110 protein-coding genes and 1 pseudogene (2 of these 111 running past the window's edge) are annotated in these 111516 nt (G+C 64.7%); 51 read left to right on the top strand and 60 right to left on the bottom strand.

The genetic code is table 11. From position 1 onward, the window contains the following. Window positions 1–196 carry the end of a barstar family protein gene (locus A9J21_RS04415; protein ID WP_066732280.1) on the top strand. Its footprint begins 413 nt before the window's first position, so only the last 196 of its 609 coding nucleotides appear in the window; its start codon lies beyond the left edge, outside the window; the stop codon is at window positions 194–196. 89 nt (window positions 197–285) lie between these two features. On the opposite strand, the gene A9J21_RS04410 is transcribed toward A9J21_RS04415, so the two are convergent. From A9J21_RS04410 to A9J21_RS04395, 4 genes are all read right to left on the bottom strand, one after another. Beyond that, window positions 286–900 carry a YidB family protein gene (locus tag A9J21_RS04410; RefSeq protein ID WP_066732279.1) on the bottom strand — a complete coding sequence of 205 codons (615 nt, stop codon included), beginning with the start codon at window positions 898–900 and terminating at the stop codon, window positions 286–288. 15 nt (window positions 901–915) lie between these two features. Beyond that, window positions 916–1659: a 16S rRNA (uracil(1498)-N(3))-methyltransferase gene (locus tag A9J21_RS04405; protein ID WP_066732278.1), complete on the bottom strand. Its 744-nt coding sequence runs from the start codon at window positions 1657–1659 to the stop codon at window positions 916–918. Beyond that, window positions 1659–2093 carry a glyoxalase/bleomycin resistance/extradiol dioxygenase family protein gene (locus A9J21_RS04400; protein ID WP_066732276.1) on the bottom strand — a complete coding sequence of 145 codons (435 nt, stop codon included), beginning with the start codon at window positions 2091–2093 and terminating at the stop codon, window positions 1659–1661. Before A9J21_RS04400 ends, A9J21_RS04405 begins: the two co-directional genes overlap by 1 nt. Before the next feature lie 62 nt (window positions 2094–2155). Next, entirely contained in the window at window positions 2156–3022 is an 867-nt protein-coding gene (locus A9J21_RS04395; RefSeq protein ID WP_231906799.1) for a spermidine synthase, read from the bottom strand. Between the two features lie 106 nt (window positions 3023–3128). Here A9J21_RS04395 and tkt point away from each other — a divergent pair, with 106 nt between their 5' ends. Beyond that, a complete protein-coding gene (tkt, locus tag A9J21_RS04390; protein ID WP_066732274.1) occupies window positions 3129–5165 on the top strand; it encodes a transketolase in 2037 nt (678 codons plus the stop codon). A gap of 85 nt (window positions 5166–5250) precedes the next feature. Then, the gene (gap, locus tag A9J21_RS04385; protein ID WP_066732272.1) at window positions 5251–6249 is read left to right on the top strand and encodes a type I glyceraldehyde-3-phosphate dehydrogenase; all 999 of its coding nucleotides are present in this window, start codon (window positions 5251–5253) and stop codon (window positions 6247–6249) included. 64 nt (window positions 6250–6313) lie between these two features. Here the strand turns inward: gap and A9J21_RS04380 are convergent, their stop codons facing one another. Beyond that, window positions 6314–6910, bottom strand: a complete 597-nt coding sequence (locus A9J21_RS04380; protein ID WP_066732271.1) for a flavin reductase family protein — start codon at window positions 6908–6910, stop codon at window positions 6314–6316. A 292-nt stretch (window positions 6911–7202) separates the two neighbouring features. Here A9J21_RS04380 and A9J21_RS04375 point away from each other — a divergent pair, with 292 nt between their 5' ends. After that, entirely contained in the window at window positions 7203–8210 is a 1008-nt protein-coding gene (locus tag A9J21_RS04375; protein WP_066732270.1) for a LysR family transcriptional regulator, read from the top strand. 100 nt (window positions 8211–8310) lie between these two features. Here the strand turns inward: A9J21_RS04375 and fur are convergent, their stop codons facing one another. Further along, entirely contained in the window at window positions 8311–8742 is a 432-nt protein-coding gene (gene fur / locus A9J21_RS04370; RefSeq protein WP_066732268.1) for a ferric iron uptake transcriptional regulator, read from the bottom strand. Window positions 8743–8942: 200 nt separating this feature from the next. On the opposite strand from fur, the gene A9J21_RS04365 reads away from it, so the two are divergent. The 9 genes from A9J21_RS04365 (at window position 8943) to A9J21_RS04325 (ending at window position 18737) form a co-directional block, all read left to right on the top strand. Continuing rightward, entirely contained in the window at window positions 8943–9557 is a 615-nt protein-coding gene (locus tag A9J21_RS04365; RefSeq protein WP_066732266.1) for an outer membrane protein assembly factor BamE, read from the top strand. Between the two features lie 104 nt (window positions 9558–9661). After that, complete coding sequence (gene dapB, locus A9J21_RS04360) at window positions 9662–10459, top strand: 4-hydroxy-tetrahydrodipicolinate reductase (RefSeq protein WP_066732264.1); 798 nt, start codon at window positions 9662–9664, stop codon at window positions 10457–10459. 176 nt (window positions 10460–10635) lie between these two features. Beyond that, the gene (gene leuS, locus A9J21_RS04355; protein WP_066732502.1) at window positions 10636–13257 is read left to right on the top strand and encodes a leucine--tRNA ligase; all 2622 of its coding nucleotides are present in this window, start codon (window positions 10636–10638) and stop codon (window positions 13255–13257) included. A gap of 26 nt (window positions 13258–13283) precedes the next feature. Further along, the gene (lptE, locus tag A9J21_RS04350; RefSeq protein ID WP_066732262.1) at window positions 13284–13799 is read left to right on the top strand and encodes an LPS assembly lipoprotein LptE; all 516 of its coding nucleotides are present in this window, start codon (window positions 13284–13286) and stop codon (window positions 13797–13799) included. Window positions 13800–13842: 43 nt separating this feature from the next. Beyond that, window positions 13843–14913 carry a DNA polymerase III subunit delta gene (holA, locus tag A9J21_RS04345; protein WP_066732260.1) on the top strand — a complete coding sequence of 357 codons (1071 nt, stop codon included), beginning with the start codon at window positions 13843–13845 and terminating at the stop codon, window positions 14911–14913. Window positions 14914–15019: 106 nt separating this feature from the next. After that, window positions 15020–16300: a glutamate-5-semialdehyde dehydrogenase gene (locus tag A9J21_RS04340; RefSeq protein ID WP_066732255.1), complete on the top strand. Its 1281-nt coding sequence runs from the start codon at window positions 15020–15022 to the stop codon at window positions 16298–16300. 18 nt (window positions 16301–16318) lie between these two features. After that, complete coding sequence (locus A9J21_RS04335; RefSeq protein WP_066732253.1) at window positions 16319–16741, top strand: CopD family protein; 423 nt, start codon at window positions 16319–16321, stop codon at window positions 16739–16741. Between the two features lie 35 nt (window positions 16742–16776). Next, window positions 16777–17382: a 2-hydroxychromene-2-carboxylate isomerase gene (locus A9J21_RS04330; protein ID WP_066732251.1), complete on the top strand. Its 606-nt coding sequence runs from the start codon at window positions 16777–16779 to the stop codon at window positions 17380–17382. 68 nt (window positions 17383–17450) lie between these two features. Then, entirely contained in the window at window positions 17451–18737 is a 1287-nt protein-coding gene (locus A9J21_RS04325; RefSeq protein WP_066732249.1) for a class I SAM-dependent RNA methyltransferase, read from the top strand. 64 nt (window positions 18738–18801) lie between these two features. Here the strand turns inward: A9J21_RS04325 and A9J21_RS04320 are convergent, their stop codons facing one another. The 4 genes from A9J21_RS04320 to A9J21_RS04305 form a co-directional block, all read right to left on the bottom strand. Further along, window positions 18802–19851 (bottom strand): two-component system response regulator, encoded by a 1050-nt coding sequence (locus tag A9J21_RS04320; protein WP_066732247.1) that lies wholly within the window; start codon window positions 19849–19851, stop codon window positions 18802–18804. Between the two features lie 221 nt (window positions 19852–20072). After that, window positions 20073–21545, bottom strand: a complete 1473-nt coding sequence (locus A9J21_RS04315; RefSeq protein WP_066732245.1) for an NAD(P)(+) transhydrogenase (Re/Si-specific) subunit beta — start codon at window positions 21543–21545, stop codon at window positions 20073–20075. After that, entirely contained in the window at window positions 21545–21877 is a 333-nt protein-coding gene (locus tag A9J21_RS04310) for an NAD(P) transhydrogenase subunit alpha (protein ID WP_066732243.1), read from the bottom strand. Before A9J21_RS04310 ends, A9J21_RS04315 begins: the two co-directional genes overlap by 1 nt. Window positions 21878–22021: 144 nt before the next feature. After that, window positions 22022–23146, bottom strand: a complete 1125-nt coding sequence (locus A9J21_RS04305) for a Re/Si-specific NAD(P)(+) transhydrogenase subunit alpha (RefSeq protein ID WP_066732241.1) — start codon at window positions 23144–23146, stop codon at window positions 22022–22024. A gap of 341 nt (window positions 23147–23487) precedes the next feature. On the opposite strand from A9J21_RS04305, the gene A9J21_RS04300 reads away from it, so the two are divergent. From A9J21_RS04300 to A9J21_RS30635, 6 genes and pseudogenes are all read left to right on the top strand, one after another. Next, on the top strand, window positions 23488–24282 hold the full coding sequence (locus A9J21_RS04300) for a TorF family putative porin (protein ID WP_066732238.1): 795 nt from the start codon (window positions 23488–23490) through the stop codon (window positions 24280–24282). Between the two features lie 141 nt (window positions 24283–24423). After that, the gene (locus A9J21_RS04295) at window positions 24424–24744 is read left to right on the top strand and encodes a hypothetical protein (RefSeq protein ID WP_066732237.1); all 321 of its coding nucleotides are present in this window, start codon (window positions 24424–24426) and stop codon (window positions 24742–24744) included. After that, window positions 24731–25639, top strand: coding sequence for a 4-hydroxy-tetrahydrodipicolinate synthase (gene dapA / locus A9J21_RS04290; protein ID WP_066732236.1), 909 nt, complete (start codon window positions 24731–24733; stop codon window positions 25637–25639). The genes A9J21_RS04295 and dapA overlap by 14 nt, the downstream gene beginning before the upstream one ends. Window positions 25640–25698: 59 nt before the next feature. Next, a complete protein-coding gene (locus A9J21_RS04285; RefSeq protein WP_066732235.1) occupies window positions 25699–26241 on the top strand; it encodes an NUDIX hydrolase in 543 nt (180 codons plus the stop codon). Next, window positions 26238–27317, top strand: a complete 1080-nt coding sequence (mnmA, locus tag A9J21_RS04280; RefSeq protein ID WP_066732233.1) for a tRNA 2-thiouridine(34) synthase MnmA — start codon at window positions 26238–26240, stop codon at window positions 27315–27317. Before A9J21_RS04285 ends, mnmA begins: the two co-directional genes overlap by 4 nt. A 112-nt stretch (window positions 27318–27429) precedes the next feature. After that, window positions 27430–27741: pseudogene (locus A9J21_RS30635) on the top strand (RNA 2'-phosphotransferase); the annotation flags it as partial. Here the strand turns inward: A9J21_RS30635 and A9J21_RS04275 are convergent. The 8 genes from A9J21_RS04275 to A9J21_RS04230 form a co-directional block, all read right to left on the bottom strand. Further along, window positions 27720–28127: a hypothetical protein gene (locus A9J21_RS04275; RefSeq protein WP_066732231.1), complete on the bottom strand. Its 408-nt coding sequence runs from the start codon at window positions 28125–28127 to the stop codon at window positions 27720–27722. The pseudogene A9J21_RS30635 and the gene A9J21_RS04275 sit on opposite strands and share 22 nt — an antisense overlap. A gap of 214 nt (window positions 28128–28341) precedes the next feature. Continuing rightward, the gene (locus A9J21_RS04270) at window positions 28342–28815 is read right to left on the bottom strand and encodes a hypothetical protein (RefSeq protein WP_156545658.1); all 474 of its coding nucleotides are present in this window, start codon (window positions 28813–28815) and stop codon (window positions 28342–28344) included. A gap of 1079 nt (window positions 28816–29894) precedes the next feature. After that, window positions 29895–30278, bottom strand: coding sequence for a hypothetical protein (locus A9J21_RS04260; RefSeq protein ID WP_156545655.1), 384 nt, complete (start codon window positions 30276–30278; stop codon window positions 29895–29897). A 260-nt stretch (window positions 30279–30538) separates the two neighbouring features. Next, window positions 30539–30874 carry a DUF596 domain-containing protein gene (locus A9J21_RS04255; RefSeq protein ID WP_066732223.1) on the bottom strand — a complete coding sequence of 112 codons (336 nt, stop codon included), beginning with the start codon at window positions 30872–30874 and terminating at the stop codon, window positions 30539–30541. 4 nt (window positions 30875–30878) lie between these two features. Further along, window positions 30879–31127, bottom strand: a complete 249-nt coding sequence (locus tag A9J21_RS04250) for a hypothetical protein (protein WP_066732221.1) — start codon at window positions 31125–31127, stop codon at window positions 30879–30881. A gap of 39 nt (window positions 31128–31166) precedes the next feature. After that, complete coding sequence (locus tag A9J21_RS04245) at window positions 31167–31583, bottom strand: hypothetical protein (RefSeq protein ID WP_066732219.1); 417 nt, start codon at window positions 31581–31583, stop codon at window positions 31167–31169. 246 nt (window positions 31584–31829) lie between these two features. Next, window positions 31830–32831, bottom strand: coding sequence for a hemagglutinin repeat-containing protein (locus A9J21_RS04235; protein ID WP_231906797.1), 1002 nt, complete (start codon window positions 32829–32831; stop codon window positions 31830–31832). A 308-nt stretch (window positions 32832–33139) separates the two neighbouring features. Beyond that, window positions 33140–33754, bottom strand: a complete 615-nt coding sequence (locus A9J21_RS04230) for a glutathione S-transferase C-terminal domain-containing protein (RefSeq protein WP_066732214.1) — start codon at window positions 33752–33754, stop codon at window positions 33140–33142. 381 nt (window positions 33755–34135) lie between these two features. Here A9J21_RS04230 and purB point away from each other — a divergent pair, with 381 nt between their 5' ends. The 8 genes from purB to A9J21_RS04190 all read left to right on the top strand — a co-directional run bounded on the left by purB (window position 34136) and on the right by A9J21_RS04190 (window position 43035). Continuing rightward, window positions 34136–35512 carry an adenylosuccinate lyase gene (gene purB, locus A9J21_RS04225; RefSeq protein WP_066732212.1) on the top strand — a complete coding sequence of 459 codons (1377 nt, stop codon included), beginning with the start codon at window positions 34136–34138 and terminating at the stop codon, window positions 35510–35512. Window positions 35513–35869: 357 nt separating this feature from the next. Then, window positions 35870–36433, top strand: coding sequence for a cytochrome b (locus A9J21_RS04220; protein ID WP_066732211.1), 564 nt, complete (start codon window positions 35870–35872; stop codon window positions 36431–36433). Window positions 36434–36503: 70 nt separating this feature from the next. Beyond that, window positions 36504–37079 carry a YceI family protein gene (locus A9J21_RS04215; RefSeq protein WP_066732210.1) on the top strand — a complete coding sequence of 192 codons (576 nt, stop codon included), beginning with the start codon at window positions 36504–36506 and terminating at the stop codon, window positions 37077–37079. Window positions 37080–37159: 80 nt separating this feature from the next. After that, entirely contained in the window at window positions 37160–37750 is a 591-nt protein-coding gene (locus tag A9J21_RS04210; protein ID WP_066732208.1) for a YceI family protein, read from the top strand. 391 nt (window positions 37751–38141) lie between these two features. Beyond that, window positions 38142–39533, top strand: coding sequence for a class I SAM-dependent methyltransferase (locus A9J21_RS04205; RefSeq protein WP_066732206.1), 1392 nt, complete (start codon window positions 38142–38144; stop codon window positions 39531–39533). 40 nt (window positions 39534–39573) lie between these two features. Next, window positions 39574–40905, top strand: a complete 1332-nt coding sequence (locus A9J21_RS04200) for a sensor histidine kinase (RefSeq protein WP_066732205.1) — start codon at window positions 39574–39576, stop codon at window positions 40903–40905. Between the two features lie 7 nt (window positions 40906–40912). Further along, complete coding sequence (locus A9J21_RS04195; protein ID WP_066732203.1) at window positions 40913–42046, top strand: hybrid sensor histidine kinase/response regulator; 1134 nt, start codon at window positions 40913–40915, stop codon at window positions 42044–42046. Next, on the top strand, window positions 42043–43035 hold the full coding sequence (locus tag A9J21_RS04190; RefSeq protein ID WP_066732201.1) for a response regulator: 993 nt from the start codon (window positions 42043–42045) through the stop codon (window positions 43033–43035). Before A9J21_RS04195 ends, A9J21_RS04190 begins: the two co-directional genes overlap by 4 nt. Window positions 43036–43134: 99 nt before the next feature. Here A9J21_RS04190 and secF read toward each other — a convergent pair whose 3' ends face one another. The 5 genes from secF to queA form a co-directional block, all read right to left on the bottom strand. Next, entirely contained in the window at window positions 43135–44106 is a 972-nt protein-coding gene (secF, locus tag A9J21_RS04185) for a protein translocase subunit SecF (RefSeq protein ID WP_066732199.1), read from the bottom strand. Between the two features lie 24 nt (window positions 44107–44130). Further along, entirely contained in the window at window positions 44131–45993 is a 1863-nt protein-coding gene (secD, locus tag A9J21_RS04180; RefSeq protein ID WP_066732198.1) for a protein translocase subunit SecD, read from the bottom strand. A 213-nt stretch (window positions 45994–46206) separates the two neighbouring features. Then, window positions 46207–46533 (bottom strand): preprotein translocase subunit YajC, encoded by a 327-nt coding sequence (gene yajC / locus A9J21_RS04175; protein ID WP_061955498.1) that lies wholly within the window; start codon window positions 46531–46533, stop codon window positions 46207–46209. Between the two features lie 220 nt (window positions 46534–46753). Beyond that, on the bottom strand, window positions 46754–47884 hold the full coding sequence (tgt, locus tag A9J21_RS04170; protein ID WP_066732196.1) for a tRNA guanosine(34) transglycosylase Tgt: 1131 nt from the start codon (window positions 47882–47884) through the stop codon (window positions 46754–46756). 32 nt (window positions 47885–47916) lie between these two features. Beyond that, window positions 47917–48969, bottom strand: a complete 1053-nt coding sequence (queA, locus tag A9J21_RS04165; RefSeq protein WP_066732194.1) for a tRNA preQ1(34) S-adenosylmethionine ribosyltransferase-isomerase QueA — start codon at window positions 48967–48969, stop codon at window positions 47917–47919. Window positions 48970–49152: 183 nt separating this feature from the next. Between queA and recG the strand changes: the two genes are divergently transcribed. The 5 genes from recG (at window position 49153) to ubiA (ending at window position 54505) form a co-directional block, all read left to right on the top strand. Beyond that, window positions 49153–51414: an ATP-dependent DNA helicase RecG gene (gene recG / locus A9J21_RS04160; protein ID WP_066732188.1), complete on the top strand. Its 2262-nt coding sequence runs from the start codon at window positions 49153–49155 to the stop codon at window positions 51412–51414. A gap of 123 nt (window positions 51415–51537) precedes the next feature. Continuing rightward, window positions 51538–52494: a LysR substrate-binding domain-containing protein gene (locus tag A9J21_RS04155; RefSeq protein WP_066732186.1), complete on the top strand. Its 957-nt coding sequence runs from the start codon at window positions 51538–51540 to the stop codon at window positions 52492–52494. Window positions 52495–52760: 266 nt separating this feature from the next. After that, window positions 52761–52946 (top strand): hypothetical protein, encoded by a 186-nt coding sequence (locus A9J21_RS04150; RefSeq protein ID WP_066732184.1) that lies wholly within the window; start codon window positions 52761–52763, stop codon window positions 52944–52946. Window positions 52947–53029: 83 nt separating this feature from the next. After that, entirely contained in the window at window positions 53030–53515 is a 486-nt protein-coding gene (locus A9J21_RS04145) for a Dps family protein (protein ID WP_066732182.1), read from the top strand. A gap of 105 nt (window positions 53516–53620) precedes the next feature. Beyond that, the gene (gene ubiA / locus A9J21_RS04140; RefSeq protein WP_066732180.1) at window positions 53621–54505 is read left to right on the top strand and encodes a 4-hydroxybenzoate octaprenyltransferase; all 885 of its coding nucleotides are present in this window, start codon (window positions 53621–53623) and stop codon (window positions 54503–54505) included. Window positions 54506–54557: 52 nt separating this feature from the next. Here ubiA and proC read toward each other — a convergent pair whose 3' ends face one another. Both proC and A9J21_RS04130 read right to left on the bottom strand, forming a co-directional pair. Further along, the gene (gene proC, locus A9J21_RS04135; RefSeq protein ID WP_066732176.1) at window positions 54558–55376 is read right to left on the bottom strand and encodes a pyrroline-5-carboxylate reductase; all 819 of its coding nucleotides are present in this window, start codon (window positions 55374–55376) and stop codon (window positions 54558–54560) included. 96 nt (window positions 55377–55472) lie between these two features. Beyond that, window positions 55473–56162, bottom strand: a complete 690-nt coding sequence (locus A9J21_RS04130) for a YggS family pyridoxal phosphate-dependent enzyme (protein ID WP_066732175.1) — start codon at window positions 56160–56162, stop codon at window positions 55473–55475. Between the two features lie 110 nt (window positions 56163–56272). Between A9J21_RS04130 and A9J21_RS04125 the strand changes: the two genes are divergently transcribed. The 3 genes from A9J21_RS04125 (at window position 56273) to A9J21_RS04115 (ending at window position 59135) form a co-directional block, all read left to right on the top strand. Beyond that, complete coding sequence (locus A9J21_RS04125; protein ID WP_066732174.1) at window positions 56273–57316, top strand: type IV pilus twitching motility protein PilT; 1044 nt, start codon at window positions 56273–56275, stop codon at window positions 57314–57316. Between the two features lie 129 nt (window positions 57317–57445). Further along, the gene (locus tag A9J21_RS04120; protein ID WP_066732173.1) at window positions 57446–58585 is read left to right on the top strand and encodes a PilT/PilU family type 4a pilus ATPase; all 1140 of its coding nucleotides are present in this window, start codon (window positions 57446–57448) and stop codon (window positions 58583–58585) included. A gap of 55 nt (window positions 58586–58640) precedes the next feature. Then, window positions 58641–59135, top strand: a complete 495-nt coding sequence (locus tag A9J21_RS04115; protein WP_066732171.1) for a glutathione peroxidase — start codon at window positions 58641–58643, stop codon at window positions 59133–59135. Between the two features lie 33 nt (window positions 59136–59168). Here the strand turns inward: A9J21_RS04115 and A9J21_RS04110 are convergent, their stop codons facing one another. The 10 genes from A9J21_RS04110 to A9J21_RS04065 form a co-directional block, all read right to left on the bottom strand. Then, window positions 59169–59861 carry a YafY family protein gene (locus A9J21_RS04110; protein WP_066732501.1) on the bottom strand — a complete coding sequence of 231 codons (693 nt, stop codon included), beginning with the start codon at window positions 59859–59861 and terminating at the stop codon, window positions 59169–59171. Window positions 59862–59868: 7 nt separating this feature from the next. Then, complete coding sequence (locus A9J21_RS04105; protein WP_066732169.1) at window positions 59869–60273, bottom strand: VOC family protein; 405 nt, start codon at window positions 60271–60273, stop codon at window positions 59869–59871. An 85-nt stretch (window positions 60274–60358) separates the two neighbouring features. Continuing rightward, window positions 60359–61084, bottom strand: coding sequence for an LrgB family protein (locus A9J21_RS04100; RefSeq protein ID WP_066732167.1), 726 nt, complete (start codon window positions 61082–61084; stop codon window positions 60359–60361). Continuing rightward, a complete protein-coding gene (locus tag A9J21_RS04095; protein ID WP_066732165.1) occupies window positions 61081–61467 on the bottom strand; it encodes a CidA/LrgA family protein in 387 nt (128 codons plus the stop codon). Before A9J21_RS04095 ends, A9J21_RS04100 begins: the two co-directional genes overlap by 4 nt. A gap of 255 nt (window positions 61468–61722) precedes the next feature. Next, window positions 61723–62994, bottom strand: coding sequence for a glycolate oxidase subunit GlcF (glcF, locus tag A9J21_RS04090; RefSeq protein WP_066732163.1), 1272 nt, complete (start codon window positions 62992–62994; stop codon window positions 61723–61725). A 42-nt stretch (window positions 62995–63036) separates the two neighbouring features. Then, the gene (gene glcE, locus A9J21_RS04085) at window positions 63037–64152 is read right to left on the bottom strand and encodes a glycolate oxidase subunit GlcE (protein ID WP_066732161.1); all 1116 of its coding nucleotides are present in this window, start codon (window positions 64150–64152) and stop codon (window positions 63037–63039) included. Window positions 64153–64203: 51 nt separating this feature from the next. Beyond that, on the bottom strand, window positions 64204–65142 hold the full coding sequence (locus tag A9J21_RS04080) for an ion transporter (protein ID WP_066732159.1): 939 nt from the start codon (window positions 65140–65142) through the stop codon (window positions 64204–64206). Between the two features lie 72 nt (window positions 65143–65214). Beyond that, window positions 65215–66717 (bottom strand): FAD-linked oxidase C-terminal domain-containing protein, encoded by a 1503-nt coding sequence (locus A9J21_RS04075; protein ID WP_066732157.1) that lies wholly within the window; start codon window positions 66715–66717, stop codon window positions 65215–65217. A gap of 221 nt (window positions 66718–66938) precedes the next feature. Further along, window positions 66939–67829 carry a LysR substrate-binding domain-containing protein gene (locus tag A9J21_RS04070; RefSeq protein ID WP_066732155.1) on the bottom strand — a complete coding sequence of 297 codons (891 nt, stop codon included), beginning with the start codon at window positions 67827–67829 and terminating at the stop codon, window positions 66939–66941. 10 nt (window positions 67830–67839) lie between these two features. Then, window positions 67840–69258, bottom strand: coding sequence for an FAD-binding oxidoreductase (locus tag A9J21_RS04065; protein ID WP_066732153.1), 1419 nt, complete (start codon window positions 69256–69258; stop codon window positions 67840–67842). Between the two features lie 193 nt (window positions 69259–69451). Between A9J21_RS04065 and A9J21_RS04060 the strand changes: the two genes are divergently transcribed. The 4 genes from A9J21_RS04060 to pabB all read left to right on the top strand — a co-directional run bounded on the left by A9J21_RS04060 (window position 69452) and on the right by pabB (window position 75469). Beyond that, a complete protein-coding gene (locus tag A9J21_RS04060) occupies window positions 69452–70006 on the top strand; it encodes a cob(I)yrinic acid a,c-diamide adenosyltransferase (protein ID WP_066732499.1) in 555 nt (184 codons plus the stop codon). 170 nt (window positions 70007–70176) lie between these two features. After that, window positions 70177–72123, top strand: a complete 1947-nt coding sequence (gene dnaK / locus A9J21_RS04055) for a molecular chaperone DnaK (protein ID WP_066732151.1) — start codon at window positions 70177–70179, stop codon at window positions 72121–72123. Between the two features lie 174 nt (window positions 72124–72297). Then, the gene (gene dnaJ, locus A9J21_RS04050) at window positions 72298–73440 is read left to right on the top strand and encodes a molecular chaperone DnaJ (RefSeq protein WP_066732149.1); all 1143 of its coding nucleotides are present in this window, start codon (window positions 72298–72300) and stop codon (window positions 73438–73440) included. Between the two features lie 166 nt (window positions 73441–73606). After that, window positions 73607–75469 (top strand): aminodeoxychorismate synthase component I, encoded by a 1863-nt coding sequence (pabB, locus tag A9J21_RS04045; RefSeq protein WP_066732147.1) that lies wholly within the window; start codon window positions 73607–73609, stop codon window positions 75467–75469. A gap of 63 nt (window positions 75470–75532) precedes the next feature. Here the strand turns inward: pabB and panB are convergent, their stop codons facing one another. The 7 genes from panB to A9J21_RS04010 all read right to left on the bottom strand — a co-directional run bounded on the left by panB (window position 75533) and on the right by A9J21_RS04010 (window position 81917). Continuing rightward, window positions 75533–76354: a 3-methyl-2-oxobutanoate hydroxymethyltransferase gene (gene panB, locus A9J21_RS04040; protein ID WP_066732146.1), complete on the bottom strand. Its 822-nt coding sequence runs from the start codon at window positions 76352–76354 to the stop codon at window positions 75533–75535. Window positions 76355–76476: 122 nt separating this feature from the next. After that, a complete protein-coding gene (locus A9J21_RS04035; RefSeq protein ID WP_066732144.1) occupies window positions 76477–77118 on the bottom strand; it encodes a deoxynucleoside kinase in 642 nt (213 codons plus the stop codon). 20 nt (window positions 77119–77138) lie between these two features. Further along, entirely contained in the window at window positions 77139–77657 is a 519-nt protein-coding gene (folK, locus tag A9J21_RS04030; protein WP_066732142.1) for a 2-amino-4-hydroxy-6-hydroxymethyldihydropteridine diphosphokinase, read from the bottom strand. 1 nt (window position 77658) lies between these two features. Next, complete coding sequence (pcnB, locus tag A9J21_RS04025; protein WP_066732139.1) at window positions 77659–79302, bottom strand: polynucleotide adenylyltransferase PcnB; 1644 nt, start codon at window positions 79300–79302, stop codon at window positions 77659–77661. A 1-nt stretch (window position 79303) separates the two neighbouring features. Further along, window positions 79304–79978 carry an HAD family phosphatase gene (locus tag A9J21_RS04020; protein ID WP_066732137.1) on the bottom strand — a complete coding sequence of 225 codons (675 nt, stop codon included), beginning with the start codon at window positions 79976–79978 and terminating at the stop codon, window positions 79304–79306. Window positions 79979–80081: 103 nt separating this feature from the next. Next, window positions 80082–80795: a DnaA regulatory inactivator Hda gene (gene hda / locus A9J21_RS04015; RefSeq protein ID WP_066732135.1), complete on the bottom strand. Its 714-nt coding sequence runs from the start codon at window positions 80793–80795 to the stop codon at window positions 80082–80084. A gap of 51 nt (window positions 80796–80846) precedes the next feature. After that, entirely contained in the window at window positions 80847–81917 is a 1071-nt protein-coding gene (locus A9J21_RS04010; RefSeq protein WP_066732133.1) for an AI-2E family transporter, read from the bottom strand. A 204-nt stretch (window positions 81918–82121) separates the two neighbouring features. Here A9J21_RS04010 and purM point away from each other — a divergent pair, with 204 nt between their 5' ends. Continuing rightward, the gene (gene purM / locus A9J21_RS04005; RefSeq protein WP_066732131.1) at window positions 82122–83174 is read left to right on the top strand and encodes a phosphoribosylformylglycinamidine cyclo-ligase; all 1053 of its coding nucleotides are present in this window, start codon (window positions 82122–82124) and stop codon (window positions 83172–83174) included. 75 nt (window positions 83175–83249) lie between these two features. Here the strand turns inward: purM and A9J21_RS04000 are convergent, their stop codons facing one another. From A9J21_RS04000 to mutL, 3 genes are read right to left on the bottom strand one after another with little or no spacing between them, the layout of a single operon-like run. After that, window positions 83250–83747, bottom strand: coding sequence for a GNAT family N-acetyltransferase (locus A9J21_RS04000; RefSeq protein WP_082926225.1), 498 nt, complete (start codon window positions 83745–83747; stop codon window positions 83250–83252). Between the two features lie 52 nt (window positions 83748–83799). After that, entirely contained in the window at window positions 83800–84753 is a 954-nt protein-coding gene (gene miaA / locus A9J21_RS03995; RefSeq protein ID WP_066732127.1) for a tRNA (adenosine(37)-N6)-dimethylallyltransferase MiaA, read from the bottom strand. Window positions 84754–84774: 21 nt separating this feature from the next. Continuing rightward, a complete protein-coding gene (gene mutL, locus A9J21_RS03990; RefSeq protein ID WP_066732125.1) occupies window positions 84775–86760 on the bottom strand; it encodes a DNA mismatch repair endonuclease MutL in 1986 nt (661 codons plus the stop codon). 140 nt (window positions 86761–86900) lie between these two features. Here mutL and A9J21_RS03985 point away from each other — a divergent pair, with 140 nt between their 5' ends. Beyond that, complete coding sequence (locus A9J21_RS03985) at window positions 86901–87539, top strand: VTT domain-containing protein (RefSeq protein ID WP_197497458.1); 639 nt, start codon at window positions 86901–86903, stop codon at window positions 87537–87539. Window positions 87540–87576: 37 nt separating this feature from the next. Here A9J21_RS03985 and A9J21_RS03980 read toward each other — a convergent pair whose 3' ends face one another. Together A9J21_RS03980 and murJ are read right to left on the bottom strand one after the other, a co-directional pair. Continuing rightward, the gene (locus A9J21_RS03980) at window positions 87577–88425 is read right to left on the bottom strand and encodes a SirB1 family protein (protein ID WP_066732121.1); all 849 of its coding nucleotides are present in this window, start codon (window positions 88423–88425) and stop codon (window positions 87577–87579) included. A gap of 16 nt (window positions 88426–88441) precedes the next feature. After that, window positions 88442–89992, bottom strand: coding sequence for a murein biosynthesis integral membrane protein MurJ (gene murJ, locus A9J21_RS03975; RefSeq protein ID WP_066732119.1), 1551 nt, complete (start codon window positions 89990–89992; stop codon window positions 88442–88444). A gap of 353 nt (window positions 89993–90345) precedes the next feature. Between murJ and rpsT the strand changes: the two genes are divergently transcribed. Continuing rightward, window positions 90346–90612 (top strand): 30S ribosomal protein S20, encoded by a 267-nt coding sequence (rpsT, locus tag A9J21_RS03970; protein WP_066732116.1) that lies wholly within the window; start codon window positions 90346–90348, stop codon window positions 90610–90612. A gap of 169 nt (window positions 90613–90781) precedes the next feature. Here rpsT and A9J21_RS03965 read toward each other — a convergent pair whose 3' ends face one another. Continuing rightward, on the bottom strand, window positions 90782–91087 hold the full coding sequence (locus tag A9J21_RS03965; protein WP_066732114.1) for a DUF3579 domain-containing protein: 306 nt from the start codon (window positions 91085–91087) through the stop codon (window positions 90782–90784). Between the two features lie 438 nt (window positions 91088–91525). Between A9J21_RS03965 and argF the strand changes: the two genes are divergently transcribed. Then, window positions 91526–92449 (top strand): ornithine carbamoyltransferase, encoded by a 924-nt coding sequence (gene argF / locus A9J21_RS03960; protein ID WP_066732112.1) that lies wholly within the window; start codon window positions 91526–91528, stop codon window positions 92447–92449. A 114-nt stretch (window positions 92450–92563) separates the two neighbouring features. Continuing rightward, a complete protein-coding gene (locus tag A9J21_RS03955) occupies window positions 92564–92875 on the top strand; it encodes a pyrimidine/purine nucleoside phosphorylase (protein ID WP_066732110.1) in 312 nt (103 codons plus the stop codon). A 21-nt stretch (window positions 92876–92896) separates the two neighbouring features. Here the strand turns inward: A9J21_RS03955 and murB are convergent, their stop codons facing one another. Beyond that, entirely contained in the window at window positions 92897–93907 is a 1011-nt protein-coding gene (gene murB, locus A9J21_RS03950; protein WP_066732109.1) for a UDP-N-acetylmuramate dehydrogenase, read from the bottom strand. Window positions 93908–94014: 107 nt separating this feature from the next. Here murB and A9J21_RS03945 point away from each other — a divergent pair, with 107 nt between their 5' ends. Continuing rightward, window positions 94015–94500, top strand: coding sequence for a YajQ family cyclic di-GMP-binding protein (locus A9J21_RS03945; RefSeq protein ID WP_066732108.1), 486 nt, complete (start codon window positions 94015–94017; stop codon window positions 94498–94500). A gap of 105 nt (window positions 94501–94605) precedes the next feature. Here the strand turns inward: A9J21_RS03945 and A9J21_RS03940 are convergent, their stop codons facing one another. The 3 genes from A9J21_RS03940 to A9J21_RS03930 form a co-directional block, all read right to left on the bottom strand. Then, window positions 94606–95055, bottom strand: coding sequence for a DUF192 domain-containing protein (locus A9J21_RS03940; protein ID WP_066732107.1), 450 nt, complete (start codon window positions 95053–95055; stop codon window positions 94606–94608). Between the two features lie 148 nt (window positions 95056–95203). Beyond that, entirely contained in the window at window positions 95204–95398 is a 195-nt protein-coding gene (locus tag A9J21_RS03935; RefSeq protein WP_066732106.1) for a hypothetical protein, read from the bottom strand. 124 nt (window positions 95399–95522) lie between these two features. Continuing rightward, on the bottom strand, window positions 95523–96134 hold the full coding sequence (locus tag A9J21_RS03930; protein ID WP_066732105.1) for a pseudouridine synthase: 612 nt from the start codon (window positions 96132–96134) through the stop codon (window positions 95523–95525). A gap of 269 nt (window positions 96135–96403) precedes the next feature. Between A9J21_RS03930 and icd the strand changes: the two genes are divergently transcribed. Further along, a complete protein-coding gene (gene icd / locus A9J21_RS03925) occupies window positions 96404–97654 on the top strand; it encodes an NADP-dependent isocitrate dehydrogenase (RefSeq protein WP_066732103.1) in 1251 nt (416 codons plus the stop codon). A 94-nt stretch (window positions 97655–97748) separates the two neighbouring features. On the opposite strand, the gene A9J21_RS03920 is transcribed toward icd, so the two are convergent. Next, window positions 97749–98516 (bottom strand): carbonic anhydrase, encoded by a 768-nt coding sequence (locus A9J21_RS03920; RefSeq protein ID WP_066732101.1) that lies wholly within the window; start codon window positions 98514–98516, stop codon window positions 97749–97751. Between the two features lie 177 nt (window positions 98517–98693). Here A9J21_RS03920 and A9J21_RS03915 point away from each other — a divergent pair, with 177 nt between their 5' ends. Continuing rightward, window positions 98694–99158, top strand: coding sequence for a VOC family protein (locus A9J21_RS03915; protein WP_066732099.1), 465 nt, complete (start codon window positions 98694–98696; stop codon window positions 99156–99158). A gap of 250 nt (window positions 99159–99408) precedes the next feature. Here the strand turns inward: A9J21_RS03915 and A9J21_RS03910 are convergent, their stop codons facing one another. Then, window positions 99409–99618, bottom strand: a complete 210-nt coding sequence (locus tag A9J21_RS03910) for a cold-shock protein (protein ID WP_029051623.1) — start codon at window positions 99616–99618, stop codon at window positions 99409–99411. A 586-nt stretch (window positions 99619–100204) separates the two neighbouring features. Between A9J21_RS03910 and clpS the strand changes: the two genes are divergently transcribed. The 4 genes from clpS (at window position 100205) to A9J21_RS03890 (ending at window position 104909) form a co-directional block, all read left to right on the top strand. Further along, a complete protein-coding gene (clpS, locus tag A9J21_RS03905) occupies window positions 100205–100531 on the top strand; it encodes an ATP-dependent Clp protease adapter ClpS (RefSeq protein WP_049815983.1) in 327 nt (108 codons plus the stop codon). Then, window positions 100528–102825 carry an ATP-dependent Clp protease ATP-binding subunit ClpA gene (clpA, locus tag A9J21_RS03900; RefSeq protein WP_066732097.1) on the top strand — a complete coding sequence of 766 codons (2298 nt, stop codon included), beginning with the start codon at window positions 100528–100530 and terminating at the stop codon, window positions 102823–102825. The genes clpS and clpA overlap by 4 nt, the downstream gene beginning before the upstream one ends. 220 nt (window positions 102826–103045) lie before the next feature. Next, a complete protein-coding gene (locus A9J21_RS03895; protein WP_197497454.1) occupies window positions 103046–104059 on the top strand; it encodes a tripartite tricarboxylate transporter substrate binding protein in 1014 nt (337 codons plus the stop codon). Window positions 104060–104063: 4 nt separating this feature from the next. Then, window positions 104064–104909: a VOC family protein gene (locus A9J21_RS03890; RefSeq protein ID WP_066732091.1), complete on the top strand. Its 846-nt coding sequence runs from the start codon at window positions 104064–104066 to the stop codon at window positions 104907–104909. 64 nt (window positions 104910–104973) lie between these two features. On the opposite strand, the gene dut is transcribed toward A9J21_RS03890, so the two are convergent. The 6 genes from dut to A9J21_RS03860 form a co-directional block, all read right to left on the bottom strand. Then, on the bottom strand, window positions 104974–105468 hold the full coding sequence (gene dut / locus A9J21_RS03885; RefSeq protein WP_066732497.1) for a dUTP diphosphatase: 495 nt from the start codon (window positions 105466–105468) through the stop codon (window positions 104974–104976). Window positions 105469–105581: 113 nt separating this feature from the next. Continuing rightward, window positions 105582–106601: an LLM class flavin-dependent oxidoreductase gene (locus A9J21_RS03880; protein ID WP_066732088.1), complete on the bottom strand. Its 1020-nt coding sequence runs from the start codon at window positions 106599–106601 to the stop codon at window positions 105582–105584. An 18-nt stretch (window positions 106602–106619) separates the two neighbouring features. Then, window positions 106620–107819, bottom strand: coding sequence for a bifunctional phosphopantothenoylcysteine decarboxylase/phosphopantothenate--cysteine ligase CoaBC (gene coaBC, locus A9J21_RS03875; RefSeq protein WP_066732086.1), 1200 nt, complete (start codon window positions 107817–107819; stop codon window positions 106620–106622). Between the two features lie 133 nt (window positions 107820–107952). Next, on the bottom strand, window positions 107953–108486 hold the full coding sequence (gene lspA / locus A9J21_RS03870; protein WP_066732085.1) for a signal peptidase II: 534 nt from the start codon (window positions 108484–108486) through the stop codon (window positions 107953–107955). Continuing rightward, the gene (gene ileS / locus A9J21_RS03865; RefSeq protein WP_066732084.1) at window positions 108486–111365 is read right to left on the bottom strand and encodes an isoleucine--tRNA ligase; all 2880 of its coding nucleotides are present in this window, start codon (window positions 111363–111365) and stop codon (window positions 108486–108488) included. The genes lspA and ileS overlap by 1 nt, the downstream gene beginning before the upstream one ends. 121 nt (window positions 111366–111486) lie before the next feature. After that, window positions 111487–111516, bottom strand: the 3' end of a protein-coding gene (locus tag A9J21_RS03860; protein WP_066732082.1) for a bifunctional riboflavin kinase/FAD synthetase. 987 nt of this gene lie beyond the right edge of the window; 30 of the gene's 1017 nt are visible here — the last part of the coding sequence; its start codon lies off the right edge, out of view; the stop codon is at window positions 111487–111489.

The following is a 111516-nucleotide window of genomic DNA, read 5'->3' as shown; positions in this document are numbered from 1 at the left end:
CTTGTCCGACTGCCTGACCGACATGATCCACAAGTCGGGGCCGCAGCCCGGTTTCGTGATCGTGCTCGAAGGCTTGCCGATTGCGCAGAAGTTCGACAAGGAAGCACGCGAGGTGCTGCTGGACGTGTTCCGCGACGCCGCCGAGTTCTGGAGCGAGCGCAAGGTGCAGTTCCGGGTGTTCTACTCGTTCGCCTGATCGTCTCGAACGGACTATCCGACTAAAAAAGCCCGCTGGTGTCAGCGGGCTTTTTGTTTGTGGCCTGGTCGGCCGTACGTAGGGGGGTGTCAGGCTGCGGGCGGTACCTGGCCGTTCGGCGTCAGCCGGTCGATCAGTTCCGGCAGGCCTTCGCTGAGGCTGGCCGCCACATCGTCCGACGACATTCCGGTGGTTTCGGCCAGCGACTGCAGCGCGCCGGTGTTGCCCAGCGCGGCCGACAGGTCGTTGGCGCTGACAGCCTGGTTGGTGCCGGTGCCGATCCAGGAGTCGACCTGCTGGCCCAGACCGGCCTGGGCCAGGATATCGCGCAGCGCGCCAATGCCGCCCGAGGCCGCGCCCATGGCCTGGGCCGATGCGCCGGCTTCGCCTTGTCCGCCGAGCAGGCCGCCCAGCAGCGAACCGAGATCGAGCCCGCCCGGTGCCGGTGCACTGCCGCCGCCCAGCATGCCGCCGAGCACCCCGCCCAGGCCACCAAGCCCGCCCAGTCCGCCCAGCGGGCTGTCACCGGCGTCGGCCGGCGCCACGCTGCCGTCGGCGCCCTGGCTCTTGTGCCGCATCGCCAGCATTGCCAGCAGGCCCAGGGCCATCATCAGCTTCGGATTGATGCCGCCGGACTGGCCTTCATGCTGCTGGCCGCCAAGCTGGCCGAGCACGCCACCGAGTACGCTATCGAGTAGTCCCATCTCAGACTCCTTATCTCAAAATCCGCCAAGGATGGCGTTCAGCGTTGCCAGGCAAGCCAGCCCGGCCGTTTCCGTGCGCAGGATGCGCGGTCCCAGTGACACGCCGATAAAACCGGCCCGCCGCGCGGCGTCTTCCTCGTCAGGGGAAAGTCCCCCCTCGGGGCCGATCAGCAGTGTCACGCCTTCGGCGCGCCAGGCGTCGCGGTGGGCGTTGGCCAGATCCGGCAACGATCCCGTGGCGCGTGGCGACAGCAGCAGCCGGGCACCCGTGGCCGGCGCCGCCGCCAGCCACGCTTCAAAAGTAGCGACCGGCGCCAGCGCCGGCAAGCGATTACGGCCACATTGCTCGCACGCAGCCTGCACCAGCGCCTGCCAGTGCGCCTGCCGCTTGAGCGCCCGGTCGCCCGACAGGCGCACCACCGAGCGGCTGGCCTGCAGCGGCTGGATGGCGGCCACGCCAAGTTCCACGGCCTTTTCGATCAGCCAGTCCATCTTGTCGCCGCCGGCCAGGCCTTGCACCAGCGTGATCGCGAACGGGGTTTCGGCTTCGGCGGCCTCGTGAGCGCCGATCTGCGCCGTGGCGTGACGCTTGCCGATCTCGCCGAGCGTGGCGGAATGGCTGCCGCCCTGGCCGTTGAACAGCGTGATGGCGTCGCCGGGGGCCAGGCGCAGCACCTGCACATGGCGGACCACGGCTTCGGGCAAATCAAGTACGGCATCGGCGGCCAGCGCCGCATCGACAAAGAATCTGGGTGGCATCAGGGGGTGGGTTTGGCGTCCGGAGCCTTGGCCAGCGGCGTGGCAAAGCCCCATCGGTATCCATCGGGATCTTCGACCATGCAGTATCTGTCGCCCCAGAACTGGTCGGCGGGCGGCGTGATGCTGGTGGCACCGGCGCCGGTGGCCCGCGCGTACATGGCGTCGACATCCTCGCAATACAGGTAGAACGTCTGCGGTGCCTCCACGCCCATCGAGCGCGGCGTGCGGGCCGTGCTGCCCCATGCGCCCTCGGGCGCGAACATGATGACGATCTGGCCCTGGTAGTGCATTTCGGCGTGCGTGGGCACGCCGTTCTCATCGACGACATGCCCGGCATCGAAGCCGAATGCCCGTTGGTAGAAATCAAGGGCGGCGCGTCCGCTGGCGACCGTGAGATAGGGCGTCAGCCAGGGCGTGTTGGGCGGTCTGGACATGAGGGTCTCCCGGATGGCACGAAGGCCCCGCGCGCACGGCAGCGGCGGGGCGTTTGTGCATGTTACGCGGGACGGCCTGCGCTGTCGAAGATCGCCTGCAAATGGCGCGGATGATTGAACAGCGCCGGGTGCAGCCCGGCGTGGTACGACCGCAGCGCGCCATCGAGTTTCCACTGCTGCAGCCGCGCCGCAATGCGCTCCGGCGGATGGGCGGCAATGTCCAGCGCATCGCTGGCAAGCGCGATCCCCCACAACGCACCGTACGCCGGCACGAAGGTGGCAAGCGGCGCCACGTTGCTGAACACCTGGCGCAGGCGCGACAGCAGCAGCCGCGCCGCCTCCGGCCGGTGCCAGGGCGGGCCCAGATGCAGCGACATCGCGCCGCCGGCAGTCAGGCAGCGCCGCGCCGTCTGCAGGCCGTGCGGCGAGAAGAGGGCCGCGGCGGGGCTGCCGTCGTCGGCTTCGGTCAGGTCGTAGACGATCAGGTCGAACTGCCGCCCGGCGCGCGCAAACGCTTCCATCAGGCCCAGCCCGTCGCCAATCGCTAGATGCAGCCGCGGATCGCCCGGTTCGTCGAGGGCGCCCCGGTGAATGCCGGGCAGCCATTCGCGCGCCAGGCGCACCACTTCGGCATCGAGTTCGGCCACCACCACTTCCCGCATGGTGGGAATTCGCAGCAGTTCGAAGGCCGACCCACCGTCTCCGCCGCCCACCACCAGTGCGCTACGTGGCGAACCGTGCACTACGGCCATCGGCACGGTCATCAGTTCGTGCTGGATGAAGGCGTCGGCTTCGGTGCTCATCACGCGGCCATCCAGTCGGAAGATGCGGCCAAAGCGCGCGTTCTCGCCAATTTCCACCTGCTGGTGCGGGGTGCGCGCCGCCGCCAGTACGGCAATGTCGCCCAGCGTGGTGCCCGCGCCGGGCACCAGCCATTCGGTCCAGGTCTGAGACCCCCTTCGAGCCGCGTCTGCGCGCCCGGAAATGCCGCCTGCTTCTGCTAAAATTGCGGTTTTCCCGCCGTCAGGTTCTCGCATGTCTGCCCTCGTCCATCCCGCCACCAGTCCTTTTGCCAATCAACCCGTCAAGCTGATGGCCGATGCCATCCGCGTGCTTGCCATGGATGCCGTCCAGCAGGCCAACTCCGGTCACCCCGGCGCGCCGATGGGTATGGCGGACATCGCCGTGGCGTTGTGGGGGCGGCACCTGAAGCATAACCCGGTCAATCCGCACTGGGCCGACCGCGACCGCTTCGTGCTGTCCAACGGCCACGGATCGATGCTGATTTATGCCTTGCTGCATCTGACCGGCTACGACTTGCCGGTGGAAGAGCTGCGCAATTTCCGCCAGCTGCACAGTAAGACCGCCGGCCACCCGGAATACGGCATCACCCCGGGCGTGGAAACGACCACCGGCCCGCTGGGCCAGGGCATCACCAACGCGGTGGGCATGGCACTGGCCGAGCGCCTGCTGGCCGAGGAATTCAACCGCCCGGGCTTCGACATCGTCAACCATCACACCTACGTGTTCATGGGCGACGGCTGCCTGATGGAAGGTATCAGCCACGAGGCCTGCTCGCTGGCCGGCACGCTGAAGCTGAACAAGCTGATCGCACTGTGGGATGACAACGGCATCTCGATCGACGGCGACGTGGTGCACTGGTTTGCCGACGACACGCCGAAGCGCTTCGAAGCGTACGGCTGGAACGTGATCCGCGGCGTGGACGGCCACGATGTGGTGGCGGTGGACAATGCCATCGCCCAGGCCAAGGCCAGCGACAAGCCGACGCTGATCTGCTGCCGCACGATCATCGGCAAGGGCGCCCCGAACAAGGAAGGCGGCCATGACGTGCACGGCGCCCCGCTGGGCGGTGCCGAAGTGCTGGCCACGCGCGAGGCGCTGGGCTGGGCCCACGCCCCGTTCGAGCTGCCGGAAGACGTCTACACGGCCTGGAACGCCAAGGCCACCGGCGGCGCGCTGGAAAAGGCCTGGGACGCGCTGTTCGACGCCTACACCGAAGTGCACCCGTACGAAGCCGGTGAATACAAGCGCCGCATGCGCGGCGAGCTGCCCGGTTCGTTCGATGCCGCCGTCGATGCCTTTATCGCCAAGTGCGAGGAAAAGGCCGAGACCATCGCCACGCGCAAGGCCAGCCAGAACACCATCGAGGCCTTCGCGCCCGTGCTGCCGGAGTTCCTGGGCGGCTCGGCCGACCTGACCGGCTCGAACCTGACCAACTGGTCGGGCACCAAGGCCGTGCGCTTCGATGCCTGGGGCAACCACATCAACTACGGTGTGCGCGAGTTCGGCATGAGCGCCATCATGAACGGCATCACGCTGCATGGCGGCTACGTGCCCTACGGCGCCACGTTCCTGACGTTCTCGGACTACAGCCGCAATGCGCTGCGCATGGCCGCGCTGATGAAGATCCGCACGCTGTTTGTGTTCACGCACGATTCGATTGGCCTGGGCGAAGACGGCCCGACGCACCAGTCGATCGAGCACGTGGCCAGCCTGCGCCTGATTCCGAACATGGACGTATGGCGTACCGCCGACACGACCGAAACGGCCGTGGCCTGGGCAGAGTCGATCCGCCGCACGGACGGCCCGAGCTGCCTGATCTTCAGCCGCCAGAACCTGCCGTTCCAGAAGCGTGACGACGTTACGCGTGCCAACATCGCCCGCGGCGGCTACGTGCTGCGCGATGCGAAGAACCCGCGCACCAAGCGTCCGGACGCCGTGATCCTGGCGACGGGCTCGGAAGTGGGCCTGGCCGTGGGCGCCGCCGATGCGCTGGCCGCCGAAGGCGTGCATGTGCGCGTGGTATCGGTGCCGGCCACGACGGTGTTCGACAAGCAGGACGCCGCCTACAAGGCCAGCGTGCTGCCGGCAGGCGTGCCGCGTATCGCCGTGGAAGCCGGCGTGACCGATTTCTGGTGGAAGTACCAGGTCCAGGCGGTTGTCGGCATCGACACGTTCGGTGAATCGGCCCCGGCCGGCGTGCTGTTCAAGCACTTCGGCTTCACGGTAGACAACGTGGCGGACACGGTTCGCGCCACGCTCGCCCAGTAATTTCCGCCCGCGCGGTCAGCCGGTGCGATGCGCCGGCGACCGGCGCCGGCCACCGGCTTTATCGATTGCACTCTAGGAGATAGACATGACCATCAAGATCGGCATCAACGGCTTTGGCCGTATCGGACGCATGGTGTTCCGCGCCGCCGCCGCGAACTTCAAGGACATTGAAGTCGTTGCCATCAACGACCTGCTGGAGCCGGACTACCTGGCCTACATGCTGAAGTACGACTCGGTCCATGGCCGCTTCGACGGCGAAGTGTCGGTGGAAGGCAACACGCTGGTCGTGAACGGCAAGAAGATCCGCCTGACCGCCGTGAAGGATCCGTCGGAACTGAAGTGGGGCGAAGTCGGTGCGGACGTGGTCATCGAATCGACCGGCATCTTCCTGACCAAGGAAGGCGCGCAGAAGCACATCGACGCCGGCGCCAAGAAGGTGATCATGTCGGCCCCGTCGAAGGACGACACCCCGATGTTCGTGTACGGCGTGAACCACGAGTCGTACAAGGGCGAAGCGATCATCTCGAACGCCAGCTGCACCACGAACTGCCTGGCCCCGGTGGCCAAGGTGCTGAACGACAAGTGGGGCATCAAGCGCGGCCTGATGACGACCGTGCACGCCGCCACGGCCACGCAGAAGACCGTTGACGGCCCGTCGAACAAGGACTGGCGCGGTGGCCGCGGCATCCTGGAAAACATCATCCCGTCGTCGACCGGCGCCGCCAAGGCCGTGGGCGTGGTGATTCCGCAGCTGAACAAGAAGCTGACGGGTATGTCGTTCCGCGTGCCGACGTCGGACGTTTCGGTGGTCGACCTGACCGTCGAACTGGAAAACCCGGCAAAGTACGAGGAAATCTGCGCCGAGATGAAGGCCCAGAGCCAGGGCGCGCTGAAGGGCGTGCTGGGCTACACCGAAGACAAGGTTGTTGCCACGGACTTCCGCGGCGATGCCCGCACCTCGATTTTCGACGCCGAAGCCGGTATCGCGCTGGACGGCACGTTCATCAAGGTCGTGAGCTGGTACGACAACGAATGGGGTTATTCGAACAAGTGCCTGGAAATGGCACGTGTCGTTGCCAAGTAATTGGCAATCGCCTCATGAAAAACGCGCCTTCGGGCGCGTTTTTTATTTCTGGCCGGTGCCGGGTTCAGGGCGTCAGCGGTTTCGCATCGACGGCATCGCCATCCACCAGAAAATGTCCGCCCGCCACATGGTGGATGGTGCGAAGGCTGTCATGGCCGGTAAAGTGCCAGCGGCCTTCGCTGAACACGCGGCTGTCGGCATGGGCCGCAACCACTTCGCCCAGGAACAGGTCGTAGCCGGCCTGGATGGCGGGCTCGGGCAGCAGCCGGCATTCGAGCCAGGCGGCGCAGCCTTCCAGCAACGGCGCGCCGACCAGGCTGCCGGCAAAGGTCTGCAGTCCGTAGGCGGCAAACTTGTCGATGCCTTGCTGTTCGAGCATCGTCAGGCCGGAGCTGGAACCGAGTGCCTGGGTGATATCGACCTGGCTGACCGTGGGTACCTGCAACGCGAACTCGCCGCTGGCTTCCAGCAGCTGGCGCGTCCAGGTGGCCTTGTCCAGCACCACCGCCACCTTGGGCGGCGCGAAATCGAGCGGCATGGCCCAGGCGGCCGCCATGATATTGCGCTGGCCGTCGTGGGCTGCGCTGACCAGTACCGTGGGGCCGTGATTGAGCAGCCGATAGGCTTTGGCGAGATCAACGCCGAGACGAGGGGAGGTCATGATGCGAATCCGAAAATTCCGAGATGATGTGCGTGGGCGCAAGGCAGGATCGGGCCCCTTCAGGTGAATATAGCGGGGTTCGTACGCGTCAGGGTCGGGGTTTTTGACATTATCTGTCTCGAAGTTGTCAAAAATCCGCGGATTACCAATCGGCGTAGTGCAAGAAATGCTGAATTTGCTTTTCCCTGCCGTTTTTTTCTCTTACACTCGGAAGAATCTGTTGATATCTGATGTGCAGCCAGTGAAAGTGGTGGGGCCATCGAAGCGCGAGACATTACAACCGGGCCTGATCATGGTGAACGTGGATACCAAGCTGCTGGTGATTTTTACCGAGCTGCTGAGCAAGCGGAACGCCACTTATGTGGCGGAGAAGATGCATATGACGGCGCCCGCCGTGTCGCATTCGCTGGGCCGCCTGCGCGAAATCTTCGACGATCCCCTCTTTATCCGTGTGCCCCACGGCCTCACGCCGACGCCTCGTGCGCTGGAGCTGGGTCCGAAGATTCGGGACATGCTCGATCTGTGGTCGTCCATCAACGAGGGCGATGCGGACAATTTCGACCCGGCAGTTGCCACCGGCACGCTGAGCATCGGCTTTGCGGCCGAACTGGGCGATACGGTGTTCAACCGTTACGTGCTGCGCATCAAGCAACTCGCGCCGGACCTGCATATCCGGCTGGTGGAATCGCATTCGTGGGAAAGTGACGTGGCGTCCATGCGCGCCAACGAACTGGACCTGGCATTTTCTCCATTCCCGACGCGCCACCCGGAAATCGTCGAGGAAATGGTGACGTCGCTGAACCTGTGGGTCTGCGCCCGCAAGAGTCATCCGCTGCTCAAGAACGATTGCACCCTGGAGCAATACCTGGAGTGCAGCCACATCTTCATGGCGCATTCGGGCGGCGCGGGCCGTCCGGCGCCGGCGCTGATTCCGCTGGACTACGCGCTGCAGCAGCGCGGCCTGAAGCGCAATGCCACGCTGACGGTGCATTCGTGGCGCGCCCAGGCCGAACTGGCCGCGCAGACGGACATGATCTTCACGGTCAATGCGCTGACCAAGGACATGGCTTGCGAAACCTACGGTCTCAAGGCGTTCCCGCTGCCGGCCGAGCTGAACACGACGCTGGGCCTGAACATGTTCTGGCATCGCAGCCGCAATACGCATCCGATGCTGGTCTGGGCGCGCCACCTGTTTCGTCAGGTGGTCGGAGAATTCGTAGGCCTGCCGCAAGTGGCGGCCGCCGCCCGCAATCTCCGTGTGGTGACCGAGACCGAACAGGACAATCTGCCTCAGGAATAACCGGCTCGCAAAACGGCGAGCCCAACAAAAAACCGGCGCCAGGGCGCCGGTTTTTTGTTGCCTGCATGGTCGGGGCCGGTACATGCCAGCCCCGCGCGGCTTATCGTTTGGGTCTGTGGGGACAGTCGTTCTTGGTGCAGTTGCCATACAGCGACAACGCATGTTCCTGCAGGGCAAAGCCGCGCTCGCGCGCAATGCTTTGCTGGCGCTGTTCGATATCGCCGTCGAAGAATTCCTCGACGCGACCGCAGTCCAGACACACCAGGTGATCGTGGTGCTTGCCTTCGTTGAGTTCGAAAATCGCCTTGCCCGATTCGAAGTTGTTGCGGGACAGCAGGCCCGCCTGTTCGAACTGGGTCAGAACGCGATAGACCGTGGCGAGACCGATATCCATGTGCTCGTTGAGCAGGATCCGGTAGACGTCTTCCGCGCTCAGATGGCGCTGCTCGCTGGTCTGGAAGATTTCAAGAATCTTCAGGCGGGGGACGGTCGCCTTGAGGCCGATGTTTTTGAGGTCCGCCGGACTCGGCATGGGCGTGACTCCCTAGAGTACAATGTCTGGATAGTTGAATCATAAGGGTTTTGGCGACAAAAGTCGCCCCGGTGCCATGGCGCCCGGCCGCCACCCGCAAGGTGGCGTACCCGCGATGCGCCTGGCCGTGCCGGCCGCCCCGTCTTTTTTGCGGAGCGTCGGGTCCGGCACAGAACCATTCCCGTCTGGAAGCGAGATACATGCGTTCATTCCGTTCGTCCGCCATGCGCCCGGCGCTGGTGTCTTCCCTGCTGGCCGCCGCACTGCTGGCGGGCGCCTGCTCGGCCTACGACAGCACGTCGCGCAAGGTGGCAGAGGCCATTACGCCATATCGCATCAACATCGTTCAGGGTAACTTCGTGTCCCGCGAGGCGGCTTCGCAACTGCGCGAAGGCATGACGCGCGACCAGGTGCGCTTCCTGCTGGGCACGCCGCTGCTGCAGGACGTGTTCCACGGCAATCGCTGGGATTACTATTTCTCGTTCCGCCGGGGCAGCACGCCGGTGGTGCAGTCGCGCAAGTTCACGGTGTTCTTTGACGAGGACAAGCTGGTGAAGTGGCAGGGCGACGATTTGCCGTCGGAATACGAGCTGATTGCCGAAATTGACGGCATGAAGGCTGCACAGCGCAACCAGAAGATCGGCGTGGCGACGGCCAGCGCCAGCGCGCCGAAGGACGCTTCCGCACCTGCCGCCGCTCCCGCCTCGGCACCCGAGGCGGCGCCGGCACCGGCGGCTGAATCGACGCCTCCGGCCTCCGAACCGGCCGTCCAGGCGCCGGCCACGAGCGCCACCCCGGACAAACCGGCCAGCTGACCCGGAACCGGCTCCCGCCGGTTGCCGCCAATCGCATTCGTGCGCCCGGCCCGTCTGGCCGGGTTGCAGTCTTCCCAGTCTTTCCGACACCGCAACGCCACGCCATGAAAATCGCCATCGCAGGTGCCTCCGGCCGCATGGGCCGCATGCTGATCGAAACCGTTCTGGACACCGACGGCGTCACGCTCGCGGGCGCACTGGAGCATGCATCGTCGCCCGCGCTGGGCCAGGATGCCGCCATGTTCCTGGGCCGTGCGACGGGCATCAAGATCTCGTCCGATATCGAGGCCGTGCTTGGCGCCGCCGATTGCCTGATCGACTTCACGCGCCCCGAAGGCACGCTGGCCCACCTCGACGTGGCAAAGCGCCTTGGCAAGAAGATCGTGGTTGGTACCACGGGGTTTGACGCTGCCGGCAAGCAGGCCTTGGCCGATGCGGCCAAGTTGATCGGCGTGGTGTTCGCGTCGAACTTCAGCGTAGGCGTCAACGCCACGTTCAAGCTGCTCGAAGTGGCGGCCAAGCTGCTCTCGACCGGCTACGACATCGAAGTGATCGAAGCGCATCATCGTCACAAGGTCGATGCCCCGTCGGGCACCGCGCTGACGATGGGTGAAGTGATTGCCGGTGCCCTTGGCCGTAACCTCGACGATTGCGCCGTGTACGCCCGCGAAGGCCACACGGGCCCGCGCGATCCGAACTCGATCGGTTTCGCCACCATCCGCGGCGGCGACATCGTGGGCGACCACACCGTGCTGTTCGCCGGCATCGGCGAGCGGATCGAGATCAGCCACAAGTCGTCGAGCCGCCAGTCGTATGCCGATGGGGCGGTGCGCGCCGCCCGCTTCCTGGCCGACAAGCCCAGCGGCCTGTTCGACATGCAGGATGTGCTGGGCCTGAAATAACGCGCAGTTTTTCGCGGCTCGCCCTGGCGGGCCGTTTGCGCCTTTTGGCGCCACCGTGGCGGGCCGGAATCATGGTCGGCCACGGTTATAATCGTCTCTTTCGCCTATCCGATCCCCCCGGCCGTCCGGCGCGCCAGTCGCCGCGCGTGACCGTTGCCCTGACCGTCGTCCCGACCATGCAAGACAAATATCTTCCGTCCGCCGTTGAACAAGCCGCCCAGCAGCACTGGCAAGCGATCGATGCCTACAAGGTATCGGAGCACGCGGTCGGGCCAGACGGCAAGGAAAAGCAGAAGTTCTACGCCTGCTCGATGCTGCCGTATCCGTCGGGCAAGCTGCACATGGGCCACGTGCGCAACTACACCATCAACGACGTGATGGCGCGCTACCTGCGCATGAACGGCCGCAACGTGCTGATGCCGATGGGCTGGGATGCGTTTGGCATGCCGGCGGAAAACGCCGCGCTGAACAACAAGGTGGCGCCGGCCGCCTGGACCTACGACAACATCGCTTACATGAAGAAGCAGATGCAGTCGATGGGCCTGGCGATCGACTGGTCGCGCGAGGTTGCCACCTGCAGCCCCGAGTACTACCGCTGGAACCAGTGGCTGTTCCTGAAGATGCTTGAAAAGGGCATCGCCTACCGCAAGACCGGCACCGTGAACTGGGACCCCGTGGACCAGACCGTGCTGGCAAACGAGCAGGTGATCGATGGCCGTGGCTGGCGTTCGGGCGCGGTGGTCGAAAAACGCGAAATCCCGATGTACTACCTGCGCATCACCGACTACGCGCAGGAACTGCTGAGCGACCTGGACGGCCTGGGCTGGCCCGAGCGCGTCAAGATCATGCAGCAGAACTGGATCGGCCGCAGCGAGGGCGTGCGCTTTGCCTTCCCGCACCAGATCCAGGGTGCCGACGGCAAGCTGATCAATGACGGCAAGCTGTTCGTGTTCACCACGCGCGCCGACACCATCATGGGTGTCACGTTCTGCGCCGTGGCCGCCGAGCACCCGCTTGCCACGCACGCCGCCGCGAACAACCCGGAACTGGCTGCGTTCATCGACGAATGCAAGCACGGTTCGGTCATGGAAGCCGACATGGCGACCATGGAGAAGAAGGGCATGCCCACCGGGCTGAAGGTCACGCATCCGCTGACCGGCGAGCAGGTGGACGTGTGGGTCGGCAACTACGTGCTGATGAGCTACGGCGATGGTGCCGTGATGGGCGTGCCGTCGCATGACGAGCGCGACTTTGCGTTTGCGAAGAAGTACAGCCTGCCGATCAGGCAGGTCATCGACGTCAAGGGCCAGCCGTATTCGACCGATGCCTGGCAGGAATGGTACGGCGACAAGGAACACGGCACCTGCGTGAACAGCGGCAAGTACGATGGCATGGGCTATCAGGCTGCCGTCGACGCGATTTCCGCCGATCTGGCCGCCAAGGGCGTGGGCGAGAAGAAGGTGACCTGGCGCCTGCGCGACTGGGGCATCTCTCGCCAGCGCTACTGGGGCACGCCGATTCCGCTGATCCATTGCGATAGCTGCGGCGTGGTGCCGGTGCCCGAGAAGGACCTGCCCGTGGTGCTGCCGGAAGACCTGGTGCCGGATGGCACCGGCAACCCGCTGAACAAGGACCCGCGCTTCCTTGAGTGCTCCTGCCCGTCGTGCGGCAAGCCGGCCCGCCGCGAGACCGACACGATGGACACGTTCATCGACTCGTGCTGGTACTACATGCGCTATACGTGCCCCGATGCCGGCACGATGGTGGATGGCCGCAATGACTACTGGATGCCGATGGACCAGTACATCGGCGGCATCGAGCACGCGATCCTGCACCTGTTGTACGCGCGTTTCTGGACCAAGGTCATGCGCGACATGGGCCTGGTCAAGTTCGACGAGCCGTTCACGAACCTGCTCACGCAGGGCATGGTGCTGAACGAGACGTTCTACCGTGAAGACGCGTCGGGCAAGAAGACCTGGTACAACCCGGCCGAGGTCGACGTGCAGACCGACGAGCGCGGCCGTCCGCTGGGCGCCACGCTGAAGGCCGACGGCCAGCCCGTGGTGATCGGCGGCGTGGAAAAGATGTCGAAGTCGAAGAACAACGGCATCGACCCGCAGGCGCTGATCGACCTGCATGGCGCCGATACCGCGCGCCTGTTCGTGATGTTCGCCGCCCCGCCCGAGCAGCAGCTCGAGTGGAGCGGTTCGGGCGTGGAGGGCGCGTCGCGCTTCCTGCGTCGCGTGTGGAACTATGGCTACGCCAACGCCCAGGCGATTCGTGACGGCGCGGGCACGCAGCCCACGGCCGCCGATGCCGATCTGCGCCGCGACCTGTACACGGTGCTCAAGCAGGCCAACTACGACTACGAGCGGATCCAGTACAACACCGTCGTGTCGGCTACGATGAAGATGCTGAATGCGCTGGAAGACGCCAAGGCGGCGTCGCCGGCCGCGCGCCGCGAAGGCTTCAGCATCCTGCTGCGGGTGCTGTATCCGGTGGTCCCGCATATCGCGCACGGCCTGTGGGCCGAACTCGGTTACGCGACCGAAGCCGGCGACATCCTCGACGCGGCCTGGCCCCAGGTGGACGAAGGCGCCCTGGTCCGCACGGAGATCGAACTGGTGCTGCAGATCAACGGCAAGGTCCGTGGCAGCCTGACGGTGCCGGCCGATGCCGACCGCGCCGCCATCGAGGCCGTGGCCGCCGGCAGCGAAACCGTGGCGAAGTTTGCCAATGGCGCCGCGCCCAAGAAGATCGTGGTGGTGCCGGGCCGGCTCGTCAACGTGGTGCTCTGAGCCACATAGCCAGGAAGACACAAGCAATGGATCGACCGGACATGGGACGCCGCGGATTTCTCGCCATCGGTGCTGCAATGGCGGCGGCCGGCTTGCTGGCCGGCTGCGGCTTTCACATGCGCGGGAACGCCGATTTCGCGTTCAAGCGGCTCTACATCGGCATTCCGGCCGGTACGCTGATGGGGGCGGACCTGCGCCGCAATATCCGCAACGGCTCGGACACCAAGGTCGTGGAGGAGCGCGAGGAAGCGGACGCGGTGCTGGACGTGCTGGCCGATACGCGCGGCAAGTCGATCCTGTCGATCACGGCCCAGGGCGTGGTGCGCGAATACCGGCTGACGCAGCGCTTCAGCTTCCGGCTGCGCGATGCTGCGGGCAAGGAACTGATCGCTCCGTCGACGCTGGTCCTGACCCGCGACCTGACGTACAACGAAGCCAATACGCTGGCCAAGGACTACGAAGAGCAACAGCTGTACCGCGACATGCAGAAGGACATCGTGCAGCAGCTGATGCGCCGCCTGGCGTCGGTCAAGGCGATCTGAGCGCGGCTTCGCGCAGACCGGATCGCAGGCACAGGGCAATACGATGCAGCTCAAGCTCGACGGACTCGATGCACACCTGAAGCAGGCACAGGCCAGGGGCCTGGCGCCGCTCTACGTGGTGCATGGCGACGAGCACCTGCTGGTGCTCGAGGCGGTGGACCGCCTGCGCCGCGCCGCGCGGGAATCGGGCTACACCGAGCGCGAGGTGCTGGTGGCCGAGCGCGGTTTCCAGTGGGGCCAGGTCACCGAGGCCCAGCAGTCGATGTCGCTGTTCGGTGATCGCAAGATCGTGGAACTGCGTGTGCCGTCTGGCAAGCCCGGCAAGGACGGCGGCGAGGCGTTGCGCGCCGTGGCGGCCCAGCCGTCGCCCGATGTCGTGATGCTGGTCACGCTGCCGCGGCTCGACTTCGCCACGTCGAAATCGGCCTGGTTCCAGGCGCTGGAATCGGCCGGGGTATCGATCAAGGTGGATGCCGTGGACCGCACGCGGCTGCCCGCCTGGGTGGGCGAACGCCTGGCCCTGCAGCAGCAGCGCGTGGAACCGGGCGAGCCTGGCCGGCGCTCGCTGCAGTTCATCGCCGACAAGGTGGAGGGCAACCTGCTTGCCGCGCACCAGGAAATCCAGAAGCTCGGCCTGCTGTACCCGGCCGGCGTACTGACGTTCGACCAGGTTCACGATGCGGTGCTGAATGTGGCCCGTTACGACGTATTCAAGCTGTCCGAGGCGATGCTCGGCGGCGATGTGCCGCGCCTGACGCGCATGCTCGAGGGGCTGCGTGGCGAGGGCGAGGCCACGGTGCTGGTGCTGTGGGCGCTGACCGAGGAAATTCGCGTATTATCCAAGGTCCGGCAAGGGCTGGCGGCCGGCAAGCCGGCGGGCGTTCTGATGCGCGAACTGCGCGTCTGGGGCCCGCGCGAGCGCCTGGTGCCACAGGCTGCGCAACGGCTGTCGATGCCGCAACTGGAGGCTGCGCTGGCCATGGCCGCGCGGCTGGACCGCCAGGTCAAGGGCCTGGCCGACCTGCCAGGCGCGGGCGGTGCGGCGGGCAGCCTGCCAGCCGAGCCGTGGGACGGCCTGCTGCAGCTGGCGCTGCTGATCGCGCGGCCAGCCTGACGTCCCGGACCCAGGCAGCGCACCAACCAGAATACTGCCGGCGAGCCGCGCCGGCGACTCGACATCGCGGCACCCACAGTAGACCGGGCTGGGCCCGGACACCATCATGACCGAGTTCGATCTCCACGCTTACATGAACCGCGTTGGCCAGCAGGCCCGCGCGGCATCGCGCGCCATGGCGCGTGCCTCCACGGCCGACAAGAACCGTGCGCTGCTGACGATTGCCGCGGCCATCCGGCGCGATGCCGGCAAGCTCAAGGCCGTCAACGCCCGCGATGTGGAGCGCGCGCGCGCCAACGGCCAGGACGCCGCCTTCGTCGACCGCCTGACGCTGTCGGACAGGGCCATCGACACCATGGCTGCCGGTCTGGAACAGATTGCCGCGCTGCCCGACCCGATTGGCGAGATCAGCAACATGAAGTTCCGTCCCACGGGCATCCAGGTGGGACAGATGCGCGTGCCGCTGGGCGTGATCGGCATCATCTACGAATCGCGTCCCAACGTGACCATCGACGCCGCGGCGCTGTGCCTGAAGTCGGGCAACGCCACGATCCTGCGCGGCGGCTCGGAAGCGATCGAATCGAACACCGCACTGGCCGCGCTGGTGGCCGAGGGGCTGGCTGGCGCAGGACTGCCCGCCGAGGCCGTACAGGTCATCGAGACCACCGACCGCGCGGCCGTGGGCCGCCTGATCACGATGACCGAGTACGTCGACGTGATCGTGCCGCGCGGCGGCAAGAGCCTGATCGCGCGCCTGATCGAGGAAGGCCGCGTGCCGATGATCAAGCACCTGGACGGCATCTGCCACGTCTACATCGACGACGACGCCGATGTGGAAAAGGCCGTGCGCATCTGCGACAACGCCAAGACGCAGCGTTACGCGCCGTGCAACACGATGGAAACGCTGCTGGTGTCGCGCCAGATTGCCGCCACCGTGCTGCCGCCGCTGTGCCGCATCTACCGGGAAAAGGGCGTGGAGCTGCGCGTCTGCGCCGACACGCGCGCCACGCTGGAAGCCGCCGGCTTCAGCGGGCTGGTGGACGCCACCGAGGAAGACTGGAGCCTGGAATACCTGGCGCCGGTGCTTGCCATCCGGACCGTCGACGGCCTGGACGCCGCGATCGCGCACATCAACACCTACGGTTCGGCCCACACCGATTCGATCGTGACGGAGAACTACAGCACCGGCATGCGCTTTATCCGCGAGGTGGACTCGGCCAGCGTGATGATCAACGCGTCGACGCGCTTTGCCGATGGTTTCGAGTACGGCCTGGGCGCTGAAATCGGCATCTCGAACGACAAGCTGCACGCCCGTGGGCCGGTGGGGCTGGAAGGGCTGACGTCGCTCAAGTATGTCGTGTTCGGTCACGGCGAAGTGCGTACATAAGGGAAGACGGGAACGCAGATGCTCTGGGTCAAGGCCTTCCATATCCTCTTCGTCGTCTCGTGGTTCGCGGGACTGTTCTACCTGCCGCGCATCTTCGTCAACCTGGCGATGGAAACCGATCCGGCCAGCGTGCGCCGCCTGCTGCTGATGGCGCGCAAGCTGTTCCGCTTCATGACCATGCTGGCGGTGCCGGCCGTGGTATTCGGGCTGTGGCTTTACCTCGGCTACGGCATCGGGCGCGGCACGGGGCAGGGCTGGATGCATGCCAAGCTGGCGCTGGTGCTGGTGCTGATCGGCTACCACCACGGCTGCGGCGTGCTGCTGCGCAAGTTCGAGCGCGGCGCCAATACCCGCTCGCACACGTTCTATCGCTGGTTCAACGAGCTGCCGGTGCTGGTGTTGCTGGCGATCGTGATTCTGGTTGTCGTAAAGCCGTTCTAAGCTGTCGGGTTCCTACTGTTTTCGATGAGGTCGTGATGAGCAAGCAGGTCGAGTACTTTCTGGCGCCGCAATCGCCGTTCGTCTACCTGGGCCATGCCCGCTTTGTGGAAATCGCCAACCGCCACCAGGCGCAGGTGCTGCTGAAGCCGGCCGATCTGGGCAAGGTCTTCTCGGTGTCGGGCGGCTTGCCGCTGGCGCAGCGTCCGCCGCAGCGCCAGGCGTACCGGCTGGTCGAACTGGAGCGCTGGAGCCGGTTCCTGGGCATCCCCCTGAACCTGCATCCGACGTACTTCCCGGTGTCGGGCGATGCGGCGGCCAAGCTGATCATCGCGGCCCAGCTGGCGCACGGCACGGCCCGGGCGCTGGCGCTGACCGGCGCCATCACGCGGGCCGTCTGGGCCGAGCAGCGCAATATTGCCGATTCGGCCACGCTGGCGCAGATTGCCGACGAGAACGGCCTCGACGGCACCAGCCTGCTCAAGGCCAGCGAAGGGCAGGCCGTGCAGGCCGCCTATGCGCAGAACACGCAGGATGCGATTTCCGCCAACGTGTTCGGCGCCCCGTGGTTCGTCCATGACGGCCAACCGTACTGGGGCCAGGACCGGCTCGACTTCCTCGACCGCGCCCTGGCGGCAGGCTGATCGGCAAACCGGATCCACGCCTTACCCGTCCGCGTTGCGGACGTTTTTGTTTTCAGGAATGACTCGCCATGACCCAAGCCTTCTTTGCTCCTTGCCCGCGTGGCCTTGAACCGGCACTGGCCGAGGAGCTGCGCGAGATTGCGCAGTACCCGGCCGTGGTGGCTGCGGCGCCGTTCGAGGTGCATCGCGAAATGCCGGGCGGCGTGACGTTTTCGGGCGAGATGGCCGCGGCCTATGCGGTCAACCTGCATTCGCGGATTGCCAGCCGTGTGCTGCTGCGCGTGGCACAGCGCGGCTACCGCCACGAGGACGATATCTATTCGCTGACGCGCCAGCAGCGCTGGGAGCAGTGGTTCTCGCCCGACGAGACGCTGCGTGTGGACATCACCGCCCACAAGTCGCAGCTGCGCAGCCTCAATTTCACGGCGCTGCGTGTCAAGGACGGCGTCTGCGATGCCATGCGCGAGCGCCTGGGTGCTCGCCCCAGCGTCGATACGGTCAGCCCCGACGTCCGCATCTACGCGCACCTGACCGAGACCGATTGCACGCTCTACCTGGACACCACGGGCGAGCCGCTGTTCAAGCGCGGCTGGCGCATGGAAAAGGGCGAGGCACCGCTCAAGGAAAACCTTGCCGCCGGCATTCTGCGCCTGGCCGGCTGGGTGCCCGGTCAGACCAACCGGCCGTTCTTCGATCCGATGTGCGGCAGCGGCACGTTCCTGGTGGAGGCCGCTCAGGTGGCGCTGGGTATTGCGCCGGGTGTGGGCCGCACGTTTGCGTTCGAATGGCTGAAGGGCGCGGACACCCGGGCTTGGCAGGCATTGCGTGCCGATGCGCAACGCGCGCGCGAATCCGCCGCCAGCCGCACGGCAGGCCTGCAGATCGCGGGTTCCGATATTTCGACCGACATGCTGTCGATGGCGCAGGCCAACTGGCGGCGCGCCGGGCTGCCCGACGATGTGGCGCTGAAACAGGTGGATGCCCGCTTCGTGCAGCCGCCGTTTGCCGAACCGGGCCTGATGATGATGAATCCGCCGTACGGCGAGCGTATCGCGGTGCGCGGCAGTCGGCGCGATGCCATGCAGGACGCCCCGCCGGACGAAGCGGAAGAGGCCGCCGCCAACCAGTTCGCCAGCGCCTTTGCCACGACGCTCAAGCAGAATTTCGCGGGATGGCAGGCCTGGGTGTTCACCGGTGACCTGACCATTCCCAAGCGGTTGCGTCTGAAGGAATCACGCCGCACGCCGCTCTACAACGGCAATATCGAATGCCGGCTGTTCCGCTTCGACATGGTCCGCGGGGGAAATCGGGAAGGGCAGAAGGACGGCCCGAAGGAAGACCCGAAGAAGGATTGATGCAGGAGAAGCGGCTTCTCCTTTTCCGCACGCTGTGGCGGAAAGGAGCAAGCCGCGTGCAGGCTTATGCGAGCTTGTTTCGGCCAGTCATCGCCGTGCCGTTGCGCGAGAATTCCGACAGGAAACTCTGCAGGCTGACCACCGGTTCCTGCAGCATGTGGCGCGGCAGGTCGAACAGTGCGTAGAAGTATTCCTCGTTGCCCTCGCAGCGCTCTGCGGGCAGGCAATACTGTTCCCAGTCCACGCAGGCCGGTGTGTACATGCCGTTGCCGGGCCAGAAGAACGGCACGATACGGCCCTCGCGCAGCCCCTCGATCAACGCCGCCGGCGCCTCGTAGGCTTCGGCCGATTCCACCTGGCTCATCAGTCCGGCGCGGGTTTCGATCACCATCAGCGTGGCATGGCCCTGTGCGGTCAGCAGCAGCATCCCCACCGGGTTCGGGAACAGGTAGTACTCGATGAAGCCATAGCGCGCGGCCGTCTGGCGGACGCGGTCGGCCATGATCGGGTCCGACAGGAACGAGTAAGAATGGCGCGTGAGCAGATCGCGCAGCGTGCGGGAGATCGACGCAAAGTACTGCTGCTGCAGCGCATCGATTTCGTCGTTCAGGCGCGCGACCATGTTCGGATCGTGCTTCTTCACGTAGCGGTCGATCAGCCCGTGGTTGAAGCCCTGCACGGCGATGCTTTCATCGGCCGTGCCGGTCAGCAGGATGGTCTTGCACGGCAGGTCTTCCAGCGCCTGGCAGAATTCGAGCCCGTCCATCTGCGGCATGGAGTAGTCAACCACCACCACGCCCGGCTGCAGGAAGCGATGCACGTCGTGGATCTGCCGATGGATGCGGTCGACATCGAGTTGCACCGTGCGGCGCTCGGACAGGAAGGTCAGGTCGTCGTGCGTGACACGCACCGGCAGGAATGCAGGATGGCGCGTGGCATATGCTTCGCGAATCCATGTCAGCGCGTCGCGCGGATCGGTGAAGCTGACCACCGCGCGCGATGCATCCATCTGGAAAGCCAGGCTGTCGATAAACGACTTGCTATCGTCCACCAGTACCGTCAGTACGGGGTGATGGAAAACCGACAGGTTCCGGTCGTGCGCGGGGAATGTCATGGTGCGATCAAATCTGGCCGCCGGCCGCAAGGGGGAAAAAGAACGGGGCAAGCCAGTATAGCGCCTGCATCTGCATGCGCAACCAGACCACGCAAAAGGAAACGGCCAGCGTTGGTTGCTGGCCGCACTACTTCGATTTTATTGATTACAGGTCTGCGCGTTGCTTTATTCACTCGGCAGAACTGCGGGCCTGACGGCCACTACCTGACATTAACGGCAGCTTATTCCACGGCCTTGAACATGTCCTCCACCACCTTCTTGGCGTCGCCGAACACCATCATGGTCTTGTCCATGTAGAACAGCTCGTTGTCCAGGCCCGCGTAGCCGGCGGCCATCGAGCGCTTGTTCACGATGATGGTCTTGGCCTTGTAGGCTTCCAGGATCGGCATGCCGGCGATCGGCGATTTCGGATCCGTCTTGGCGGACGGGTTGACCACGTCGTTGGCGCCCAGCACCAGCACCACGTCGGCCTGGCCGAATTCGCTGTTGATGTCCTCCATCTCGAACACCTGGTCGTACGGCACCTCGGCTTCGGCCAGCAGCACGTTCATATGGCCCGGCATGCGGCCCGCCACGGGGTGGATGGCGTACTTCACCGTCACACCGTGCTCGGTCAGCTTCTCGGTCAATTCTTTAAGTGCATGCTGCGCACGGGCCACCGCCAGGCCGTAGCCCGGCACGATGATCACGGTTTCGGCGTTGCTCATCACGAACGCGGCGTCGTCGGCCGAGCCGGACTTCACGTTGCGCTGCGCCTGCGCGCCAGCCGGGCCGGCTGACGATGCCTCGGCACCGAAGCCGCCCAGGATCACGTTGAAGAACGAGCGGTTCATCGCACGGCACATGATGTACGAGAGGATGGCACCCGAGGAGCCCACCAGCGAACCGGCGATGATCAGCATCGGATTGTTCAGCGAGAAGCCGATGCCCGCCGCCGCCCAGCCCGAGTACGAGTTCAGCATCGACACCACCACGGGCATGTCGGCGCCGCCGATCGGAATGATGATCAGTACGCCCAGCACGAAGGCGATCGCCAGCATGATCAGGAACGGCAGCCACGACTGCGACATGAAGAAGATCACGCCGAAGCCGATCATGGCGATGGCCAGCAGCAGGTTCAGCCAGTGCTGGCCGGGAAACACCACCGGCGCGCCCTGGAACAGGCGGAACTTGTAGCGGCCCGACAGCTTGCCGAACGCGATGACCGAGCCCGAGAACGTGATCGCGCCCACGAAGCAGCCGATGAACAGTTCGATACGGTTGCCCAGCGGAATCAGGTGCGTGCCGGCCGGCGTGATGCCGAACGCGGCGGGCTCCGCCACGGCTGCCACGGCGATGAACACCGCAGCGAGACCGATCAGCGAGTGCATTGCGGCCACCAGCTCGGGCATCTTGGTCATCTCGACCTTGCGTGCCACGTAGGCGCCAATACCGCCGCCCACCACCAGCGCGCCGAAGATCAGCGCCAGACCGGTGCCCACCGACGATTGTGCAGCGCCCACTGCCAGGAACTCGTTCTTGAGCTTGACGATCAGCACCAGCGTGGTCACCACGGCAATCGCCATGCCGATCATGCCGAACGCATTGCCCTTGCGGGCCGATGCCGGATGCGACAGCCCCTTCAGGGCCTGGATGAAGCAGACCGACGCCACCAGGTACAGCAGCGTCACAAGGTTCATGCTGATGCCTTCCATCACGCACCTCCCTTGGCGGCTTCGGCACCGGCCTTGGCGCGGGGTTCCTTCTTCTTGAACATCTCCAGCATGCGCTGGGTCACCAGGAAGCCACCGAACACGTTCACCGCGGCCAGTGCCACGGCCAGCGTGCCCATCACGCGGCCCACGCCGCCTTCGGTCAGGCCGGCTGCCAGCATGGCACCGACGATGATGATGGCCGAGATTGCATTGGTCACGGCCATCAGCGGGGTGTGCAGCGCGGGCGTGACCGTCCACACCACGTGGTAACCCACGTAAATTGCCAGCACGAAGATGATCAGGTTGATCACCGTGTGGTTCACCATCTCCATCGACTTCTCCTCCGTTGCTTTTGAATACTGCCGAGCGTCGCGTCCGCGCAGGCGGGCTGAAACTGCAGGATCAAACTTGCCGGGGACGCGGCGGGCCGTGGCGCTGGGCTCTTTTCAGCGCCGCGGCATCTTCAGACGGGAATGTCAGGCGGCCTGTTGCCTGACTACCTGGCCGTCCTTGCACATCAGGCAGGCGGCAACGATGTCGTCTTCCAGGTTCAGCGTGTAGCGGCCGTCCTTGTCGACGATCAACTTCAGGAAGTCGAGCACGTTGCGCGCGTAGAGCGCGGACGCGTCGGCCGCCACCATGCTGGCCAGGTTGGTATGGCCGATCAGGACCACGCCGTGGCGTTCCACCACTTCGTCGGCCACGGTCAGCGGGCAGTTGCCGCCTTGCGCGGCGGCCAGGTCGACCACCACCGAACCGGGCTTCATCTGCTTGACGGTGTCCTCGGTCAGCAGCACCGGGGCGCGGCGGCCGGGGATCAGGGCCGTGGTGATGATGATGTCGGCCTGCGTGGCGCGCTGGTGCACCAGTTCGGCCTGGCGGCGCATCCAGTCGGCCGGCATCGGGCGCGCATAGCCGCCCACGCCCTGCGCGATCTCGCGCTCCTCGTCGGTCACGAACGGCACGTCCAGGAACTTGGCACCCAGCGATTCGATCTGTTCCTTTACGGCAGGACGCACGTCGGAGGCCTCGATCACGGCGCCCAGGCGCTTGGCGGTGGCGATGGCCTGCAGGCCCGCCACGCCGGCGCCGAGGATCAGCACACGGGCGGCCTTGACGGTGCCGGCGGCGGTCATCAGCATCGGCATGAAGCGCTGGTAGTGGTGCGCGGCCACCAGCACGGCCTTGTAGCCGGCAATGTTGGCTTGAGACGACAGTACGTCCATGCTCTGCGCGCGCGTGGTGCGCGGTGCGGCTTCGAGCGCGAACGCCGTGACGGCCGCGGTGGCCATGCGGGCGTTGTTCTCGACGTCGAACGGATTGAGCATGCCGACCAGTACCGAGCCGGGCTTCATCTGCCCGCGCTCGGCATCGTCGGGTGCACGCACCTTGAGCACGAGTTCGGCGCCCAGCGCGTCGGCTGCGGAGCCTACGCGGGCGCCGGCCGCCTCGAATGCGGCATCGGGAATGCTGGCACGCACGCCGGCGCCGGCTTGCACCGTCACCTGATGGCCTTGCGCAATGTACTTCTTGACGGTCTCCGGGGTGGCGGCGACACGCGTCTCACCTGCCCGCGTCTCAAGCGGGATACCGATATGCATCGTCAATTTCTCCTGTCTGGCGTCGTTCGTAATCTGGCCGGGCCAACGTCCTCGCCCGTTGATGCATTGCAAAAGAATGCGTCAATTTTTGCGCAGCTTACCCGAAACTTACGTTCGGTGGTGACTCACCGGTCGGGTATATGTGCTTTGACCGAAACTCATTTTTTCTGCTCATGAAATGGCTTGTTTGATGCACATCGTATTACCTTGAATATTTGCTATTGATGAAATGACATCGGCATCACCTGAATTCTTGATGCCGATTTGATGCGCGGCTGCGTATCGTGGCGTTCACGTCTCTTTCGAGGCGTTTTCCCCACTACGCCCACGTTTTTTCATCGATGATCGCAACCCGCCTGATGACCTCGGCGCCGGCCACGCTGGCCGCCGCCATCCTGCTTGCCACCCCGTTTTGCAGTGCATTCGCGCAACAGGCTTCCCCCGACAATGCCCAGCCGGCATCGCCGCATACATTCACGGCCAACGTGTCCGTGGTATCCGATTACCGCTACCGCGGCATCAGCCAGACCGACCGGCGCCCGGCCATCCAGGGCGGCTTCGACTATGCCCACGAGAGCGGCTTCTACGTCGGCAACTGGAACTCGAGTATCAGCTGGCTTGGCGACGCCGACGCGTCTGTGTCCGCGCCCGTCGAGATGGATTTCTATGGCGGCTTCAAGAACACGTTCAAGCTGGCCGACCAGGAATTCAATTACGACCTGGGCGTGCTCGAGTACTACTATCCGGGCGGCTACACGGCTACGCGCCCCTACACCACCGAGCTGTATGCCGGCATCGGGTGGGGGCCGGTCTTCCTGAAGTACTCGCACGCCGTGACCAACCTGTTCGGGTTTGCCGACAGCAAGAACAGCTACTACGTCGACCTGACGGCCAACCTGCCGCTGAACGTGTGGGGACTCACGCTGAACGCGCATGTCGGCTACCAGGGCGTGCAGCATTTCAGCGATGCGTCGTACACCGACTGGAAGATCGGCCTGACGAAGGACCTGGGCAACGGCTTCGCGCTGGCCGTCGCCTATATCGACACGAACGCCAGCAAGGCCGCCTACACGAACACGCGCGGGCGCTATCTGGGCAAGGCCACGGCTTTCGCGTCGATCACGAAGACGTTCTGAGCGCCCCAGGCCCGCCGGAGCGCCTGCGTCTTTACGCGTTCTTGATGGCGGGCCGGCCAAACGCTGCATCAAATTGAGGCCGCTCTCCCTAGCATGGAGCCATGTTCAACAGACGATCCGCCCCGCGCGGATCATCGCTTCATGCGACAGTCATCGAGTCTCGCCATGGCCTTTGCATCGGTTCCGCGACGCCGTGTCATTGCCCAGGATCCATGGATTCGCCTGCGGCTGGCCGTCTCGTCGTCACAGGTATTCGCGCTGCGCCAGACACTGCATCGCGCGATTGGCAACATGGCGCGCATCTACGTGGTGGAAGTGGACCATCGCAACGGCGAGACCACGCTGCACGTGGAGGTGGAACGCGGCGACCGCGACGCCGCCATGCACGCCATCATGGCGGCCTTGCCCGCTGCCGAATTCGGCGTGGCCACGGTGCTCGGAGACGACCATGGCACGCATTGACCCGCAGCGCGGCGCGATTGCCGACGGCCTCTGGCTGCCGATGGTCACGCCGTTGCGCAATGACCAGGTGGATCTGGATGCAGCGCAGCGCCTGGCGTCGCACTACGCCGCAGCCAGCGTCGATGGCCTGATCGTGCTGGGCACGACAGGCGAGGGCGGCCTGCTGACCGATGCCGAACGATTCATGCTGACGGCGGCCGTGCTCGAAGCCGTCGGTGGCACGCTGCCAGTGATGGCAGGTGTGGGCGGCGTGGCTACCCACGCCGTATGCGAGCAGGTGCGCCGGCTCGACCGCCTGCCACTGGCCGGCTACCTGGTGCCCCCGCCGTATTACCTGCGCGTATCGGACGAAGGCATCGCCTGGCATATGCGCAGCGTGGCGGCCCAGACCGGCAAGCCGCTGATGCTCTACAACGTGCCCCGGCGCACCGGCTGCACGATTTCCCCGGAACTGGCGTGGCGTCTGGCCGCCCATCCGCAGATCGTGGCCGTCAAGGAATGCGACTCCGCCGGCATGCGCACGCTTGCCATGCAGGACCTGATCGGCGTGTATTGCGGCGACGATGCGTCGATGCTCGACCACCTGCTGCGCGGCGGCCAGGGCATCGTGCCGGCTGCGGCACACGTGCGGCCCGACCTGTTCGTGCGGCTGCTGCATCTGGCGCGCACCGGCCGCGACGAGGCCGCCCGGGCACTGTTCCGGCAGCTGTCGCCGCTGATCGGGCTGATGTTCGCCGAGCCCAATCCCGCACCCGTGAAGGCCGCGCTGGCGCTGGCCGGCATGACCACGGCAGAAGTGCGCCGCCCGCTGACACCGGCGTCGAAGTCACTTGTGGCCCGCATCGACGCGGCCATCGCCTTGCTGCCCCCGATGCTCACGGCCGAGGCCGCCTGAAACTCCGCGCGCAATGCACGTTCCAACGGCAACCGGTAAAATGCCGGATTGCTTAAAAAATGTGCATCATGTCACGTGAATGGATTGCCAGCGTCACCGTTGCCGCCGTCATTGAACGCGGCGGCCGCTTTCTGCTGGTGGAAGAGGAAACGGCCGATGGCCTGCGCCTGAACCAGCCCGCGGGCCACCTGGAGCCTGGCGAGAGCCTGATCCGCGCCGTTGTCCGCGAAACGCTCGAAGAAACCGCCCACACGTTCGAACCGCGCGCGCTGCTTGGCTGCTACATGAGCCGCGGCCGCTCGTCGCGCGACGGTGGCGATACCACCTACATCCGCTTCGGGTTCACGGGCGACCTGGGTTCGCTCGACGCCGGCCGCCAGCTGGACACCGGCATCGTCCGCACCGTCTGGATGACAGCCGAGGAACTGCGTGCCTGCGCCGACCGCCATCGCTCGCCGCTGGTAATGGCCTGCGTCGACGACTACCTGGCCGGCAAGCGCTTTGCGCTGGACCTGCTGCACACCCATCCCACCGCCATCGCCAGCGCTACCGACGCGGCCGTGGCCGCAGCGGCGGGGCAGTCATCGGGGGCAGCACTGTGAGCGGCAAGCGAGTGGTGGTGGGCATGTCGGGCGGCGTGGATTCGTCGGTCACGGCATGGCTGCTCAAGCAGCAGGGGTACGAGGTCATCGGCCTGTTCATGAAGAACTGGGAAGACGATGACGACAGCGAGTATTGCTCCACGCGCCAGGACTGGCTCGACGTGGCGTCCGTGGCCGACGTGATCGGCGTGGACGTGGAGGCCGTCAACTTCGCCGCCGAATACAAGGACCGCGTGTTCGCCGATTTCCTGCGCGAATATTCGGCCGGCCGCACGCCGAACCCGGACGTGCTCTGCAACGCCGAAATCAAGTTCAAGGCCTTCCTGGACCACGCGATGTCGCTGGGCGCCGAACTGATTGCCACGGGCCACTATGCGCGCGTGCGCCAGGCATCCAACGGCAAGTTCGAATTGCTCAAGGCATTCGACCACACCAAGGACCAGAGCTACTTCCTGCACCGCCTGAACCAGGCGCAACTGTCGCGCACGATGTTCCCGCTGGGCGAAATTCCGAAGACCCGCGTGCGCGAGATCGCCGCCGAAATCGGCCTGCCGAACGCGAAGAAGAAGGACTCCACCGGCATCTGCTTTATTGGCGAACGCCCGTTCCGGGACTTCCTCAATCGCTACCTGCCGACCAAGCCGGGCCCGATGGTGACAGATGAAGGCAAGGTCGTCGGCCAACACATCGGCCTGGCGTTCTACACGCTGGGCCAGCGCAAGGGCATCGGTCTGGGCGGCAGCAAGGACGGCAGCGGCGACGCGTGGTACGTGGCCCGCAAGGACATGGCATCGAACACGCTGTACGTGGTGCAAGGCCACGACCACCCGTGGCTGCTGAAACCCGAACTCGACGCAGCCGACCTGTCGTGGGTGGCCGGAGAACCCCCGCTCGCCGGCGCAACGATGGCCGCCAAGACGCGGTATCGGCAGAGCGACGCCCCCTGCACGGTGGTGACGGCGGAAGGCGATGCACTGCGTCTTTCGTTCGACGAAGCGCAGTGGGCGGTGACGCCTGGACAGTCCGCCGTGTTGTATGACGGGGAGGTTTGTCTGGGTGGGGGGATTATTCGGTAGGGGAAAGGGTCAAGGCACTTTCTTTGTTGTAGAAGGCTTGCTTGGTTCGTTCAGCCCCGGGTATCCACGACAAATATCGCACCATGAACTCTAGCGACCTCAAGGACATTCAACGGTCAGCGTCCAGCTCAAACATGCGGAAAAAGAGCCGCCCGACTTTCTTTACCACGGGACGGCGACTCGTTTCCTGCCTTCCATCATGGAGCATGGCCTGGTCCCCGGATCTCGCCATCACGTCCATCTTTCGGCCGACCGGGAAACCGCCATCGCCGTGGGAAAGCGGTATGGTAGTCCGGTGATATTGAAAATCGCGGCTTCCAAGATGAGGTTGGAGGGGATTAAGTTCTTCCAAGCCGAGAATGACGTCTGGCTGACGGATTGGGTGGCTGCCAGATTTATTGATCAAGACAGTTCGGATTTATAGTTGAGCGATTCGACCTGAGCGGCTTCCATCCAGGTAGTGAAATTATCATAAGAGAGGTTTTCCCACGGCAGCGTCTTTGGCGTGGCATAGTCGTATACGAAGACAGACGGCTCACCCGACGTGTCCGTCCCGTCAAAACACGCCAGCACCACCCACCCATCGTTATAGAAGCCAGTCTGATCGTCGATCATGGCGAATGGGATTAGCGGTCGTTCCGGAAATCCTTGCAGCATCCTGCCGTAATAGGATAGGGAGGCGGGAACATCCTTCGCTAAGAATCTCCATGGCTGCAAGTCTGGAAGCCGATTGAAAGTAACGAGCTCTATATATTCTCTCGGAAGGATAAATCCGGGTGGCAAAATTGGGGAATTGAATAGATAGTTCATGATTATTTTTTTCCTTTGATACTAGGTGCTTCCGATGAGCCATAAGGGTTGCTACTTGCAAAACCCCCGTGAAAAATCTGGTCTTCATATCGATAGCTGGTTCCATTCCGCCATAAACTTCATGTATGTGAAGTTTCTTCCTAAGTACGTTCGTGAATCTGTGCACGTCCTGCATAATAATATTTGCGTTGGCAGTTGACGATTCATCGAACGATTACCGCTTCCCCTTTTCCATGTCGATGGGAATCAATATCTCCCCAAATTTCATCCCGTGTCTTTCAAATGAACCTTCGATGCGCTCCATGAGGGGTTCGCAGGCGTTTGATGACAAGTCGATGTGAAAATTTTCTATCAAATCCCTCGTCTCTTCTGATGCGGTCAATTCAGGTTCGATCCAATATAGCGCACCATATTTTTCAAAGTCCTTGGCATCGAATGGGTTGTGATTTGCTAGGTGGCGTGCGAACCCATAATGGCCATCTATGTCGTGGGAAATAATCCATTTCTCGTCAAGATGTAACAAATTGCATCGCAGACATCGATATATCATTTCCACTGCGAATTGCCATATTTCGTGAGCGTTGATCGGGGCTGGCTGCCGCCCTCCAATGAATGCATCTGGACAATAGGCATCCAAGGTTGTCAGGTACAGATAATCCTGAAGCGTCGAGGCTTCGATTGGTGACATCTTCATAGCCGGTCCTAGCGTGGAAATTTAAGCTTCAATATACTTGGCTTGCCTTTCGGCGATGAATTCAAAGTGTTGATACTTAGGTCGTTAATTTCAACCGTAGCGGTCGTCGGCAATGTATCCTTACTAGCCTGCCCAGCGGGCCTGAACGTTATCCAACCGCCTTCTGATGTTTGGGCACGCCAGCAGCCCTCGCAATTATCGATTGGTACGGATTTGGTGGGCGGTTTCCCGCCGATTATCCGTCCTAATCGCATGTCGGATATCTACTATCGCTAATGGTCCGGCGGTAAGCGTCGAGTCTTCGATTGATGCCATCTCAATAGTCAGGCGACGTTTCGTTAATCGAATGGTAGCGGACCCGTCGCCCTGTTCGTGAAAAATCTGGTTTTCATGTCGATTGCTGGTTCCATTCCGCCATAAACCTCATGTATATGGAATTTCTTCCTAAGCCCGTTCGCGAATTTGTACATGTCCCGCATAATCATATTTGCGTTGGCAGTTGACGGTTCACCGAACGATAGTTCGACGTCGTAGATATTTTCAAATTTTATGATCCGAAGAAGAATCATAGGGATGAGCGAAGGTCTCGCTAGATGAAATGAATGCAAGTTTATGGACATGCAATCATTGCCCTCGTTTTTCTGTATTTCATTGAGGGCAGTTGCTAACAAGTCATGTGCATATTGGCAGGGAGGAGAGGGAGAAATTACTCTCGCAGTTCGAAAGGACAATAATTCAAGAATCTCATTCAGGTGGACTTCTGGTACTCCACCAAGTACGACCTCGTATGCTTCGGTCATGGCAATTAGTCAATGAATGATTCTGGCTCGGAATTTACTTCGATCGGTAAGCGCGTCCAAGAAGTCCGCCAGCGGCTGTTCGAACGGCTCAGCTGCATTGCTTGCCTTACTCGATTGGCGATAGTCGTGCTGCCATTACGCTAACAATCGGTGAATGGGACCATATGAATGATCGATGCGTTGTCTCGGATAGCCTGTTTTTTCGTGATTCAACTTCTGGAATCCAACGCTCGCCATTAAATAATCGAAAATTTATTGGAATTTTCCGTTGTCTTAATGGTGGCGAGTAATGAGCGGTTCGTCAAAACACAGTACGTTAATTACGTCGTTATCAGTCAGGATGATAAAATGGATCATTTCATCAACTTTCCGTATCGCAAAGGTTTCGGTTGACAACCAGTTCAGTAAACTGCTGTCTTGGGCTCTGATTACTGGTGTGCCGAGCAAGTTGAAATTGTTAATTTCTTCCAGCGTGCGAAGTGCATCCCCCTCGTCTTGTTTGGAGTAAAAAATATATCCATCAAATCGGATGGAAAGTCGATAATCGGCGCCATCCGAAATTTCTACTATTAGATCTCCGTTGATGTCCTCGAGCCTGTCAAAGCGGAGGGGCGAGCGTGGAAGGAGATTGTGACGGAATGCGCCGTATTTTTTCATGAGCCGTACCTTACTTTTTGCTTTCGTTTTCCTTCCGTCCTGTACGGAGCACGAAAATTCAGTTATGTGGAAATATTCCCGCTTGCTGCGTACGGCGGGCCTCCGCGTCCAGGGCCAGGTCATCCAGATGTCCCCGCCGGCTGGGGCCCATTCGCCAGCAAGCTTGCACCCGAAGTGATTCGACTTGGCGCCCATCTTTTTGCGGCAAACTCACGCTCCCAGTTTGCAGTATTCATCGAGACTCTTGGTGGCCGAATGGGCTAATTCCAATCGATAAATCCACCGGGCATACGCCACCCGATTCCCGCCGGGCATTCGTCGGTGAAGAACCAAACTCCATTATTAAGATTCTCGTCGTCCTGCGGGAATGCTATTTGGAAGTTTGATAATGTCTCCTCGATACTCCATGTGAGCAAATGTCCTTGTTTGGCGAGGAGAATTTTCTTCTCTTCTAGCATTTTTTTGAGCGCCCAAAGAAACAATGCCTTTCGGTCGTCGTAAGATTGTGCATCCTGACTTATATAAAACCAAATGGCATCAAGTCCCATTCCCGTTGAATTGAAAATGATAAAATTGTATCGTGTCTTGGAAATCATCTTTTTACCTAAACTTCAATTCAAATTGCTTTTTCTTTTGGGCGAGTTGGTCAAGCTCCTTACTGCCGAGCAAATCAATGGTCCAGCGAGCCCCGGTAACCGACGCGGAACCTGAAACAGAGCGCAATGTTACTGTTTCGCCATTCTGAAGTTTCGCCAGCCAGACATTCGAGGCCGCATGCATCACCGGAGCATCGCCAGCCAGGGTATGTTGGGGGAATCTTTTCATAAAAAGTTCGAATACACTAACCATAAAGTGTCTCGATTCAGGTTGGAAAGCCGAAGCTCTTGCCTACGTATTCAAGTCCAAATCGGGAAATGCCTCGCGATACTGGTCTGGAAAATAGTAAGGGTCCGGAAATCGCAGACTGCCCGGTTCATCGTATTTTAAGTTGGAGATTTTTCGGATATCCTCCGCCAGTGCATCGAATGCCGAACCCACATTCATCGCGTAAATACGCATATCTATTAGTGCTGCTCGCATAGCCAAGGTATCGTTATCCCTCCGTGCCATCTCGCACACTCCTGAAAATCCCACGAGTTTCTGGATATCTCGTCGTAGGCCTTGATTCAGATCGGCCTTGTAGCTCATGCGCCATTGGGACGTACCCTCCTCCTCATTCCACCCGTCCGCCATGTCCTCGCGCGTCACCCCGTGCGCGCCTGCCAAAGCTATCAGCGAATCCCTCAGTGCATTCAAGTCGATCATGGTGTTAATTCCTTAGTTTGCGTCCTTTCCGCTGCAGCAGTTTTTTCTCGATTCACCGTTCCGTCCAAATTCAATACAACGCGCACGTTCCCTCGTTTGTCGAAGACTTCGAGATGGTTCTTGTGCAAACCATCCAAGTGGAGCTGGTCTCCTCTCTGTAGAATTCCAATTGGCTCCCGTAGCTGGCCAGGGCTTCGTCGATCGATTGGCCGGTCAGGGCCTGTTGCTGGTCGCCATCCCGGATCGTCACCGCCGATTCAGGCTGCCCGATACGGCGCCGCCGCCGAATGTCAGGCTGCCGCCCAGGCTCCGGTCCTTGCTGCGGTAGCCGTGCAGGTCCTGCAGGCTTTCGATATTGAGGTTGCCGCCGATGCCGGCCACGACGCGGTTTTCGCCCACCACCGCGCCGGCCAGCGTCGTGTCGCCGCCGGATTCGATCACCAGCGTCTTGCCGGCGTTGACATGGGTATTCCGCCATGTCACGTCCTGTCCGGATCCGTTGCCCCGTGATCCGCTCGCGCTGACCGTCACGCCGACCTGCGCCGGCCCCTTCGCGCCAATCTGCGCCGATACGCCCAACCCTGCGCTGGAGCCGCTGCTTTTGCGGTCCATGTCCGAGGTGTTCTTCGCCGCGAGCAGCGCCACCTTGCCGGCGGCTTTCAGGCCGAGATTGCCTCCTGCGCTGACATCGCTGCCACGAATCGTCAGGGTCGAATCGACTCCCGCTCCGGTCGCACGAATGCGTACGTCCCCGCCTGCTGCAATGGTCGATCCGGCGGCCTTATCGCTGCGGGTCGTGGTCCGGCTGTCGTTCTGGCTGGTACCGAGCGACACGGAAACGCCGATGCCGCCCGCGGCCTTGGGATCCGCCTTGATCGCGTCGGCGGCGTTCGTCGCGGCCAGTGCGGTGGTGACCCCTGCCAGCGCCTTCATGCGGGAATCGGACGTCTGGCTCGCCGCGCGCGACATCTGCTGCGCGGTCTGTGCCATCGAGATCACTGGCGAGGGCGTTTCATCGCTGGGCAGCGTTTCGGCGGCGGTGGCTGCCGGTCGCTCCAGCCGGGCTTCGGGCTCCGCCTCCATGCGTTCGCGCAGGGCGCGCTCGCGATCCTGCTGGCGCAACAGTTCCGGGGTAGCGGGCGATGTTGCCGCTGGGTGCGGGCCGGGCTGCGCCAGGACAGGACCGGGCAGGGCCGTCGGCAGGCCGAGTGCGATGAGTTGGACCAGTGGCGCGAGCGCCGTGAGCACGCCGGGTGCGCGCAGCCGCCATCGCGCACGCGAGTGACCTGTATCGAGATGTCTTGTCGTGACCCTGTGATGACCCACAATCCCGCTCCGACGTTGGATCGGCGCAAGATGGGTGTGCTTGTCGGAAGGGTGGTGGACGTTGCGTCCACTGACCGTCCACGCGCCGGATCAGCGCGGGACGTTAGCGGGGAGCGCGATGGCCGGAAATCATAGAAATCTTGAAGATTTCCGGCGAACAGTAAAAATACGTCTACCGTTGTATCGCGCTGACGATGTGTGTCAGAAATGCGGCACTTTTTGCCGCAGGGTCACGCCGCCGGCGGCGCTGTGTCGATGAACGACTGGCGTTTCTCGATCTTGTCCTGGAACGCCACCAGGTTGGCGTACTGGTCACGCCAGGCGATGTCGGGGAAGCGGAAGTCCAGGTAGGCCAGTGCGCAGCCCACGGACACGTCGGCCAGGGTGTAGTGGATGCCGGTGCACCACGGCTTGTCGGCCAGGCCCTTCGACATGGCGGCCAGTGCGGCATCGATCTTGCCGCGCTGGCGCGCGACCCAGCTTTTGCTGCGTTCGGCGGGCTGGCGCTGGGTGCCTTCCAGGCGAACCAGCAGGGCGGCGTCCAGCAGGCCATCGGCCAGCGCTTCCCAGCAGCGCACTTCCATGCGCTCGCGGCTGCCCTGCGGAATCAGGCGGCTGACGGGCGACAGCGTGTCCGCGTACTCGGCAATCACGCGTGAATCGAAGATCGCGCCACCGTCTTCCATGATCAGGCACGGCACCTTGCCGAGCGGGTTGAACTGACCAATGATGGTGTCGGGCGACCAGACGTTCTCCTCGATCATCTGGTAGTCGATCTTCTTCTCCGCCAGCACCACGCGCACCTTGCGCGCATACGGGCTGGTCTGGGACGCATACAGCTTCATGTTCTCCCCTTGAGCTTGTTATGAAGTGCATCGGCGCTCGGTGGCACGGGGTGCGCTGGCAGGCGCCGCGGCGTGCCCGATGGACTTCATAACAGGCTAATGGATGGGCGAGCGCGAGTATACATGCGGAGTGTCGGGAATGCGCCATCAATGCGGCCTTGCGCACGCTTGGATGGCTGGCCCCCACGGCGACCCGCACAGCGCCATGGCGCGATGGTAAAATCCCGCGTTGCGCGTTTGGCGCGGCGCTTGCGCCGTCTGCCGAACCGGCCCTTGCATCGGCAGGGCGATGCGGCGGATTCGCCGCATCAGGGCCTTGTCGCGTGGTTCCCAGCGCCCCCGCTCGAACCTCCACATTCCTCTTTTCTCCCGGTTGCCAGCATGTCCACGTCTTCCCTCTCGCCGCTCTCCGCCCTGTCTCCCATCGATGGCCGCTATGCCGCCAAGGCCGATGCACTGCGCGAATGGCTGTCCGAGGCGGCTTTCATGCGCAACCGCGTGAAGGTCGAGGTCAACTGGCTGATCGCGCTGGCCCAGGCCGGCCTGCCCGACGTGCCGAAGTTCTCGGCCGCTTCGGAAGCGAAGCTGCAGTCGCTGGTGGACAACTTCACCGAGGCCGACGCCGCCCGCATCAAGGAAATCGAAGCGGTCACGAACCACGACGTGAAGGCCGTCGAATACTGGCTCAAGGAGCAGGTCAAGGGCAACGCCGAGCTGGAAGCCGCCAGCGAGTTCATCCACTTCGCCTGCACCTCGGAAGACATCAACAACACGTCGCACGGCATGATGCTCAAGGGCGCCCGTGACGGCGTGATCGTGCCGGCGCTCAAGCGCGTGCTGGCCCGCCTGGTGGAACTGGCGAAGCTGAACGCCACGCAGCCGATGCTGTCGCGTACGCACGGCCAGCCGGCCAGCCCGACCACGCTGGGCAAGGAAATCGCCAACGTGGCAGCCCGCCTGGCACGTGCCATCGAGCGCGTGGAGCGTGTGGAACTGCTGGGCAAGATGAACGGCGCCGTTGGCAACTACAACGCGCACCTGTCGGCCTATCCGTCGTTCGACTGGGAGTCGTTCTCGAAGCAGGTGATCGAGCAGCGCCTGGGCCTGACGTTCAATCCGTACACCATCCAGATCGAGCCGCACGACTACATGGCCGAGCTGTTCGATGCCATCGCACGCGCCAACACGATCCTGCTGGACCTGAACCGCGACGTGTGGGGCTATATTGCGCTGGGCTACTTCAAGCAGAAGACCAAGGCCGGTGAAATTGGCTCTTCGACGATGCCGCACAAGGTCAACCCGATCGATTTCGAGAATTCGGAAGGCAACGTGGGCCTGGCCAACGCCGTGCTGCGCCACCTGTCGGAAAAGCTGCCGGTTTCGCGCTGGCAGCGTGACCTGACCGATTCCACCGTGCTGCGCAACATGGGTGTGGCCTTTGGCTACAGCCTGCTGGCCTACGAGGCCTGCCTGCGCGGCCTGGGCAAGCTGGAAACCAATCCCGAGCGCCTGAACGAAGACCTGGACAACTGCTGGGAAGTGCTGGCCGAGCCGGTGCAGACCGTGATGCGTCGCTTTGGCGTGCCCAACCCGTACGAGCAGTTGAAGGAACTGACGCGCGGCAAGGGCATCTCGCGCGAAGCCCTGCAGACGTTCGTGCAGGGCCTGGCGATTCCCGACGACGCCAAGCAGTTGCTGATGGAAATGACTCCGGCCAGCTATATCGGCAAGGCCGTGGAACTGGCAAACCGTATCTGATCGCCGTCACGGGCGTCGCGATATGCCGCGGCGCCGCAAGGCCGAAGCAAAGGGCTGACCCCGAGGGGTTGGCCCTTTTTGTTTGGCGCGCAAGTTTCGAAAGAAATTACCTCGCTGATACCAGCAGCCAATGCCGCACGGCTCCCGGTGGCGTTACGATCGGTTCCCGGGCGCAGGGTGCGACATCTCGACACATCAAATGATTTGAACAACTTCATGAAGTTCGGCGCTTCCAACGCAGGGCCGGTCACCTAATAATGCGAGAATTGGCAGCGAATGACCGGACCGCTACTGCAACAGACTGTCTTGGCGCCGACATAGCAGAATAAGTAATAAAGATCGAAGGGATTGACTGACATGGGTTTCAAAGCATCCGGGCCGGGGGGCCAGGCGACGTACACGGCCACCGCCATCGGCCTGCACTGGCTGATTGCCTTCGGCATCTTTGCCGCGTTCGGGCTGGGCCTGTACATGACGGGCATTCCCGGGCTGACACCGACCAAGCTCAAGCTGTTCTCGTGGCACAAATGGCTGGGCGTGACGATTTTCGTGGTGGCCGTGCTGCGCGTGCTCTGGCGCGCCACCCACGCTGCCCCGCCCGTGGCACCCGGTACGCCGGCCTGGCAGGCCAGGGCCGCCGCCGCGGCGCACCATCTGCTCTACCTGCTGATCCTGATCGTGCCGATCACGGGCTTTCTCTACAGTTCGGCCGCCGGCGTGCCGGTGGTGTACCTGGGCCTGTGGAAGCTGCCGTCGCTGATCGAGGCCAGCGACACGCTGAAGCCGATCCTGAAGTTCGCCCATGTCTGGCTGAATTACCTTATGGCCGCGATCGTGGTGGTGCATGCCGCCGCGGCCATCAAGCACCAGGTGGTGGATCGCGACGGCACGCTGGCCCGCATGATCCCGTTCCTGCGCTGATTTGCCGTAGTTCTTCGAACGCTTTGCCTGACCAACCGGCCGTGATGGCCAGTCACCACTGGAGTTCCAGATGAAACGCATGTCCCGTCCCGGCACGATCTTCGTGGCGGCCGCCCTGGCAACGGCTGGCCTGGCCGCCAATCTGGCATGGGCGCAGATCGATGCCGCAAAGAGCACGGTCACGGCCACCGCCAAGCAGATCGGCGTGCCGATGGAAGGCAAGTTCAGGAAGTTCGACGCCACCGTCGACTTCGATCCGGCCAAGCTGGCCACGTCGTCGGCCAAGGTCGAGATCGACGTGTCGACCTTCGAGATCGGCGATGCCGAGACCACCAAGGAAGTGAAAGGCAAGGACTGGTTCGACGCCGGCAAGTATCCGAAGGCCGTGTTCCAGTCGACCAGCATCAAGGCCGGCGCCGCCGGCAAGTATGACGTGGCCGGCAAGCTGACCATCAAGGGCAAGACGGTGGATGTGACCGTGCCCGCCACGTACAAGCAGGAAAACGGCAGCCTGGTGTTCGATGGCGTGCTGCCGATCAAGCGCACCACGTTCAACATCGGTGACGGCGAGTGGAAGGACACTTCCGTCGTGGCCGATGAAGTCCAGATCAAGTTCCACCTCGTGACCCCGGCAAAGAAGGGCTGAGGCAGGCTTTGCCGCGCTCACAGCTCCTTGGCCGTTTTTTATCGACCTTCCTCTCCAACTTCTTGACGGGAAACTCAAAAATGAAAATCCGCACCCTGATCGCCGCCGTTGCAGCAGCCTCCGCCGCCCTCGCTGCCGGCACCGCCATGGCCAACGCCACGACGTACAACATCGACCCGACCCATACCTACCCGAGCTTCGAAGCCGACCACCTGGGCGGCCTGTCGAAGTGGCGCGGCAAGTTCGACAAGTCCAGCGGTGTTGTGACGCTGGACCGCGCGGCCAAGGCCGGCACGGTCGACATCAAGATCGACGCCGCATCGATCGACTTCGGCAACAGCAAGCTGAACGAGCACGCCAAGAGCCCGGAAATGTTCGACGTGCAGGCTTTCCCGGATGCCACGTACAAGGGCAAGTTCTCGAAGTTCAAGGGCGACGTGCCGACCGAAGTGGACGGCGTGCTGACGCTGCGCGGCGTGTCGAAGCCGGTCAAGCTCGAGATCAAGGAATTCAAGTGCATCCAGCACCCGATGCTCAAGCGTGAGGCTTGCGGCGCCGACGCCGTGGCCCAGTTCAACCGTGCCGACTTCGGTATCGACTACGGTGCCAAGTACGGCTTCAAGCAGGACGTGAACCTGGCGATCCAGGTGGAAGCCGTCAAGGCCGACTGATCACGTGACGACACACTTCTGGCGGAAGTTGCGCCAGTGGAGAAATTGTCATTTCTCCAATACATAATGGAAAAATGGGCCAGCAGCATTGCTGGCTCATTTTTTTTGTGGTTTGCATACCCCCCTTCATTCAGCAAGTGGATTGTTGTACGGTTCAGAATTGCCACAGTACAATGGTTTGCCGCAGTCCCACCCTCAGGGGCGGCGTTCGCCCCGGTCTCCGCCGGCTGGCGCGCTCGTCCCCGCAACAGGTCACGCGCATCGATATGAGCATTGGCTGCATTCCCTGATTGGTTGTTTCGCCGCAAGACCCTTGCATTGAGCTGTACCCGGCCGACGCCCGCGGGCGCCGTGTCCCGCAGCGTTTCTCGGATTTCCCTGGCGCGATACCGTGTACTCCAAAACGCAAATCGATCCGGTAGTTAGCTTCCGCAACTCGCAGGGCGAGCAGGTGCGGGGCACGATCATCAATCTCCAGCGCAAGTCGCTGGTGATGGAAATCTACAATCCCTACTCGATTGTCCAGGTCAGCGAAGTATTGAGCGAGCTGAGCGTGCGCATGGGCGCGAAGAACGCGTACCTGGGCAAGGCCGTGGTCATGAGCCTGGTGAACACCGGCCTGACGGCTGTGGTGTCGCTGACGCTGATCGACGAGTGGCGCGAACTGACCGACGTGAACGATGCACCGAAATCGGTCGCACGCGAAGCCGAGATGTTCGTGCAGGACTGGGATACGCGCTTCAATATCCGCCGCGACTACCAGATCGTGGTCAACGAGATGCGCGCGTATCTGTCGGAAGTGTCACGCTGGGTGGAACAGGTGGACCTGACCGAGTCTCTGCCCAAGCGGGAAGGGCGCCTGCGCGAGGATGTGTTCTACGAACTGGCCACCCCGCTGATGGGGAAGGTGAAGACTTACCTCGACTGGCTCGAGGACGAGGCCCAGCGCGTGGATCAGGAACTGGCGCCGGTGCACCGCACCTATGCCCAGGCTGCGCTGCACCCGTTGCTGCTGCGCGCGCCGTTCGTGTATCGCACATTTACGAAGCCGCTCGGCTACGCGGGCGACTACGAGATGGTGAACCAGATCCTGAGCGATCCGCAGCAGGGTCCCACCACCTACTTCCAGATCGTCAACACGGCATTCCTGAAGGCGGCGGTGGCTACGGCGCACCGCAACCGGATTGACCTGCTGGTGGATTACCTGACCCGCCAGGCCGAACGGGCCCGGGCCGAAGGGCGGCAGTTCCGCGTGCTTAACGTGGGTTGCGGGCCGGCATTCGAGATCCAGCGCTTTGTCCGCGAGTATCCGAACCCCGAACTGCTGTCGTTCCAGCTGGTCGATTTCAGCGAGGAAACGCTGGGTTACACGCGGGCATCGGTGGAGCGTGCGGCCGCTGGCGCGGGCCACAAGGTGTCGGTCGAGATGGTTCACCAGTCGGTGCACGACCTGCTCAAGCGCCGCATTACCGCGGACGACCCAAGCGTACGCGAGTTCGATGCCGTCTACTGCGCCGGGCTGTTCGACTATCTGTCCGACAAGGTCTGCGCGCGCCTGCTCCAGTATTTTGCTTCGCGCTCGAAGCCGGACGGCCAGCTGCTGGTTACCAACGTCCACTCGGACAATCCCGAAAAATTCGGGATGGAACACCTGCTTGAGTGGTATCTGATCTATCGCGACGAGGCCGGGATGTCCTCGCTCTTGCCGGAGAACTCGCATGCCCACCGACTCTATGTCGATGAAACCGGCGTCAATGTCTTCGCCGAAGCCACTGTCCGTTGAGGTTTCGGACGCCGAAGACGCGGCCCCCCCCGCCAAGGTCATGAGTTCGAATCAACTTTACGCCGGATACCAGTCCGAACTGGCCGATTTTCGCCTGGCGTTCAGCCGCGGCGGCGCCTACACGGCCATCGCACTGGTACTGCTGGGCGTGGGGCTGGACTACGGCCAGTATCCGCATTTCCAGCTGCCGTTCGCAATTGCGCGCGTGGTGGTCTCGCTGATGATCGCCGGTGTCATCGTGGCGTTGTACAGCCAGGCCGGCCGGCGCTTCGCGCCGTGGCTGACCATGACCTGGCTGCTGCTGCCGCAGATCATGATCGCCTGGATGATCTCGCGCACCGAAGGCGTCGAGTCGCCATACTATGTGGGCCTGAACCTGGCGATCTTCGCATCGGGCATCGCGCTGCCGTTCGGGCTCTGGCAAAACCTGGTGTTTGGCGTCCTGTCGTACGTGCTCTACGCGGCCGCATGCCTGCTACATCCGGGCGGTGTCGAGCCGATGGGCACATTTATCGTCAATTCGCTATTTCTGCTGTTTGCGGCGGCGGCCAGCGGCGTGTACACGTTCTTCAATGAACGTGCACGCTTCATGCTGTTCCGGCTGAAGGCCGAGGTGGCCGACAAGAACACCGAGCTGGAAGTCATCAACCGCAAGCTGGTCGACATCAAGGGCCAGATGCTGCAGCAGGAAAAGATGGCGGCCATCGGTACGCTGGCCGCCGGCCTGCTGCACGAGGTCAACAACCCGGTGAACTTCTGCCTGATGGCTATCGAAGTGGCCATGGAAGAGCCGGCAGCCAAGTCGGAGCCGATGCTGCAGGAATGCCTGGTCGACGCCAAGCAGGGCATGCAGCGCATCCAGCATATCGTGTCGGACCTGAAGACCTTCGCCTATCGCAAGCCTGGCGCCGAGGTGGAAGGCACGCCATTCCTGTTCGAAAAGGCCCTCGATTCGTCGCAACGGCTGACTGCGCACGAACTGCGCGGGGTCAAGATGACGCGTGAAATGCCTGACGATACGCTTGTAATGGGCGACGAAGCGGCGATCATTGGCGTCCTGATCAACCTGTTCTCGAACGCTGCGCTGGCGATGCGCAAGGCCGGCACCAAGGACCCGGCCATCCATACGACCGTGCGCTGGCAGGACAAGCGCCTGCACGTGACGGTCAAGGACAACGGCCCCGGCATTGCCGCCGAGCATCTGGCGCGCGTATTCGAACCGTTTTTCACCACACGCGAGGTGGGGCAGGGCCTGGGCCTCGGGTTGTCGATCAGCTATGCCGTGATCGAGCGCCACGAAGGCGTGCTGTTTGCCGAAAGCGAAGTTGGCCACTGGGCCGCCTTCAGCTTCGACCTGCCGCGTGCGGAGTAATGCTGTCATGACCGATACCACGCAGACGCGCCCCACCATTCTCTACGTCGATGACGAGGAGATGGCCTGCAAGTATTTCGCGCGAGCGGTCGGTAGCGAATACGAAGTGCTGTCGGCCAACGGCGCCGACGAGGCAGTGGGCATCCTGCGCGCGCACCATGCGCGGATTTCGGTATTGGTAACCGATTTCCGCATGCCGGGCCGCGACGGCGGCGATCTGCTGCGCCAGGTGGCCCAGGAGTATCCACAGATTGTGCGCATCCTGGTCACGGCCTATGCGGACAAGGACATGCTGCTGGAAACCGTCAATTCCGGCGAGGTGTTCCGCATCCTCGAAAAGCCGATTGGCGTGGCCGATGTGCGCGAGATCCTGCGGCTGGCGGGCGACCGTTTCCGCGAGCGCGCGGTGCGCCAGCAGCGGCTGATGGCGATCGACGAGACCCTGGCCTTCCTGGCACACGAGCTGAACACGCCGCTGGCGGCCATCGCCAATTTCGCGCTCGGCATCGGGTCGCGGGTCGGCGGCGAGTACAGCGAGCAGCGCCAGCAGGAAATTGGCCGGGCGGCCAGTGCGATGCACGACAACGCCCAGTATTGCCTGGCCGTGCTGTCGTCGTTTCTCCAATCGGTGCGCAGCAGCGCCGGTGGCGCCACGCCGAAGCCGGGCATTGGGCAGGAAGTCAGCGCGGGTGCGCTGGTGGCATCGCTGCTGGATACCTATCCATTTGCCGATAACCAGCGTAGCTGGGTACAGGTGGAGCTGGAGGGCGACTTCCCGGTGCCCACGCTGCCCAACTGCGTGGCGCTGGTGCTGTCTTCGGTCATGAGCAACGCGTTGCGCGCGTTGGCCGATGTTGGCGCCCCGTCGCTGCGCTTCGTGGTGGTGGCGGGTGACCGTCCCGAGATCCGCATTGCCGACAACGGCCCGGGCATCCCGCCCGAGATCATGGGACGCCTGCTGGTGGACCCCGTGACCACGCACGCATCGGCGGGCGGCAGCGGGATGGGCATGATTTTCTGCAATCGCGTGATGCAGTCGTTTGGCGGCGGCATCCGGATTGCCTCGGCATCCGGAGCGGGCACCACCGTAACCCTCGATTTCCCCAATTTCAAGAATCGTATGCACAGGAGTGATCGATGAGCGAACTGAATACCACGCAGGCACCCCCGGCGATTCTGTTCGTCGACGACGAAGCGACTGCGGTCAAGTATTTCCAGCGGGCCATTGGCCAACTGGCGCCGGTGGTGACCGGCCAGTCCGTGGAAGAGGGCAAGGCCATGCTGGACGCTCATGCCGACAGCTTGGCCGTGCTGGTGTCCGACCAGCGCATGCCGGGCGAGTATGGTAACGAACTGCTGCGGTACGCGCGCGAGCGCTATCCGCATATCGTGCGGATCCTGACCACGGCTTATTCCGAGCTGGACCAGACCGTGGAGGCTGTGAACCAGGGCCAGATCCATCGCTATATCAAGAAGCCGTGGGACATTACCGCGCTGCGCATGGAACTGAAGCAGGCGCTGGAACTGTCCGGCCTGCGCAAGGAGCGCGACCAACTGGTGCGCGAGAAGCTGATGGTGCTGCAGAAGCAGACCGTGGCGTCGCGCGTGGGCATGATCCATGCGCTGTGCGCCAGTCTGATCGGTCCGGGCCGCTTCCAGCCTGTGGAAACCTATCTGTCCGGCACCTATCTGGCCGGGGCGCAGAACGCCGAGCCCGACTGGCAACGCCTGGACTACGCCGACCTGGTGGGCGCGGAAAGCCAGCGCAGCGGATCGTTCGGCCATGCCGTGGCGACCACGCTGTCCAGGCTGCGCGGCGCTGGCCGGTCTGCTGGCGATGCCGCGGCGGTGCTGGCCGAAACGCTGGGCGCCTCGGTACGCCGCGACGGCGATGTTGTCACATGGACGTCGGCCGCCACGCTGAACGAATTTGTGTCCCGCCCCGTGGCCGAAGTGGTATCGGCCGAGCATGCCGGATGGCTGGCCGTGCTGCTGTGGCTGGAAGAGGCCGGTGGCGCGCTGCAACTGGTGCGCGAAGGCGACGCGATTGCCGCACGCGCCGGCACCCGGGCAGATTCGTTCGCCTCGGACCGCCTCGCGGTATGGATCGAACAGCTGACGGAAGCCTAGGCGTGGGTTGCGCCGCTTCCCCGTTGCTAAGGGGGAAGGGAGCTGGACAAAGAAAAAGGCACCCGGAGGTGCCTTTTTTGTCTCTGCCTGCTCAGGCCATCAAGCCTGCGCCCCGAAGTTCGGGTCGTTGCGATCAGTGACGTCGCCTTTCTTCTCGCCCTTGATCAGGTCTTCGCGCTTCACGCCCAGCCACATGGCCAGCGCCGCGGCCACGAACACCGACGAATAGATACCGAACAGGATACCCACGGTCAGGGCCAGTGCGAAGTAGTGCAGCGTGGGGCCGCCGAAGAAGAACATCGACAGCACCATCATTTCGGTCGAGCCGTGGGTGATGATGGTCCGCGACATCGTGCTGGTAATCGCGTGGTCGATCACCTCGTGCGTGGTCATCTTGCGGTACTTGCGGAAGGCCTCGCGGATCCGGTCGAAAATCACCACCGACTCGTTCACCGAGTAGCCTAGCACCGCCAGAATGGCCGCCAGCACCGACAGCGAGAATTCCCACTGGAAGAACGCGAAGAAGCCCAGGATGATCACCACGTCGTGCAGGTTGGCGATGATGCCGGCTACCGCGAACTTCCATTCGAAGCGGAACGACAGGTAGATCACGATACCGGCCACCACGCACAGCAGCGCCAGCAGGCCGTCGGTTGCCAGTTCCTTGCCCACCTGCGGACCCACGAACTCCACGCGCTGCAGCTTCACGTCAGGCGTGGCCGCCGTCAGGGCGCCCATCACCTGTTCGCTCTGCTGTGCCGACGTCACCTGCTTGCCGTCCGGACCCTTCTGCAGCGGCAGGCGGATCATCACGTCACGCGAAGTACCGAAGTTCTGCACCTGCACGTCGGTGTAGCCAAGCTTGCCGACCTGGCCGCGGATCTTTTCCAGATCGGCGGTCTGCGAGTAGTTGACCTCCATCACCGTGCCGCCCGTGAACTCGATCGACAGGTGCAGGCCCTTGTGCCAGAGGAAGAAAACAGCGGCGGCAAACGTCAGGAAGGACACCACGTTGAAGACCAACGCGTGCTTCATGAACGGAATGTCGCGCTTGATGCGGAAAAATTCCATGATGTGTTCCTGATATGTCCTGGCTTACTTGGCGACCGGGGTGTCGGTGCCCGGCTTCCAGATCTGGCCGATAGCCAGGCTCTGGAGCTTCTTCTTGCGGCCATACCAGAGGTTGACCAGGCCGCGGTTGAAGAAGACCGCCGAGAACATCGAGGTCAGAATGCCCAGGCAGTGCACCACGGCGAAGCCGCGCACCGGGCCAGAGCCAAATGCCAGCAGCGCCAGGCCGGCGATCAGCGTGGTCACGTTCGAGTCCAGGATGGTGGCCCAGGCGCGGTCGAAGCCGACGGCGATTGCCATCTGCGGCGACGCGCCGGCGCGCAGTTCCTCGCGGATCCGCTCGTTGATCAGCACGTTTGCGTCGATCGCCATGCCGAGCACCAGCGCGATGGCGGCAATGCCGGGCAGCGTCAGCGTGGCCTGCAGCATCGACAGCACCGCGATCAGCAGCAGCAGGTTGATGCCAAGCGCCGCCACCGAGAACACGCCAAACAGCATGTAGTACAGGATCATGAACGCGGCGATGGCGGCAAAGCCGTAGGCCACCGAGTCGAAGCCCTTCTGGATGTTGTCGGCACCCAGCGACGGGCCAATGGTGCGTTCCTCGATGATTTCCATCGGGGCGGCCAGCGAACCGGCGCGCAGCAGCAGGGCCAGGTCATTGGCGGCTTCGGTCGAATACGAGCCGGTGATCTGGAAGCTGGAACCGAGTTCGGACTGGATCGTCGCCACGGTCAGCACTTCGCCCTTGCCCTTTTCGAACAGCACGATGCCCATCGGCTTGCCGATGTTCTCGCGCGACACGTCGCGCAGCACTCGGCCGCCCTGGGCATCGAGCTTGATGTTCACGGACGGGCGCTGGTTCTGGTCGAAACCGGCCGACGCGCTTTCGATGCGGTCGCCGGTGAAGATCACCTGCTTGCGCAGCATGACCGGGGCACCGTTGCCCTGGGTGAACAGTTCGTCGCCAAACGGCACGGGGTCGCCCGGACGCGGGTTACGCACGGCCGGGTCGGCCAGGCGCGCTTCCAGCGTGGCGGTGCGGCCGATGATGTCCTTGGCCTTGGCGGTGTCCTGCACGCCCGGCAGCTGCACGACGATACGGTCGGAGCCTTGCTGCTGGATCACGGGTTCTGCCACGCCCAGTTCGTTCACGCGATTGTGCAGCGTGGTGATGTTCTGCTTGACCGCGGCGTCCTGCACGGCCTTGCGGGCGGCGTCGGTGAACACGCCCACCACGTTGGTGCCGTCGATCGAGAAGGCCAGTTCGCGCAGGTTGTCGCCCAGGATGCCGCGTGCGCGGTTGGCGTCGTCGGCGTTGCTGAAGCGCACGGTCAGGCGGTCGCCTTCACGCTCGATGCCGCCGTGGCGCACGTTCTTGTCGCGCAGCAGCGTGCGCGCGTCGCCGGACAGGCTGTCGAGCTTCTTGTCGACGGCGCCCTTCATGTCCACCTGCAGCAGGAAGTGCACGCCGCCGCGCAGGTCCAGGCCCAGGTACATCGGCAGCGCGTGCAGCGCGGTCAGCCAGCGCGGCGAGCCCGACAGCAGGTTCAGCGCCACCACGTACGTGGGGTCGTTGGCGTCCGGGTTAAGCGACCGGGACAGCACGTCCTTGGCCTTGAGCTGCTCGTCGGTGGTGCGGAAACGCGCCTTGACCGAGCCAGATTGGCCGGCCACGTCAAAAAAGACGCCGTCCGGCTGCAGCTGGTTCTGCGCGAGGATTTCCTCCACATGCTTCTGCATGGACAGGTCGACCTTGACCGTGGCCTTGGCCGACGAAACCTGGACAGCGGGGGCCTCGCCGAAGAAGTTCGGCAGGGTGTAGGTGATGCCGATGGCGAGAGCCATCAGGATCACGATGTATTTCCAAAGCGGATAGCGATTCATCTTTGGCCAGTCATTGCAGTTGGCATGCCGACAAGTCGCGCACAAGGCGCGCCGGTTCGGCTGGACCGGTTGGCAAACAGCCGCCCGGCAGCCCGGTCACGAGTCCCGAAGGATCCGTGGGGGCTGGTGCAGGCGGCTGCGCAGGGCAGGGTCGGCGGAGCGTCTGGCGCCACACGACACCTGCCGGGATCAGGCTGGAGAGACCGTCCGGGATCAGAGCGACTTCAGCGAGCCCTTCGGCAGCACGGTGGTCACGGCGTTCTTCTGCACGGTGATTTCCGTGCCTTCGGCCACTTCCAGCGTCACATAGTTCTCGTTGACCTTGGTCACACGGCCCAGGATACCGCCGGCGGTCACGACTTCGTCGTTCTTGGCCAGGGCTTCCAGCATGGCCTTCGATTCCTTCTGGCGCTTCATCTGCGGGCGGATCATGATGAACCACAGCACCGCGAACATCAGGATGATCGGCAGGAAGCTCATCAGGCCACCGGCCGCGCCGCCGGCACCGGCGGTCTGCGCAAAAGCGTTCGAAATCAGCACGTTACTTCTCCGTCACAAAGGTCAATCAGGGAATCGGGCATTCTATCACCCGGTTGTTGTCCCGCCTTGGCATTCTAGGGCGAATTACGGGTTTGTTCGGGGTGCTTTCAAAGTACTTTGCGTACGTTGCAGAAAACACCCGAAGCCTTCCGTTGCGGGCAGTTATTCGACCAGCAAGCCGCCAAAAGTTCGGTTGGCTGTCTGGTTTTCAGAACATTCTCTATTTGGTGCCGCGCGCGCGGTTTTCGGCGAACTGGCGGCGGAACGCCTCGAAGCGGTGTTCCTCGATGGCGGTGCGCATTTCGCGCATCAGTTCCAGGTAGTAATAGAGGTTGTGGATCGTGTTCAGGCGGGCGCCCAGGATCTCGCCCACGCGGTGCAGGTGGTGCAGGTAGGCGCGCGAGAAGTTGCGGCACGTGTAGCAGCCGCACTGTTCGTCCAGCGGGCGGGGGTCGTTGCGATGTGCCGCATTGCGGATCTTGACGTCGCCAAACCGGGTGAACAGCCAGCCGTTGCGGGCATTGCGCGTCGGCATGACGCAGTCGAACATGTCCACGCCATGCGCCACGCCGGCCACCAGGTCTTCCGGCGTGCCCACGCCCATCAGGTAGTGCGGCTTGTGGGCCGGCAGGCGCGGGCCCACGTGCTCCAGCACGCGCATCATGTCTTCCTTGGGCTCGCCCACGGACAGGCCGCCGATGGCATAGCCGTGGAAGTCCAGTTCGGACAGGCCGGCCAGCGATTCGTCGCGCAGGTCTTCGAACATGCCGCCCTGGACGATGCCGAACAGCGCGTTCGGGTTGGCCAGGCGGTCGAATTCGTCACGCGAGCGCTTGGCCCAGCGCAGGCTCATGCGCATCGAGCGGGCCGCTTCGTCATGCGTGGCCGGGCGGCCGTCGATCTCGTAGGGCGTGCATTCGTCGAACTGCATGACGATGTCCGAATTGAGCGTGCGCTGGATCTGCATCGAGATCTCGGGCGACAGGAACAGCTTGTCGCCATTCACCGGCGAAGCGAACGTGACGCCTTCTTCGGTGATCTTGCGCAGTTCTCCAAGCGAAAACACCTGAAAACCACCCGAATCGGTCAGGATCGGCTTGTCCCAGCCAATGAACTTGTGAAGGCCGGCGTGGGTATCCACCACGTCCAGGCCCGGGCGCAGCCACAGGTGGAACGTGTTGCCCAGGATGATCTGGGCGCCGATCTCGTTCAGTTCCAGCGGCGACATCGCCTTGACCGACCCGTAGGTGCCCACGGGCATGAAAATTGGCGTTTCCACTACGCCATGGTTTAGCGTGACGCGGCCACGGCGCGCGTTGCCATCGGTGGTCAGCAGTTCGAAGTTCAGCATGTTCGGTTCTCGAAATCGGTCGGTCGCGCGGGTCAGTCGCGGCGGGTCAGCAGCATGGCGTCGCCGTAGCTGAAGAAGCGGTAGCGTTGCGTCACGGCATGGCGGTAGGCGGCGCGGATGGCCTCCACGCCGGCCAGCGCGGACACCAGCATCAGCAGCGTCGACTTGGGCAGGTGGAAGTTCGTGATCAGCGCGTCCACCGCGCGGAAGCGGTAGCCGGGGGTGATGAAGATGTCGGTGTCGCCGGTGCCGGGGCGCAGCGTGCCGTCGTCGGCCGCGGCCGATTCCAGCGCGCGCAGCGACGTGGTGCCCACCGCGATCACGCGTCCGCCACGGGCGCGCGTGTCGCGCACGGCATCGGCCAGTTCCGGGGTGACGGCGTACCACTCCGAGTGCATCTTGTGCTCGGACAGGTCTTCGGTTCGCACCGGCTGGAAAGTGCCGGCGCCCACGTGCAGCGTCAGGAAGGCGCGGCGGATACCGGCCGCGTCGAGCCGCGCGAACAGTGCATCGTCGAAATGCAGGCCGGCCGTGGGTGCGGCCACGGCGCCCGGATTGCGCGCGTACACGGTCTGATAGCGCGTTTCATCATAGGCGTCGGGATCGTGCGTGATATACGGCGGCAGCGGCAGGCGGCCGTAGCGTTCGATCAGGTCGAGCGCGGGCTCCGGAAAGCGCAGCGTGAAGAACTGGTCCACGCGCGGGCCCACGGTGACCGTGAAGGCGCCATCGGCCAGATGCAGCGGGCTGCCTTCGGCCGGGGTCTTCGACGCGCGCACCTGGGCCAGTACGGTGTGGCTGTCCACCACGCGCTCGACCAGCACCTCGATGCGGCCGCCGCTGGGCTTCTGGCCGAAAAAGCGCGCCTTGATCACGCGCGTGTCGTTGAAGACCAGCAGGTCGTCGGGGCTCAGGTATTCGAGGATGTCGCTGAACGCGCGGTCCACCAGCCGCACCGCTTCGGCGGTGTCTTCCGGGGCTGTTCGCTCCACCACCAGCAGGCGGCTGGCGGTGCGGTCGGGCAGGGCGGACTGCGCGATCAGCTCGGGCGGCAGCGGGAAATCGAAATCGGACAGGGTCAGCATTGCGGTTCAGCGGGTATTCGGGGGGTAAAGCGCCAGGCAATACGCGGGCGGGGCAGCACTCCGGAACGAAGTGCCGCCGCAGGCATCGGTACGGCATGGGTACAATCGGCGAATCCGATATTGTAAGGCTTGGGCGCCCGGCTTCGCCCGATGCCCGCTTGTGACCCCTATATTCCCGCGCTGATGCCAGGCACCGCCACCGACCCGCTCGACGATCCTGCCCCGACGGCCGCCCAGTCCACCTCGTCCGCTGCGCCCACGCCGTCCCCTGGCAAGCCGGCGCGACGCGGCCCGGCAAAGGCCGGGGCCGCCGGCGACACCAAGGGGGACGCCAAGGGGGACGCCAAGCCCGGCGACAAGCCCGATGCCAGGGCCAAGCCGTCGTCGGCCGTGGCCCGGCTGGCCAAGCTGGGCCTGCGGCGGCCGGTAGACCTGGTGCTGCACCTGCCGCTGCGCTACGAGGACGAAACCACGCTCGAGCCGATCCGCGACGCCATTCGCCGTGCGGGCATGGGCCTGGCTGCCCAGGTGGAGGGCGAGGTGGTGTCGAACGAGGTGACGTTCCGCCCGCGCCGCCAGCTGGTGGTGAAGGTTGCCGACGAAACGGGCGAACTGACGCTGCGCTTTATCAATTTCTACGGCAGCCAGACCAAGCAGATGGCCGAAGGCGTGCGACTGCGCGTGCGCGGCGAGATTCGCGGGGGCTTCTTCGGCGCCGAGATGGTCCATCCCACGGTACGGCCGATCATGCCCGACGAACCGCTGCCAGACCGGCTGACGCCGGTGTATCCGGCCACGGCGGGCATTTCGCAGGCCTATCTGCGCAAGGCCATCGGCGGGGCGATGTCGCGCACGCCGATGCCCGAGACCTTGCCCCAGGCCATCCTGCGCGGGCCGCTGGCGCCGCTGAAGCTGACGCCGTTGATCGACTGCCTGCGCCTGCTGCACAACCCGCCGCCGCAGGAAAGCGAGGCGGCGCTTGCAGACCGCTCGCATCCCGCCTGGGTTCGCATCAAGTTCGACGAATTGCTGGCGCAGCAGATCTCGCTGCGCCGCTCGCAGGCCGCGCGCAAGGAGAAGAACGCCCCGTCGATGCCGCGCCGTGCCGACGGCCTGCTGACGCGCTTCCTGGCGGCGCTGCCGTTCAGGCTGACCGGCGCCCAGCAGCGCGTGGTGGAGGAAATTGCCGCCGACATGGCGCTGCCGCACCCGATGCACCGCCTGCTGCAGGGCGACGTGGGCAGCGGCAAGACCATCGTGGCCGCGCTGGCCGCCTGCCAGGCCATTGATGCCGGCTACCAGGCGGCGCTGATGGCGCCGACCGAAATCCTGGCCGAGCAGCACTACCGCAAGCTGTCGGCGTGGCTGGAACCGTTGGGCGTGCCCGTGGCATGGCTGGCCGGCAGCCTCAAGACCAAGGCCAAGCGCGAGGCCGTGGCGCGGGCCGAATCGGGCGAGGCGCGGCTGGTGATCGGCACGCATGCGCTGATCCAGGACGGGGTGAAGTTCGCCAACCTGGGCCTGGCCGTGGTCGACGAGCAGCACCGCTTTGGCGTGGCGCAACGGCTGGCGCTGCGCGGCAAGGCTGCCGAAGGCGAAGCGCCGGCGCCCGTCGACGAGAAAGTGCCGCACCAGTTGATGATGTCGGCCACGCCGATCCCACGCACGCTGGCGATGACGTACTACGCCGACCTTGACGTGTCGGTGATCGACGAATTGCCGCCGGGCCGCACGCCGATCGTGACGCGGCTGGTCAACGATGCCCGCCGCGACGAGGTGATCGAGCGCGTGCACCATGCGGCCGCCGAAGGGCGCCAGGTCTACTGGGTTTGTCCGCTGATCGAGGAAAGCGAGGCGCTGCAGCTGCAGACCGCCGTGGAAACCTTCGAAACGCTGGTGGCGGCGCTGCCTGACCTGCGCGTCGGGCTGGTCCATGGCCGCCTGCCGCCGGCCGAGAAGGCCGCCGTGATGGATGACTTCAGCGCCAACCGCCTGCAGGTGCTGGTGGCGACGACCGTGATCGAAGTGGGGGTGGATGTCCCCAACGCATCGCTGATGGTGATCGAGCATGCCGAGCGCTTCGGCCTGGCGCAGTTGCACCAGTTGCGCGGCCGGGTGGGGCGCGGCAGCGCGGAATCTGTCTGCCTGCTGATGTACCAGGCGCCGCTGTCACCCACGGCGCGTGAACGCCTGGCAACGATGCGCGAGACCACCGATGGCTTCGAGATCGCCCGGCGCGACCTGCAGATCCGCGGCCCAGGCGAATTCCTGGGCGCGCGGCAGTCGGGCGAAGCCATGTTGCGATTTGCCGACCTGGAGACCGATGCCTGGCTGGTCGACTATGCCCAGGAAGCGGCCGAACAGATGCTTGAACGTTTTCCAGAGGCGGTTGAGGCACATTTAATGCGCTGGCTGGGCGGGCGCGAGCACTTTCTGAAGGCGTAGATGCTGTCAGGGCGGGTCATCTGATGGGTCAGAAAAAGTGGTTCATGACTGACATTGCTTCGGCGATCTGACAGACGACGCAATCGAAGCTAAAATCTATCGCCTAACCGGATTTGATTGATCATGACGCTCACCGAACTCAAGTACATCGTCGCCGTAGCGCGCGAGCGCCATTTTGGCCGGGCGGCCGAGGCGTGCTTCGTTTCGCAGCCGACGCTGTCGGTTGCCATCAAGAAGCTGGAAGACGAGCTGACCGTGCAGATTTTCGAGCGCGGCACGTCCGAGGTGTCGGTGACGGCCATCGGCGAGCAGATTGTGGCGCAGGCCCAGCGTGTGCTGGAACAGACCATGGCGATTCGTGAGATCGCCAAGCAGGGCAAGGATCCACTGGCCGGGCCGCTGCGCGTGGGCGTCATCTACACGATCGGGCCATACCTGCTGCCGGCGCTGGTCAAGCAGATGATCGACACCGTGCCGCAGATGCCGTTGATGCTGCAGGAAAACTACACGAACAAGCTGATCGAGCTGCTCAAGCAGGGCGAGATCGACTGCGCGATCATGGCCGAGCCGTTCCCGGATTCGGGCCTGACGGTGCGCCCGCTCTACGACGAGCCGTTCGTGGTGGCCGTGCCACGCGGGCACAAGCTGGCCGAGCAGGCCAAGGTGGACCCGGACGAACTGAAGCAGCAGACCATGCTGCTGCTGGGCAGCGGCCATTGCTTCCGCGACCACGTGCTGGGCGTATGCCCGGAGCTGTCGCGCTTCTCGCAGGCGGCTGACGGCATCCAGAAGACGTTCGAGGGCTCGTCGCTCGAAACCATCCGCCACATGGTGGCCAGCGGCGTCGGCATCACGGTGCTGCCGCGTACGTCGGTACCCGATCTCAAGCCGCGCAACGACATGCTGTCCTATGTGCCGTTTGCCGAGCCCGTACCCGACCGCCGCGTGGTGCTGGCCTGGCGCAAGAGCTTTACGCGCCTGCCCGCCATGGAGGCGCTGGCAAATGCCGTGACGGCGTGCGAACTGCCCGGCGTGCGCAAGCTCGGCAGCACGCAGGCCGAGGAGGCCGTGGCGGCCTGATTTCGGCAGCTCGATTTCGCCGGCTTGATTTGCTGGCCTGAACGATGGCATCGGACGGCAGGGGAGACCCTGCCGTTTTTGCTGGGTGCCTCCAATCACACCTCAACGCCGTTCCACAGGCTCGGCAACGGTATAGCCATCGTCTATTCGATAGTTTTATATAATCAAATGGTCACATTGATAGCGCGGGAATAGACTTCTTCCATCGGTCGCAGCGCACACCAGGCGGATGTGCCGGACCCTCGAAACGGATGTGGAGAATCGTCATGGCAATGTTGAATTTTTTCGTCAGCGAATTCCGGCAATTGAAGGCCGACGCGGCGCGCGATGGCGATGCCGGACGGCTGCACCGCAAGGTGGTGCGCAAGGAAATCGGCATGGCCGTCGTGGCGCTGGGTGCCATGGTCATGTTCCTCGACGCGGCGCAGGGGCTGTCCGTCCTTGTGACTTGAACCTGATACGATAATGGCCGCTGCTCGTCCGTGTAGCGCGGGCGGTCGATCCTCGTGGCCAGACCAGAATGGAGCTTAGAAAAATGGCAAAGAAGAATGAGATGAGCGTGAACATCGGTATTTCGGACAAGGACCGCAAGAAGATCGCGGAAGGCCTGAGCAAGCTGCTGGCTGACACCTACACCCTCTATCTCAAGACCCATAACTTCCACTGGAACGTGACGGGCCCGATGTTCAACACGCTGCATACCATGTTCGAGACGCAGTACACCGAACTGGCGCTGGCGGTTGACGCGATTGCCGAACGGATTCGCGCGCTGGGCTACCCGGCACCCGGTACCTACAAGGAGTACGCGAAGCTGTCGTCGATCGCCGAGGAAGAGGGCGTGCCCGAGGCCACCGAGATGATCCGCAAGCTCGTGGAAGGCCAGGAAGCCGTGGTGCGCACCGCCCGCTCGCTGTTCGCCGTGATCGACGCCGCCGGTGACGAGCCGTCGGCCGACCTGCTGACCCAGCGCATGCAGACGCACGAGAAGACCGCGTGGATGCTGCGCTCGCTGCTGGCCTGATTCCGGCCATGCCACACACCGGTTGATCCGGTACGACGCGCCCTCGGCATGCCGGGGCGCGTTTTTGCTTTGTATTGCCCGAAGTATCGTCAGAAGTCCGCCGCCATGTCCCATCCGTCCGCCGCCCCCCATCATCCGAGCCGCCTCGCGCTGTATGCGCGACTGGTGCGCATCGACAAGCCGATCGGCACGCTGTTGCTGCTGTGGCCCACGCTGTGGGCGATGTGGATGGCTGCCGGCGGCCCGCCGTCCTGGCAGATTTTCTGGATTTTCTTCGCCGGCACTTTCCTGATGCGTTCGGCGGGCTGCGCCATCAACGACTGGGCCGACCGTGATTTCGACAAGCACGTGAAGCGCACGAAGGAACGGCCGCTGACCGCCGGCCTGATCGCCAGCTGGGAAGCGCTGGCCGTGGCCGCCGTGCTGGCGCTGATCGCGTTCGCGCTGATCCTGCCGCTGAACGGGCTGACCAAGTGGCTGGCCGTGGTGGCGGCGGTGCTGGCCGGGACTTATCCGTTCTTCAAGCGGTTCTTCGCGATTCCGCAGGCGTACCTGGGCATCGCCTTCGGGTTTGGCATTCCGATGTCGTTTGCCGCGATCCAGGGCGAGGTGCCGTTCGTGGCCTGGCTGATGCTGCTGGGCAACGTGTTCTGGGCCGTGGCGTATGACACGGCCTATGCGATGGTCGACCGCGACGACGACCTGCTGCTGGGCATGAAGACGTCGGCCATCACGTTCGGGCGCTTTGACGTGGCCGCGATCATGATCTGCTATGCGGTCTTCCTGGGCCTGATGGCCTGGGCTGGCGCGCTGCTGGGCCTGGGCTGGGCCTACTACGCGGGGCTGGTGGCTGCCGCCGTGCTGGCCGGCTACCACTACACGCTGATCCGCGAACGGGACCGCATGAAGTGCTTTGCCGCGTTCCGGCATAACAACTGGCTGGGAGCCTGTGTGTTTGCAGGGACGTTCGTGGCTTACCTGCTGAAGTAACCTCGATTCCTGCGCCCCTTTCCCGCACGGCGGGAAAGGGGCGCCAGCAACGTCAATCCTTGCCGAACTCCGCGCCCATCTCGCGCCCGCGCGCGGCGGCGGCGTGCATGGCCTTGACGAAGGCGTCCTTCATGCCGCTGGCGTCCATCGCCGTCACGGCGGCATAGGTCGTGCCGCCCTTGGACGTGACGCGCTCGCGCAGCGTGGCCACGGGCTCGGGCGACTCGGCAGCCAGCGCCGCCGCTCCGCGGAACGTTTCCACGGCCAGTTTCCGGCCCTGTTCGGCGGACAACCCCATTTCAACGGCCGCACGCTCCATGGCCTCGACAAAATAGAAGACATAGGCCGGGCCGCTGCCCGAGATCGCGGTGACGGCGTCGATCTGGTCGTCGTTCTCCACCCAGACGCACTGGCCGACGGCTTCGGCCACGGCCGTGGCGATATCGCGGTCGGCGCCCGACAGTCCGGGGGCTGCGGCCAGCCCGGTCATGCCCATGCCGGCCAGCGCCGGCGTGTTCGGCATGGCGCGCACCAGGCGCGTGCGGCCCATCCAACGGGCTACGTCCTGCAGCCGGATGCCGGCCGCGACGCTGATGATCAGGTTGTCGGTCAGCAGCGGCACCAGCGGGGCGATGGCATCGCGGAATTGCTGCGGTTTGACGGCCAGCACGATCACGTTGCTGGCGCCGAAGGCGGCATCGGGCGCGGCCAGGGCCTTTACGCCGCTCTGCGACAGGCGCTGGCGGGCATCTTCCGAGGGATCGACCACGCGGATCGAGCCGGCCGGCACGCCACGGGCCACCAGGCCGCCGATCAGGGCAGAGGCCATGTTGCCGCCGCCGAGGAAGCCGAAGGTGAGGGAATCGAGCATCAAGTTTCCTGGTCTGCCAGCGCGATACGTGTCGGCTGGCTTTTTTTCATGTCATGGGGGGTTGCGAAAGGCCGGCGCGGACCCTGTCGGGAGCCATCAGCTCCGCGCGCCGAAAATCGCGGTGCCGATACGCACCAGCGTGGCGCCCTCGGCAATGGCCGCGTCCATGTCGGCGGACATGCCCATCGAGAGCGTGTCCACCTTTAGCCCGGAATGCCGTAGTTGATCAAGCAACGCACGAAGGGCGGCAAACGGTTGACGCTGGGCGTCCGGGTCGGCCGCCGGTGCCGGAATGGCCATCAGGCCGCGCAGTTGCAGGTTCGGCAGTGCCGCGATGGCCTGGGCCAGTGCCGGCACCTCGGCCGGCGCCACGCCGCTCTTGGTGTCTTCGTCGCTGATATTGACCTGGATGCAGACCTGCAGCGGCGGCATGCCGGCCGGACGCTGGGCGGACAGCCGCTCGGCGATCTTCAGCCGGTCGACGGCATGGACCCAGTCGAACTGCTCGGCCACCGGCCGCGTCTTGTTGCTTTGCAGGGGGCCGATGAAGTGCCACTGGATCTGGCTGCGCAGGGCGTCCAGCGCGGCAATCTTCTCCACCCCTTCCTGGACATAGTTCTCGCCGAAAGCCCGCTGGCCGGCGTCGAAGGCCTCGCGGACCCGATCCGCCGAAACCGTCTTGGAAACCGCCAGCAATATGACATCTGCAGGCGCCCTCCCGGCTTGTTGTGCGGCCGCCGCGATGTCATTTTTCACGGCTTGCAAGTTGGCGGCGATTACAGACATAATCCAGCGGAAATATTCCAAGAAGTAAAACTAGAAGTACAACAATAAACCTGTGAAGGCCCGCCAGATCGATATTCGGCCAGGGCCTCTTTAGGGTGGGGTCATTATAGATGGACATCGCACAGCTTCTGGCCTTCGCGGTCAAGAACAAGGCTTCCGATCTTCACCTCTCGGCCGATATGCCGCCGATGGTGCGTATTCACGGGGACATGCGCCGCATCAACGTCGCGGCCATGACGCACAAGGACGTTCACGCCATGGTGTACGACATCATGAGCGACGTTCAGCGCAAATCCTATGAAGAACGGCTGGAGGTCGATTTCTCGTTCGAGATTTCGGGCCTGTCCCGTTTCCGGGTCAACGCCTATACCACGCAGCGCGGTTCGGCCGCCGTATTTCGTACCATTCCATCGAAAGTGCTGACGCTCGACGACCTGCACGCGCCGGCGGTGTTCGCCGACCTGTGCATGAAGCCGCGCGGGCTGGTGCTGGTGACGGGGCCGACCGGTTCGGGCAAGTCCACCACGCTGGCGGCGATGGTCGACCATCGCAACGAAAACGACATGGGCCACATCCTCACGGTGGAGGACCCGATCGAATTTGTCCATAACTCCAAGAAAAGCCTGATCAACCAGCGCGAACTGGGGCCGCACACGCATTCGTTTGCCAACGCGCTGCGTTCGGCGCTGCGTGAAGACCCGGACGTGATCCTGGTGGGCGAATTGCGTGACCTGGAAACGATCCGGCTGGCGCTGACCGCGGCGGAAACCGGCCACCTGGTCTTTGCCACGCTGCACACGAGCTCGGCCGCCAAGACCATCGACCGGGTGGTGGACGTGTTCCCGCCCGAGGAAAAGGACATGGTCCGCACCATGCTGTCCGAATCGCTGGAAGCGGTGATCTCGCAGACGCTGCTCAAGACACGCGACGGCAACGGCCGTACTGCCGCGCACGAGATCATGATCGCCACGCCCGCCATCCGCCACCTGATCCGCGAGAACAAGATCGCGCAGATGTACTCGATGATGCAGACGTCCAGCGGCATGGGCATGCAGACGCTGGACCAGTGCCTGAGCGACCTGATCAAGCGCGGCATGATCAACTTCAACGATGCCAAGGCGATCGCGAAGAATCCCGACGCCTTCGCGGGCTAGGAAACCGCAGGCTGATTCTGGCGTCGTTGGGCGGCCGTGCGGTACGTTTTGTACTGTCAGCGGCCGCCCGCCTGGCCAGAACCGCTTCGCTTCACCCTGAAACGGTTTCCCGGCAAACAAGGACAGACCATGCTCGACCGCGAATCTGCATCGAAGTACATCAACGACCTGCTCGAGCTGATGGTGAACAACCGCGGCTCGGACCTCTTCATCACCTCCGAATTCCCGCCGGCCATCAAGGTCGACGGCAAGATCACGCCCGTATCGCAGCAGCCGCTGAACCCGACGCAGGCGCTGGGCCTGGTGCGTTCGATCATGAACGAACGCCAGGTGAAGGAATTCGACGACACGCGCGAATGCAACTTCGCCATCACGGCGCCCAATGCGGGCCGCTTCCGGGTGTCGGCGTTCATCCAGCAAGGCCGCGCCGGCATGGTGGTGCGTACCATCAACACGCGCATCCCGTCGGTGGAAGACCTGGACCTGCCGTCGTCGCTCCATGACATCGTGATGTCCAAGCGCGGGCTGGTGATCGTGACCGGCGCCACGGGTTCGGGCAAGTCGACCTCGCTGGCGGCCATGCTGGACCACCGCAATGCGCATTCGTACGGCCACATCATCACGATCGAGGACCCGATCGAATACGTGCACGCGCACCAGAACTGCATCGTCACGCAGCGCGAGGTGGGCATCGACACCGAGTCGTGGCACATCGCGCTGAAGAACACGCTGCGCCAGGCCCCCGACGTGATCCTGATCGGCGAAATCCGCGACCGCGAGACCATGGAATATGCGATGCAGTATGCCGAAACGGGCCACCTTTGCCTGGCGACGCTGCACGCGAACAACGCCAACCAGGCCATCGACCGGATCGTCAACTTCTTCCCCGAGGAAAAGCGCCAGCAGCTGCTGATCGACCTGTCGCTGAACCTGAAGGCGATGATCTCGCAGCGCCTGTTGCCGCGCGCCGGCCGCAAGGGCCGGGTGCCGGCCGTGGAAATCATGATCGGCACGCCGCTGGTGGCCGACCTGATCTTCAAGGGCGAGATCCACGAGCTGAAGGAAGTCATCAAGAAATCGCGCGAACAGGGCATGATCTCGTTCGACCAGGCGCTGTTCGAGCTGTACGAGTCCGAGAAGATCGCGTACGAGGATGCGCTCAAGAACGCCGACTCGCTGAACGACCTGCGCCTGATGATCAAGCTCCACAGCGCGCGGCACCGCGACACCGACCTCGGGGCCGGCACCGAACACCTGAATGTGATCTGACGCGGGCGGCCGGGGCGCGGTATCCTTGCGCCCATCACCCATCAGGAGACCGACGATGAGCAACGTCTACCAGTTCGAAGCCAGTTCGCTGGCGGGCCAGCCAGTGCCGCTGGCCGACTTCCAGGGCAAGGTGCTGCTGATCGTCAACACGGCCAGCGAGTGCGGCTTCACGCCCCAGTACGCGGGCCTGCAGACGCTGCAGGACACGTACCAGACGCGCGGCTTCGACGTGCTGGGCTTTCCGTGCAACCAGTTCGGCAAGCAGGAGCCGGGCGATGCCGAACAGATCGGGGCGTTCTGCGAATCGCGTTTCCACGTCACCTTTCCGATGTTCGGCAAGATCGACGTCAATGGCGCCGACGCGCACCCGCTCTACAAGTGGCTGACGTCGGAAAAGCCCGGGCTGCTGGGCACGCAGGCGATCAAGTGGAACTTCACCAAGTTCCTGCTGCGCCGCGACGGCACGATCTTCAAGCGCTACGCACCGACCACCAAGCCTGACGAAATCCGCGGCGATATCGAGACGCTGCTGAACGATCCGGGCGCCTGAATCTGCCACGGCCGGCCGCAGCCGCCGGCCTTTTCAGCCGTGCGAGTCGGCGCGAACCGCGCGCAGGAAGCCATTGAGCGAACGCTCCGGCGTCTCGTGGAAACGCTCGTTGAGCATGGTCAGCTTGCGGCAGCGGTCCAGCCGGAAGCTGCGGTAATCCTCGCGCGCCGTGCACCAGGCCGCCACCAGCCAGACATTGCCCCAGAAGAACAGCCCGAGCGGTTGCACCACGCGCACCGTGTCGCGCTGCTGCGCGTCGCTGTAGTCGATCTGCAGCAGCCGCTGCGCGCCGATGGCCGTGTGGACGATGTCGAACGCCTCGCGCACGGCGGGGTGGTTGGCGTACTCGGGCGCGAAGATGCGGCTCTGCTGCGCGGCCAGGCGCCGCTGCGGCGGCAGGGCGGCCATCAGCTTTTCCAGCGACGGCTCGGCCGCGGCGGCCAGTGCGCCGCCTCCCCAGGCCTTGAGCAGGCGCAGGCCCGCCACCATGGCCTCGACTTCCATCGACGTGAACATCAGCGGCGGTACATCGTAGTCCGGCCGCAGGCGGTAGCCGATGCCGGCTTCGCCCTCCACGGGCACGCCTGACAGCGACAGCGCCTGGATATCGCGGTAGACCGTGCGCTCGGACACGCCCAGCCGCTGCGCGAGCAGTGCCGCCGTGGTCAGGCGGCGCCCGCGCAGGACCTGCACGATCTGGAAGAGGCGGTCGGCGCGTCGGCTCATGGCGGTGTCAGTGCGCGACGGCGGCGGGTGCGGCAACCATGGCCGGCTCGTGCAGGCCGATCCGGTTGCCTTCGCTGTCGGTGATATGGGCGAAGCGGCCCATGTTGTCGGGCAACTGCACGGGCCCGCGCACGGTGCGGCCGCCGGCGTAGGTCACGCGTGCCAGCACATCGTCGAGTTGCGGTGCGTTGAAATACGGCACCGGGCCGTAGAACGCGCTGGACCGGTACTGCTCGCCGCGCACCAGTGCGCCGGCCGATTCGGCATGGGTGAACACCGCGATGTCGAGATCGCCGACCATGCCGCGACGCAGCGGATGCTCGAACACGGTTTCATAGAACTGCATCGCGCGCTTCATGTCGGTCACCGGGATTTCCAGCCAGTTGACCAGGGCATTGGACGGGTTGGCCATGGTGGCTCTCCTCTTCGTCATGTCGGGAGACCGGATGATGCGCGGGCACTCCTGACAGCGTGCTGTCAGGAGCATGTCAGGGGCGTCAGTGGGGCATCCAGGCGGCCATCACCGGCACCAGGATGGCCGTCAGCACGCCGTTCAGGCCCATGCCCAGCGCCGAGAACGCACCGGCTTCCTGGCTCACCTGGAATGCGCGGGCGGTGCCGATGCCGTGGGCGGCCACGCCGGTGGCAAAGCCACGCACGGTGTAGTCGCGCACCCGCAGCAGGTTCAGCAGGCCGGTGGCGCTGACCGCGCCGATGATGCCGGTTGCCATCACCAGCACGGCGGTCAGCGACGGCAGGCCGCCGATTTTCTCCGACACGCCCATCGCGATGGGGATCGTTACCGATTTCGGCGCCAGCGACCGCACCACCTCGGGCGATGCGCCGAGCAGGTAGGCGATGCCCACTGCCGACACCACGGCCGCCACCGACCCCGCCAGCAGGCCCGCCAGCAGCGGCAGCACATGGCTGCGCAGCTTCGGCAGCTGGGTGTACAGCGGCACGGCCAGCGCCACGGTGGCCGGGCCCAGCAGGAAGTGCACGAACTGCGCGCCGTCGAAATAGGTCTTGTAGGGCGTGCCGGTCACGGTCAGCACCGTGACCAGGATAGCCACCGAGATCATCACCGGATTCGCCAGCGGCGAGAACCTGGCGCGCTCGTAGATGCGGAAGGCGAACACATAGGCGATCAGCGTGGCGGTCAGCCCGATCAGCGGACTGGCGGCCAGGTACACCCAGATTTCATTGAGACGCGGCGACATCATGGCTGGGCGCCTCCTTCCACGGCATCGGTGGATGGCTGCCCCGCCGGCGGCTTGCGCATCAGCGCGCGCGTGACCAGCGCGGTGACGGCGATGGCCACCCAGGTCGAGATCACCAGCGCGATGACGATCGGCATCCATTCGCTGCCGATGCGGTTGGCATGCACCATAATGCCGACACCGGCCGGCACGAACAGCAGCGACAGGTGCTTGAGCAGGTCATTGGCAGCGCCCTGGATCACGGGCAGCAGCCGGTTGTCGAATACCAGCCAGCCGAACAGCAGCAGCATGCCGATCACGGGACCGGGCACGGGCAGGCGCAGCGCATAGCTGATGACCTCGCCCACGGTCTGGAAGACCAGCAGAATGGCAAACGTCTGGAGCATGGGGGCAGCTTGGGAGACCAAATGGGATCAAATGTGCCGACATGGTACTCCCGTACAAGATGCGTGCAAGATGACGCATCAAGCGGTACCCGGATTCTCGGGTTTGCGCCCCTCTCCCACTTGTAGGGCAGGGGCGATAGAGCGGGCGGGCCGTTGCGGCAGGAACGCGTTTCTTGTGGTGAAACGCTTGCCCTCTGCTCCAACCCCTTCCCGCCGAGCGGGACAGGGGAGGCAACTCGACCACGACAAACGACACTAGGCCGCCTGCACCGCCACCGTCGGTGCCAGCATCCGGTCCACCAGTTCCACCCAGTGGATCACCGGCGTCTCGGTGCCGCTTTGCAGGTGCGTGATGCATCCGATATTGGCCGTGGCGATGGCATCGGGCGACGTGGCCTGCAGTTTGTTCAGCTTGTCGTCGCGGAGCTTGTATGACAGTTCCGGCTGCAACACCGAGTACGTGCCGGCCGAGCCGCAGCACAGGTGGCTGTCGGCGCAGAGCCGCACATCCACGCCCAGGCGCGTCAGCAGGGCTTCCACCTTGCCGCGGATCTGCTGGCCGTGCTGCAGCGTGCAGGGCGGATGCCACGCCACGCGGCGGCCGTCGCGCGGCACCGCGCCGGCCAGGCGGTGCAGGTCGTCGGCAAAATCGGGCAGCAGCTCCGACAGGTCGCGCGTCAGCGCCGACACGCGTGCGGCGCGTTCGGCGTACTTCGGATCGTTGCGCAGCAAGTGGCCGTAATCCTTGACCATCGCGCCGCAGCCCGACGCCGTCATGACAATGGCCTCGGCGCCGGCCTGGATATGCGGCCACCAGGCATCGATATTGGCGCGCATATTGTCGAGTCCGCCTGCATGGTCGCCCGTGTGGAAGCGGATGGCGCCACAACATCCGGCCTCGCGCGCCAACACCAGTTGCACACCAAGTTTGTCGAACACACGTGCCGTCGCGGCATTGATGTTGGGCGACATTGCGGGCTGCACGCAGCCGTCGAGCAACAACATCTTGCGCGGATGTTCATTGCGCGGCCAGGTGCCCGGCGGGGTCGGATGGGCGGGAACCTTGTTGCGCAGCGTCTGCGGCAACAGCGGCCGCACGATCTGGCCCAGCTTGAGCGCCGGGCCGAACAGTCCGGGGCGCGTCAGGCCCTCGCGCAGCATCCAGCGCGCAATGCGCTGCTTCGCGGGCCGCTGCACACCTTGTTCGGCCAGCCGGTCATCGACGATCTGCCGGCCGATGTCGACCAGGCGCCCGTACGTAACCCCCGACGGACAGGTCGATTCACAGTTGCGGCAGGTCAGGCAGCGGTCCAGGTGCAGGCGCGTGCTTTCGGTCACCGCGCTGCCTTCCAGCACCTGCTTCATCAGGTAGATGCGGCCGCGCGGGCCATCCAGCTCGTCGCCCAGCAGCTGGTAGGTGGGGCAGGTGGCGGTACAGAAGCCGCAGTGCACGCATTTGCCGACGATCGATTTCGCCTCTTCGCCTTCGGGCGTGTTGCGCAGGAATTCGGCCAGGGTGGTTTGCATGGTGGGGATCGTTATCGTTGGGGACCGTGTGCGGACGGTGGCTCAGAGCCCGCTGTACATGCGCTGCGGATTGAAGATGCCGGCTGGATCGAAGCTGGTCTTCAGCCGCTGGTGGATCGCGGCCAGCGGCGTCGAGAGCGGCGTGAACACGCCCACGGCCTTGTCGCCGTTGCGGAACAGCGTGGCATGACCGCCTGCGGCCTGGGCGATGGCGCGGACCTGGTCGGCCGACGCCGCGCTGTCGTCCTGCGCCAGCCACCAGCGCTGGCCGCCGCCCCATTCCACGAGCTGTTCGCCGGGCAGGTCCAGCGGCCTGGTCACCGGCGGTACGGCAATGCGCCACAACGCGCGGCCGGCGTCGCGCGCCGGGGTGAAGAACGGATAGGTCTGCTCGCGCAGTGCGGTCCACAGCTGCCCGGCGTGGCTGGCATCGACCACCTCGCCGCCCAGGCTGTCGCGCGCCGCGCAAACGGCGGCCGTAGCCCCGCTCAGGCGCACACACAGCACACCGTCATGCCAGGCCGAAGCCGCGATCGGCAGCGGCTTGCCGCCCCACTTGTTGAGCTGGTCGATGGCGTCGGCCTGGGACAGTGCAAAGCGCAGCGTGGCGTCGTCGAACGGCACCGGCAGCACCTTCAGCGATACCTCGGTGACCAGGCCCAGCGTGCCCAGCGAGCCGGCCAGCAGGCGCGACACATCGTAGCCGGCCACATTCTTCATGACCTGCCCGCCGAAGTTCAGGATCTCGCCCTTGCCGTCCATCAGTTGCGCGCCAAGCACGAAATCGCGCAGGGCGCCCACCGACTGGCGGCGCGGTCCCGACAGCCCCGCCGCGAAGGCACCCCCAAGCGTGGCGGTGCTGGCCTGGCCGTGCGTGGCGAAGTGGGGTGCCTCGAAGGCCAGCATCTGGCGGTGTTCGGCCAGCACGTCCTCGATCTCGGCCAGCGGCGTGCCGCAGCGTGCGGTAATCACCAGCTCGGCCGGGTCGTAGTCCACGATGCCGCGATACGCGCGCGTGTCGAGCACGTTGCCGACCAGCGCCTGACCATAGAAATCCTTGCTGCCGCCGCCGCGCAGCCGCAGCGGGGTGCGGCTGTCGCCGGCCTGGCGAATCGCGTCGCGGAAGGTCGCGAGTGTGGCGTCGAGGGTGGCTTGCATGAGGACGTATGGTTATTGGGGTTGGTCGGGCGGCGGCGCATCCGGGGCGGCTCAGCTGCGTGGCGGCTTTGGCGGCGGCCGGTTCTCCACGGCGCCTTCGAGCCGGCCCTCCAGGCCGGGCTCGCTGCGGTACTCGGGCAGCGCGCTGCCGCAGTGCTGGCAGTATTTCGCGGACGGCTCGTGCCCTTCGGTCAGGCAGTGCTCGCACGAGCGGGTGGTCAGCGGCCGCTTGATGATGCTGGCGGCCAGTTCGGCGCCGACGATGCCGGTCGGGAAGGCGATGATCCCGTAGCCCAGCAGGATCGTCAGCGACGTGATGAACTGCCCGATCGGCGTTTTCGGCACCATGTCGCCAAAGCCCGTGGTGGTCAGCGTGACGATGGCCCAGTACATGCTGAGCGGGATGCTGGTAAAGCCGTGCTCGGGGCCTTCCACCACGTACATCACGGTGCCCAGGATCACCGTGATGATGAACACGGTGGCCAGGAACACGAAGATCTTGCGCCGGCTGTTGGCCAGCGCGCGGGCCAGGATCTCGGCCTCCTCGAAGTACACGGTGAGCTTGAGGATCCGGAACACGCGCAGCAGGCGCAGCAGCCGTACATCGATCAGGAACGCCAGTTCGGGCGCGAAGAACGACGCCCAGGTGGGCATGATCGAGATGAAGTCGATGATGCCGTAGAAGCTCAGCGCGTAGCGCAGCGGCCGCTTCACCACGCACAGCCGCATGATGTACTCGGCCGTGAACAGCAGCGTGAACATCCATTCCAGCACCGTGAATGCCGTGCCCAGCCGCGCGTGCACCGACGGCACGCTGTCCAGCATCACCACGGCGACGCTGGCGACGATGGCGATCAGCAGCACGACGTCGAACAGCCGCCCCGGGCGCGTGTCGGCTTCGAAGATGATCGTGTACCAGTGCTGGCGCCAGCCCGATTCGGGCTGGCCCAGGCGCTGGCGGATCATGGCGTTGGTGTGGCGTTGTGGCATGTCTGTCGAAACGGGTAAGCGGGTGAGCAAAAAAGCGGCGCGCCGCCATCCCCGCCGGGCCCTGCGCGTCGATCAGAATCGCGGGATGTCGGGATGCGGCAGCAGGCCGCGCTTGACGTGCATCTTGCCGTATTCGGCACAGCGCGCCAGCGTTGGGATGGCCTTGTCCGGGTTGAGCAGCCGCGCCGGATCGAACGCCGCCTTCACGCCGAAGAACGCCTCGCACTCCTCGCGCGAGAACTGCACGCACATCGAATTGAGCTTTTCGACGCCCACGCCGTGCTCGCCGGTCACGGTGCCGCCCAGTTCGACGCAGGTTTCGAGGATGTCCGACCCGAACAGCTCGGCCCGGTGCCATTCATCGACGTCGCCGCCATCGAACAGGATCAGCGGGTGCATGTTGCCATCGCCGGCATGGAAGACGTTGATGCACCGCAAGCCGTATTTCTGCTCCATCTGTTCGATGCGCTTGAGCAGCGTGCCGATGTGCTTGCGCGGAATGGTGCCGTCCATGCAGTAATAGTCCGGCGAGATGCGGCCGGCTGCCGGGAAGGCGTTCTTGCGGCCGCTCCAGAAGCGCAGGCGCTCGGCCTCGTTCTGCGACACCGTGATGCGCGTGGCGCCCGATGCGCGCAGCACGTCGCTCATGCGGCCGATTTCCTCGGCCACTTCCTCGGGCGTGCCGTCGGACTCGCACAGCAGGATGGCGGCCGCATCAAGGTCGTAGCCGGCCTTGACGAATTCCTCCACGGCGGCCGTGGCGGGGCGGTCCATCATTTCCAGCCCGGCCGGGATGATGCCCGCGGCGATCACGTCGGCCACGGCATTGCCGCCTTTCTCCACGTCGTCGAAGCTGGCCATGATGACCTGCGCCAGCTGCGGCTTGGGAATCAGCCGGACGGTGACCTCGGTGACCACGGCCAGCATGCCTTCGGAGCCGATGATGGTCGCCAGCAGGTCCAGGCCCGGCGAATCGGGCGCCTCGGAGCCGAACACCACCACGTCGCCCTCCATCGTCACGGCGCGCACGCGCAGCACGTTGTGCACGGTCAGGCCGTACTTCAGGCAATGCACGCCGCCCGAGTTCTCGGCCACGTTGCCGCCGATCGAGCAGGCGATCTGCGACGAGGGGTCGGGTGCGTAATAGAGACTGTGCGGTGCGGCCGCTTCGGAAATGGCAAGGTTGCGCACGCCGGGCTGGACCACGGCCGTACGCGAATACGGATCGACCGACAGGATGCGCTTGAACTTGGCCAGCGACAGCACCAGCCCGCCTGCAATCGGCATGGCGCCGCCAGACAGGCTGGTGCCCGATCCGCGCGGCACCACGGGCACGCCCAGCTCATGGCACAGGCGCAGCACGGCGCAGACCTGGTCCTCGGTGTCGGGCAGTACCACCGCGTCGGGCACCTGCCGATAGGCGGCCAGGCCGTCGCACTCGTAGGGGACGGTGTCTTCGGCCCGCCACAGCACGGCGGCGTCGGGCAGGATGTCCGCCAGCCGGGCCAGCAGCGTGGCGCGGCGGGTCTCTGCGGATACATCCGCCACGGTATGGGCGTCTTGCGGGGCGTTCATGGCAGCAACTCCTGTGACGGGCCGGGCGCCGCACGCTGCTTGGCAGGCACGCGGCCGGGACGGCAGACTATAGCGCAGGCGCCTCGCCAGGCGGGTGCCCGGGCACGTGAATTCCGCATGCCGACCCGATCAAAATGGTTCATGCCGGCAGGGCACCGGTGGCGGCCTGCCGGCGCATACCGTCGTCGGGCAGGGACGCTTCCAGCGTAGTGGCTGAGGCGCTACCAGTCCAGCCCGAGCAGCCAGTCGATGAAGTAGCGCGCCTCGGGCATCAGCGGCGCCTGCTCGCGCTCGACGATGTAGTAGCCGTGCGGCGAGATCGATTCCACGTCCAGCAGCTTCACCATCTGGCCGGCCGCCAGCCACTGGCGCGCCATGCGCTGGCGCACCAGGCCCACGCCCTGGTTCGACGCGATGGCCTCCAGCATCAGGCCGATGTCGTTGAACTGGGCGCCGGTCTGCGGCTCCGGCCAGTCCAGCCCGGCCGTCTCGAACCACGGGCGCCACGGCTCCAGCGGACTGCGCAGCAGCGTCAGGTTGTGCAGGTCCTCGGGTTTCGTGATCGCGAAGCCGTTCACGCGCTCGTAGTATTCGCGGCCGCACGCCGGAAACACGGGCTCCACCAGCAGCTTGGTGGTCCTGAGGTCCGGGTAACGGCCCGTGCCGTAGCGGATCTCGATGTCGGTGTCCTCGGCTTTCACGTCCAGGAACGGCACGGCCAGGTGCAGTTCCAGGTCGATATGCGGATACAGCGCGCTGAACTCGGGCAGGCGCGGCACCAGGTGCTGGCGGCCGAAGGTGGGCGGAATGGCCACGCGCAGGCGCGTGCGCAGCTTGTTGTACTCGGGGCGGGCCAGTTCGTTGAGCGACTTCAGCGCATCCTGCACGTTGCGCTGGTAGCGCGTGCCGGCCGCCGTGAGCCGCAGCGCGGCGTTCGAGCGCACGAACAGATCCTCGCCCCAGAGCTCCTCCAGGTTCTTGATGCGATGCGAGACCGCGCTGGGCGTGACCGAGAGTTCCTCGGCCGCGCGGGCAAAGCTGCCCAGGCGCGCCGCCGACTCGAAGGCGATCAGCAGGTGCAGCGGCGGAACGCGTTGGAAGACCGAAGCCATGGCCGCCGGCTCAGCGCGTGGCGCTGAAGATCTTGCCCGGGTTCAGGATATGGTTCGGGTCCAGCGCGTCCTTGATGGCGCGCATCAGGTCCAGCGCATCCTCGCCATGCTCCTGCACCAGGAAGCCGATCTTGTGCAGCCCCACGCCGTGCTCGCCGGTGCAGGTGCCGCCCATCGACAGCGCCCGCTCCACGATCCGGCGGTTGATGTCCTCGGCCTCGGCCATTTCCTCGGGCTTGCTGGTATCGACCAGGATTGCCACGTGGAAATTGCCGTCGCCGACGTGGCCCACGATCGGGCAGGGCAGCGACGACGCGTTCAGGTCGCGCTCGGTCTCGGTCACGCAATCGGCCAGGCGCGAGATCGGCACGCAGACGTCGGTGGTCACCGCGCGGCAGCCGGGCTTCAGCTGCAGCATTGCAAAGTAGGCCGTGTGGCGCGCATTCCAGAGCCGCGTGCGGTCTTCGGGGCGCGTGGCCCATTCGAAGCCCTGGCCGCCGTGCTCGGCCACGATTTCCTGCACGGTTTCGGCCTGCTCGCGCACGCCGGCCTCGGTGCCGTGGAACTCGAAGAACAGGTGCGGGGTTTCGGGCAGCGTCAGGTTGTCGTGGCGGTTGATCGCGCGGATCGCCAGCGCATCGACAAATTCCACGCGCGCCACGGGCACGCCCAGCTGGATGGTCTGGATGGTCGCGCGCACCGCGTCACCCATGCTCGGGAACGCGCACACGGCAGCCGAGATGGCCTCGGGCTGCGGGTACAGGCGCACCGTGACCTCGGTGATGATGCCCAGCGTGCCTTCGCTGCCGATGAACAGGCGGGTCAGGTCGTAGCCGGCCGACGACTTGCGCGCATTGGTGCCGGTGCGGATCACCCGGCCATCCGCCGTGACCACGGTCAAGGCCAGCACGTTCTCGCGCATGGTGCCGTAGCGCACGGCGTTGGTCCCCGACGCCCGCGTGGCGCACATGCCGCCCAGCGATGCGTCCGCGCCCGGATCGATCGGGAAAAACAGGCCCGTGTCCTTGATTTCCTGGTTCAGCTGCTTGCGCGTGACGCCGGGCTGAACGGTGACGGTCAGGTCCTCGGGGTGGACGGCCAGCACGCGGTTCATTTGCGACAGGTCAAGGCTGACCCCGCCGGCGACGGCCAGCAAGTGGCCTTCCAGCGAAGAACCCGCGCCGTAGGGAATCAGCGGCACGCCATGGGCGTTGCACAGTTTGGCGACTTCGGCCACTTCCTCGGTGCTGTGGGCAAAGACCACGGCATCGGGCAGGGCGGCCGGGAATGGCGATTCATCGCGGCCATGGTGCTCGCGCACGCCGTTCGAGGTGGTAAACCGGTCGCCGAAGCGGGAGGTCAGGGCATCGGCCAGCGCAGACGGGAACGGACGGCGCGCCAGGGCGGCGGCAGGTGTGGGGTGGTTCATGCGGGTCTCCGGGCGGGCCGTATGGCTCTGTATGCAGTGGAATGCCGCTATTCTACGACTCGCCTACGCCGTGTGCGCCACCTGATGGGCGGGCATTGGCGGGCCGCCGGCCGATAAACGGCCATCCGGGACCGGAAGCAGGCCATAATTGCGCCACTTCAAGGTACCAACCCCAGAAAACAAGGAGACCGGCATGGGCAACCGCCTGTCCAAGATTGCCACGCGCACCGGCGATGCCGGCACCACCGGCCTCGGCGACGGCAGCCGCGTGGGCAAGAACAGCCTGCGCATCGCCGCGATTGGCGATGTCGACGAGCTGAATTCCCAGATTGGTCTGCTGCTGACCGAGCCGGACCTGCCGGCCGATGTGCGCGATGCGCTGCTCCATATCCAGCACGACCTGTTCGACCTGGGCGGCGAGCTGTCGATCCCGGGGTACACGCTGCTCAAGGAGCCCCAGGTGGCGCAGCTCGACACGTGGCTGGCGCACTACAACGCCAGCCTGCCGCGCCTGGCCGAGTTCATCCTGCCGGGCGGCAGCCGCACCGCGGCCCACGCCCATGTCTGCCGCACCGTGTGCCGGCGCGCCGAGCGCTCGCTGGTGGAACTGGGCGCCGCAGAAGCGCTCAACGAGGCGCCGCGCCAGTACCTGAACCGGCTTTCGGACCTGCTGTTCGTGCTGGCCCGCGTGCTGAACCGGGTGGGCGGCGGCACGGACGTGCTGTGGCAGCGCGAACGGAAGTCCTGATTTGTGATTTATTAATTACTTTTAGGCTGCCGGGCGACCCGGCGGGATAAACCGAGAAAATTACTCGGATTTGCAGATTACACCCTTGAAATGGCCCGGGACGGCCACATTTCGCTCTCAGTCGAGATTGCAGTCCCTGACTGAGAGACAGGGCATTAGGAGAGAACACTATGGGTAAGATCATCGGTATCGACCTGGGTACCACCAACAGCTGCGTGTCGGTCCTGGAAGGCAACACGCCGAAAGTCATCGAAAACTCGGAAGGCACGCGCACCACGCCGTCGATCATCGCCTACATGGAAGACGGCGAGATCCTGGTCGGCGCGCCGGCCAAGCGCCAGGCCGTGACCAACCCGCGCAACACGCTGTATGCCGTGAAGCGCCTGATCGGCCGCAAGTTCGAGGAGAAGGAAGTCCAGAAGGACATCGGACTGATGCCGTACTCGATCGTCAAGGCCGACAACGGCGACGCCTGGGTTGGCGTGCGCGACCAGAAGCTGGCCCCGCCGCAGGTGTCGGCCGAAGTGCTGCGCAAGATGAAGAAGACCGCCGAGGACTACCTGGGCGAGCCCGTGACCGAAGCCGTGATCACGGTGCCGGCTTACTTCAACGACTCGCAGCGCCAGGCCACCAAGGACGCCGGCCGCATCGCGGGCCTGGAAGTCAAGCGCATCATCAACGAACCGACCGCCGCGGCGCTCGCGTTCGGCATGGACAAGAACGAGAAGGGCGACCGCAAGATCGCCGTATATGACCTGGGTGGCGGCACGTTCGACATCTCGATCATCGAAATCGCCGATGTGGATGGCGAGAAGCAGTTCGAAGTGCTGTCGACCAACGGCGACACGTTCCTGGGCGGCGAAGACTTCGACCAGCGCATCATCGACTACATCATCGGCGAGTTCAAGAAGGAACAGGGCGTCGACCTGTCGAAGGACGTGCTGGCCCTGCAGCGCCTGAAGGAAGCTGCCGAAAAGGCCAAGATCGAGCTGTCGAGCTCGCAGCAGACCGAGATCAACCTGCCGTACATCACGGCCGACGCCTCGGGTCCGAAGCACTTGAACCTGAAGATCACGCGCGCCAAGCTCGAAGCGCTGGTGGAAGACCTGATCGCCCGCACGATCGAACCGTGCCGTACCGCGATCAAGGACGCCGGCGTCAAGGTCAGCGACATCGACGACGTGATCCTGGTGGGCGGCATGACCCGCATGCCCAAGGTGCAGGAACAGGTGCGCGAGTTCTTCGGCAAGGAAGCCCGCAAGGACGTGAACCCGGACGAAGCCGTGGCCGTGGGTGCCGCCATCCAGGGTTCGGTGCTGTCGGGTGACCGTACCGACGTGCTGCTGCTGGACGTGACGCCGCTGTCGCTGGGCATCGAGACGCTGGGTGGCGTGATGACCAAGATGATCTCGAAGAACACGACCATCCCGACCAAGCACGCCCAGGTGTTCTCGACCGCTGACGACAACCAGCCGGCCGTGACGATCAAGGTGTTCCAGGGCGAGCGCGAGATGGCCAGCGGCAACAAGCTGCTGGGCGAGTTCAACCTGGAAGGCATTCCGCCGTCGCCGCGCGGCATGCCCCAGATCGAGGTCTCGTTCGATATCGACGCCAACGGCATTCTGCACGTGGGCGCCAAGGACAAGGCCACCGGCAAGGAAAACCGCATCACGATCAAGGCGAACTCGGGTCTGTCGGAAGACGAGATCCAGCGCATGGTCAAGGACGCCGAGGCCAACGCCGAGGAAGACAAGAAGGCCCGCGAGCTGGCTGATGCCCGCAACCAGGCCGATGCGCTGATCCACTCGACCCGCAAGGCCCTGACCGAGCATGGCGACAAGCTCGAGGCCGGCGAGAAGGAAAAGATCGAAGCCGCGATCAAGGAACTGGAAGACGCCGCACGCGGCGGCGACAAGACCGAGATCGACGCCAAGGTCAACGCACTGTCCGAAGCCAGCCAGAAGCTGGGCGAGAAGGTGTACGCCGACATGCAGGCCAAGGCCGGCGAAGCCGGTGCGGCGGGTGCAGGCGCGGCCGGTGCCGGCCAGCAGCAGGCCCAGCCCCAGGACGATAACGTCGTGGACGCCGAGTTCAAGGAAGTGAACGACAAGAAGTAAGCGGGAAGGGGGCGGCGGCGCGGGTGATGCCGGCGCCGCCGCCCGTTCCCGACGCCGGGCGACGGTGGTCTGACTCAGGGTGCAAACCACGGTCGGACACCGCGCTCGGCTTTTTTGCTTATCGCCCGACGGGTGTTTTCGTCACCTGCCGGGCCCATCAGGTATTGAGCCACCATGGCAAAACGTGACTACTACGAAGTGCTCGGGGTAGGCAAGAACGCGACCGAAGACGAGATCAAGAAGGTTTATCGCAAGCTCGCGATGAAGTACCACCCGGACCGCAATCCGGACAACAAGGAAGCCGAGGAAAAATTCAAGGAGGTCAAGGAAGCGTACGAGATGCTTTCCGACCCCGAGAAGAAGGCTGCCTACGACCAGTACGGCCATGCGGGCGTGGACCCGAACATGGCGGGCGGCTTCGGCGCCGGAGGGTTTGGCGGCGGCGGCTTTGCCGAGGCGTTCGGCGATATCTTCGGTGACATCTTCGGCCAGGCGGCCGGTGGTGGCGGCCGGCGCGGCAACGGCCCGCAGGCCTACCGGGGTGCCGACCTGCGCTACAGCATGGAGATTTCGCTGGAGCAGGCCGCGCACGGCCACGAGGCGCAGATCCGCGTGCCGCACTGGGACGATTGCGATCACTGCCACGGCAACGGCGCCGAGCCGGGGTCGTCGGTGGAAACCTGCCCGACCTGTAACGGCGTGGGCCAGGTGCGTGTGTCGCAAGGCTTCTTCACGATGCAGCAGACCTGCCCGAAGTGCCACGGCAGCGGCAAGTTCATTCCGAAGCCGTGCACCAAGTGCCATGGCCAGGGCAAGCTGAAGTCGCAGAAGACGCTTGAAGTGAAGATCCCCGCCGGGATCGACGAAGGCATGCGCATCCGCTCGTCGGGCAATGGCGAGCCGGGCATCAACGGCGGGCCGCCGGGCGACCTCTACGTCGAAGTGCATATCAAGGCGCACGAGGTGTTCGAGCGTGACGGCGACGACCTGCACTGCCAGATGCCGATCTCGTTCGCCACGGCGGCGCTGGGCGGCGAACTCGAAGTGCCGACGCTGGGCGGCAAGGCCAGTTTCCCGGTGCCCGAAGGCACGCAGGCCGGCAAGACGTTCCGTCTGCGCGGCAAGGGCATCAAGGGCGTGCGCTCGGGATATCCTGGCGACCTCTACGTGCATGTGAACGTGGAAACGCCGGTCAAGCTGACCGACGCCCAGAAGGAACTGCTGCGCCAGTTCGACCGCTCGGTGCATGAGGGCGGCTCGCGCCACAGCCCGCAGGAGCAATCCTGGCTGGACAAGGTGAAGAGCTTCTTCAGCTAAGCCTGCGCGCCGCTGGAAACAGAAACCGGCTACGTGAGCAACGTGGCCGGTTTTTTTATGTATCGTTGGTGCTGGAACGGCTCGCCGTCTCCGCCCTCTCCGCTTGCGGAAGCGGGGCTGGGGGAGAGGGCAAGCGGTTCGTTTTTTGACCACGCTCGCCAGATTGATGTCTCCCACCGACCCCTTCGTCCTGCTCGACGATGCCCACGCGCCGGGCGTTGCCGCGTCGCGCCTGTACACCGGTTTCGTGCGCGAAGACGTCGTGCCGGCCGGCACCGATGCCGCCGCGCTCGACGCGCTGCTGGCGCAAGGCTGGCGCGACGGCCTGCATGTGACGCTATTCGCGCCGTATGAATTCGGCGGCCACCTGGTCGGCACCCCGGTCCATCTGGACGCCCGGGTGGACGAATCACTACCCTTCCACGATGGCGCGTTGCGCCTGTTCTGGTTTCGTGCGCTGACACTGCTCGATGCCGGACAGGTGAAGCAGTGGGTGGATGCCCAGGCCCTGCCTGGCCCGGCCGGTGTGGTCGACGTGGCGGGCAATTTGTCACGCCAGCAGTACACCGACGCCATCGCGCGTATCCATGCGTACATCGAGGCGGGCGATACGTACCAGGTCAACTTCACGCAGCGGCTGCGTTTCCAGGCTTTCGGCGATCCGGTGGCTTTCTACGCGGCGCTGCGCGATGCCCAGCCCGTGCCGTTCGGTGCGCTGGCGCGATTGCCTGGCGACGGCTGGGTGCTGTCGGTGTCGCCGGAACTGTTCGTGGCGCACGATGGCGATGGCCATCTGGTGGCGCGCCCGATGAAAGGCACCGCGCCGCGCACCGGCGATGCCGAAGTCGATGCACGATCCGCAAAGGTCCTGGCCGCCGATCCGAAGAATCGTGCCGAGAACGTGATGATTGTCGACCTGCTGCGCAACGACCTCGGTCGTCTGGCCGTGCCCGGCAGCGTGACGGTACCCAATCGCTTTGTCGTGGAGCCATTTGGCCGCGTGCTGCAGATGACGTCGACCGTCACCGCCACGGCGCAGCCCGGCACGTCGTTCGGCGCGCTGATGCAGGCGCTGTTTCCGTGTGGGTCGATCACGGGCGCGCCCAAGCGCCGCACCATGCAGATCATTGCCGAGCTGGAATCGTCGCCTCGCGGTCTCTACACGGGGTCGATCGGCTGGCTCGACGCGCCGCAAGACGGCGCCAGGCTGGGCGCTTTCGGCATGTCCGTGGCAATCCGCACGCTGGTACTTGCTGCCGCCGGCCAGGGCGGACTGCGGCGCGGCGAGATGGGGGTGGGCGGCGGCATCGTTCACGACAGCGTGGCGGACGACGAGTTTGCCGAGTGCGGCTGGAAGGCCCGTTTTCTCACCGCGCACGATCCGGGCTTCACGCTGTTCGAAACCATGCATGCGCACGATGGCGTGGTGCTGCATCGCGAGCGGCATCTTGCACGCATCGCCAAATCTTCAAGAACGTTTGGATTCGCTTTCGACTTGCCTGCGGCACGCGCGGCATTGCAGGCCGAGGCAGCACGGCTGGGCGATGGCGACTGGCGGCTGCGGATGAGCGTGGACAAGCGGGGTGCCATGGCGTTTGCCAGCGGGGCGCTGGTGCCGCTGGCCGCCGCGGCCGCCGATGTCGAATTGGCGGAATTGCGATTGCCCGTGGCCGATCCGCTGCGCCGTCACAAGCTCAGTGCGCGCAGCACGTTCGATCAGGGCTGGCAGGCAGCGGAGCGCGCGGGCGCATTTGATTGCCTGTTCTTCAATACGCGCGACGAACTGCTCGAAGGCGGCCGCAGCTCGGTGTTTGTCAGGGTCGACGGGCAATGGCTGACACCGCCGCTGTCGGCCGACATCCTGCCCGGCGTGATGCGTGCGGTGGTGCTGGAAGACGGCGATGCGCTGGTCGACGGGCCGGTGGCCGAGGCCGCCGTGACGCGCGAGATGGTGCTGCGGGCCGAGGCGATCGTGATCGCCAATGCGCTGCGGGGAGCGATGCCGGCGCGGCTACGGATCAAAAGTTGAGGGTTTTCTCGCCTCTCCCGCAGGCGGGAGAGGGGAGTCGAACACGCCGGCAAGCGAGTCGAATCAAGCCGAGAACGTGTGTTCCACCGCCGGGAAGCTGCCGTCCTTGACGGCCGCCACATAGGCGCGCACGGCGCCTTCGATCGAGGTCTGGCCGTCCATGAAGTTGCGGACGAACTTGGCCTTGCGCCCCGGGTAAATGTTCAGCATGTCCTGCAGCACCAGCACCTGGCCCGAGCAGTCCACGCCGGCGCCGATGCCGATCGTCGGCACCTTCACCAGCGCGGTCACCTCGCCAGCCAGCTTGGCGGGCACGGCTTCCATCAGGATCACCTGCGCGCCGGCCTGCTCCAGCGCCTGGGCCTCGCGCTTGAGCTGCGCGGCGCCGGCTTCGGTCTTGCCCTGCACCTTGAAGCCGCCAAACGCGTGCACCGACTGCGGGGTCAGGCCGATATGGGCGCACACCGGGATGCTGCGCTCGACCAGGAATTTCACGGTGGGGGCCAGCCACTCGCCGCCTTCGAGCTTCACCATCTGCGCGCCGGCGCGCATCAGCGTGGCGGCGCTTTCGAAGGCTTTCTCGGGCGTGGGATAGGTGCCGAACGGCAGGTCCGTCACCAGCAGCGCGGTCTGGTTGCCGCGCGCCACGCATTCGGTGTGATACGCCATATGCTCAAGCGTCACGGGCAGCGTGGTCTGCTGGCCTTGCATCACATTGCCCAGCGAATCGCCAACCAGGATCATCTCGACGCCGCAGTAGTCGAGCAGTGCGGCGAAGCTGGAATCGTAGGCGGTCAGCATGGCGATCTTGTCGCCGGCGTCACGCATGGCTTGCAGTTTGGGGGCGGTGACGGTCTTGCGGGAAGGGTCGAGGAGGTAACTCATGGCAGTGCCCGTAGGAGTGGCGGCCGTGTGTCGCACGAACAAGCTTCGGCGGCGGCCGTTGTCGTTATCGTGTTGTGCTGCCGGGGGCCTTAGGCGCGTCTTTGCAGCGGCTTTGGAGCAGATCAGCGGGCAGCGAGATTCAGGAAGGCCTTGCGGCCCCGCATGTTCTCGATGCGCGACAGTAGTGTACGGAAATCGCTGTCGTTGTCTACCGGATTGAAGTGGGCGGTATCGACGATCAGCACCGGGGCGTCGTCGTAGCGGTGAAACAGCTCGCCGTAGGCATCGTGCAGCCGTTGCAGGTACGACTCGTCGATGGCGGTTTCGCCAGGCAGGCCGCGCCGCAGAATGCGTTCGCGCAGCAGCGACGGCGTGGCCTGCAGCATGATGACGAGGTCCGCGCGTTGCGCGGGCACCTGCAGCCGTGCCGCCAGCGCGTCGTAGAGCGCAAGCTCGTCGGCCTCCAGCGTCAGCGACGCATAGAGACGGTCACGCGCAAAGAGAAAATTCGTAATCATGCGATGGCCGGCAAGCATCGCCGTCTGCCATTGCTGCAACTGCGTGGTGCGCTGGTTCAGGCAGGCCAGCTGCATCGCCAGCGCGTAGCGTTGCGGCTCGCGATAGAAACGTTCCAGGAAGGGATTGTGGCGTGCGCCGTCGGGCAGTTCGCCGGCCCGCAGGTACTGCGCCAGGCGCTGGGCCAGTGCGGACTTGCCCGATCCAACCGGGCCTTCGATGACGATGCGTCGCAGATGGTCGAGCATGCGTCAGTTGCGCTGCGCGCTCAGGAGGGGGTGTTGCCTTCCTGCAGGCGCGTGCATTTGCATGTGGAAAGCTTCTCGATGCGCTGGGCCTGCACGCCGGGCAGGAAGTCAGTCGCGCGGCCGCGGCCGGGGATGTCCAGCGTGGCATCCAGTTCAAGCAGCGGCACCAGCACGAAGGCGCGTTCCGTGATGCGCGGATGCGGCACGGTCAGGGCCTCGCTGTTGATCGACTCGGCGCCGAACAGCAGCAGGTCCAGGTCCAGCGTGCGGGGTGCGTTGTGGAACGGCCGCTCGCGGCCGAACTGGTCCTCGATGTGGTGGCAGATGCGCAGCAGTTGCGACGCCGTGAACGTCGTCTCGATCTTGATCACGGCATTGAAGTAGTCGTCGCCGCTGGCGTCGACCGGGGCCGTGCGATAGAACGACGACCGCGCAACAACCGTGATCCCGACCTGCTGGGCCAGGCACACGATGGCGTCTTTCAACGCCTGGCGCGCATCTCCAAGATTGGCGCCGATGCCGATGAAGGCAAGCGTCATGTTATTCCTCCGGCTGGGCGCGGCGCGGTCCCGGCTCGGGCTGACCTCCATCGGCCCCGTCAGTCGATTGCGCCTCGCTGCGGGAAGACACTTTATCCGATTTCCGTGGACCGCGTCGGCGGCGCCGTTTGCGCGCCGGCGCGTCGCCGTCATGGCCGGTGCCGTCCTCGGCGCCTTCCGCGCCACCGTCCTGGCCGCCGTCCTGGCCGCCGTCGTGGCCGCCGTCGTGGCCGCCGTCGTGGCTGTCACCGGAACCGCCCCGGGCACCCTTGCCGGACTTGCCGCGCGCGGGCCGGGCCGATTCGATCAGCGCCTCGCGCTCGTCGGGGTGGGCGTTCTGGAAATCGGTCCACCACTGGCCCACCTCGGCCGGCTGTTCGCCAGCCTCGCAACGCAGTTGCAGGAAGTCGTAGCCGGCGCGGAAGCGCGGCGATTCCAGCAGGCGGTACGGCATGCGGCCCACGCGCTTTTCAAAGCGCGGCTGCATGCCCCAGATATCGCGCATGTCGGTGACAAAACGGCGCTGGATGGCCAGCTGGCCGGTCTGCTTTTCCAAGACCATGTCCATGGCCGTGTTCAGCGCGGCAATCGGGTGCTCGCCTTCTTCGCGCAGCTTGGTCCAGCGTTGCAGCACGTGGTGCCACAGCAGCGACGCGAACAGGAAACCCGGCGATACCGGCTTGCCGGCCTGAACGCGCCGGTCGGTGTTGTCGAGCGCCAGCTGCACGAAGCGCTGGCCCATCGGCTGTTCGATCGCCACATCCAGCAGCGGCAGCAGGCCCTTGTGCAGGCCGGCCTTGCGCAGTTCCTGCAGCGATGCCCAGGCGTGGCCCGACATCAGCAGCTTGAGCATCTCGTCGAACAGGCGCGCGCTGGGCACGTTGTGGATCAGCGGTGCCAGTTCGGCGATCGGCGCGCGCGTTTCCTCGTCGATGCCGAAGCTGGTCTTGGCGGCAAAGCGCACCACGCGCAGCATGCGGACGGGGTCCTCGCGGTAGCGCGTGACCGGGTCGCCGATCATGCGCAGCGTGCGGGCGCGGATGTCTTCCATGCCGTGGTGGTAGTCATGCACGGTTTGCGCGGCCGGATCGTAGTACATCGCGTTGATGGTGAAGTCGCGGCGTTCCGCGTCCTCGGCCTGCGATCCCCACACGTTGTCGCGCAGCACGCGGCCGCTGGCGTCGATCGCGTGCGTCTTGCTGTCAAGCTCGGCGCGCTTCAGGCGGCGGCCTTCGGGCAGCGTCTCGCTGGCCACGGCATCGACCAGCGCGCGGAACGTCGAGACCTCGATGATCTCCTGCTCGCGCCCGCCGTAGAACGTGACGTGCACGATCTGGAAGCGGCGGCCAATGATGCGCGAGCGGCGGAACAGCGCCTGCACCTGTTCCGGCGTGGCATTGGTGGCCACGTCGAAATCCTTGGGCTTGATGCCAAGCAGCAGGTCGCGCACGGCGCCGCCCACGATGTAGGCCTGGTAGCCGGCCTGCTGCAGCGTGGACGTGACCTTGACCGCGTTGCGCGAGATCAGCGCCGGGTCGATCTTGTGTTCTTCCACGCCAACCACGCGTGGGGTATGGGCGCGGCCGGTGCGGCGCTGTTTCGGCCCCGGTTTGCCTAGCAGCCGGGTGATGAGCTTCTTGATCACGTCAGAACAGGTCCATGATGCGCCAGCCAGCTGCCGCGGCGTGGTTGCGCAGGCGGTCGTCGGGGTTGGCGGCAATCGGCTCGCTGACCTTTTCGAGCAGCGGCAGGTCGTTGGCCGAATCGCTATAGAACGTGGTGGTGCCGAAGTCGTCCCACTTGGCGCCCAGGCTCTTGAGCCAGCTTTCCACGCGGGTGATCTTGCCTTCGCGGAAGCTCGGCACGCCGAAAACTTCGCCGGTGAAGGCGCTCTCGGGCTTGCCGTCGACCGTTTCCGGATCGGTGGCGATCAGGTGCTTGATGCCGAACGCCTGGGCGATGGGCGCCGTGACAAAGCTGTTGGTGGCGGTGACCACCGCGCACAGGTCGCCGGCTTCCAGGTGCTTGTACACCAGGGCCTTTGCCTGCGGCGTAATGACGGGCTCGATGACCTCGTGCATGAAACGCACGCGCCATTGATCCAGGCGGTCGCGCGGGTTGGCCGCCAGCGGGGCCAGCGCAAAGCGCAGGAATTCCTGGATATTGAGCGTCCCAGCCTTGTATTGGCTGTAGAACTCGTCGTTCTTGCGACGATACGATTCCTCGTCGACGACGCCCATGCGGACCAGGAAGCGGCCCCATTCGTGGTCGCTATCGGTCGGGATCAGGGTGTGGTCGAGGTCAAACAGTGCCAGATTCATGGGGCGCGATTTTACATTAAGGTGCCCCGGGCGGTCGGCCGGGCCCGGGCTGAAGTGGGGTGGCGTGTCGCCGGCCCCACCAAGAAAGGATGGGTTCCGGTGGTTACTCCCGGAATTCGGCGAACATTTCGCGCAGCAGCGGCAGCGTCACCGCGCGCTTGCGCTCCAGCGAATACATGTCCAGCGCGTCAAGCAGCGCCATCAGGCTGGGCATGTCGCGATAGTGGCGCGTCACGAGCCAGTGCGGGATTTCGGGTGACAACTGCAGCCCGCGCTCCTTGGCGGCCTGCACCAGCGCGGCCATCTTGTCCTCGTCGGACAGCGGCTGGAGCTGGTAGACCAGCCCCCAGCCCAGCCGTGTGCGCAAATCCTCACGCACCGGCATGGCGCGCGGTGCCAGCCCGCCCGCCACCACCAGCGCACAGCGCACATGGGCGCGCACCTCGTTATAAAGCGAAAAAACGGCGATCTGGCGTGCCTCGTCCAGCAGGTCGACATTGTCGACGGTATAGATCTGGCAGGCCGGGTCGAACATGAAATCGGCCAGCGCATGGTGCGGGCTCAGGTAGCGGCAGTTCAGGCCGGCATGGATTGCGGTGTCGCATACGGCATGCAGCAGGTGGGTGCGGCCGGATCCCATGTCGCCCCAGAGGTAGAACAGGCGGTCGTTGGCCTGCTCGCGCGCCACCAGGCCGGGCAGGTCGCGCAGGCGCTGCACCGGCTCGCGATTGGCCGACACGAAGAAATTGTCGAACGTGGAAGGGGGCGGGCTGCCCAGTTCCAGCGACAGCTGCTTATGACTATGACGCGGTGACATGACGAATCCGTTGCTTGCGCGATACGTGCCTGCAGTATGCCTAGTTCCGGCCTAGTGCCGATAGAGGTCGCTGGCCAGGTAAACGCGCCGCAGCTGACGCGCGCCGACCAGCAGCACGGCACAGGTTGGCAAGGCCAGCAGCACGCCAAAGAAGCCGAACAGCTGCCCGAATGCCAGCAGCGCGAAGATCACCACCAGCGGATGCAGGCCGATGCGCTCGCCCACCAGGCGCGGTGTCAGGTAGAAGCTTTCCACGAACTGGCCGATGCCGTATACCACGGCCACGGCGCCCAGCCCGTACCAGTTGCCGAATTGCAGCAGCGCGGCCACCACCGCCAGCGCCAGCCCGATGCCGAAGCCGATATACGGGATGAACACGGCCAGGCCGGTGAAGATGCCCACCGGAATGCCCACGTCGAAGCCGGCCACGGTCAGGCCGATCGAATAGATCGCGGCCAGGATCACCATGACCAGGATCTGGCCGCGCAGGTATTGCGACAGCAGCGCGTCGGTCTCGGCAGACAGTTCATGCACCTTGGGCACCCAGCGGCGCGGCACCAGGCGCTCGATACGCCGCATGACCATGTGCCAGTCCATCAGCAGGTAGAACATCAGGATCGGTACGATGAACAGCAGGCCGGCGAACTCGATCAGTGCCGAACCCGACACCCGGACATAATCCAGCAAGACCTGCACCAGGTCTTCGGGGCTGGCCGCGAAGCGGTTCTGCAGCATGCGGCGCAGGCCCGGGAAGTCGAAACGCACCCGCACGCCCAGTTCGGCCAGCTTGGGCGCCAGCACGCTGTTGAGCTTTTGCAGCAGGATCGGCACCTGCTCGCGCAATTGCGGGATCTCGCGCTGGAGCACGGCGATCAGCAGCAGCACCAGCAGCAACAGGACCACGCCCAGCAGCCCGATCATCAGCGCCACGCCGATAAACCGGGGCACCCGGCGGCGTTGCAGCCAGTCCACGCCCGGATTGAGGATATACGCGAAGATGAAGGCGACCAGGAACGGCGTCAGAACGGGCGCCAGGGCCAGAATCACGGCGAACAGGGCGGCGGCGACAACAATCCACAGCAGGATGCGCTTGGTGTCTGGGGAAAGCAGGGGAGCGGTCATCGGAGGGGCCGGCGCGTCATGGGTTGGCAGTGTGGCAGGTGGATTCGTCCGCGATCACTGGTCGCCGGGAGCCTGTATCCGTTAAAATTGCGATTTTACTGGACTCGCGTCCGTGCTCCGCCCCAGATTGGCCCCCCGGCCCGGGACGCAGCGAAAAAGCGACGGATTCCACACTTCACCCTCATCCAAGACAAGCAGGTTCTCATGAGCGCATCCCCGACCGCCGGCCAGGCAGGCCTTTCCTACCGCGATGCCGGTGTTGACATCGATGCCGGCGACGCCCTGATCGACCGCATCAAGCCGTTTGCCAAGCGCACCATGCGCGAAGGCGTGATGGCCGGTATCGGCGGATTCGGCGCCCTGTTCGAACTGTCGAAGAAGTTCCAGGAGCCGGTGCTGGTGTCCGGCACCGACGGCGTGGGCACCAAGCTCAAGCTGGCGTTCCAGCTGAATCGCCACGACACCGTGGGCCAGGATCTGGTTGCCATGAGCGTCAACGACATCCTGGTGCAGGGTGCCGAGCCGCTGTTCTTCCTGGACTACTTCGCCTGCGGCAAGCTGGACGTGGATACCGCGGCCACCGTGATCCAGGGCATCGCCCATGGTTGCGAACTGTCGGGCTGCGCGCTGATCGGCGGCGAAACCGCCGAAATGCCGAGCATGTACCCGGACGGCGAATACGACCTGGCCGGTTTCGCGGTCGGTGCCGTGGAAAAGAAGAAGATTATCGACGGCAGCACGATCCGCCCGGGCGACGTGGTGCTGGGCCTGGCTTCGTCGGGCGCGCATTCGAACGGCTACTCGCTGGTGCGCAAGATCATCGAAGTCGCCAAGCCGGACCTGAACGCCGACTTCCACGGCCAGCGCCTGCAGGACGCCATCATGGCGCCGACGCGCATCTACGTGAAGCCGCTGCTGTCGCTGATCGACACGCTGCCGGTCAAGGGCATGGCCCACATCACCGGCGGCGGCCTGACCGAAAACGTGCCGCGCGTGCTGGCCGACAACCTGACCGCCGTGATCCAGCGCGATGCCTGGACGCTGCCGCCGCTGTTCCAGTGGCTGCAGGCGCAGGGCAACGTGGCCGACGCCGAAATGCACCGCGTGTTCAACTGCGGCATCGGCATGGTCGTGATCGTGGCAAAGGAAGACGCCGAACGCGCCATCCGTCACCTGCAGGCCGCTGGCGAAGCGGTGTGGCAGATCGGTGAGATCCAGGAGCGTGCCGAAGGCCAGGCGCAGACCGTGGTGGTCTGATTCCCGTCCTGCCCGGCATGCAAAAGCCCGATCGAGAGATCGGGCTTTTTGTTTTGCGGTGGCGTCCGTGCGGCGTTATTCGACGCTGCCAAGCCGGGTCAGCGCGTCGCCCGTCACGCGGCAGATCCGCCAGTCCGGCATCACGTCGGCGCCCATCGCCTGGTAGAAATCGATCGACGGCTGGTTCCAGTCCAGCACCGACCACTCGAAGCGGCCGCAGCCACGTTCCACGGCCAGCGCCGCCAGATGCCTGAGCAGGGCCTTGCCCAGCCCATGGCCGCGCCAGGCCGGCTCGACGAACAGGTCTTCCAGGTACAGCCCGGGTTTGGCAAGAAAGGTCGAGAAGTTGTGGAAGAACAGGGCAAAGCCCACGGCCTGCCTCGCGCCGTCCTGGTCAACCTCCACGATCACCGCTTCGGCATGGGGCCTGGCGCCGAACAGCGCGTCGCCAATCTTCTGCGGCGTGGCTTCCACCAGATGCGTCAGTTTTTCGTATTCGGCCAGGTCCGAGATCAGGCGGAACAGCGTGGCGCTGTCGGCGGGCGTGGCGGGGCGGATCGAGAAGGCGGTCATCGCAATTCGCTTAAAAAACGGAAGCGATGATTATCGGTCACTCTGCGTGCGATCACCAGCCCGCGGCCCGGGCCACCTGCGCCACGTAGTCGGACGCCAGGGCATCGACGCTGATGCGCTCCGGGGTGCTGCGCAGCCACGTCAACTGGCGTTTGCACAGCTGGCGCGTAGCGGCAATGCCGCGCTCGCGCATCGTGGCGGCATCGCAGTCGCCATCGAGATATTCCCACACCTGCCGGTAGCCGACGCAGCGCATCGACGGCAATCCCAGGTGCAGGTCGCCGCGTGCGCGCAGCCGCTGGACTTCGTCGATCAGCCCGCCGTTGAGCATCGCGTCGAAGCGGCCGGCGATACGGGCGTGCAGCACCGCGCGATCCGACGGCTCCAGTGCGATCACCCGGTAGCGCGCATCGGCCGCACCCGTAAAGGTCCGCGCATCGGCCTGACGCGCCAGCAGCGCCGACATCGGCTGGCCGCTCAATCGGAAAATCTCCAGCGCACGCTGGATGCGCTGCGCATCGTTGGGCGCCAGGCGCGCGGCCGTGACCGGATCCACCTCGGCCAGCATCGCATGCAGCGCTGGCCAGCCGCGGTCGGCGGCCAGCGCATCGAGTTCGGCGCGCACCGTGGCATCGGCCTGCGGCAGGTCGTTCAGGCCCTGCGTCAGCGCCTTGTAATAGAGCATCGTGCCGCCGACGATCAGCGGCGTGTGTTCGCGTGCCCGGATTTCGTCGATCAGCCGCTCCGCATCGGTCACGAATTGGGCGGCCGAATAACTGTCGAGCGGATCGATGATATCGATCAGGTGGTGCGGCACGCTGGCCAGTTCGGCCGGCGTGGGCTTGGCAGTGCCGATATCCATCCCGCGATAGACCAGCGCCGAATCGAGGCTGATGATCTCCACCGGCTTGCGCGCGGCCAGCTCCAGCGCGGCAGCGGTCTTGCCGGACGCGGTGGGCCCCAGCAGGCAGACGATGGGCGGAAAGTCGGAAAGCTGCGATGACATCGTCAAACGGCCAAAAGGCGCTTACTGGCCGCGCAGGAACAGGCGGTCGAGTTCGGTCACGGTCAGTTGCACCCAGGTGGGACGGCCGTGATTGCACTGGTCGGCGCGCTCGGTCTGTTCCATCTGGCGCAGCAGCGCGTTCATTTCCTCGACGGTCAGCTTGCGGTTGGCGCGCACGGCGCTATGGCAGGCCAGCGTGGCGAGCAGTTCGTTCTGGCGTTCGGCCAGCACACGCGAGCCACCGTACGATTGCAGGTCGCGCAGCACGTCGCGCGCCAGCGCTTCGGCATCGGCCTGCTTGAGCAGGGCCGGAATCGCGCGCACGGCCAGCGTGGTGGGCGACACCGGCGCAATGTCGAAGCCCAGCAGCTGCAGGGTTTCCTGATGCTCCTCGGCTGCGCCGATTTCCACTGGACTGGCCGGCAGCGTGACCGGGATCAGCAGTGGCTGTACGGCCAGCTGGCGGGCGGCCAGGCCGTCCTTGATCTGTTCGTAGAGGATGCGTTCGTGGGCCGCGTGCATGTCCACCAGCACCAGGCCACGGGCGTTCTGCGCCAGCACGTAGATGCCGTGCAACTGGGCGATGGCGTAGCCGAGCGGATGATCGACGTCGCCCGCTTCGGCATCGGCGCCCGGCAATTCCGAGATGCGCGGCGGCAGGCGGTCGAGCAGGCTGGGCGGCTCGTCGGCACGGGCGGCCTGGGCGTCGGCCAGCCAGGCGGGCGGGCGCGACGAAGGCTGCCACGCCCCGGGATTGGCCGATCCCGGCGAGGTGGCTTCGCGCACCATGCCCAGGTAGGCCTGGCGCGGCTGCGCGATACCCAGCTCGGTCTGGCGGCCCGCCGAATAGTTGACCCATTGCGGCGCGGCGCCGGGCACCCCGGGTGCCGGCATGGCCGGGCGCGCGGCTGGCATCGGCATCAAGCCGGCGCCGTCGTCGGTATCGGAATGCAGGCTGTCGCCCTGTTCGCCGGCCTGGCGTGCCAGGCAGCGCTGCACGGCGTGATAGACGAACTGGTGCACGGCGCGCGATTCGCGGAAGCGGACCTCGATCTTCGACGGGTGGACGTTGACGTCGACCAGTTCGGGCGGCAGGTCCAGGCACAGCACGTACGACGGGAATCGATCACCGTGCAGCACGTCCTGATAGGCGCTGCGCACGGCGTGGTTCAGCAGCTTGTCGCGCACGAAGCGACCGTTGACGAAGAAATACTGCTGGTCGGGGCGTCCGCGCGAGGCCGTGGGCAGGCCGGCAAAGCCGTACAGGTGCAGCGCGTCGGCATCTTCGTCCAGCGCCAGTCGCGCACGGGCAAAGTCGCCACCCAGCACCTGCGCGGTGCGCGTGGACACATCGCCGGCATTCCAATGCTCCAGCGGCTTGCCGTTATGGTGGACGGAGATCGTGACGTCGGGCCGCGCCAGCGCCGCGCGCCGGATCATTTCCAGGCAGTGGCCCAGTTCGGTTTGTTCCGATTTAAGGAACTTTCTACGTGCTGGCGTGTTGAAGTACAGGTGCTGCACATCGATCATCGTGCCCACGCCGCCCGAGGCCGGCTGCAACTGGCCGCTGTCGGCGCTGATCTGGGTGGCGTGTGCGGCGGTGGCGGTGCGGCTGGTCAGCACCAGGTGCGAGACCGAGGCAATCGACGCCAGGGCCTCGCCCCGGAAGCCGAGGGTCAGGACCGATTCGAGTTCGTCGAGCGAGGCGATCTTGCTGGTGGCATGGCGCATCAGCGCAACGGGCAGTTCGTCGGCAGGAATGCCGCAGCCGTTGTCGGTGATGACAATGCGCCGCACGCCGCCTTCCTCGAGCCGGATGCCAAGCTGCGTGGCGCCCGCATCGAGTGCGTTTTCGAGCAGTTCCTTGACGACCGATGCCGGGCGCTCCACCACCTCGCCAGCGGCAATCTGGCTGATCAGTTGATCAGGCAACGGACGGATCGGGCGGCCAGGCTGGGTGGTGCGAAGGGGGTTTTGGGCGTCGGGCAGGGCGGCGTCGGCAGGCATGCGGGCGATTATACGTGCGCGTGGACACGTTTTCGGCACAAGTCGGGACAAGAGGTGACGGATTGTCGCAATGGCTCTTGTATGATGGGGGCCTTCTTTGGAGAGAGGCTAACTTGGATACCGTATTGCATCTGATCGACATGGTGCTGCATGTCGACAAATTCCTGGGACAGTTCGTCCTGGACTATGGGGTCTGGGTCTACGGCATCCTGTTTGCCATCGTCTTTGCCGAGACCGGGCTGGTGGTGCTGCCGTTCCTGCCGGGCGACTCGCTGCTGTTCATTGCCGGCGCCATGTGCGCGGCCGGCGCCATGAACGAGTGGATGCTGGCGGGCCTGCTGTTCGTGGCTGCCATCACGGGCAACACGGTCAACTACTTCGTGGGCAGCTGGATCGGCCCCAAGGTGTTCGACCAGCACTGGCGCTTCCTGGACCAGCAAGCCCTGCGCAAGACACACGACTTCTATGAACGCCATGGCGGCAAGACGCTGGTGATGGCGCGCTTTATCCCGATCGTGCGCACCTTCGCGCCGTTCGTGGCGGGCGTGTCGCAGATGACGTTTGCACGCTTCCAGCTGTTCAATGTGATTGGCGCGGCCACCTGGGTATTCGGCCTGGTGTTCGCCGGGTACTTCTTCGGCAACCTGCCGTTCATCAAGCAGTACCTGAACCTGATCGTGCTGGCTGGTATCGGCGCGGCGGTGGTGCCGCTGGTGCTTGGTGGCCTGTGGAAGCTGGTGCGCGGCAAGGGCCGCACGCGCGCCCCGGCCGACCGCTGAGCCGTACGTCCGGGCAACCGGGTGCCGCGGCCTGGCGTCAGTTCAGGCTGCGGCTCATCATGCGCAGGGCCGGCATGCGGTCGCGGATCTGCGTGGTATCGGCGGCGTCGGGACGGGCCTGGACATAGGCTTCCAGGTCTTCCAGCGCCGGCCGGAAGCACTCCAGGTTGGCATAGGCCAGGCCGCGGTCGCGGACTTCCTCGATCGAATCGGGCAGCAGGATCACCAGACGGTTCTGCACCGCCAGCAGCCGCTGCCAGCGCGATTCCTGCAGATAGATGGCCTTCAGGTTGCGCAGTATGCGCGCCACGATCTCGCGATGGCCGGCGACCTGCAGGAAGAGCCCCAGCGGCACTTCATTCGACCCCGTGATGCCTTCGCGCTCCAGGAACGGGTCGAGCATCTCCTGCAACTGTTCCTTCGATAGCGTTTCGCCGGTCAGCGGGTCAAGCACGACCTCGCCGGCGGGAATCGTCATGCGCACCAGGAAATGATTGGGAAACGACACGCCCTTCAGCGGCAGCCCGATCTGCTGGCCCAGTTCCATGTAGAGCACGGCCAGCGAGATGGGAATGCCACGACGCTGCTTGAGCACCACGTTCAGGTACGAATTGTCCGGGTCGTAGTAGTCGTTGGCGTTGGGTCCGAAACCCAGGTCGCGGTAAAAGAAATGGTTCAGCAGGCGCAGGCGCTGGATGGCCGGCGTGCCTTCGGCGATCCGCCGCTTCAGGCGCACTGCCAGCACATCGAGGGCGGCCAGTTCGGCCTGCAGGTCAAGGTCAGGATAGGCGTCCTGGGCGATCGCCAGCGCGGTCTCGGTCAGCGGGATCGCATCGTCGTCGGCCACGAGGCTGGCGAAGTAATCCAGGACTTTCGTGGAGGTCATGGGGCGGTGTTCCTGACTAGCCGGCGCGGCGCCGGAAGGCTGCGTAGCGCAGGCCCATGAGCCACAGTGTACCGAAGTAGACCGCCGCCGCAAGTACCAGGCAGGCAGCCATCAGCGCGATGCGCAGCCACGGCGTGGCACCCATCGCCACCCAGTCGAAATTGCGCGAGAACCACAGCAGCATGCCGGACAGGATCAGCATGGCCGCGGCCAGCCGCAGCAGGAACATGCCCCAGCCCGGTGCCGGGTGGTAGAAGCCGCGCCGGCGCAAACCGAAGAACAGCAGCAGGGCATTGACGGTGGCGCCGAAGCTGATCGACAGCGGCAGGCCCGCGTGCCCCAGCATCGGTACGAACACGAAATTCGACAACTGCGTGATCGCCAGCACCAGGATTGCGATCTTGACCGGGGTGCGGATGTCCTGTCGTGCATAGAAGCCCGGCGTCAGGATCTTGATGAGGATCAGTGCCAGCAGGCCCACGCCATAGGTGGCCAGCGCCTGGCGCGTCATCTCCACTGCATGGGCATCGAAGCGGCCATAGTTGAACAGCACGGAGGTGAGCGGCGCACCGAACAGCATCAGTGCGGCCGCGCAGGGCAGGGCCAGCAGGAAGGTCAGCCGCAGGCCCCAGTCGAGCAGGCCCGAGTATTCCTCGCGGTTGCCGTCGGCGTTGGCGCGCGACAGGCTCGGCAGCAGGATGGTGCCCAGCGCCACGCCCAGCAGTGCCGTCGGAAACTCCATCAGGCGGTCTGCATAGGTGATGTACGACACCGCACCGGCGCCCAGGCGCGACGCGATATTGGTATTGATGATCAGGCTGATCTGGGCCACCGACACGGCCAGCAGTGCCGGCGCCATCTGCTTGACCACGCGCCGCACGCCGGGGTTGGCCCAGGCCTCGCGCAGGTTCAGCGAGATCCGTGGCAGCACGCCGAGGCGCCGCATGGCGGGCACCTGGATGGCGAGCTGCAGCACGCCACCGATCAGCACGCCCCAGGCCTGCGCGTAGATCGGCTGCTTCATATGCGGCCCCACCCAGACCGCGGCCACGATCAGGCAGAGGTTGAGCAGCACCGGCGTGAACGCCGGCACCGCGAAGTTGCGCCAGGAGTTCAGGACCCCGGACGCCAGCGCCACCATCGAGATCAGGCCGATGTACGGAAACATCACGCGCGTCATGAACACCGCCGAGTCGTAGGTCTCGGCATCGCCGCGGAAGCCCGTGGCCACCACGGTCATGACGATCGGCGCGGCAATCACGCCCAGCAGCGAGACGGCGGCCAGCACCCAGGCCATGACCGTGGCCACGGCGTCGATCAGCAGATGGGTCTCCGCTTCGCCGCGCTTGCCGTGGTATTCGTTCAGGATCGGCACGAAGGCCTGCGAGAAGGCCCCTTCGCCAAAGATGCGGCGCAGCAGGTTGGGGATGCGGAACGCCACGTTGAAGGCGTCGGTCATGTCCGAGGCGCCAAAGGCCCGGGCAATCAGGATTTCGCGCATCAGGCCGGTGATGCGCGAAAGCATCGTCAGGCCGCTGATGGTGGCAAGCGCTTTGAGAAGGTTCAAGGTGGTATTCGGGGAAAGCTTCAGGCCGGCCGGCGGGTGCGCAGCCAGGGCGGAACGCGGTTCAGACGCCCGTTTGGCCCCAAAAGTTGCCACGGCGCCACGGTCTGCGGCCAGGCGGCGCCGGATGTGGCGCTTATTATACGGATCGGCCGTTGTTGGGCGACCGCCAGCACGGGTATACGAATCGCCCTTGCCTGTGACGCCGGCATGTGTGTATAATCGCCGATTCGCAAGGACAGTCGCGTCCAGGATTCGTTTGTCGAAACATCCCGGGTCGCAAGATGTGACTTAATTGTTGCGTCCCAAATTATTGCGTCGCCCCGGGCGCGCATTCTGAATTCAGGAAGAGAAACATGGCAAATTCCGCACAAGCTCGCAAGCGCGCGCGCCAAGCCGTCGCCGCGAACGCCCACAATTCCAGCCTGCGCTCGCGTCTGCGCACCGCCGTCAAGGCAGTCCGCAAGGCCATCGACGCTGGTGACAAGGCTGCTGCTGCAGAGATTTTCAAGCAGTCGCAAACGATCATCGACAGCATTGCTGACAAGAAGATCGTGCACAAGAACAAGGCCGCACGTCACAAGTCGCGCCTGTCGGCCGCCATCAAGGGCATGGCCGCCTAAGTCTGCCTGGGCCACCTCGGTGGCCTGCAGAAAAGAAAAGCTCGTCTCCGGACGAGCTTTTTTGTTTTCGGGCGTGCCACTGGCTTGCCCTCTGTCGCAGGCGCCTCGGCGCGCCAACAAAAAACCCGGCGCCGGCCGGGTTCTTCATTTTGGGGTGTTGCCCTCGGTGTCAGTTATCGACCGAGCAGGCTTCCACGACCTGGAGGTTGTTGTCCCGCGCGAAGTTCAGGACGAAGTCGAGCGCCTTGGGCTCGATGTCGCGCAGGCGGGTATCGACCACCACGTTCTTGACGCCGGCCACGATCACCGGACGCACATACGGCGAGTAGGTCAGGCGGGGATCGCCGGTATCGCCTTCGGGACGGAATTGCGCCATCACGCCGCACAGCCGCTCGGCCCAGTCGCTGGGGCGGAAGGTCTTGCCTTCCTTCGTAACGCCTTGGATGAAATATTCGCGGACTTGGGGGGTGGTCATGGGACTGCGGGGATCTGCTTGGTGACTCGACGGTAAACCCGCTTCAACGGGCGCACCGTTTGACGCATCCGGTGGGCGATTGGTTCGCAAATTCCGGACGTGACCAGCGGGGCGGCGGTGTCTGCGGGGGCACTTTTGATGCCGGCGGCGGGCTGGTGGCATGGGTATGCCGGGCCCCGCGTGAATCAGCGAGTATTATATCTTATATAAGACCTGCGCATAAGGCTGAATCCTGTCGGAAACCTGTCAGTGGCCGCCAGAGCTGCCTCTGGAGGTTAACGGCCCGGGCTCGCCAAAGCTGGAATAATCCCTTATGATCTTTGCAATTACATTGCGTAAGCGACGCGAAAGGCGGCTCCGCGACACGCTCCGGCCCTGAAAGATTGCCCATCCGCGCAATCGGGCTGCGTGTCCCAATCGAGCCGCCTTCTTTGTTTTATGAGCCCAACCCCGATCAAGCATTACCTCCAGTTCAGCGACCTCGGTGCCGACGAGTACGCGTACCTGCTGGACCGCGCGAGGATCCTGAAGGCGAAGTTCAAGAACTACGAGACATGGCACCCGCTGCACGACCGCACGCTGGCCATGATCTTCGAAAAGAATTCCACGCGTACGCGCCTGTCGTTCGAGGCCGGTGTCCACCAGCTGGGTGGGCATGCGGTGTTCCTGAACACGCGCGATTCGCAGCTGGGCCGTGGCGAGCCGATCGAAGATGCCGCGCAGGTGATCTCGCGCATGGTCGACATCATCATGATCCGCACCTACGGCCAGGACATCATCGAGCGCTTTGCCGCACATTCGCGCGTGCCGGTGATCAATGGCCTGACCAACGAATACCACCCCTGCCAGGTGCTGGCCGATATCTTCACGTACATCGAGCAGCGCGGCAGCATTGCCGGCAAGACCGTGGCCTGGATTGGCGACGCCAACAACATGGCGTACACCTGGATCCAGGCGGCCGAGCGGCTCGACTTCACGTTCACGTTCTCGGCGCCCGCGGGCTACCAGCTCGATCCGGCCATGGTGCCGGCGTCGGCCTTGCCGCGCGTGAAGGTGTTCGCAGATCCGCTGGAAGCCTGCCAGGGCGCGCACCTGGTGACCACCGATGTCTGGACCAGCATGGGCTTCGAGGCCGAAAACGAAGCGCGCAAGCGCGCGTTCAAGGACTGGATGGTGACCACCGCGATGATGGACCGCGCCGCTGACGACGCCCTGTTCATGCACTGCCTGCCGGCGCATCGTGGCGAAGAGGTGGAAGCCGCCGTGATCGACGGCCCGCGCAGCGTGGTCTGGGAAGAAGCCGAGAACCGCCTGCACGTGCAGAAGGCACTGATGGAATATCTGCTCTGCGGCCGCTACTGATCCGGCGCGGGAGTCAGAAAAAGTTGGAAAGTGGAAAGAGGGGGCCGCCATGGCTCCCTTTTTTACGTCCCTGATTTACGTCTTTACGAAACCGCAAGATCCGAGGAGATTGAGATGAGCCAGTTCGACAATGTATCGGTCGTCAAGAAGGCCAACCTGTATTTCGATGGCAAGTGCGTGAGCCACACCGTGCTGTTTGCCGACGGCACGCGCAAGACGCTGGGTGTGATTTTCCCGGCCGCGCTGACGTTCGGCACCGGCGCCCCGGAAGTCATGGAAATCAACGCGGGCAGCTGCCGCGTGCGCCTGGCCGGCTCGGAAGAGTGGAAGACCTACGGCGCCGGCCAGCAGTTCGACGTGCCGGGCAACAGCAGCTTCGATATCGAAGTGACCGACACCCTGGACTACGTCTGCCACTTCAAGTGATGCGGGCGGTCGTGCCGGAACTCAGAGAATCACTGGTTCCGGCTCGATCCTGACGCCAAAGCGTGCCTGGACCGTATCCGCGATGCGGTTCGCCAGTTTCAACAGCGCGGCGCCCGTGCCGCCGCCGTGATGGACCAGCACCAGTGCCTGCTTGCCATAGACGCCCACCGGGCCGTCGTCCAGGCCCTTGAAGCCGCACTGGTCAATCAGCCAGCCCGCCGCCAGCTTGTAGCGGCCGTCGGGCTGCGGATAGCTGACCAGCGCCGGATGCTCTGCCAGCAGCGCATCGCGCTGCACCGATTCCACCACCGGATTCTTGAAGAACGATCCCGCATTGCCGATCTGTGCGGGGTCGGGCAGCTTGCGCGACCGGATGGCGATCACCGCGTCCCGCACCTGGGCGGCGCTGGGCGATGCAATGTCTTGCAGTTCGCGCGCCAGTTCCCCGTAGTTCAGCACCGGCTGCCAGTCCTTCGGCAGGCGCAGCGTCACGGCCGTGATGATGTAGCGGTCGCGGCCCTCGCGCTTGAACAGGCTGTCGCGGTAGCCGAACGCGCAGGCGTCCAGGTCGAGCGTGACGAATTCGCGTGCCTGCCGGTCGTAGGCGCGCAGCCGCGCAAAGCGGTCGCGCAGTTCCACGCCATAGGCGCCAATGTTCTGGATCGGGGCGGCACCGGCCGTGCCCGGGATCAGGGCCAGGTTTTCCAGGCCCGCCCTGCCGTCGGCGACGGTGCGGCTCACCAGGTTGTGCCAGTTTTCACCGGCGCCGGCCGTGACGAGCCAGTCGGCGCCATCTTCGGCGATGTCGTAGCCCGGGATCTCCATCAGCAGCACGCAGGCGTCAAGATCGCCCGTCAGCACGACATTGCTGCCACCTCCGAGCACCACCACCGGCATCCCGGCCGCGCGCGGGTCGGACAGGGCCGAAACCAGGTCCGATTCGCTGCGAATATGCGCAGCAAGACGCGCGCGCGCATCGAACCCGAATGTATTGTGGGCGCGCAGGGGATAAAATTCGTAAAAATCTGCCATGAAGGACGGGGAAAGCACCCCGGACCGGGGCAGGCCAAGATTATACGTAACCGCATGGACCGGTCGCCGGGGCAAACGGCGAGCCGCGCAAGACCAGGAGAATCGATATGCCGTCGTTTGACGTAGTGTGTGAAGCCAATATGGTGGAAGTGAAGAACGCTGTGGAGCAGTCCAACAAGGAAATCTCCACGCGCTTCGACTTCAAGGGGTCCGATGCCCGCATCGAGCAGAAGGAAGGTGAACTGACCGCGTTTGCCGACGACGACTTCAAGCTCGATCAGGTCAAGGACGTGATGATCAACAAGATGGCCAAGCGCAACGTGGATGTGCGCTTCCTGGACTACGGCAAGGTGGAAAAGGTCAGCGGCGACAAGGTCAAGCAGGTCATCACGATCAAGAAGGGCGTGACAGGCGACCTGGCCAAGAAGATCGTGCGCATGATCAAGGACAGCAAGATCAAGGTGCAGGCCAGCATCCAGGGCGACGCGGTGCGCGTGTCTGGCACCAAGCGCGACGACCTGCAGTCGGTGATTGCACTGCTGCGCAAGGACGTCAGCGATGCGCCCCTGGATTTCAACAACTTCCGCGACTAGGCAACACTGTCAAACCGGTTCTGGCGTCGTTGCGCGGCGTGGCCGTACCAGTTGTACGGTTTGCAGCCACGCGTCCAGCCAGCACCGCTTCGCGTGGGCAGGGGGCTATTGCCCCTGCCGCGCCTGCGGCAGTCCGCCGATCTTTGTGCCGGGCTTGATGCCCTTCTGCGCAAACCAGCCCTTGTTCATCTCCAGCGCATAGCGCACGGCCGCGCGCGGGCAGTGGTTGTCTTCGGTTTGCGGCTTCATGTCCTCGATGTTCACGATGCTCCCGTCATCGGCCAGGAAGGCGATCGACAGCGGCAGGTCCGTGTTGCGCATCCAGAAGCAATGCCCGGCCTTTTCCTCGAACACGAACAGCATGCCGGCGTTGGCAGGCATCGACTTGCGGAACATCAGCCCGCGCTCGCGCGCTTCGGACGACGCAGCCACTTCGGCCTGGATGGCGTACATGCCGGCGGTCAGCGGGATGACGGGCAGCGCGGATTGCGCCTGGGCCAGGCTCGTCAGCGCGGCGGCGCCTACGGCCATCAGGGTCTTGAAGACGGGATGCATGGCGGATCTTGTCGTTGGAGGTCTTGCTGCAGGCGAGAGCATAGCGCAGCCATGCCAGCCGTGCCGCTGCGCGGGACATGAAAAAAGGCAGGTCGCATGGGCGCCTGCCTTTCTACAGACGCGCGGACACGGGCCCGCGCTAGCCGCCTTACTGGGCAGCCGGTGCCGAAGCTTCCGCCTTCTTGGCGTGGTGCTTGGTCGAGGAATGCTTGTGGTGGGTGGACTTCGCGGGCTTCGCGGCTTCCTTGGCGGCCGGCGCGGCGTCAGCAGCGGGAGCCGAAGCCTGGGCGAAAGCGCCGGTAGCGAACAGGCCAACAACCAGGGCAGCGATCAGTTTTTTCATTGCGAGTACCTCAGAGATGAATCCAGTATTTGGAAGGTTCGACGCGCGTAGACGTGTCACTCGCAAAAACGAGACGCCATCTTCTGCCGTTGACGTCATGTTTATCACTATTTGTAACTGCGTTTTACCGACGCTTGCGCACTTGTATTGCGTCTCGGACATGTGAAGCGATGGCTGGAAGTGCCAGTATGCGGACATCCGTCTTGCACCATTGCCCCGGAATCAGGCCAAGATCGGGCAGCGACAGCTTGCCGATGGCGACGCGGATCAGCCGAAGCGTGGGGTAGCCAACAGCGGCCGTCATCCTGCGCACCTGGCGGTTCTTGCCTTCGCGAATCTGCAGTTCGACCCACGTGGTGGGAATGGCGGCGCGATAGCGTATCGGCGGATCGCGGTCCCACAGCCAGCCGGGTGTGTCGACCACGCGTACGGCCGCTGGCAGCGTCGTGAAATCTCCAAGATCCACGCCCGCGCGCAGGCGGGCCAGCGCGGCGTCGTCGGGTACGCCTTCCACCTGTGCCAGATAGGTCTTGGTCAGCTTGTGCTTCGGATCGGCGATACGCGTCTGCAGCGCGCCATCATCGGTCAGCAGCAGCAGGCCTTCGCTGTCGGCATCGAGGCGTCCGGCCGGATAGACGCCGGGCACGTCGACGCAATCGGCCAGCGTCGCCCGCGACGGATGCGCGGAGAACTGGCTCATCATCTGGAAGGGCTTGTTGAGGGCGATCAAGGTCATGGGCGCGCATTATCCACCAGTGCCGCCACGGCCTGCGCGCAAAGGTTGGCGCGTGATATGGCTTTATGCATAATATACGGATAGTCTTATGTCTTATATAAGACTGATGTGCGATCCTTGGCCCGGCGCGCGCGGGCGCCCGAGGCCATTGGCCGGTGTCGCGTGACGGCGGCGAAACGCCCGTTACAATGCCTCGCACAACACAATCGCGTCGCTGGGCTCTGCGGCCTGGTGCCAGTCATCACCCCCATCCGCAGTTGGAGACGAATATGTATCAGCACATCAAGGTGCCGGCAGGCGAGAAGATCACGGTCAACGCCGATTTTTCGCTGAACGTGCCGGACAACCCCATCATTCCGTATATCGAAGGTGACGGCACGGGTGTCGATATCACCCCGGTGATGCTGAAGGTGGTGGACGCGGCCGTGGCCAAGGCCTACGGCGGCCAGCGCAGGATCGCTTGGATGGAGGTCTTTGCCGGCGAGAAGTCGACGCGCATTTATGGTCCGGATGTGTGGCTGCCCGACGAGACGCTCGACGTGGTCAAGGAATATGTGGTGTCGATCAAGGGCCCCCTGACCACGCCGGTCGGCGGCGGCATCCGGTCGCTGAACGTGGCGCTGCGCCAGCAGCTCGATCTCTACGTGTGCCTGCGCCCGGTGCGCTATTTCAAGGGCGTGCCGTCGCCGGTGCGCGAGCCCGAGAAAACCAATATGGTGATCTTCCGTGAGAACTCGGAAGACATCTATGCCGGCATCGAATGGGAGGCCGGCAGCGAGGGCGCGAAGAAGCTGATTGCCTTCCTGCAGGACGAGATGGGCGTCAAGAAGATCCGTTTTCCGGATACGTCGGCCGTTGGGGTGAAGCCCGTGTCGAAACAGGGCACGCAGCGGCTGGTGCGCAAGGCGATCCAGTATGCGATCGACAACGACAAGCCGTCGGTGACGCTGGTGCACAAGGGCAACATCATGAAATTCACCGAGGGTGGATTCCGTGACTGGGGTTACGAGCTGGCACAGGAAGAGTTCGGTGCCGAACTGGTCGATGGCGGCCCGTGGTGCCGGTTCAAGAACCCCAAGACCGGGCGTGACATCGTGATCAAGGACGTCATTGCCGATGCATTCCTGCAGCAGGTGCTGCTGCGTCCGGCCGAATATTCGGTGATTGCCACGCTGAACCTGAACGGCGACTACATCTCCGACGCGCTTGCCGCGCAGGTGGGCGGCATCGGCATCGCACCCGGCGCCAATATGTCTGACGAGGTGGCGATGTTCGAGGCCACGCACGGCACCGCGCCGAAGTACGCCGGCAAGGACTACGTGAATCCGGGTTCGGAAATCCTGTCCGCAGAAATGATGCTGCGACACATGGGCTGGACCGAGGCCGCCGACCTGATCATCGATTCGATGGAAAAGTCGATCCAGTCGAAGAAGGTCACTTACGACTTCGCGCGCCTGCTGGAAGGCGCCACGCAGGTCTCTTGCTCGGGCTTCGGCCAGGTGATGATCGACAATATGTAAGTCTGGCAAACCAGACGGCAAACGCCCCGGCACCGCAAGGTGGCCGGGGCGTTTTTCGTTGGGTGCTCTGGTGCCTGGGTACGCTGGTCGGCCCTCAGTCGCCGGACAGCACCTCGCGGCCGTCCAGCGGCTGGACCGGCCGCGCGTTCATCGGATAGCGGGTGCGAAACGCGGCCAGCTGTTGCGGCGAGACCGTCAGCGGTTGCTTCATCACATACCACTGGACGTCCTCGGTGCAAGGCGGCGTGGTCAGGCTGCCCGGGAACGTGTAGTAGTTTTGCGATGTGGGCAGCAATCCTGCGATGTTGAGCCGGCCGGGAATCGGCACGGGCTGCGCACCTGGCCTGGGCAGCGTACGGAACAGCGTAGCCAGCTGCGGATTGGGTTTGCCCATCCGGAACATGACCGCGACCACGGCGACGACGCGGCCCTGGTTGTCCTGGTGGACGAAATGTGCCGACAGCGGATACGCCTTGCCGTGAAAGCGCGTTTCGCTGGGCGTGTGAAAGTGGAATTGCGCCAGCCGGTAGCTGCCGGCCGACGTTACCAGCGTCTCGTCGCTGGTGGGGCGGACCTCGATCGTATGCCCGGTATTGGCGACCTTCGCCCGCGTAGGCCGATAGCGAAACGTCAGTGCCGCCAGGTGGGCCGGTGTCGCACCATCGATATCGAGCGGCGATTGTCGCTTGCCCGTGCCGCATTGGAAGAAGTCGGGGGCCAGTTCGCCCCAGTGGGAAGGGTCCGTGGTGCCTTCGTAGGACCAGGCATGGGCGTCGTGGCCCGATGGCTCGGCGCCGGTTGCGCTGGCTGACGCCATGGCGATGGCGCCTGCGAATGCGGCAACCCGTAGCTTGTGTGTCATTTGGCGAAACTCCGATGGTCTAAAGCAGCCACGCGCAACACGCGCGGGATGGCTCGGACCAGTCTAGGAAGCCGCCATCGATGCAGAAATCGCGCTCCTACGAAAGCGGCGCGCCGCTGGGAAGTTTCCTTGATGTGGACTACAACTTCAGCACGACACCGATGCCGGAGACCCGAAATGGAAGACCCGTTCAAGCGAGCCGCCCTGGGCGCGGCGGTCTATTACAAGGACCCGAAGGCCGCGCTGGACTGGCTCGAACGCGCGTTTGGATTCCAGCGCGTGATGGTGATCACCGACAAGGACGGAAACCTTGCGCACTCCGAAATGCGCTTTCGTGACAGCTACCTGATGGTGGGTAGCGAATGGGCGGACTACACGGCCAGCCCGGCGTCGGTGGGCGGCAAGAACACACAGGCGGTCCACGTGCAACTGGCCGAAGGGCTCGACGCGCATTGCGAACGCGCTCGCGCCGCCGGTGCGCAGATCGTGCGCGAGCCCGAAGACCAGTTCTATGGCGATCGCGTCTATGCGGCGCGCGATCCGGAAGGCCATGTCTGGAGCTTCGGCCAGTCCGTCCGCAAGGTCAGCCGGGAAGAGGCCGAGGACGCGTCGGGTCTCAGGATCGAAGGCTGGTCGGAGTAGCGTCCGGCGCAGACATTGCCGGGGATGCGCAGGCGGAAGACGAAGAACGCAATCGCTGAAAACAGAAACGCCCGGCCCATGGTTCACATGGGCCGGGCGTCTTGCCGGATGCTTGGCGTACGCGCTTGGCGCGTGCCCCGGGCTGGCATTGCCAGCCGTGGCACAGGATCCCGTTCCGAAGGGAGCATGCCCCCTTCACATCCGCATTGGCCGACGCGGCTCTGTATGGCGCGTTCGGCCGCGGCGCACTTTACTGGGCGGCGTCCTGGATGTTCGTGGCTTGCTTGCCCTTCGGGCCTTGCACCACCTCGAACGAAACGCGCTGGCCTTCCTTCAGCGTCTTGAAGCCTGCCATCTGGATTGCCGAAAAGTGCGCAAACAGTTCTTCCTCGCCATCGTCCGGCTTGATAAAACCGAAACCCTTGGCGTCATTGAACCATTTGACGATACCGCTTGCCATAAACTCCCCCAACGAAAAAGCTGATTTCAAGCGGGGAAACCAATGGCCAGCCGAAAACCACCCTGGCGGGCTCAGGCATGCCGCTCCTGACGGATCGGCTGCGAAAAGCGCCGCGCAAATGAAATTCGCGTGGACAGCCGCCGCGTCCGCCCGGAAACGAAACCGCCTCCGGAAACGAACTGCAAATGGCTGACCTACGCCGGTCGTGGGCCTCCCTGCTCACGGATACATCCGATCTGGACTTTTTGCTTGGCTCGCTGACCAGGCCCGGATGTGCAATCGATTTTTCTGTCAAACCTACATACTGTCAAGCTGGCAGATTCCCCACTCGGCGTGGGGTGTGGCGGGATTGAAACGGCTGGGGATGGTACCTTTGTCGCCGTGGTGCATGGAATTTTGTAAACGCCGCCTGGCGGCCGGCCCGGTGCCCCGGCAGGGGTCGGCGGGCACGTATCATGCACCGCGAACGTGCGCGAGGCGCCCTTTGTGCGGTAGGCCACGCTAGGTTTTTTCCGAAGGGCTGCCCTTGAATACCGGGCCAGTTCCCCAAATTGCAGACTTGTGAGTAAGAGTTAGAATAAAAGCCATGGCGACACGGCTGGCGAACACCCCTCAACGCGAAGCAGGCACAGTCATCGAGCGGAAAGAGCAGCAGCTCAAGCCGCCGGCGATGTACAAGGTGCTCCTGCTCAATGACGACTACACTCCGATGGAGTTTGTCGTGATGATCCTGCAGCAGTATTTCAGCAGGGACCGGGAAACGGCGACGCAGATCATGCTCACCGTCCACCGGGAAGGTAAAGGCGTTTGTGGTATCTACACGCGGGATATTGCGGCGACCAAGGTCGAGCTTGTATCAACCCATGCGCGGCAGGCGGGCCATCCCCTGCAGTGCGTGATGGAGGAAGCATGATTGCGCAAGAATTGGAAGTAAGTCTGCACATGGCCTTTGTCGAGGCTCGCCAGGCGCGCCACGAGTTCATTACCGTGGAGCACCTGTTGCAGGCGTTGCTCGACAACCCCACAGCAGCTGAAGTGCTGCGCGCGTGCGCGGCCAATATCGAGGACTTGCGCACCAGTCTGAAGAATTTCATCGCAGACAACACGCCCGTCGTGCCAGGCACCGACGAAGTGGACACGCAGCCCACGCTGGGTTTCCAGCGTGTGATCCAGCGCGCCATCATGCACGTGCAGTCGACGTCGAATGGCAAGAAGGAGGTGACTGGCGCCAACGTGCTGGTGGCCATCTTCGGCGAAAAGGATTCCCACGCGGTGTACTACCTGCAGCAGCAGGGCGTGACGCGCCTGGACGTGGTCAACTTCATCAGCCACGGCATCCGCAAGGACCAGGCCGAACCGGCCAAGCACGGCGAGGGCAACCCCGAAGGCGAGGGCGGTGACGGCAAGGAAAGCCCGCTCGAGCAATACACCCAGAACCTGAACGCGCTCGCCAAGGCCGGCAAGATCGATCCGCTGATCGGCCGCGACAGCGAGGTGGAGCGCGTGGTGCAGGTCCTGTGCCGCCGGCGCAAGAACAACCCGCTGCTGGTGGGCGAGGCTGGCGTTGGCAAGACCGCCATCGCGGAAGGCCTGGCCTGGCGCATCACCAAGAACGAAGTGCCCGATATCCTGGAAAAGGCTACCGTGTACTCGCTCGACATGGGCGCGCTGCTGGCCGGCACGAAGTACCGCGGCGATTTCGAGCAGCGCCTCAAGGGCGTGCTGAAGTCGCTCAAGGACAATCCGCACGCGATCCTGTTCATCGACGAAATCCACACGCTGATCGGCGCGGGCGCCGCATCGGGCGGCACGCTGGACGCCAGCAACCTGCTCAAGCCGGCGCTGTCGTCGGGCCAGCTCAAGTGCGTGGGTGCCACCACGTTCACGGAATATCGCGGCATTTTCGAGAAAGATGCGGCCCTGTCGCGTCGTTTCCAGAAGATCGACGTGGTCGAGCCGTCGGTGGACCAGACCGTGCAGATCCTGCGCGGGCTGAAGTCGCGGTTCGAGGAGCACCATGGCGTCAAGTACGCGGCCTCGGCACTGACCGCCGCCGCCGAACTGTCCGCCCGCTTCATCACTGACCGTCATCTGCCTGACAAGGCGATCGATGTGATTGACGAGGCAGGTGCTGCCCAGCGCATCCTGCCGAAGTCGAAGCAGAAGAAGACCATTGGCAAGGGCGAGATCGAGGACATCGTGTCGCGCATTGCCCGCATCCCGCCGCAGAGTGTGAACCAGGACGACCGCAGCAAGCTGCAGACGCTGGAACGCGACCTGAAGTCGGTGGTGTTCGGCCAGGACCCGGCCATCGAGGCGCTCGCATCGGCGATCAAGATGTCGCGCGCCGGCCTGGGCAAGACCGACAAGCCGATCGGCTCGTTCCTGTTCTCGGGCCCCACGGGCGTGGGCAAGACCGAAGTCGCCAAGCAGCTCGCGTTCATCATGGGCATCGAGCTGCTGCGCTTCGACATGTCCGAATACATGGAGCGCCATGCGGTCAGCCGCCTGATTGGCGCGCCGCCGGGCTATGTCGGGTTTGACCAGGGTGGCCTGCTGACCGAGGCCGTCACCAAGAAGCCGCATTGCGTGCTGCTGCTCGATGAGATCGAGAAGGCACATCCGGATATCTTCAATATCCTGCTGCAGGTGATGGACCACGGTTCGCTGACCGACAACAACGGCCGTCGCGCCGACTTCCGCAACGTGATCATCATCATGACCACCAATGCGGGGGCCGAGACGATGAACCGTGCCACGATCGGTTTCACCACGGCGCGCGAGCAGGGCGACGAGATGGCCGACATCAAGCGCATGTTCACGCCGGAGTTCCGCAACCGTCTGGATGCGACCATCAGCTTCCGTGCGCTGGACGAGGAAATCATCCTGCGCGTGGTGGACAAGTTCCTGATGCAGCTGGAAGAGCAGCTACACGAGAAGAAGGTGGAAGCCAGCTTCTCGGAAAAGCTGCGCAAGTACCTGGCGAAGAAGGGTTTCGATCCGCTGATGGGTGCGCGTCCGATGCAGCGCCTGATCCAGGACATGATCCGCAAGGCGCTGGCAGACGAACTGCTGTTCGGCAAGCTGGTCACTGGCGGCAAGGTGGCCGTGGATCTGGACGACGAGGATCTGATCAAGCTGACGTTCTCGGAAGCCGATCCGGAGCCGCCCGAGGCGCCGGAAAGCGAGCAGCGCGCGGAAGTCTGAGCGCCGCTGTCGCGCCACGCCGCAACGTAGAAATGGCCGGGTTCGTCCCGGCCATTTTTTTGGCCGATTTATGGCGGATCGGGGTGCGATTGTTCCATTTCTGGGCGATCAGCGAAGGGTACTCCTGCAAGTTGCGCGATCATCGGGCAAAATACGCGGCGGCGGCATGCCGCCCTTTTCCTGATTCCGCGGCCGTCTGGCCGCCCAGCCCGAGTCTCTGATGTCTTCTCCCGACCGCATGCGGCTGCGCCGCCTGCTGCTCAAGTCCCTGCCGATGAGCGCCATGCCCGTGGCGTCACTCGCCGGCCTCGCCCAGGTCTCCCATGCTGCCGAGCCGTCGGCAACCAGCCGGCCGATTGCGATGGTCCTGCCGTTCCCGCCCGGGGGCAGCGTGGATATCGTGGCCCGGCAACTGCAGCCGGGACTGAAGACGAGCCTGGGGCAGACCGTGGTGGTGGACAACAAGCCCGGCGCCGGTGGCCTGATCGCCAGCAGCACCGTGGCTCGCGCCAAGCCGGACGGCAATACGCTGCTGATGGCGTTCGACACGCATGCCATCAACCCGTTTGCGTACAAGAACCTGCCGTACGACACGTTCAAGGACTTCACGCCGATCACGCAACTGGTGCGCTTCCCGCTTGTTATCGCTGCCAACCCGGCGCTATCGGCGTCGAACGTGCGAGAATTGATCGAGCTGGCGAAGTCGAACCCGAATGGCGTGCGCTATGCGTCGTCGGGCATCGGCAGCCTGAACCAGCTGGCCGCCGAAGCGCTGGCGACCGAGGCCGGCGTGCATTTCCTGCACGTGCCCTACAAGGGCGGCGGCCCGGCCGTGCAGGCCGTGCTGGCGGGCGAGGTGGACCTGTTCTTCAGCAGCTACGCGGCCGTGCAGGCTCACGTCGCCGCCAAGACGATCAAGGTGCTTGGCGTCACCGGGACCAGCCGCATCAAGCAGATGCCCCAGGTGCCGACCGTGGCCGAGCAAGGCTACAAGGGCTTCGAGGCCTATTCGTGGATCGGCGTTTTCGGTCCCGCGCATATGCAACAGGACACCGTGATGCGGCTGCACGATGCGTTGGGCGCGTCGATCAAGCAGCCCAAGGTAGTGGAAGCACTGACCGCGCAGGGGTTCGAGATTGCCGTGGGTTCGCCGGCCGACCTGGGCAACCTGGTACGCCACGAGCACGACAAGTGGCAAGCCGTGGCCCGCAAGGCCAACATCCAGTTCGACTGACCCCATGCAGACGTTGCCCGAACCGTTCGACCACGCGGTCATCGTGTGTGCGGACCTGGATGCCGCTGCCGACCGTTGGCGCGCACTCGGCTTCACGCTGACACCGCGCGGCTATCACACGCTGGGATCGCAAAACCACTGCATCATGCTGGCGCGCGACTACCTGGAGCTGCTGCACGTCACGGCGCCCAGCCCGAGTCGCCAGTATTACTGGGATGCCCAGCAGCGCGGTGGCGGCTGTGCGGCCATGTCGTGCAAGAGCCGCGATGCGTTTGCCACGGCCGATCGGCTGCGTGCTGCCGGATTCCAGCCCTCGGACCCCATCGAATTCTCGCGCCCGGTGCGCCTTGACGACGGCTCCGAGCACCCGGCCACGTTCCGCGTGACCGCGCTGGATCACGCGCCGGGCGCCCGCTACTTCGTTTGCGAGCATCGCACGCCCGAACTGCTGTGGCGGCCGGAATGGCTGACGCACGCCAATGGCGCAACGGCGATTGCGGCGACGTATCTGGTGGTGGAAGCGGGGCAGGTGGCGGCAACGGCCGAAGCCTATGCCACGCTGACGGGCGCGGCGATGGCGCGCGCCACTGGCGAAACGGCGATGCTCGACATCGACGGGGCATCGTTCGTTGTCACCGCGCCGCAGGCGCTGGCCGATGCTGCCGACGTGCCGGGGCTGCGGCACGGGGCGACGGGCTACGCGGCGATCCGGCTTGCAACCAGCGATCTGGAAAAGGCCCGTACGCACTGGCGGGCCCATGGGGTGCAGGCCACCGACCTGTCGCCGTCGATTACGCTGATCCCGGCCGAGCAGGCCAACGGCGTGGCGCTGATCTTCGAGCAGCGCTGAGAAAATACGGTTTCCCCTCCTCCATTGCATGGGAGAGGGGAGACACCCGGCCTCGGTTCCGGCGTTACGCCTTCGCGTGCGCCACGCCGGTCGAGCCGAAACCTCCGGCGCCACGCACCGAATCCTCTGAAAACGCTTCCACCGTCGTGAACACCGGGCGCAGCACCGGCACGAACATCATCTGGGCGATACGCTCGCCGGGCTGGATCACGATCGGCTCGGTGCCGGGCGCGTTGCGGTTCCACACGCTGACCATGATCTGGCCCTGGTAGTCGGCGTCGATCACGCCGATCGAGTTGCCCAGCACGAGGCCCTTCTTGTGGCCCAGGCCCGAGCGCGGCACGATCGTCGCGCACATGAACGGGTTGGCCATATGCACCGCGAAGCCGGCCGGCACCAGTTGCGCCGGCGTGCCGGGCTCGATGGTCACCGGGCCGTCCACGCAGGCGTGCAGGTCGATGGCGGCGGCCATATCGCTCTGGTAGGCGGGCAGGCCCCAGTCGTTCAGGCGGGCGTCGAGCACCTTGATCTCGACAGTCGGATTCGCGGCTACGGTCATGGATTCGGATTCGTACGATGGGACAAAGGCGGCATGATACCGCGCCGCCCGCATCAATCCGTCACTTCGATCCGCCATAGCCAAAGGGCGTGGCGCTTGCGCCCCGGCGCGGATCAGCCTTGCAGGTCGAAGGCCTCGGCCAGCAGTTCGTACGTGCGCATGCGCGCCTGGTACGACGCCGTCACGCTCAGCACCACCAGTTCATCTGCCGCGAAGCGGTCCTTCAGCGCCAGCATGCGCTCGGCCACCTGCGCGGGCGTGCCGCAGATCGTGCGGGGCCGCTCGCGTTCGATGATCAGGCGGTCGCGCTCGGTGGGCGTGAAATCGGCAGCCTGGGCCAGCGACGGGATCGGTGCGTTGACGCCATAAGCCATCTGCAGCCGGCGGATGTCGACGGCGCGCTCCAGCGCCGATGCCTCGGCCTCGGTATCGGCGCAGATCACGAACACCGCCGCGGCGCTGTACGGCCTGTCTTCATAGCCGGGCTCGAAATCCTCGCGGTACTGCCGCGCCACCATGTCGCCGCCGTGCGCATTGATGAAATGGGCGAAGGCGAAGCGCAGGCCCAGCCGCGCCGCCAGCGCACCGCCGAAATCACTGGAACCCAGCACCCAGATCTCGGGCTGGGTGTCGATGGCCGGCTGCAGCAGCACGCCCTCGGCCAGATGGTCGGGCGGCACCTCGCCACGCAGCAGGAACGACAGGTCCTGCACCTGCTGTGGAAACTGGTCGCCCCGGTTGTACGTGCCCATCGCCACGGCCTGCGCAGTGCGCATGTCGCCGCCCGGGGCGCGGCCCACGCCAAGGTCGATCCGGTTCGGGAACAGCGCTTCGAGCATGCGGAACTGCTCGGCCACCTTGAACGGGCTGTAGTAGGGCAGCATGACCCCGCCAGACCCCAGGCGGATGCGCTGGGTCACGCTGCCCAGCCGCGCCAGCATGACCTCGGGCGCCGGGTTGCACACGCCTTGCAGGCCGTGGTGCTCGGCGCACCAGTAGCGGGTAAAGCCGAGGCTGTCGGCCATCTGGGCCAGATCGACCGTGGCCGCCAGGGCGTCGCGGGCCGTATGGCCGTGGATGACCGGACTCTGGTCCAGCACGGACAGGCGCAGGGTAGGACGGGTAGGGCTCATGACTTGGATGCGGCGGTGTTACACGGACTTGCGCGGCAGGCGCTGCCCGATGGCGGCCACCAGCTCGCGCGCCAGCGACAGCTTGTCGGCACGCGGCAGGCGCGTCATGCCGTTGGCATCGAACAGCACGATCTCGTTGTCGTCGAGACCGAAGGTATGGTGGCCGATATTGCCCACCAGCAGCGGCACGCCCTTGCGCTGGCGCTTCTGCTCGCCGTACTGCTCCAGGTTCTCGCTTTCGGCCGCGAAGCCCACGCAGTAGGGGGCGTCGGCACGCGCCGCCACGGCGGCCAGGATGTCGGGGTTCTGCACGAACTGCAGCGTCGGCGTGTCGGTGTCGTTGGCCTTTTTCAGCTTCTGCCGGGCCACCTCGGCCGGGCGCCAGTCGGCCACGGCGGCCACGGCGACGAACACATCGACATCGCGCAGCTGCGCCATCACGGCATCGTGCATCTGCTGGGCGCTGCGGATATCGGTACGCGTCACGCCGCGCGGCGTGGGCAGTGACGTGGGGCCGGCCACCAGCAGCACGTCGGCGCCGGCTTCGCGCGCCGCACGGGCGATCGAGAAGCCCATCTTGCCCGACGACAGGTTGGTGATGCCGCGCACCGGGTCGATGGCCTCGAAGGTCGGGCCGGCGGTAATCAGCACCCGCTTGCCCTGCAGCGGCTTGGGCTGGAAGAACGCGATCAGGTCTTCCACAAGCTCCTCGGGCTCCAGCATCCGGCCGTCGCCGATTTCGCCGCAGGCCTGGTCGCCGGTGCCGGGGCCCAGGATCGTCACGCCATCGGCGCGCAGCTGGGCGGCATTGCGTTGGGTCGGCGCGGCGGCCCACATCTGGCGGTTCATGGCCGGTGCCACCAGCAGCGGACACTCGCGCGCGATGCACAGCGTGGTCAGCAGGTCGTCGCAGAGGCCGTTGGCAACCTTGGCAAGGAAATCGGTGGAAGCGGGGGCGATCAGGATGGCGTCGGCCTCGCGCGAGAGGTCGATATGCGCCATGTTGTTGTCGATGCGCGCGTCCCATTGCGACAGGAACACCGGGCGCCCGGACAGCGCCTGCATCGTGACCGGCGTGATGAAATGCGTTGCCGCCTCGGTCATTGCCACCTGCACGGTGGCACCGGCCTTGGTCAGCAGCCGAACCAGCTCGGCCGACTTGTAGCAGGCGATGCCGCCGGTCAGGCCAAGGACAATGTGCTTGCCGCGCAAATCCATGGGAAAGGCTCTTGGAGAGGAACTGAGTTCCGCATGATACCGCTGGCGCGCCCGGCGTGCCGGGGCCGAATGCGGGCGAAAAAAATGCCCCTGCGGGCAGGGGCATTCTTGCGGCGCATCGCGCGGATCGGCCTCAGTGCCGCCGCACCCGTCGCAATTCGTCCACGATGAGCAGGATCGCGCCCAGCGTAATCGCGCAGTCGGCCACGTTGAAGGCCGGGAAATGGGTGTTGCGCCAGTGGAAGTCCAGGAAATCGATCACATGGCCATGGATTACGCGGTCCACCACATTGCCCACGGCGCCGCCCAGGATCAGCGACACGGCCAGGCAGAACATCTTCTGGCCCGTGTGGCGATACAGCAGCCAGATGATGAAGCCGCCCACCACCACGCCCAGCAGCGTGAAGAACCAGCGCTGCCAGCCGCCGGCATCAGCCAGGAAGCTGAACGCCGCGCCCTTGTTGTAGACCAGCACAAGGTTGAAGAAGCTGGTGACCGGGCGCGATTCCGCATACTGGAACGAGCGCGAGATCACGATCTTGAAGAACTGGTCGATCATGACCACCAGCAGCGCGAAGGCCATCCACAGCCACGGCGTGACGTTGGCGCTGGCCTTGCTCTTGCTGCGCGCCGCCGGGCGCGAGGAACGGGTCGAGGACGATGCCATCAGGCGTGGCTCCTGTGCTCACCGGCGCCGAACAGGTTGCTGTCGCAGCGGCCGCAAAGGGTGGGATGGGCGGGGTTGTGGCCCACGTCGGCACGGTAATGCCAGCAGCGCTCGCACTTGGCGTGCTGCGACGGCGTGACCGTCACCAGCAGGTCGCCGCCTTCGGGCGCCGGCGTGACCTTGGCCGCCGACGTCAGCAGCACGAAGCGCAGGTCGTCGGACAGGCTCTGCAGCGCGGCCAGCACCGGGCCGCCCGCCGCGATCGTGACCTCGGCCTGCAGCGACGAACCGATATCGCCTTCCACGCGCACGGCTTCCAGCTGGCGCGTGACTTCGGCGCGCACCGCACGGATTTCGTGCCACTTCTGCAGCAGGTCGTCGGCTTCGTTGACCGGCGGCAGGTCGTAGTACGTGCTCGTGAAGATGGTGTCGGTGTGCTCGGTGCCGTGCGCGAACACCTGCCAGGCTTCCTCGGCCGTGAACGACAGGAACGGTGCCATCCAGTGCAGCATGGCCTGGGTGATGTGATACAGCGCGTTCTGCGCGGCGCGGCGTGCCTGCGAGTCCGCCGCCGTGGTGTACAGGCGGTCCTTCAGCACGTCGAGGTAGAAGCCGCCCAGGTCTTCGGAGCAGAACGTCTGCAGCTTGGCAACCACCGGGTGGAACTCGTACGCCTGGTAGTGCGACAAGACTTCCTTTTGCAGGCGGTCGGTCAGCGCCACGGCGTAGCGGTCGATTTCCAGCCATTCCGATGCCGGCAGCGCGTGCTTCGCGTGGTCGTAGTCGGTCAGGTTGGCCAGCAGGAAGCGCAGCGTGTTGCGGATGCGGCGGTAGCCTTCCACCACGCGCTTGAGGATCTCTTCCGAGATCGACAGTTCGCCCGAGTAGTCGGTCGAGGCCACCCACAGGCGGATGATTTCCGCGCCCATCTTGTTCGAGATGTCCTGCGGCGCCACCGTGTTGCCCACCGACTTCGACATCTTGCGGCCTTCGCCGTCCACCGTGAAGCCGTGCGTCAGCAGCGCCTTGTAGGGCGGCTTGCCGTACAGCATCGAGGCGGTCAGCAGCGACGAATGGAACCATCCGCGGTGCTGGTCCGAGCCCTCCAGGTACAGGTCGGCCAGGCGCCCCTCGGGGGTATCGGCCGACGGATCGTAGAGTTCGTCGCGATGCGAGCCGCGGATGACGGTCCAGTGCGTCGTGCCGGAATCGAACCAGACGTCCAGCGTGTCGCGGTTCTTCTCATAGGACGCGGCTTCGTCGCCCAGCAGGTCCTTCGGGTCAAGCGACTGCCAGGCCTCGATGCCTTGCTGCTCCACACGCTTTGCCACTTCCTCCAGCAGCTCCGGCGTACGCGGATGCAGTGCGCCGGTTTCCGTGTGGACGAAGAACGCCATCGGCACGCCCCATTGGCGCTGGCGCGACAGCGTCCAGTCCGGGCGGTTGGCGATCATGTTGTGCAGGCGCTGCTTGCCCCACGACGGGTAGAACTCGGTCGCCTCGATACCGGCCAGCGCGGTTTCGCGCAGCGTCGGGCCGTTGTCGACCGGATCGACGTCCATGCCCGCGAACCACTGCGACGTGGCGCGGTAGATGATCGGCGTCTTGTGGCGCCAGCAGTGCATATAGCTGTGCTCGTACTTGTGCGAGTTGAACAGGTTGCCCGACTCACGTAGTACTTCGACGATTTTTGGGTTCGCGTCCCAGATCGACAGGCCGCCGAACAGCGGCAGCGTGCTGGCATAGACGCCATCGCCCATCACCGGGCTGATGATTTCCGAATCCGGCATGCCGTGCGCCTTGCACGACTGGAAATCCTCCACGCCGTAGGCCGGCGCCGAGTGGACGATGCCGGTACCGGTGTCGGTGGTGACGTAGTCGCCCAGGTACACCGGCGACGTGCGCGCATAGCCGGCGTCCATCTTCGCCAGGGGATGGTGGAAACGCACCTCGGTCAGTGCATCGCCGCGCGCAGTGGCAACGATCTGGCCTTCCAGCGCGTAGGTCTTCAGCTGTTCCTCGACGCGGTCCTTCGCCAGGATCAGGAAGCCGCGCGGCGTGTCCACCAGCGCGTACTCCACTTCCGGGTGCATGTTCAGCGCCTGGTTGGACGGGATCGTCCACGGCGTGGTGGTCCAGATCACGATCCAGCCGGGCTTGCCTTCCAGCTGGGCCAGCGGCACGTGGAAGGCGTGGGCGATCTTGTCGGTCTCCGCAAACGGGAAGCCCACGTCGATCGACAGGTCGACCTTGTCCTTGTATTCGACTTCCGCTTCGGCCAGTGCCGAGCCGCAGTCGAAGCACCAGTTCACCGGCTTCAGGCCGCGGAATACGTAGCCCTTTTCCATGATCTTGCCCAGCGCACGCAGCTCGTCGGCTTCGTTGCTGAAGTTCATGGTCAGGTACGGATTGTCCCAGTCGCCAAGCACGCCCAGGCGCTCGAAATCCTTCTTCTGGCGGGCGATCTGCTCGGTGGCGTAGGCGCGCGCCTTGGCCTGGACTTCCTGCACGGGCAGTCCCTTGCCGAACTGTTTCTCGATCTGGATCTCGATCGGCATGCCATGGCAGTCCCAGCCCGGCACGTAGACGGCGTCCAGGCCGGTCAGGCCGCGCGCCTTGATGATCATGTCCTTCAGGACCTTGTTCACCGCATGGCCGATGTGGATGTCGCCGTTGGCGTACGGGGGGCCGTCATGCAGCACGAACTTCTTCGCACCCTTGCGCGCGGCGCGGATCTTCTTGTAGAGCTGCTTGTCCTGCCATTGCTTGACCCACAGCGGCTCGCGCTTGGGCAGGTCGCCGCGCATCGGGAACGGGGTATCCAGCAGGTTGACCGGATACTTGCTTTTTTCGGGCTTGGCGCGTTTGTCGTCGGACATGGTTGATTCTCGGGGCAATTCGTTGGGCGCGGACCGGTGGATGACCGCCGCGCGCGTGTCATTTCGGGGCAAGGCAGGGCGGGTCCCGGCGGCGCGCCTGCATGGGGCGCGCTGCCGGCCGCTAGCTAATTCGGTCGGTGGCGGAGGTGGC

It is taken from the genome of Cupriavidus sp. D384, assembly GCF_001652915.1.
Taxonomy (GTDB): domain Bacteria; phylum Pseudomonadota; class Gammaproteobacteria; order Burkholderiales; family Burkholderiaceae; genus Cupriavidus.
This window is presented reverse-complemented; position numbering and strand designations above follow the sequence as displayed.

Excerpts from the sequence above, each read along its gene's own strand:
- A9J21_RS04410 (WP_066732279.1), bottom strand. The coding sequence starts at position 900 with ATGGGACTACTCGATAGCGTACTCGGTGGCGTGCTCGGCCAGCTTGGC.
- A9J21_RS04405 (WP_066732278.1), bottom strand. The coding sequence starts at position 1,659 with ATGCCACCCAGATTCTTTGTCGATGCGGCGCTGGCCGCCGATGCCGTA.
- A9J21_RS04400 (WP_066732276.1), bottom strand. The coding sequence starts at position 2,093 with ATGTCCAGACCGCCCAACACGCCCTGGCTGACGCCCTATCTCACGGTC.
- tkt (WP_066732274.1), top strand. The coding sequence starts at position 3,129 with ATGTCTGCCCTCGTCCATCCCGCCACCAGTCCTTTTGCCAATCAACCC.
- gap (WP_066732272.1), top strand. The coding sequence starts at position 5,251 with ATGACCATCAAGATCGGCATCAACGGCTTTGGCCGTATCGGACGCATG.
- A9J21_RS04380 (WP_066732271.1), bottom strand. The coding sequence starts at position 6,910 with ATGACCTCCCCTCGTCTCGGCGTTGATCTCGCCAAAGCCTATCGGCTG.
- A9J21_RS04375 (WP_066732270.1), top strand. The coding sequence starts at position 7,203 with ATGGTGAACGTGGATACCAAGCTGCTGGTGATTTTTACCGAGCTGCTG.
- fur (WP_066732268.1), bottom strand. The coding sequence starts at position 8,742 with ATGCCGAGTCCGGCGGACCTCAAAAACATCGGCCTCAAGGCGACCGTC.
- A9J21_RS04365 (WP_066732266.1), top strand. The coding sequence starts at position 8,943 with ATGCGTTCATTCCGTTCGTCCGCCATGCGCCCGGCGCTGGTGTCTTCC.
- dapB (WP_066732264.1), top strand. The coding sequence starts at position 9,662 with ATGAAAATCGCCATCGCAGGTGCCTCCGGCCGCATGGGCCGCATGCTG.
- leuS (WP_066732502.1), top strand. The coding sequence starts at position 10,636 with ATGCAAGACAAATATCTTCCGTCCGCCGTTGAACAAGCCGCCCAGCAG.
- lptE (WP_066732262.1), top strand. The coding sequence starts at position 13,284 with ATGGATCGACCGGACATGGGACGCCGCGGATTTCTCGCCATCGGTGCT.
- holA (WP_066732260.1), top strand. The coding sequence starts at position 13,843 with ATGCAGCTCAAGCTCGACGGACTCGATGCACACCTGAAGCAGGCACAG.
- A9J21_RS04340 (WP_066732255.1), top strand. The coding sequence starts at position 15,020 with ATGACCGAGTTCGATCTCCACGCTTACATGAACCGCGTTGGCCAGCAG.
- A9J21_RS04335 (WP_066732253.1), top strand. The coding sequence starts at position 16,319 with ATGCTCTGGGTCAAGGCCTTCCATATCCTCTTCGTCGTCTCGTGGTTC.
- A9J21_RS04330 (WP_066732251.1), top strand. The coding sequence starts at position 16,777 with ATGAGCAAGCAGGTCGAGTACTTTCTGGCGCCGCAATCGCCGTTCGTC.
- A9J21_RS04325 (WP_066732249.1), top strand. The coding sequence starts at position 17,451 with ATGACCCAAGCCTTCTTTGCTCCTTGCCCGCGTGGCCTTGAACCGGCA.
- A9J21_RS04320 (WP_066732247.1), bottom strand. The coding sequence starts at position 19,851 with ATGACATTCCCCGCGCACGACCGGAACCTGTCGGTTTTCCATCACCCC.
- A9J21_RS04315 (WP_066732245.1), bottom strand. The coding sequence starts at position 21,545 with ATGGAAGGCATCAGCATGAACCTTGTGACGCTGCTGTACCTGGTGGCG.
- A9J21_RS04310 (WP_066732243.1), bottom strand. The coding sequence starts at position 21,877 with ATGGAGATGGTGAACCACACGGTGATCAACCTGATCATCTTCGTGCTG.
- A9J21_RS04305 (WP_066732241.1), bottom strand. The coding sequence starts at position 23,146 with ATGCATATCGGTATCCCGCTTGAGACGCGGGCAGGTGAGACGCGTGTC.
- A9J21_RS04300 (WP_066732238.1), top strand. The coding sequence starts at position 23,488 with ATGATCGCAACCCGCCTGATGACCTCGGCGCCGGCCACGCTGGCCGCC.
- A9J21_RS04295 (WP_066732237.1), top strand. The coding sequence starts at position 24,424 with ATGCGACAGTCATCGAGTCTCGCCATGGCCTTTGCATCGGTTCCGCGA.
- dapA (WP_066732236.1), top strand. The coding sequence starts at position 24,731 with ATGGCACGCATTGACCCGCAGCGCGGCGCGATTGCCGACGGCCTCTGG.
- A9J21_RS04285 (WP_066732235.1), top strand. The coding sequence starts at position 25,699 with ATGTGCATCATGTCACGTGAATGGATTGCCAGCGTCACCGTTGCCGCC.
- A9J21_RS04275 (WP_066732231.1), bottom strand. The coding sequence starts at position 28,127 with ATGAACTATCTATTCAATTCCCCAATTTTGCCACCCGGATTTATCCTT.
- A9J21_RS04270 (WP_156545658.1), bottom strand. The coding sequence starts at position 28,815 with ATGTCACCAATCGAAGCCTCGACGCTTCAGGATTATCTGTACCTGACA.
- A9J21_RS04260 (WP_156545655.1), bottom strand. The coding sequence starts at position 30,278 with ATGAAAAAATACGGCGCATTCCGTCACAATCTCCTTCCACGCTCGCCC.
- A9J21_RS04255 (WP_066732223.1), bottom strand. The coding sequence starts at position 30,874 with ATGATTTCCAAGACACGATACAATTTTATCATTTTCAATTCAACGGGA.
- A9J21_RS04250 (WP_066732221.1), bottom strand. The coding sequence starts at position 31,127 with ATGGTTAGTGTATTCGAACTTTTTATGAAAAGATTCCCCCAACATACC.
- A9J21_RS04245 (WP_066732219.1), bottom strand. The coding sequence starts at position 31,583 with ATGATCGACTTGAATGCACTGAGGGATTCGCTGATAGCTTTGGCAGGC.
- A9J21_RS04230 (WP_066732214.1), bottom strand. The coding sequence starts at position 33,754 with ATGAAGCTGTATGCGTCCCAGACCAGCCCGTATGCGCGCAAGGTGCGC.
- purB (WP_066732212.1), top strand. The coding sequence starts at position 34,136 with ATGTCCACGTCTTCCCTCTCGCCGCTCTCCGCCCTGTCTCCCATCGAT.
- A9J21_RS04220 (WP_066732211.1), top strand. The coding sequence starts at position 35,870 with ATGGGTTTCAAAGCATCCGGGCCGGGGGGCCAGGCGACGTACACGGCC.
- A9J21_RS04215 (WP_066732210.1), top strand. The coding sequence starts at position 36,504 with ATGAAACGCATGTCCCGTCCCGGCACGATCTTCGTGGCGGCCGCCCTG.
- A9J21_RS04210 (WP_066732208.1), top strand. The coding sequence starts at position 37,160 with ATGAAAATCCGCACCCTGATCGCCGCCGTTGCAGCAGCCTCCGCCGCC.
- A9J21_RS04200 (WP_066732205.1), top strand. The coding sequence starts at position 39,574 with ATGAGTTCGAATCAACTTTACGCCGGATACCAGTCCGAACTGGCCGAT.
- A9J21_RS04195 (WP_066732203.1), top strand. The coding sequence starts at position 40,913 with ATGACCGATACCACGCAGACGCGCCCCACCATTCTCTACGTCGATGAC.
- A9J21_RS04190 (WP_066732201.1), top strand. The coding sequence starts at position 42,043 with ATGAGCGAACTGAATACCACGCAGGCACCCCCGGCGATTCTGTTCGTC.
- secF (WP_066732199.1), bottom strand. The coding sequence starts at position 44,106 with ATGGAATTTTTCCGCATCAAGCGCGACATTCCGTTCATGAAGCACGCG.
- secD (WP_066732198.1), bottom strand. The coding sequence starts at position 45,993 with ATGAATCGCTATCCGCTTTGGAAATACATCGTGATCCTGATGGCTCTC.
- tgt (WP_066732196.1), bottom strand. The coding sequence starts at position 47,884 with ATGCTGAACTTCGAACTGCTGACCACCGATGGCAACGCGCGCCGTGGC.
- queA (WP_066732194.1), bottom strand. The coding sequence starts at position 48,969 with ATGCTGACCCTGTCCGATTTCGATTTCCCGCTGCCGCCCGAGCTGATC.
- recG (WP_066732188.1), top strand. The coding sequence starts at position 49,153 with ATGCCAGGCACCGCCACCGACCCGCTCGACGATCCTGCCCCGACGGCC.
- A9J21_RS04155 (WP_066732186.1), top strand. The coding sequence starts at position 51,538 with ATGACGCTCACCGAACTCAAGTACATCGTCGCCGTAGCGCGCGAGCGC.
- A9J21_RS04150 (WP_066732184.1), top strand. The coding sequence starts at position 52,761 with ATGGCAATGTTGAATTTTTTCGTCAGCGAATTCCGGCAATTGAAGGCC.
- A9J21_RS04145 (WP_066732182.1), top strand. The coding sequence starts at position 53,030 with ATGGCAAAGAAGAATGAGATGAGCGTGAACATCGGTATTTCGGACAAG.
- ubiA (WP_066732180.1), top strand. The coding sequence starts at position 53,621 with ATGTCCCATCCGTCCGCCGCCCCCCATCATCCGAGCCGCCTCGCGCTG.
- proC (WP_066732176.1), bottom strand. The coding sequence starts at position 55,376 with ATGCTCGATTCCCTCACCTTCGGCTTCCTCGGCGGCGGCAACATGGCC.
- A9J21_RS04130 (WP_066732175.1), bottom strand. The coding sequence starts at position 56,162 with ATGTCTGTAATCGCCGCCAACTTGCAAGCCGTGAAAAATGACATCGCG.
- A9J21_RS04125 (WP_066732174.1), top strand. The coding sequence starts at position 56,273 with ATGGACATCGCACAGCTTCTGGCCTTCGCGGTCAAGAACAAGGCTTCC.
- A9J21_RS04120 (WP_066732173.1), top strand. The coding sequence starts at position 57,446 with ATGCTCGACCGCGAATCTGCATCGAAGTACATCAACGACCTGCTCGAG.
- A9J21_RS04115 (WP_066732171.1), top strand. The coding sequence starts at position 58,641 with ATGAGCAACGTCTACCAGTTCGAAGCCAGTTCGCTGGCGGGCCAGCCA.
- A9J21_RS04110 (WP_066732501.1), bottom strand. The coding sequence starts at position 59,861 with ATGAGCCGACGCGCCGACCGCCTCTTCCAGATCGTGCAGGTCCTGCGC.
- A9J21_RS04105 (WP_066732169.1), bottom strand. The coding sequence starts at position 60,273 with ATGGCCAACCCGTCCAATGCCCTGGTCAACTGGCTGGAAATCCCGGTG.
- A9J21_RS04100 (WP_066732167.1), bottom strand. The coding sequence starts at position 61,084 with ATGATGTCGCCGCGTCTCAATGAAATCTGGGTGTACCTGGCCGCCAGT.
- A9J21_RS04095 (WP_066732165.1), bottom strand. The coding sequence starts at position 61,467 with ATGCTCCAGACGTTTGCCATTCTGCTGGTCTTCCAGACCGTGGGCGAG.
- glcF (WP_066732163.1), bottom strand. The coding sequence starts at position 62,994 with ATGCAAACCACCCTGGCCGAATTCCTGCGCAACACGCCCGAAGGCGAA.
- glcE (WP_066732161.1), bottom strand. The coding sequence starts at position 64,152 with ATGCAAGCCACCCTCGACGCCACACTCGCGACCTTCCGCGACGCGATT.
- A9J21_RS04080 (WP_066732159.1), bottom strand. The coding sequence starts at position 65,142 with ATGCCACAACGCCACACCAACGCCATGATCCGCCAGCGCCTGGGCCAG.
- A9J21_RS04075 (WP_066732157.1), bottom strand. The coding sequence starts at position 66,717 with ATGAACGCCCCGCAAGACGCCCATACCGTGGCGGATGTATCCGCAGAG.
- A9J21_RS04070 (WP_066732155.1), bottom strand. The coding sequence starts at position 67,829 with ATGGCTTCGGTCTTCCAACGCGTTCCGCCGCTGCACCTGCTGATCGCC.
- A9J21_RS04065 (WP_066732153.1), bottom strand. The coding sequence starts at position 69,258 with ATGAACCACCCCACACCTGCCGCCGCCCTGGCGCGCCGTCCGTTCCCG.
- A9J21_RS04060 (WP_066732499.1), top strand. The coding sequence starts at position 69,452 with ATGGGCAACCGCCTGTCCAAGATTGCCACGCGCACCGGCGATGCCGGC.
- dnaK (WP_066732151.1), top strand. The coding sequence starts at position 70,177 with ATGGGTAAGATCATCGGTATCGACCTGGGTACCACCAACAGCTGCGTG.
- dnaJ (WP_066732149.1), top strand. The coding sequence starts at position 72,298 with ATGGCAAAACGTGACTACTACGAAGTGCTCGGGGTAGGCAAGAACGCG.
- pabB (WP_066732147.1), top strand. The coding sequence starts at position 73,607 with ATGTCTCCCACCGACCCCTTCGTCCTGCTCGACGATGCCCACGCGCCG.
- panB (WP_066732146.1), bottom strand. The coding sequence starts at position 76,354 with ATGAGTTACCTCCTCGACCCTTCCCGCAAGACCGTCACCGCCCCCAAA.
- A9J21_RS04035 (WP_066732144.1), bottom strand. The coding sequence starts at position 77,118 with ATGCTCGACCATCTGCGACGCATCGTCATCGAAGGCCCGGTTGGATCG.
- folK (WP_066732142.1), bottom strand. The coding sequence starts at position 77,657 with ATGACGCTTGCCTTCATCGGCATCGGCGCCAATCTTGGAGATGCGCGC.
- A9J21_RS04020 (WP_066732137.1), bottom strand. The coding sequence starts at position 79,978 with ATGAATCTGGCACTGTTTGACCTCGACCACACCCTGATCCCGACCGAT.
- hda (WP_066732135.1), bottom strand. The coding sequence starts at position 80,795 with ATGTCACCGCGTCATAGTCATAAGCAGCTGTCGCTGGAACTGGGCAGC.
- A9J21_RS04010 (WP_066732133.1), bottom strand. The coding sequence starts at position 81,917 with ATGACCGCTCCCCTGCTTTCCCCAGACACCAAGCGCATCCTGCTGTGG.
- purM (WP_066732131.1), top strand. The coding sequence starts at position 82,122 with ATGAGCGCATCCCCGACCGCCGGCCAGGCAGGCCTTTCCTACCGCGAT.
- A9J21_RS04000 (WP_082926225.1), bottom strand. The coding sequence starts at position 83,747 with ATGACCGCCTTCTCGATCCGCCCCGCCACGCCCGCCGACAGCGCCACG.
- miaA (WP_066732127.1), bottom strand. The coding sequence starts at position 84,753 with ATGTCATCGCAGCTTTCCGACTTTCCGCCCATCGTCTGCCTGCTGGGG.
- mutL (WP_066732125.1), bottom strand. The coding sequence starts at position 86,760 with ATGCCTGCCGACGCCGCCCTGCCCGACGCCCAAAACCCCCTTCGCACC.
- A9J21_RS03985 (WP_197497458.1), top strand. The coding sequence starts at position 86,901 with ATGGTGCTGCATGTCGACAAATTCCTGGGACAGTTCGTCCTGGACTAT.
- A9J21_RS03980 (WP_066732121.1), bottom strand. The coding sequence starts at position 88,425 with ATGACCTCCACGAAAGTCCTGGATTACTTCGCCAGCCTCGTGGCCGAC.
- rpsT (WP_066732116.1), top strand. The coding sequence starts at position 90,346 with ATGGCAAATTCCGCACAAGCTCGCAAGCGCGCGCGCCAAGCCGTCGCC.
- A9J21_RS03965 (WP_066732114.1), bottom strand. The coding sequence starts at position 91,087 with ATGACCACCCCCCAAGTCCGCGAATATTTCATCCAAGGCGTTACGAAG.
- argF (WP_066732112.1), top strand. The coding sequence starts at position 91,526 with ATGAGCCCAACCCCGATCAAGCATTACCTCCAGTTCAGCGACCTCGGT.
- A9J21_RS03955 (WP_066732110.1), top strand. The coding sequence starts at position 92,564 with ATGAGCCAGTTCGACAATGTATCGGTCGTCAAGAAGGCCAACCTGTAT.
- murB (WP_066732109.1), bottom strand. The coding sequence starts at position 93,907 with ATGGCAGATTTTTACGAATTTTATCCCCTGCGCGCCCACAATACATTC.
- A9J21_RS03945 (WP_066732108.1), top strand. The coding sequence starts at position 94,015 with ATGCCGTCGTTTGACGTAGTGTGTGAAGCCAATATGGTGGAAGTGAAG.
- A9J21_RS03940 (WP_066732107.1), bottom strand. The coding sequence starts at position 95,055 with ATGCATCCCGTCTTCAAGACCCTGATGGCCGTAGGCGCCGCCGCGCTG.
- A9J21_RS03935 (WP_066732106.1), bottom strand. The coding sequence starts at position 95,398 with ATGAAAAAACTGATCGCTGCCCTGGTTGTTGGCCTGTTCGCTACCGGC.
- A9J21_RS03930 (WP_066732105.1), bottom strand. The coding sequence starts at position 96,134 with ATGACCTTGATCGCCCTCAACAAGCCCTTCCAGATGATGAGCCAGTTC.
- icd (WP_066732103.1), top strand. The coding sequence starts at position 96,404 with ATGTATCAGCACATCAAGGTGCCGGCAGGCGAGAAGATCACGGTCAAC.
- A9J21_RS03920 (WP_066732101.1), bottom strand. The coding sequence starts at position 98,516 with ATGACACACAAGCTACGGGTTGCCGCATTCGCAGGCGCCATCGCCATG.
- A9J21_RS03915 (WP_066732099.1), top strand. The coding sequence starts at position 98,694 with ATGGAAGACCCGTTCAAGCGAGCCGCCCTGGGCGCGGCGGTCTATTAC.
- A9J21_RS03910 (WP_029051623.1), bottom strand. The coding sequence starts at position 99,618 with ATGGCAAGCGGTATCGTCAAATGGTTCAATGACGCCAAGGGTTTCGGT.
- clpS (WP_049815983.1), top strand. The coding sequence starts at position 100,205 with ATGGCGACACGGCTGGCGAACACCCCTCAACGCGAAGCAGGCACAGTC.
- clpA (WP_066732097.1), top strand. The coding sequence starts at position 100,528 with ATGATTGCGCAAGAATTGGAAGTAAGTCTGCACATGGCCTTTGTCGAG.
- A9J21_RS03895 (WP_197497454.1), top strand. The coding sequence starts at position 103,046 with ATGTCTTCTCCCGACCGCATGCGGCTGCGCCGCCTGCTGCTCAAGTCC.
- A9J21_RS03890 (WP_066732091.1), top strand. The coding sequence starts at position 104,064 with ATGCAGACGTTGCCCGAACCGTTCGACCACGCGGTCATCGTGTGTGCG.
- dut (WP_066732497.1), bottom strand. The coding sequence starts at position 105,468 with ATGACCGTAGCCGCGAATCCGACTGTCGAGATCAAGGTGCTCGACGCC.
- A9J21_RS03880 (WP_066732088.1), bottom strand. The coding sequence starts at position 106,601 with ATGAGCCCTACCCGTCCTACCCTGCGCCTGTCCGTGCTGGACCAGAGT.
- coaBC (WP_066732086.1), bottom strand. The coding sequence starts at position 107,819 with ATGGATTTGCGCGGCAAGCACATTGTCCTTGGCCTGACCGGCGGCATC.
- lspA (WP_066732085.1), bottom strand. The coding sequence starts at position 108,486 with ATGGCATCGTCCTCGACCCGTTCCTCGCGCCCGGCGGCGCGCAGCAAG.
- ileS (WP_066732084.1), bottom strand. The coding sequence starts at position 111,365 with ATGTCCGACGACAAACGCGCCAAGCCCGAAAAAAGCAAGTATCCGGTC.